114 protein-coding genes and 1 tRNA gene (2 of these 115 cut by a window edge) are annotated in these 112,949 nt (G+C 68.6%); 48 read left to right on the top strand and 67 right to left on the bottom strand.

Features of this window, described 5'->3' with window-relative positions:
- Positions 1–317, top strand: the 3' portion of a protein-coding gene (locus GLO27_RS02715) for a DUF2809 domain-containing protein (protein WP_167253460.1). The gene continues 136 nt to the left of window position 1, outside the view; only the last 317 of its 453 coding nucleotides appear in the window; its start codon lies off the left edge, out of view; the stop codon is at positions 315–317.
- Positions 318–325: 8 nt separating this feature from the next.
- On the opposite strand, the gene rplT is transcribed toward GLO27_RS02715, so the two are convergent.
- From rplT to infC, 3 genes are all read right to left on the bottom strand, one after another.
- Positions 326–712 (bottom strand): 50S ribosomal protein L20, encoded by a 387-nt coding sequence (gene rplT, locus GLO27_RS02710; protein ID WP_021199772.1) that lies wholly within the window; start codon positions 710–712, stop codon positions 326–328.
- Positions 713–746: 34 nt separating this feature from the next.
- Complete coding sequence (gene rpmI, locus GLO27_RS02705) at positions 747–941, bottom strand: 50S ribosomal protein L35 (RefSeq protein WP_017828564.1); 195 nt, start codon at positions 939–941, stop codon at positions 747–749.
- Between the two features lie 73 nt (positions 942–1,014).
- Positions 1,015–1,665: a translation initiation factor IF-3 gene (gene infC, locus GLO27_RS02700; protein WP_081859694.1), complete on the bottom strand. Its 651-nt coding sequence runs from the start codon at positions 1,663–1,665 to the stop codon at positions 1,015–1,017.
- Between the two features lie 231 nt (positions 1,666–1,896).
- Here infC and GLO27_RS02695 point away from each other — a divergent pair, with 231 nt between their 5' ends.
- Entirely contained in the window at positions 1,897–2,295 is a 399-nt protein-coding gene (locus GLO27_RS02695; RefSeq protein ID WP_167253458.1) for a DUF1844 domain-containing protein, read from the top strand.
- Positions 2,296–2,332: 37 nt separating this feature from the next.
- Here GLO27_RS02695 and GLO27_RS02690 read toward each other — a convergent pair whose 3' ends face one another.
- The 8 genes from GLO27_RS02690 to GLO27_RS02655 form a co-directional block, all read right to left on the bottom strand.
- A complete protein-coding gene (locus GLO27_RS02690; protein WP_167253456.1) occupies positions 2,333–3,106 on the bottom strand; it encodes an alpha/beta hydrolase in 774 nt (257 codons plus the stop codon).
- 244 nt (positions 3,107–3,350) lie between these two features.
- Complete coding sequence (locus GLO27_RS02685) at positions 3,351–3,764, bottom strand: hypothetical protein (protein ID WP_021199775.1); 414 nt, start codon at positions 3,762–3,764, stop codon at positions 3,351–3,353.
- A gap of 22 nt (positions 3,765–3,786) precedes the next feature.
- Positions 3,787–4,584 carry an SseB family protein gene (locus tag GLO27_RS02680; protein WP_167253454.1) on the bottom strand — a complete coding sequence of 266 codons (798 nt, stop codon included), beginning with the start codon at positions 4,582–4,584 and terminating at the stop codon, positions 3,787–3,789.
- Positions 4,568–5,314, bottom strand: a complete 747-nt coding sequence (priA, locus tag GLO27_RS02675; RefSeq protein WP_021199777.1) for a bifunctional 1-(5-phosphoribosyl)-5-((5-phosphoribosylamino)methylideneamino)imidazole-4-carboxamide isomerase/phosphoribosylanthranilate isomerase PriA — start codon at positions 5,312–5,314, stop codon at positions 4,568–4,570. The genes GLO27_RS02680 and priA overlap by 17 nt, the downstream gene beginning before the upstream one ends.
- Positions 5,315–5,417: 103 nt before the next feature.
- Positions 5,418–6,053, bottom strand: coding sequence for an imidazole glycerol phosphate synthase subunit HisH (gene hisH, locus GLO27_RS02670; RefSeq protein ID WP_029265654.1), 636 nt, complete (start codon positions 6,051–6,053; stop codon positions 5,418–5,420).
- Complete coding sequence (gene hisB / locus GLO27_RS02665) at positions 6,050–6,667, bottom strand: imidazoleglycerol-phosphate dehydratase HisB (RefSeq protein WP_021199779.1); 618 nt, start codon at positions 6,665–6,667, stop codon at positions 6,050–6,052. Before hisB ends, hisH begins: the two co-directional genes overlap by 4 nt.
- A complete protein-coding gene (locus tag GLO27_RS02660; protein WP_021199780.1) occupies positions 6,664–7,749 on the bottom strand; it encodes a histidinol-phosphate transaminase in 1,086 nt (361 codons plus the stop codon). Before GLO27_RS02660 ends, hisB begins: the two co-directional genes overlap by 4 nt.
- Before the next feature lie 72 nt (positions 7,750–7,821).
- Positions 7,822–8,190, bottom strand: coding sequence for a LysM peptidoglycan-binding domain-containing protein (locus GLO27_RS02655; protein ID WP_167253452.1), 369 nt, complete (start codon positions 8,188–8,190; stop codon positions 7,822–7,824).
- A gap of 289 nt (positions 8,191–8,479) precedes the next feature.
- On the opposite strand from GLO27_RS02655, the gene lexA reads away from it, so the two are divergent.
- Together lexA and GLO27_RS02645 are read left to right on the top strand one after the other, a co-directional pair.
- The gene (gene lexA / locus GLO27_RS02650; protein WP_021199782.1) at positions 8,480–9,166 is read left to right on the top strand and encodes a transcriptional repressor LexA; all 687 of its coding nucleotides are present in this window, start codon (positions 8,480–8,482) and stop codon (positions 9,164–9,166) included.
- A 93-nt stretch (positions 9,167–9,259) separates the two neighbouring features.
- Positions 9,260–11,128 carry a prolyl oligopeptidase family serine peptidase gene (locus GLO27_RS02645; protein WP_167253450.1) on the top strand — a complete coding sequence of 623 codons (1,869 nt, stop codon included), beginning with the start codon at positions 9,260–9,262 and terminating at the stop codon, positions 11,126–11,128.
- A gap of 56 nt (positions 11,129–11,184) precedes the next feature.
- Here GLO27_RS02645 and smpB read toward each other — a convergent pair whose 3' ends face one another.
- The 3 genes from smpB to ftsE all read right to left on the bottom strand — a co-directional run bounded on the left by smpB (position 11,185) and on the right by ftsE (position 13,769).
- Positions 11,185–11,661, bottom strand: coding sequence for an SsrA-binding protein SmpB (gene smpB, locus GLO27_RS02640; protein WP_021199784.1), 477 nt, complete (start codon positions 11,659–11,661; stop codon positions 11,185–11,187).
- Between the two features lie 63 nt (positions 11,662–11,724).
- Positions 11,725–12,639: a permease-like cell division protein FtsX gene (ftsX, locus tag GLO27_RS02635; protein ID WP_029260601.1), complete on the bottom strand. Its 915-nt coding sequence runs from the start codon at positions 12,637–12,639 to the stop codon at positions 11,725–11,727.
- On the bottom strand, positions 12,636–13,769 hold the full coding sequence (gene ftsE / locus GLO27_RS02630) for a cell division ATP-binding protein FtsE (protein ID WP_021199786.1): 1,134 nt from the start codon (positions 13,767–13,769) through the stop codon (positions 12,636–12,638). The genes ftsX and ftsE overlap by 4 nt, the downstream gene beginning before the upstream one ends.
- A 184-nt stretch (positions 13,770–13,953) precedes the next feature.
- On the opposite strand from ftsE, the gene GLO27_RS19690 reads away from it, so the two are divergent.
- The 3 genes from GLO27_RS19690 to GLO27_RS02615 all read left to right on the top strand — a co-directional run bounded on the left by GLO27_RS19690 (position 13,954) and on the right by GLO27_RS02615 (position 16,182).
- Complete coding sequence (locus tag GLO27_RS19690; RefSeq protein WP_243844700.1) at positions 13,954–14,199, top strand: DUF2510 domain-containing protein; 246 nt, start codon at positions 13,954–13,956, stop codon at positions 14,197–14,199.
- Positions 14,200–14,396: 197 nt separating this feature from the next.
- Positions 14,397–14,921, top strand: coding sequence for a hypothetical protein (locus GLO27_RS02620; protein WP_208323478.1), 525 nt, complete (start codon positions 14,397–14,399; stop codon positions 14,919–14,921).
- Positions 14,922–15,120: 199 nt separating this feature from the next.
- Entirely contained in the window at positions 15,121–16,182 is a 1,062-nt protein-coding gene (locus GLO27_RS02615) for a DUF2510 domain-containing protein (protein ID WP_167253448.1), read from the top strand.
- A gap of 54 nt (positions 16,183–16,236) precedes the next feature.
- On the opposite strand, the gene prfB is transcribed toward GLO27_RS02615, so the two are convergent.
- Entirely contained in the window at positions 16,237–17,346 is a 1,110-nt protein-coding gene (prfB, locus tag GLO27_RS02610) for a peptide chain release factor 2 (RefSeq protein WP_021199789.1), read from the bottom strand.
- Positions 17,347–17,467: 121 nt separating this feature from the next.
- Between prfB and GLO27_RS02605 the strand changes: the two genes are divergently transcribed.
- On the top strand, positions 17,468–18,727 hold the full coding sequence (locus GLO27_RS02605) for an MFS transporter (protein WP_167253506.1): 1,260 nt from the start codon (positions 17,468–17,470) through the stop codon (positions 18,725–18,727).
- Entirely contained in the window at positions 18,724–19,284 is a 561-nt protein-coding gene (locus GLO27_RS02600) for an NUDIX domain-containing protein (RefSeq protein ID WP_051671220.1), read from the top strand. Before GLO27_RS02605 ends, GLO27_RS02600 begins: the two co-directional genes overlap by 4 nt.
- A 78-nt stretch (positions 19,285–19,362) precedes the next feature.
- Here the strand turns inward: GLO27_RS02600 and GLO27_RS02595 are convergent, their stop codons facing one another.
- Genes GLO27_RS02595 through GLO27_RS02565 form a run of 7 tightly spaced genes read right to left on the bottom strand, consistent with a single transcriptional unit; the run spans position 19,363 to position 23,846 of the window.
- Positions 19,363–19,803 carry a pilus assembly protein TadG-related protein gene (locus GLO27_RS02595; RefSeq protein ID WP_046398939.1) on the bottom strand — a complete coding sequence of 147 codons (441 nt, stop codon included), beginning with the start codon at positions 19,801–19,803 and terminating at the stop codon, positions 19,363–19,365.
- Positions 19,800–20,255 carry a hypothetical protein gene (locus GLO27_RS02590; RefSeq protein WP_021199793.1) on the bottom strand — a complete coding sequence of 152 codons (456 nt, stop codon included), beginning with the start codon at positions 20,253–20,255 and terminating at the stop codon, positions 19,800–19,802. The genes GLO27_RS02595 and GLO27_RS02590 overlap by 4 nt, the downstream gene beginning before the upstream one ends.
- Positions 20,224–20,625: a TadE/TadG family type IV pilus assembly protein gene (locus GLO27_RS02585; protein ID WP_167253446.1), complete on the bottom strand. Its 402-nt coding sequence runs from the start codon at positions 20,623–20,625 to the stop codon at positions 20,224–20,226. The genes GLO27_RS02590 and GLO27_RS02585 overlap by 32 nt, the downstream gene beginning before the upstream one ends.
- A 1-nt stretch (position 20,626) precedes the next feature.
- Positions 20,627–20,839 carry a hypothetical protein gene (locus GLO27_RS02580; protein WP_136025199.1) on the bottom strand — a complete coding sequence of 71 codons (213 nt, stop codon included), beginning with the start codon at positions 20,837–20,839 and terminating at the stop codon, positions 20,627–20,629.
- 21 nt (positions 20,840–20,860) lie between these two features.
- On the bottom strand, positions 20,861–21,799 hold the full coding sequence (locus tag GLO27_RS02575) for a type II secretion system F family protein (RefSeq protein ID WP_167253444.1): 939 nt from the start codon (positions 21,797–21,799) through the stop codon (positions 20,861–20,863).
- Positions 21,796–22,653, bottom strand: a complete 858-nt coding sequence (locus GLO27_RS02570; RefSeq protein WP_021199665.1) for a type II secretion system F family protein — start codon at positions 22,651–22,653, stop codon at positions 21,796–21,798. Before GLO27_RS02570 ends, GLO27_RS02575 begins: the two co-directional genes overlap by 4 nt.
- Positions 22,650–23,846: an ATPase, T2SS/T4P/T4SS family gene (locus GLO27_RS02565; protein WP_347878384.1), complete on the bottom strand. Its 1,197-nt coding sequence runs from the start codon at positions 23,844–23,846 to the stop codon at positions 22,650–22,652. Before GLO27_RS02565 ends, GLO27_RS02570 begins: the two co-directional genes overlap by 4 nt.
- A 139-nt stretch (positions 23,847–23,985) precedes the next feature.
- Between GLO27_RS02565 and GLO27_RS02560 the strand changes: the two genes are divergently transcribed.
- Both GLO27_RS02560 and GLO27_RS02555 read left to right on the top strand, forming a co-directional pair.
- Positions 23,986–24,067 (top strand) — tRNA-Leu (locus tag GLO27_RS02560).
- 97 nt (positions 24,068–24,164) lie between these two features.
- Entirely contained in the window at positions 24,165–24,944 is a 780-nt protein-coding gene (locus GLO27_RS02555; RefSeq protein WP_021199667.1) for a VTT domain-containing protein, read from the top strand.
- A 36-nt stretch (positions 24,945–24,980) separates the two neighbouring features.
- Here the strand turns inward: GLO27_RS02555 and GLO27_RS02550 are convergent, their stop codons facing one another.
- Positions 24,981–25,790 carry a Ku protein gene (locus tag GLO27_RS02550; RefSeq protein ID WP_021199668.1) on the bottom strand — a complete coding sequence of 270 codons (810 nt, stop codon included), beginning with the start codon at positions 25,788–25,790 and terminating at the stop codon, positions 24,981–24,983.
- Between the two features lie 150 nt (positions 25,791–25,940).
- Here GLO27_RS02550 and ligD point away from each other — a divergent pair, with 150 nt between their 5' ends.
- Positions 25,941–27,902 (top strand): non-homologous end-joining DNA ligase, encoded by a 1,962-nt coding sequence (gene ligD / locus GLO27_RS02545; RefSeq protein WP_167253442.1) that lies wholly within the window; start codon positions 25,941–25,943, stop codon positions 27,900–27,902.
- 17 nt (positions 27,903–27,919) lie between these two features.
- Here the strand turns inward: ligD and GLO27_RS02540 are convergent, their stop codons facing one another.
- The 4 genes from GLO27_RS02540 to murI form a co-directional block, all read right to left on the bottom strand.
- Entirely contained in the window at positions 27,920–28,840 is a 921-nt protein-coding gene (locus GLO27_RS02540; RefSeq protein ID WP_029260589.1) for a cation diffusion facilitator family transporter, read from the bottom strand.
- A gap of 103 nt (positions 28,841–28,943) precedes the next feature.
- Entirely contained in the window at positions 28,944–29,543 is a 600-nt protein-coding gene (rdgB, locus tag GLO27_RS02535) for an RdgB/HAM1 family non-canonical purine NTP pyrophosphatase (protein WP_167253440.1), read from the bottom strand.
- A complete protein-coding gene (rph, locus tag GLO27_RS02530) occupies positions 29,540–30,277 on the bottom strand; it encodes a ribonuclease PH (protein ID WP_167253438.1) in 738 nt (245 codons plus the stop codon). Before rph ends, rdgB begins: the two co-directional genes overlap by 4 nt.
- A gap of 52 nt (positions 30,278–30,329) precedes the next feature.
- Positions 30,330–31,160 carry a glutamate racemase gene (gene murI / locus GLO27_RS02525; RefSeq protein WP_021199673.1) on the bottom strand — a complete coding sequence of 277 codons (831 nt, stop codon included), beginning with the start codon at positions 31,158–31,160 and terminating at the stop codon, positions 30,330–30,332.
- Between the two features lie 63 nt (positions 31,161–31,223).
- Between murI and GLO27_RS02520 the strand changes: the two genes are divergently transcribed.
- On the top strand, positions 31,224–32,549 hold the full coding sequence (locus GLO27_RS02520) for a nicotinate phosphoribosyltransferase (protein WP_167253436.1): 1,326 nt from the start codon (positions 31,224–31,226) through the stop codon (positions 32,547–32,549).
- Between the two features lie 2 nt (positions 32,550–32,551).
- Here GLO27_RS02520 and GLO27_RS02515 read toward each other — a convergent pair whose 3' ends face one another.
- From GLO27_RS02515 to GLO27_RS02505, 3 genes are read right to left on the bottom strand one after another with little or no spacing between them, the layout of a single operon-like run.
- Positions 32,552–32,818: a DUF3039 domain-containing protein gene (locus GLO27_RS02515; RefSeq protein WP_026049764.1), complete on the bottom strand. Its 267-nt coding sequence runs from the start codon at positions 32,816–32,818 to the stop codon at positions 32,552–32,554.
- A gap of 40 nt (positions 32,819–32,858) precedes the next feature.
- Entirely contained in the window at positions 32,859–34,424 is a 1,566-nt protein-coding gene (locus tag GLO27_RS02510; RefSeq protein WP_021199675.1) for a hypothetical protein, read from the bottom strand.
- The gene (locus GLO27_RS02505) at positions 34,400–35,344 is read right to left on the bottom strand and encodes an ABC transporter ATP-binding protein (protein WP_292775430.1); all 945 of its coding nucleotides are present in this window, start codon (positions 35,342–35,344) and stop codon (positions 34,400–34,402) included. The genes GLO27_RS02510 and GLO27_RS02505 overlap by 25 nt, the downstream gene beginning before the upstream one ends.
- 1,197 nt (positions 35,345–36,541) lie before the next feature.
- On the opposite strand from GLO27_RS02505, the gene GLO27_RS02495 reads away from it, so the two are divergent.
- The 4 genes from GLO27_RS02495 (at position 36,542) to GLO27_RS02480 (ending at position 40,165) form a co-directional block, all read left to right on the top strand.
- The gene (locus GLO27_RS02495; protein WP_017828502.1) at positions 36,542–37,234 is read left to right on the top strand and encodes an NTP transferase domain-containing protein; all 693 of its coding nucleotides are present in this window, start codon (positions 36,542–36,544) and stop codon (positions 37,232–37,234) included.
- A 79-nt stretch (positions 37,235–37,313) separates the two neighbouring features.
- Positions 37,314–38,252 carry a hypothetical protein gene (locus GLO27_RS02490; RefSeq protein WP_167253434.1) on the top strand — a complete coding sequence of 313 codons (939 nt, stop codon included), beginning with the start codon at positions 37,314–37,316 and terminating at the stop codon, positions 38,250–38,252.
- Between the two features lie 72 nt (positions 38,253–38,324).
- Entirely contained in the window at positions 38,325–39,923 is a 1,599-nt protein-coding gene (locus tag GLO27_RS02485) for an acyl-CoA carboxylase subunit beta (RefSeq protein ID WP_167253432.1), read from the top strand.
- Between the two features lie 47 nt (positions 39,924–39,970).
- Complete coding sequence (locus tag GLO27_RS02480; protein ID WP_036331215.1) at positions 39,971–40,165, top strand: acyl-CoA carboxylase subunit epsilon; 195 nt, start codon at positions 39,971–39,973, stop codon at positions 40,163–40,165.
- A gap of 341 nt (positions 40,166–40,506) precedes the next feature.
- Here GLO27_RS02480 and GLO27_RS02475 read toward each other — a convergent pair whose 3' ends face one another.
- The 5 genes from GLO27_RS02475 to GLO27_RS02455 form a co-directional block, all read right to left on the bottom strand.
- Positions 40,507–41,706: an ROK family transcriptional regulator gene (locus tag GLO27_RS02475; protein ID WP_021199681.1), complete on the bottom strand. Its 1,200-nt coding sequence runs from the start codon at positions 41,704–41,706 to the stop codon at positions 40,507–40,509.
- 353 nt (positions 41,707–42,059) lie between these two features.
- Positions 42,060–43,052 carry a hypothetical protein gene (locus GLO27_RS02470; RefSeq protein ID WP_231479847.1) on the bottom strand — a complete coding sequence of 331 codons (993 nt, stop codon included), beginning with the start codon at positions 43,050–43,052 and terminating at the stop codon, positions 42,060–42,062.
- Positions 43,049–44,284 carry an ATP-binding protein gene (locus tag GLO27_RS02465; protein WP_021199683.1) on the bottom strand — a complete coding sequence of 412 codons (1,236 nt, stop codon included), beginning with the start codon at positions 44,282–44,284 and terminating at the stop codon, positions 43,049–43,051. The genes GLO27_RS02470 and GLO27_RS02465 overlap by 4 nt, the downstream gene beginning before the upstream one ends.
- Positions 44,274–44,933, bottom strand: a complete 660-nt coding sequence (locus GLO27_RS02460) for a response regulator transcription factor (RefSeq protein WP_021199684.1) — start codon at positions 44,931–44,933, stop codon at positions 44,274–44,276. Before GLO27_RS02460 ends, GLO27_RS02465 begins: the two co-directional genes overlap by 11 nt.
- A gap of 41 nt (positions 44,934–44,974) precedes the next feature.
- The gene (locus GLO27_RS02455) at positions 44,975–46,219 is read right to left on the bottom strand and encodes a TRAM domain-containing protein (RefSeq protein WP_021199685.1); all 1,245 of its coding nucleotides are present in this window, start codon (positions 46,217–46,219) and stop codon (positions 44,975–44,977) included.
- A gap of 23 nt (positions 46,220–46,242) precedes the next feature.
- Between GLO27_RS02455 and GLO27_RS02450 the strand changes: the two genes are divergently transcribed.
- Together GLO27_RS02450 and GLO27_RS02445 are read left to right on the top strand one after the other, a co-directional pair.
- On the top strand, positions 46,243–46,881 hold the full coding sequence (locus tag GLO27_RS02450; RefSeq protein ID WP_167253430.1) for a Maf family nucleotide pyrophosphatase: 639 nt from the start codon (positions 46,243–46,245) through the stop codon (positions 46,879–46,881).
- 78 nt (positions 46,882–46,959) lie between these two features.
- Positions 46,960–48,726 (top strand): biotin carboxylase N-terminal domain-containing protein, encoded by a 1,767-nt coding sequence (locus tag GLO27_RS02445; RefSeq protein WP_021199687.1) that lies wholly within the window; start codon positions 46,960–46,962, stop codon positions 48,724–48,726.
- Between the two features lie 65 nt (positions 48,727–48,791).
- On the opposite strand, the gene GLO27_RS02440 is transcribed toward GLO27_RS02445, so the two are convergent.
- Entirely contained in the window at positions 48,792–50,240 is a 1,449-nt protein-coding gene (locus tag GLO27_RS02440; RefSeq protein WP_021199688.1) for an NAD(P)H-quinone dehydrogenase, read from the bottom strand.
- A 48-nt stretch (positions 50,241–50,288) separates the two neighbouring features.
- Between GLO27_RS02440 and GLO27_RS02435 the strand changes: the two genes are divergently transcribed.
- The 3 genes from GLO27_RS02435 to GLO27_RS02425 are packed head-to-tail and all read left to right on the top strand — an operon-like array spanning position 50,289 to position 53,055.
- Positions 50,289–51,122, top strand: a complete 834-nt coding sequence (locus GLO27_RS02435; protein WP_021199689.1) for a purine-nucleoside phosphorylase — start codon at positions 50,289–50,291, stop codon at positions 51,120–51,122.
- The gene (locus GLO27_RS02430) at positions 51,119–52,789 is read left to right on the top strand and encodes a phospho-sugar mutase (RefSeq protein WP_167253428.1); all 1,671 of its coding nucleotides are present in this window, start codon (positions 51,119–51,121) and stop codon (positions 52,787–52,789) included. The genes GLO27_RS02435 and GLO27_RS02430 overlap by 4 nt, the downstream gene beginning before the upstream one ends.
- Before the next feature lie 2 nt (positions 52,790–52,791).
- Entirely contained in the window at positions 52,792–53,055 is a 264-nt protein-coding gene (locus GLO27_RS02425; RefSeq protein WP_029260575.1) for an HPr family phosphocarrier protein, read from the top strand.
- Positions 53,056–53,066: 11 nt separating this feature from the next.
- Here the strand turns inward: GLO27_RS02425 and GLO27_RS02420 are convergent, their stop codons facing one another.
- Complete coding sequence (locus GLO27_RS02420) at positions 53,067–54,989, bottom strand: PRD domain-containing protein (protein ID WP_029260574.1); 1,923 nt, start codon at positions 54,987–54,989, stop codon at positions 53,067–53,069.
- Positions 54,990–55,155: 166 nt separating this feature from the next.
- On the opposite strand from GLO27_RS02420, the gene GLO27_RS02415 reads away from it, so the two are divergent.
- From GLO27_RS02415 to GLO27_RS02380, 8 genes are all read left to right on the top strand, one after another.
- The gene (locus tag GLO27_RS02415) at positions 55,156–55,473 is read left to right on the top strand and encodes a hypothetical protein (protein WP_031207284.1); all 318 of its coding nucleotides are present in this window, start codon (positions 55,156–55,158) and stop codon (positions 55,471–55,473) included.
- Positions 55,470–55,748, top strand: a complete 279-nt coding sequence (locus GLO27_RS02410) for an HPr family phosphocarrier protein (RefSeq protein ID WP_021199694.1) — start codon at positions 55,470–55,472, stop codon at positions 55,746–55,748. Before GLO27_RS02415 ends, GLO27_RS02410 begins: the two co-directional genes overlap by 4 nt.
- A complete protein-coding gene (ptsP, locus tag GLO27_RS02405) occupies positions 55,745–57,430 on the top strand; it encodes a phosphoenolpyruvate--protein phosphotransferase (RefSeq protein ID WP_167253426.1) in 1,686 nt (561 codons plus the stop codon). The genes GLO27_RS02410 and ptsP overlap by 4 nt, the downstream gene beginning before the upstream one ends.
- On the top strand, positions 57,427–59,061 hold the full coding sequence (locus tag GLO27_RS02400; RefSeq protein ID WP_029260571.1) for a PTS mannitol transporter subunit IICB: 1,635 nt from the start codon (positions 57,427–57,429) through the stop codon (positions 59,059–59,061). Before ptsP ends, GLO27_RS02400 begins: the two co-directional genes overlap by 4 nt.
- Positions 59,058–59,492 (top strand): PTS sugar transporter subunit IIA, encoded by a 435-nt coding sequence (locus GLO27_RS02395; RefSeq protein WP_167253424.1) that lies wholly within the window; start codon positions 59,058–59,060, stop codon positions 59,490–59,492. Before GLO27_RS02400 ends, GLO27_RS02395 begins: the two co-directional genes overlap by 4 nt.
- Positions 59,489–60,646, top strand: coding sequence for a mannitol-1-phosphate 5-dehydrogenase (locus GLO27_RS02390; RefSeq protein WP_167253422.1), 1,158 nt, complete (start codon positions 59,489–59,491; stop codon positions 60,644–60,646). The genes GLO27_RS02395 and GLO27_RS02390 overlap by 4 nt, the downstream gene beginning before the upstream one ends.
- Positions 60,647–60,745: 99 nt before the next feature.
- Positions 60,746–62,038 (top strand): NAD(P)-binding domain-containing protein, encoded by a 1,293-nt coding sequence (locus GLO27_RS02385; RefSeq protein ID WP_167253420.1) that lies wholly within the window; start codon positions 60,746–60,748, stop codon positions 62,036–62,038.
- Between the two features lie 50 nt (positions 62,039–62,088).
- Positions 62,089–62,832, top strand: a complete 744-nt coding sequence (locus GLO27_RS02380) for an alpha/beta hydrolase (protein WP_167253418.1) — start codon at positions 62,089–62,091, stop codon at positions 62,830–62,832.
- 3 nt (positions 62,833–62,835) lie between these two features.
- Here the strand turns inward: GLO27_RS02380 and GLO27_RS02375 are convergent, their stop codons facing one another.
- From GLO27_RS02375 to GLO27_RS02330, 10 genes are all read right to left on the bottom strand, one after another.
- Positions 62,836–63,729 carry a carbohydrate kinase family protein gene (locus GLO27_RS02375; RefSeq protein ID WP_167253416.1) on the bottom strand — a complete coding sequence of 298 codons (894 nt, stop codon included), beginning with the start codon at positions 63,727–63,729 and terminating at the stop codon, positions 62,836–62,838.
- A 37-nt stretch (positions 63,730–63,766) separates the two neighbouring features.
- Positions 63,767–64,876 (bottom strand): polysaccharide deacetylase family protein, encoded by a 1,110-nt coding sequence (locus GLO27_RS02370; RefSeq protein WP_167253414.1) that lies wholly within the window; start codon positions 64,874–64,876, stop codon positions 63,767–63,769.
- 2 nt (positions 64,877–64,878) lie between these two features.
- Complete coding sequence (locus GLO27_RS02365; RefSeq protein WP_021199703.1) at positions 64,879–65,994, bottom strand: adenosine deaminase; 1,116 nt, start codon at positions 65,992–65,994, stop codon at positions 64,879–64,881.
- Between the two features lie 50 nt (positions 65,995–66,044).
- Positions 66,045–67,358 (bottom strand): thymidine phosphorylase, encoded by a 1,314-nt coding sequence (locus GLO27_RS02360; RefSeq protein WP_021199704.1) that lies wholly within the window; start codon positions 67,356–67,358, stop codon positions 66,045–66,047.
- A complete protein-coding gene (locus GLO27_RS02355) occupies positions 67,355–67,753 on the bottom strand; it encodes a cytidine deaminase (RefSeq protein ID WP_017828470.1) in 399 nt (132 codons plus the stop codon). The genes GLO27_RS02360 and GLO27_RS02355 overlap by 4 nt, the downstream gene beginning before the upstream one ends.
- Before the next feature lie 26 nt (positions 67,754–67,779).
- Positions 67,780–69,066 (bottom strand): ABC transporter permease, encoded by a 1,287-nt coding sequence (locus GLO27_RS02350; RefSeq protein ID WP_021199705.1) that lies wholly within the window; start codon positions 69,064–69,066, stop codon positions 67,780–67,782.
- Positions 69,063–70,382 carry an ABC transporter permease gene (locus GLO27_RS02345; protein WP_029260564.1) on the bottom strand — a complete coding sequence of 440 codons (1,320 nt, stop codon included), beginning with the start codon at positions 70,380–70,382 and terminating at the stop codon, positions 69,063–69,065. Before GLO27_RS02345 ends, GLO27_RS02350 begins: the two co-directional genes overlap by 4 nt.
- The gene (locus GLO27_RS02340) at positions 70,379–71,893 is read right to left on the bottom strand and encodes an ABC transporter ATP-binding protein (protein ID WP_021199707.1); all 1,515 of its coding nucleotides are present in this window, start codon (positions 71,891–71,893) and stop codon (positions 70,379–70,381) included. Before GLO27_RS02340 ends, GLO27_RS02345 begins: the two co-directional genes overlap by 4 nt.
- A gap of 134 nt (positions 71,894–72,027) precedes the next feature.
- Entirely contained in the window at positions 72,028–73,149 is a 1,122-nt protein-coding gene (locus GLO27_RS02335; RefSeq protein ID WP_021199708.1) for a BMP family ABC transporter substrate-binding protein, read from the bottom strand.
- Between the two features lie 160 nt (positions 73,150–73,309).
- Complete coding sequence (locus GLO27_RS02330; protein ID WP_029265715.1) at positions 73,310–74,425, bottom strand: mannose-1-phosphate guanylyltransferase; 1,116 nt, start codon at positions 74,423–74,425, stop codon at positions 73,310–73,312.
- A 183-nt stretch (positions 74,426–74,608) separates the two neighbouring features.
- Between GLO27_RS02330 and sdhC the strand changes: the two genes are divergently transcribed.
- The 6 genes from sdhC (at position 74,609) to GLO27_RS02300 (ending at position 80,268) form a co-directional block, all read left to right on the top strand.
- Positions 74,609–75,043: a succinate dehydrogenase, cytochrome b556 subunit gene (gene sdhC, locus GLO27_RS02325; RefSeq protein WP_072591539.1), complete on the top strand. Its 435-nt coding sequence runs from the start codon at positions 74,609–74,611 to the stop codon at positions 75,041–75,043.
- Entirely contained in the window at positions 75,043–75,492 is a 450-nt protein-coding gene (locus GLO27_RS02320; RefSeq protein ID WP_167253412.1) for a succinate dehydrogenase hydrophobic membrane anchor subunit, read from the top strand. The genes sdhC and GLO27_RS02320 overlap by 1 nt, the downstream gene beginning before the upstream one ends.
- 17 nt (positions 75,493–75,509) lie before the next feature.
- Positions 75,510–77,336, top strand: coding sequence for a succinate dehydrogenase flavoprotein subunit (gene sdhA / locus GLO27_RS02315; protein ID WP_021199712.1), 1,827 nt, complete (start codon positions 75,510–75,512; stop codon positions 77,334–77,336).
- A 2-nt stretch (positions 77,337–77,338) separates the two neighbouring features.
- Positions 77,339–78,106, top strand: coding sequence for a succinate dehydrogenase iron-sulfur subunit (locus GLO27_RS02310; protein ID WP_021199713.1), 768 nt, complete (start codon positions 77,339–77,341; stop codon positions 78,104–78,106).
- Positions 78,107–78,212: 106 nt separating this feature from the next.
- On the top strand, positions 78,213–79,418 hold the full coding sequence (locus GLO27_RS02305) for a YihY/virulence factor BrkB family protein (RefSeq protein WP_021199714.1): 1,206 nt from the start codon (positions 78,213–78,215) through the stop codon (positions 79,416–79,418).
- Positions 79,419–79,428: 10 nt separating this feature from the next.
- Positions 79,429–80,268, top strand: coding sequence for an exodeoxyribonuclease III (locus GLO27_RS02300; protein WP_029265719.1), 840 nt, complete (start codon positions 79,429–79,431; stop codon positions 80,266–80,268).
- On the opposite strand, the gene GLO27_RS02295 is transcribed toward GLO27_RS02300, so the two are convergent.
- From GLO27_RS02295 to GLO27_RS02285, 3 genes are read right to left on the bottom strand one after another with little or no spacing between them, the layout of a single operon-like run.
- The gene (locus tag GLO27_RS02295) at positions 80,262–80,900 is read right to left on the bottom strand and encodes a DUF4166 domain-containing protein (protein WP_167253410.1); all 639 of its coding nucleotides are present in this window, start codon (positions 80,898–80,900) and stop codon (positions 80,262–80,264) included. The two genes, GLO27_RS02300 and GLO27_RS02295, sit on opposite strands and share 7 nt — an antisense overlap.
- The gene (locus GLO27_RS02290) at positions 80,897–81,580 is read right to left on the bottom strand and encodes a DUF4166 domain-containing protein (protein WP_021199717.1); all 684 of its coding nucleotides are present in this window, start codon (positions 81,578–81,580) and stop codon (positions 80,897–80,899) included. Before GLO27_RS02290 ends, GLO27_RS02295 begins: the two co-directional genes overlap by 4 nt.
- Complete coding sequence (locus tag GLO27_RS02285; RefSeq protein WP_021199718.1) at positions 81,577–82,218, bottom strand: hypothetical protein; 642 nt, start codon at positions 82,216–82,218, stop codon at positions 81,577–81,579. Before GLO27_RS02285 ends, GLO27_RS02290 begins: the two co-directional genes overlap by 4 nt.
- A 45-nt stretch (positions 82,219–82,263) precedes the next feature.
- Here GLO27_RS02285 and trpS point away from each other — a divergent pair, with 45 nt between their 5' ends.
- On the top strand, positions 82,264–83,268 hold the full coding sequence (gene trpS / locus GLO27_RS02280; protein WP_084487313.1) for a tryptophan--tRNA ligase: 1,005 nt from the start codon (positions 82,264–82,266) through the stop codon (positions 83,266–83,268).
- 21 nt (positions 83,269–83,289) lie between these two features.
- Entirely contained in the window at positions 83,290–83,973 is a 684-nt protein-coding gene (locus tag GLO27_RS19585; protein ID WP_208323476.1) for a hypothetical protein, read from the top strand.
- Positions 83,974–84,000: 27 nt separating this feature from the next.
- Here GLO27_RS19585 and pth read toward each other — a convergent pair whose 3' ends face one another.
- Both pth and GLO27_RS02265 read right to left on the bottom strand, forming a co-directional pair.
- Positions 84,001–84,582 carry an aminoacyl-tRNA hydrolase gene (gene pth, locus GLO27_RS02270; protein ID WP_021199721.1) on the bottom strand — a complete coding sequence of 194 codons (582 nt, stop codon included), beginning with the start codon at positions 84,580–84,582 and terminating at the stop codon, positions 84,001–84,003.
- Positions 84,583–84,680: 98 nt separating this feature from the next.
- A complete protein-coding gene (locus GLO27_RS02265) occupies positions 84,681–85,295 on the bottom strand; it encodes a 50S ribosomal protein L25/general stress protein Ctc (protein WP_021199722.1) in 615 nt (204 codons plus the stop codon).
- 223 nt (positions 85,296–85,518) lie between these two features.
- Between GLO27_RS02265 and GLO27_RS19985 the strand changes: the two genes are divergently transcribed.
- Positions 85,519–85,644, top strand: coding sequence for a hypothetical protein (locus GLO27_RS19985; RefSeq protein WP_017828452.1), 126 nt, complete (start codon positions 85,519–85,521; stop codon positions 85,642–85,644).
- Positions 85,645–85,688: 44 nt separating this feature from the next.
- On the opposite strand, the gene GLO27_RS02260 is transcribed toward GLO27_RS19985, so the two are convergent.
- The 7 genes from GLO27_RS02260 to GLO27_RS02230 form a co-directional block, all read right to left on the bottom strand.
- Positions 85,689–86,180 (bottom strand): gluconokinase, encoded by a 492-nt coding sequence (locus GLO27_RS02260; protein ID WP_021199723.1) that lies wholly within the window; start codon positions 86,178–86,180, stop codon positions 85,689–85,691.
- Positions 86,177–87,214: an alcohol dehydrogenase catalytic domain-containing protein gene (locus GLO27_RS02255; RefSeq protein WP_167253408.1), complete on the bottom strand. Its 1,038-nt coding sequence runs from the start codon at positions 87,212–87,214 to the stop codon at positions 86,177–86,179. Before GLO27_RS02255 ends, GLO27_RS02260 begins: the two co-directional genes overlap by 4 nt.
- Before the next feature lie 16 nt (positions 87,215–87,230).
- Positions 87,231–87,962, bottom strand: a complete 732-nt coding sequence (locus GLO27_RS02250; RefSeq protein ID WP_167253406.1) for a fumarylacetoacetate hydrolase family protein — start codon at positions 87,960–87,962, stop codon at positions 87,231–87,233.
- Complete coding sequence (locus GLO27_RS02245; RefSeq protein ID WP_167253404.1) at positions 87,962–88,747, bottom strand: SDR family oxidoreductase; 786 nt, start codon at positions 88,745–88,747, stop codon at positions 87,962–87,964. Before GLO27_RS02245 ends, GLO27_RS02250 begins: the two co-directional genes overlap by 1 nt.
- The gene (locus tag GLO27_RS02240; RefSeq protein ID WP_021199727.1) at positions 88,744–90,162 is read right to left on the bottom strand and encodes an MFS transporter; all 1,419 of its coding nucleotides are present in this window, start codon (positions 90,160–90,162) and stop codon (positions 88,744–88,746) included. Before GLO27_RS02240 ends, GLO27_RS02245 begins: the two co-directional genes overlap by 4 nt.
- Before the next feature lie 146 nt (positions 90,163–90,308).
- Positions 90,309–91,097, bottom strand: a complete 789-nt coding sequence (locus GLO27_RS02235; protein ID WP_029260548.1) for an IclR family transcriptional regulator — start codon at positions 91,095–91,097, stop codon at positions 90,309–90,311.
- Between the two features lie 54 nt (positions 91,098–91,151).
- A complete protein-coding gene (locus tag GLO27_RS02230; RefSeq protein WP_021199729.1) occupies positions 91,152–92,210 on the bottom strand; it encodes a D-2-hydroxyacid dehydrogenase in 1,059 nt (352 codons plus the stop codon).
- A 99-nt stretch (positions 92,211–92,309) separates the two neighbouring features.
- On the opposite strand from GLO27_RS02230, the gene GLO27_RS02225 reads away from it, so the two are divergent.
- Together GLO27_RS02225 and gndA are read left to right on the top strand one after the other, a co-directional pair.
- Positions 92,310–93,200 (top strand): NAD(P)-dependent oxidoreductase, encoded by an 891-nt coding sequence (locus tag GLO27_RS02225; protein WP_167253402.1) that lies wholly within the window; start codon positions 92,310–92,312, stop codon positions 93,198–93,200.
- Positions 93,201–93,256: 56 nt separating this feature from the next.
- Entirely contained in the window at positions 93,257–94,711 is a 1,455-nt protein-coding gene (gene gndA, locus GLO27_RS02220; RefSeq protein WP_029260545.1) for an NADP-dependent phosphogluconate dehydrogenase, read from the top strand.
- Between the two features lie 74 nt (positions 94,712–94,785).
- Here gndA and GLO27_RS02215 read toward each other — a convergent pair whose 3' ends face one another.
- From GLO27_RS02215 to GLO27_RS02200, 4 genes are all read right to left on the bottom strand, one after another.
- Positions 94,786–95,511, bottom strand: coding sequence for an ABC transporter ATP-binding protein (locus GLO27_RS02215; RefSeq protein WP_200861065.1), 726 nt, complete (start codon positions 95,509–95,511; stop codon positions 94,786–94,788).
- Between the two features lie 89 nt (positions 95,512–95,600).
- Complete coding sequence (locus GLO27_RS02210; RefSeq protein WP_167253400.1) at positions 95,601–97,076, bottom strand: ABC transporter permease; 1,476 nt, start codon at positions 97,074–97,076, stop codon at positions 95,601–95,603.
- 103 nt (positions 97,077–97,179) lie between these two features.
- Positions 97,180–97,824 carry a bifunctional 4-hydroxy-2-oxoglutarate aldolase/2-dehydro-3-deoxy-phosphogluconate aldolase gene (locus tag GLO27_RS02205; protein ID WP_235045225.1) on the bottom strand — a complete coding sequence of 215 codons (645 nt, stop codon included), beginning with the start codon at positions 97,822–97,824 and terminating at the stop codon, positions 97,180–97,182.
- Positions 97,821–98,738, bottom strand: a complete 918-nt coding sequence (locus tag GLO27_RS02200; RefSeq protein ID WP_167253396.1) for an SMP-30/gluconolactonase/LRE family protein — start codon at positions 98,736–98,738, stop codon at positions 97,821–97,823. The genes GLO27_RS02205 and GLO27_RS02200 overlap by 4 nt, the downstream gene beginning before the upstream one ends.
- Before the next feature lie 112 nt (positions 98,739–98,850).
- On the opposite strand from GLO27_RS02200, the gene GLO27_RS02195 reads away from it, so the two are divergent.
- Both GLO27_RS02195 and GLO27_RS02190 read left to right on the top strand, forming a co-directional pair.
- A complete protein-coding gene (locus tag GLO27_RS02195) occupies positions 98,851–99,768 on the top strand; it encodes a dihydrodipicolinate synthase family protein (protein ID WP_029260540.1) in 918 nt (305 codons plus the stop codon).
- Positions 99,765–100,484, top strand: a complete 720-nt coding sequence (locus GLO27_RS02190) for an SDR family oxidoreductase (RefSeq protein WP_021199737.1) — start codon at positions 99,765–99,767, stop codon at positions 100,482–100,484. The genes GLO27_RS02195 and GLO27_RS02190 overlap by 4 nt, the downstream gene beginning before the upstream one ends.
- A gap of 66 nt (positions 100,485–100,550) precedes the next feature.
- Here GLO27_RS02190 and GLO27_RS02185 read toward each other — a convergent pair whose 3' ends face one another.
- The 3 genes from GLO27_RS02185 to GLO27_RS02175 are packed head-to-tail and all read right to left on the bottom strand — an operon-like array spanning position 100,551 to position 103,709.
- Positions 100,551–101,864: an extracellular solute-binding protein gene (locus tag GLO27_RS02185; RefSeq protein ID WP_021199738.1), complete on the bottom strand. Its 1,314-nt coding sequence runs from the start codon at positions 101,862–101,864 to the stop codon at positions 100,551–100,553.
- A 49-nt stretch (positions 101,865–101,913) separates the two neighbouring features.
- On the bottom strand, positions 101,914–102,771 hold the full coding sequence (locus tag GLO27_RS02180; RefSeq protein WP_167253394.1) for a carbohydrate ABC transporter permease: 858 nt from the start codon (positions 102,769–102,771) through the stop codon (positions 101,914–101,916).
- Positions 102,771–103,709 carry a sugar ABC transporter permease gene (locus GLO27_RS02175; RefSeq protein ID WP_021199740.1) on the bottom strand — a complete coding sequence of 313 codons (939 nt, stop codon included), beginning with the start codon at positions 103,707–103,709 and terminating at the stop codon, positions 102,771–102,773. Before GLO27_RS02175 ends, GLO27_RS02180 begins: the two co-directional genes overlap by 1 nt.
- Before the next feature lie 227 nt (positions 103,710–103,936).
- Between GLO27_RS02175 and GLO27_RS02170 the strand changes: the two genes are divergently transcribed.
- Positions 103,937–104,740: an IclR family transcriptional regulator gene (locus GLO27_RS02170; RefSeq protein ID WP_021199741.1), complete on the top strand. Its 804-nt coding sequence runs from the start codon at positions 103,937–103,939 to the stop codon at positions 104,738–104,740.
- Between the two features lie 96 nt (positions 104,741–104,836).
- Positions 104,837–105,997, top strand: a complete 1,161-nt coding sequence (locus GLO27_RS02165) for a mandelate racemase/muconate lactonizing enzyme family protein (protein WP_021199742.1) — start codon at positions 104,837–104,839, stop codon at positions 105,995–105,997.
- Between the two features lie 71 nt (positions 105,998–106,068).
- Here the strand turns inward: GLO27_RS02165 and GLO27_RS02160 are convergent, their stop codons facing one another.
- The gene (locus GLO27_RS02160; RefSeq protein WP_167253390.1) at positions 106,069–110,079 is read right to left on the bottom strand and encodes a hypothetical protein; all 4,011 of its coding nucleotides are present in this window, start codon (positions 110,077–110,079) and stop codon (positions 106,069–106,071) included.
- A gap of 124 nt (positions 110,080–110,203) precedes the next feature.
- Between GLO27_RS02160 and GLO27_RS02155 the strand changes: the two genes are divergently transcribed.
- The 3 genes from GLO27_RS02155 to GLO27_RS02145 all read left to right on the top strand — a co-directional run.
- Positions 110,204–111,169 (top strand): acetylxylan esterase, encoded by a 966-nt coding sequence (locus GLO27_RS02155; RefSeq protein WP_021198766.1) that lies wholly within the window; start codon positions 110,204–110,206, stop codon positions 111,167–111,169.
- A gap of 90 nt (positions 111,170–111,259) precedes the next feature.
- Positions 111,260–111,988: a response regulator transcription factor gene (locus GLO27_RS02150; RefSeq protein ID WP_017828429.1), complete on the top strand. Its 729-nt coding sequence runs from the start codon at positions 111,260–111,262 to the stop codon at positions 111,986–111,988.
- Positions 111,989–112,014: 26 nt separating this feature from the next.
- On the top strand, positions 112,015–112,949 hold the 5' portion of the coding sequence (locus GLO27_RS02145; protein ID WP_021198767.1) for an ATP-binding protein. Its footprint extends 565 nt past the window's final position; only the first 935 of its 1,500 coding nucleotides appear in the window; its start codon is at positions 112,015–112,017; its stop codon lies beyond the right edge, outside the window.

Here is a 112,949-nt window from a genome sequence, read left to right as displayed (position 1 = left end):
TGTACGCCGTGCTCATCTACCTGCTCGTGGCCCTCGTCGCCCCGCGATGGCCTCGTCCCGCTGTGGCGTTCCTGTCCTTCGTGGTCTGCGCCGGCGTCGAGCTGCTCCAGCTCACCGGCCTTCCGCGCGAATGGGGAGCGATGTTCCCGCCGATCCGACTCGTCCTCGGCTCGGGCTTCGACCTGCGGGACCTCGCCGTGTACGCGATCGCGGTCGCCGCGACCTCCCTGATCGACATGGGAGTCACGCGCGTCGTGGGCCGCAGTGCATCCAGAAACGCCACAGGGCGCCCTCCCGAAGGAGAGCGCCCTGTGTGAAGAGGTGCTTACGCAGCCGACTTCGGTGCGTTGACGTCGGAGGGCAGAGCCTTCTTCGCCGTCTCGACCAGCGTCGTGAACGTCGCCGCGTCGTTGACCGCGAGGTCGGCGAGCATGCGACGGTCCACCGTGACACCGGCGATGCCGAGGCCCTGGATGAAGCGGTTGTAGGTCATGCCGTTCTGGCGAGCCGCAGCGTTGATGCGCTGGATCCACAGGCGACGGAAGTCACCCTTGCGCTTGCGACGGTCACGGTACGAGTAGACCAGCGAGTGGATGACCTGCTCTTTGGCCTTCCGGTACAGGCGCGAACGCTGTCCGCGGTAACCGGAGGCGCGCTCGAGGATGACCCGGCGCTTCTTGTGGGCGTTTACTGCCCGCTTGACTCTTGCCATTTTCCTGTGTTCCTATTCGTGCGTTCGGCGCGCGTCAGCGACCGAGAAGCTTCTTCGCGACCTTGGTGTCAGCCTTCGACAGCACCTGGTCCTGGTTCAGACGACGGGTGCGACGGCTCGACTTGTGCTCGAGGTTGTGGCGCATCCCGGCCTGCTGCTTCTTCAGCTTTCCGCTTCCGGTGATCTTGAAGCGCTTCTTAGCACCCGAGTGGGTCTTCTGCTTCGGCATCTTCTCTTCCTTCGTATGGCGCCTTCTCAGGCGACGGTGTCAACCCGCGGTGCGGGAGTTCTGGGGGCGGGAGTCACTCCGCCGGAGCCGCGGCCGGTGCGTCCGACTCGTTCTTCGCGTCGCGCGAAGCCTGCTTGTTCGCCGCGCGCTGCGCATCACGAACCGCATTCTGCTCCTGCTTGGCCTCGGACTTGCTCTTGAGCGGCGCCACGATCATGACCATGTTGCGACCGTCGATGGTCGGGTTCGACTCGACCGTGCCGAGCTCGGCCACGTCTTCGGCGAACTTGCGCAGCAGACGAACACCCTGCTCGGGACGCGACTGCTCACGACCACGGAAAAGGATCATGGCCTTGACCTTGTCGCCGGCCTTGAGGAACCCCTCGGCGCGCTTGAGCTTGGTCGTGTAGTCGTGGGCCTCGATCTTCAGACGGAAACGGACTTCCTTGAGGATCGTGTTCGCCTGGTTGCGGCGAGCTTCCTTTTCCTTCTGGGCGGCCTCGTACTTGAATTTGCCGTAGTCCATGATCTTGACGACGGGCGGCTTCGAGTTGGGGGCGACCTCGACGAGGTCGAGATCGGCTTCCTGCGCGAGGCGCAGCGCTGCCTCGATGCGGACGACGCCGATCTGCTCACCCGCGGGGCCGACGAGGCGGACCTCGGGGACGCGGATGCGCTCATTGGTACGGGGATCGCTGATGCGGAACTCCTTAGACGATGTGATTCGGCCACCGCGATGCTGTCTGCATCACGGGCGAAATCGGAATCGTCCCCGCCCACCGGCATTCAGACGCCGGCTCCGCACCCTGCCTGCCGGTTCCGTCTTGAGAACGGAGCCGGTGGAGTGCAAGACCCGGTAGCCTTGAACGGCAAGCGCGGGTGGGAAGTGAATCCTCTTTCGATCCGGAGCATGACGCTCCGGAGCCCGCCAAAGTCTAACAGAAAGCAAGGCGAAGTGACGAACCAGGCACCGGACGAGGCTGCACGCGAGCGCGAAGAGCGCTGGGCACGTCGGGAGGAGGCCGCATCGTCGGCCACACGAGACATCGCCGATGTACCCGCCGTCGAGGTGATCACCACCGCCGCCGTGCACCTCATGAGCGCGGCAGCCGTCAAGCTCGGGCTCGCCGACGATCCGGACGCCGCGGCGCAGATCGACCTCGACGAAGCGCGCAAGCTCATCAACGCCCTCGCCGGACTCATCACCGCCGGCGCTCCGGAGATCAGCGACATGCACGCGCGCTCCCTGCGCGACGGCCTTCGTTCACTGCAGCTCGCCTTCCGCGAGGCCTCCACGATCCCCGACCCGATCGGCAAGGGCCCGGGCGAGAAGTGGACCGGACCGGTCAACTAGCTTCGACGCAGGTGTGAGACCTGCGCAACCGACGGGCTCACGAAGCCGCGCATTCTCCGCCGCCGACAGAGCCGAGATGGCGGGCGAAGAAGCGCGCGGCATCCTCGCCGGCGAACTGCGGGACGCCCGTGTGGCCGCCCATGTTGGCGTAGAGCGTCTTCTCGGTCGATCCGAAGGCGTCGAACAGGTCGAGCGCCATCCGGCGGTCGTTGCCCTCGTCATCCCATTGCAGGAGGACATGCAGCGGGATCGTGACCCGACGCGCCTCCTCCATCGTCGTACGGGGCACATAGCTTCCGGCGAAGAGGCCTGCCGCGACGATGCGTGAGTCGATCGCGGCGAGACGTACTCCGATTGCGATCACCCCACCGGAGAATGCCGTCCGCTCGCCGATCTCGGGAAGGGCAAGAGCCTCGTCGAGCGTGGTCTGCCATTCCGGCACCGCCTGATCGACGAGAGGAAGTATCAGCCGGTCGATGACCTCCTCGCCCGGCTCTTCGCCGACAGAGATCGCACGAACGAGGTCGGCCCGCGCCGCCGCCGCGCCAGGCAGCGGCGTTCGGTCGCCCGCTCCGGGCGCCTCGATCGAGATCGCAGCGAAGCCTTGCGCCGCCGCGCTGCGCGCTCGCGCCGCCAGGCGGGAGTACATTCTTCGCATGCCGATTCCGCCGGGTTGGCCCATCAGGATGAGGGGAACCGGCGCGGAGGAGGAAGCGGCTGGCGGCGTCCACATGATGCCGGAGATGTCACCGATGGTGAATTCGCGCTCGGTGAGGCCGCCGTCGAGGTTCTGTTCAGAGGTGAAGTGCATGGTCATGCCTTTCGGGAGTGCTGCTGATATGCGGCGCTCCCGGACGACCTATCGCCCGACCGTGACTCCCCGGAGGAGCACCGACGTCACTTCGTTCACGGATACCACCTCCTCACTTCCTGCACGGATCTCCGACGCTATCAGCACCGGCAGCAGCGATCGGACCGCGCACCTCCCTGCGGAGACGCGTTCCCGTTCCCGCCCGCGGTCCGAAGTGGAGAGCGTCATCTCCGGCGATGAAGGATCAGGGCTCCAGGATCAGGGGGTCCGCGGTGGAGGGGCCGCCGCACGGGCCATCAGCGTGGGTCCAGGCGATCGGTTCCTCGGATTCGTGGATGACGGTGCCCTGCGCGTCGAACAGGCGGATGTCGACGTCCTCGGGTGTCGACATGTCGAACATGAGCCGCCAGGTCCCGTCGTCCTCACGGGACGCCGCGAACAGGTTGGTCGAGACGGTCTCGTCCTCCCCCGGCGCCGGTGAGCACTCCGCGTCCACGCAGAACTGGACGGCCGCTGTCTCCGGGAATACGCTCACGTCGACGACCACCCCGTTGACATAGCCGATCGCCGGGCACGCGGTGTAGCAACCCGTGATGCCGGTCGCGGCACCACCCAGGAGTGCGACCACGGCGAGGACTCGCATCAGACCTCGGGACATGCCCCGATCGTAGCGAACGCGATCAGACGCCGCGGCGGAGCTTCACGGTCAGCGAGTCGGCGAGCACAGCGATGCGATCATCGGACGCCCAGCGCTGAGCGAGACGCGAGAGCACGGCATCGAGCACCTCACGCTCCAGACCGTCGACGAGCTCGAGGACCACGATCAGCTCGGGGCCCCGGAGCCGCGCGTCGGGATCGCCCGCGGCCACCGCCACATCGATCACCGCCAGTTCGTGAGCCACGCTCTCCTGGAGAGCCGTGAACACTTCTGTCGACAGGAAGCTGGGCTCCCAGCGCTGCTCCTGAGCGATCGCCCAGACCGCGGGACGTCGGATCACGAACTCCGTCTCTGACGTCGGGTCGAGAACGATGAGATCGGTGTCCTCCGCCGACGCCGCCAACGCGGCTCGAACGGCCTCGACGGGGATCGGTCGCGCGGTCGGATCCCATGCCCGCATCGCCTGCACGGACGAGAAGACCGGCTGCACGCGCCGGCCGTCAGGCGCCGCGACCGTCACGATGGACAGTTCCTGCGTCTTGTCGACGGTGAGACCGCTCGGCGCCACACCCTCCTCACCCTTCTCAGCGATGAGGGGGATCAGCACACGCGCGGTACGGAAGGCGTCGACCACGTCGACCTGGCTGCCTTCACCCGCACGGAACCGCAGCAGCGCGGCCAGCAGGGCGGGATCGGCGGAACCGTCGTCCGACGCGTGCGGATTCGACTCGAAGCTGCGCCCCTCCCAGGGGACGCCCGCCGAATCGCCGTGGTTGTGCGATTCCGGCCCGCAGGCGTGCGCGTCAGTCTCCTGCGACATCCAGAGCCTCAGCCAGCGTGAACGCGCCGGCGTAGAGTGCCTTGCCGACGATCGCACCTTCGACGCCCAGCGGCACGAGCTCGCGGAGCGCGGCGATATCGTCGAGGCTCGAGATCCCGCCGGATGCGACGACCGGTTTCGGGGTACGTGAGGTGACCTCGCGGAGAAGTTCGATGTTGGGGCCGCGAAGAGTGCCGTCCTTCGTGACGTCGGTGACGACATAACGGCTGCAGCCGGCGTCCTCGAGGCGGTCGAGCACCTCCCAGAGGTCACCGCCCTCCTTGGTCCATCCGCGGGCGGCGAGCGTCGTCCCCCGCACGTCGAGGCCGACCGCGATCGCCTCGCCGTAACGGCCGATCACATCGGCCGCCCACTCCGGGTTCTCCAGCGCGGCCGTGCCCAGGTTGATCCGGGTGGCGCCGCTCTCCAGAGCCGCCTCCAACGTCGCATCGTCGCGGATGCCTCCGGAGAGCTCGATGCTCACACCCTTGAATTGCTTGATGACCTTGCGCAGGATCGGTGCGTTGCTGCCACGGCCGAATGCGGCGTCGAGGTCGACGAGGTGGATCCACTTCGCTCCCTGCGCCACCCACTCCCCTGCGGCATCCAACGGGTCGCCGTAGCTGGTCTCGGTTCCGGCCTCACCCTGGGTCAGACGGACGGCCTTGCCCCCGGCGACATCGACCGCGGGAAGGAGCGTGAGCGAGGGGGACTGCGCGAAGTCGTTCATGGGGTCCTTGTATCGGGAAGCTCTACGGCCCGGTGCGGGCACGAGAACCGAGGGTAGTCCGCCGGACGGCGGGGAACAAAACGGGTGACGCCTGCCGAAGACGTCAGAGGCTTCCGACCCAGTTGCGCAGCAGCTGGATGCCGGCTTCCCCGGACTTCTCCGGGTGGAACTGCGTCGCCGAGAGCGGCCCGTTCTCGACGGCGGCGAGGAACGGGTCGCCGTACCTCGTCCAGGTCAAAACGGGCTCGGGGAACGGCGGGATGACGTCGAGTTCCCAGGACTGCGCGGCGTAGGAGTGCACGAAGTAGAAGCGCTCCTGTTCGATGCCTCGGAAGAGCACGCTGTCGGCACCGGGCTCGACCGTGTTCCAGCCCATGTGCGGCAGCACCGGGGCATTGAGCTCGGTGACCGCGCCGGGCCACTCGCCGAGCCCTTCGGTGTCGTGCCCGCGCTCGACGCCGTGCTCGAAGAGGACCTGCATCCCGACGCAGATCCCGAGGACCGGACGGCCGCCGGCGAGACGGCGATCGATGATCTCGTCCCCTCCGTGGGCGCGCAGGGCATCGCGGACGGCCTGGAATGCACCGACACCGGGGACGACGAGTCCATCCGCCTCGAGAGCGGTGGCGCGGTCGCGCGTCAGCACGGCATCCGCGCCGGCGGCGACGAGCGCCTTCACCGCCGAGTGGACGTTGCCCGACTCGTAGTCGAACACCGCGACCCGGGGCGCTGCGCTCACAGCGCGCCCTTCGTGGACGGGATGCCGTCGACGAGCGGGTCCAGAGCCTTGGCCTCGCGGAATGCGCGAGCGAAAGCCTTGTACTCCGCCTCGGCGATGTGGTGCGGATCACGCCCGCCGAGCACACGCACGTGCACGGTCAGACCGGCATTGAAACTGATGGCCTCGAATGAGTGACGCACCAGCGAACCGGTGAAGTGCCCGCCGATGAGGTGGTGTTCGAAGCCTTCAGGCTCTCCCGTGTGCACGAGATACGGACGACCGGAGATGTCGACGACCGCCTGCGCCAGTGCCTCGTCGAGGGGAACGAGCGCGTCGCCGTAACGGGAGATCCCGGACTTGTCCCCGAGAGCTTCGAGAATGGCTTGGCCGAGCACGATCGAGACGTCTTCCACCGTGTGGTGCGCGTCGATGTGCGTGTCGCCGGAAGCCCGCACCGTGAGGTCGGTCAGCGAATGCTTCGCGAAGGCGGTGAGCATGTGGTCGAAGAACGGCACGGACGTGTCGATACGGCTCGCCCCGGTGCCGTCGAGGTTCAGCTCGAGCTCGACGGTGGACTCCGACGTGCTGCGCACACGGTTCGCGGTGCGCGGGGTCAGTGCGGGGGTGCTCATGAAGCCGATCCTATCGAGGCCAGCGCCTCGAGGAACGCGGTGGTCTCGGCCTCCGTGCCCGCGCTGACCCTGAGGTGTCCGGGGATGCCGACATCGCGCACGAGCACGCCGCGGTCGTACAGCTGCTGCCAGGTGGCCCGCGGGTCGGCGACGCCGCCGAACAGGACGAAGTTCGACCACGATTCGTGCGGCTGGTATCCGAGCGCTTCGAGGGTCGCCGTGATCCGATCGCGCTGCTCGACGATCTCCTCCACCATCGCGAGCATCACGTCGGCGTTGCGCAGGGCCGCTATCGCCGCCGCCTGGGTGAGAGCGCTCAGGTGATAGGGCAGACGCACCAGGCGCAACGCGTCGATGAAGGCGGGGTCGGCAGCGAGGTACCCGACCCGGGCCCCGGCGAAGGCGAAGGCCTTGCTCATGGTGCGCGAGACGGCGAGACGCGGGCGTCCGTCGAGCAGAGTCAGGGCGGAGATCGCATCGCGCGGCGCGAACTCCTGGTACGCCTCATCCACGATCACGATGCCACGGGCCGCGTCGTACACGGCTTCGATGACGTCCAGCCCGAGCGGCGTGCCGGTGGGGTTGTTGGGAGAACAGAGGATGACCACATCGGGATCGGCGGCCCGCACCTGCTCGGCAGCCTCGTCCGGGGTGATCGTGTAGTCGGGCTGACGCGTGCCGGCGATCCAGCGTGCTCCCGTCCCCTGGGCGATGAGCGGGTACATCGAATACGTCGGCGCGAAACCGAACGCCGTGCGCCCGGGACCTCCGAAAGCCTGGAGGATGTGCTGGAGAACCTCATTCGAGCCATTGCCGGCCCAGATCTGCTCCGGTGTGAGCCCATGCCCCAGGTACTCCGCGAACGACTCGCGGAGCGTCGTGAACTCCCGGTCCGGATAGCGGTTGACGTCGCGGATCGCGACGGCGATGTCGTCGAGGATGTCGCTCGCCACCGCGTCGGGAATCGGATGCGTGTTCTCGTTCACGTTGAGCGCGATCGGGAGCGGCGCTTGCGGAGCGCCGTATGGCGTCAATCCGCGAAGATCGTCACGTAGCGGGAGATCGTTGAGGGAGAGGGTCACCCTTCCCATGTTAAGCGGCGCCTTGCCTCGATGACGCAAAGTTGCTGCTGTGCTGCCGCCGCCGCCGCCGGATCAGTTCACGTACTGGGCCGGGATGGCGAGCGTCTGGCCGATCTGGAGTTCTCCACCGCGCAGCAGGTTCATCCGGCTGATCTCACCGATGACGTCGCGCGGGTCGGCACCGGGAGCGACGCTGGTGGCGATCGACCAGAGGGTATCTCCCGGCATGACGGTCACCGTCTCGACGCTGACGGCGGCCGAATCTGCTCCCGAAGCGATCGCGCTGCCACCGCTGAGCGCCGCGAAGGCGATACCGATCGCGAGCGGAACCGAGGCGAAGGCCAGCAGCACGGCGCGGCCACGCGTCGTCAGTCGGAGTCGCGTCGTGGGACGGGTCGACGCCGGAATGACTGCTGCGGTGCTGAAGCTGATGCTGCTCATGTGTTGCTCCTTAGCCTGTCCCGGAGCGGTGAGGCCGCCGGGGAAGTTGGCGTAGCGTTCGCATTCTCGTCTCGGTCGGGAGCCGTGAATGCGAAGCTACGTACCGAAGATATCTTCGAGTTCGAACATCTGTCAAGTATTCTTCGAAACCGAATCCGGAAATGAGCCGACACGCTCGAACAGATCTTCCAGATCGGCCCGTTTCTCGGATACGGTTTCGATAAGGACACCCCACCACGGGCCTCCGACATTCGAAGAGGGACGTCGGATCACGCACTGAAGGAGCACCATGAGCGAGAACTCTGCCCCCGAGTCGGAGGCACCGCGCACGCGCCGCCGGAAGAGCCTCAGCCCGAAGCAGATGGCGATCCTCGAGGTCATCCAGAACTCGATCGCGCACCACGGTTACCCGCCGAGCATGCGCGAGATCGGCGACGCCGTCGGTCTCAAGTCCCTCTCCAGCGTCACCCACCAGCTCGGGCAGTTGGAGCTCAGCGGCTATCTGCGTCGCGACCCCGGGAAGACCCGCGCCATGGAAGTGCTCATCGACCTGCCGGGGGCCAGCACCGAGAACCCCGCCGACGTGGCGACCCCGGTCGGCGATGCGGCACTCGTCCCCCTGGTCGGACGCATCGCCGCGGGTGTGCCGATCACCGCCGACCAGCAGGTCGAGGAGATCTTCCCGCTCCCCCGCCAACTGGTGGGCAAGGGCGACCTGTTCATGCTCAAGGTCTCCGGCGAGTCGATGATCGACGCCGCCATCTGCGACGGCGACTGGGTCGTCGTCCGTTCGCAGAACAGCGCCGAGAACGGCGAGATCGTCGCGGCGATGCTCGACGGCGAGGCCACCGTCAAGGTGCTGCGCCGTCGCGACGGCCACACGTGGCTGCTCCCGCGCAACTCGGCGTTCGAGCCCATCCTGGGCGATGAAGCCGTGATCCTCGGCAAGATCGTGGCGGTGCTCCGCGCGGTCTGAGACGAGAGCACGACGAAGGCCCTCCCGGTTCCCTGGAGGGCCTTCGTGTGCGCCCCGCGTGACGCTCGTGCCAGCGCCCCATAGGCTCGAAGCATGACGTCGTCCCCCTACGGTTCCTGGCCTTCGCCTTTCTCCGCGGCATCAGTCGCGGCGTCCTCTCCTCGCATCGACGGCGCCCGCTTCGTCGGCACGGAGATCTGGTGGGGTGAGTCGGTGCCGTCCGAGAAGGGACGGGTGACGGTACGGAGTTCCACGGGCGCCGAGGTCCTCCCCGCGCCCTGGAACGCCCGCTCCCGCGTGCACGAATACGGTGGTGGCGCCTGGACGGCGGACGATCGGGGGACGCTCTACTTCGTCGACGCCTCAGACCAGCGGGTGCGCCGCCTGACCCCCGACGGGGATCTCGTCACGCTCACCGCGGCCGGTCCCGCACACGGAGGTCTGCGCGTGCAGGACGGACGTCTGCTCGCCGTGCGCGAAGACCTCTCGACCACACCGCACCTCCGTGCGATCGTCGAGATCCCGCTCGACGGCTCCGCCGCAGAAGACGAGTCCGCAGTCAGCGTGATCGTGCAGGGCGAGGGGTTCTTCGCCCACCCCGCATTCTCCCCTGATGGGACCCGCGCCGCGTGGGTCGCCTGGGAACGGGGGAAGATGCCGTGGGAGAGCGCGCGCGTGCAGGTCGCCGAGGTCGACGGAGGCCTCCCGCGGACGATCCCCTCGCGAGCGGCGCTGCAGCCCGAGTGGCTCAGCGACACGGAACTGGTCTTCGCCGACATCGCCGATGACCGCTGGACACTCCACCGCATCGCCATCGACGGGGTGACGCCTTCCGGATCCCCGCGGCCGCTGGCCCCGTCCGATGCCGACACGGGCTACGGGCTCTGGGTGCTCAGCAACCGCTGGTATCAGCCGTTGGAGGACGGCCGCATCGTCGCCGTCCGCACGAACGGGCGCGACGACGTCGTCGTGATCGACACCGGAGGGGGCGAGAGCATCATCGAGTTCCCCGGCGACGGTCATGTGAGCGTCGATGCGGTCCACGGCACCCGGGTGCTGCTCTCCGGCAACGGTTCCCGGGTGGCGGCGGGGCTCTGGTGCGTCGATATCGAGTCGGGGGAGGTCGTCGCCGTGCGCGGCGGGGAGCCCGTCGATCCGCGCTGGATGCCGGCGTCGATGTCGATCGAGATCGACGGTCCGCACGGCGCCGTGCACGCATTCGCCTATCCGCCGGCGAACCCCGACGAGGAGGCCCCCGACGACGAGCTCCCGCCCTACGTCGTGCTGGTCCACGGCGGACCGACGGCGCATGTGACCGGGGCAGCCTCGGCAGCGATCGCCTTCTACACGAGCCGCGGGATCGGCGTGCTCGACGTGAACTACGGGGGCTCCACCGGCTATGGTCGTGCCTATCGCGAACGCTTGGACGGCCAGTGGGGTGTCGTCGACGTCGACGACGTGATCGCGGCGGCGCGGGGCCTGGCTGCCTCCGGGCTCGCCGACCCCGACCGCCTGGCCATCCGCGGCGGATCGGCAGGCGGCTGGACCGTGCTGTCGGCACTGGTGCGAGGCGGAGCCTTCGCCGCGGGGATCAGCCGCTACGGCGTCGCCGACCTGCGCATGCTGGCCGCGGAGACTCATGACTTCGAGGCATCGTACATCGACGGTCTGGTGGGCCCGCTGCCCGAGTACGAGCATCTGTACGTCGAGCGTTCACCGCTCACGCACACAGATCGCATCACTGTCCCCGTCCTGCTCCTGCAGGGCGGCGAGGACCGCGTCGTCCCTCCATCCCAGTCCGAGGCGATCCGCGATGCTCTGGCAGAGCGCGGCATCGAGCACGAGTACGTCCTCTATCCCACCGAGGGACATGGTTTCCGGAGCGCGGAGACCATCGTCGACTCCCTCGACCGCGAGCTGGCGTTCCTCGGCCGCGTCTTCGGCTTCCACCCGCGCCCGTGACGGGCTGTCGACTCGTCACGGCAGTGCCGTGAGGGTCGGGGCCTGAGAGCCCGGGGCTACTCTCCCACGCGATTGCGCAGACGCATGGCACGGTCGGCCTCACGGGTGTCCTGACGCTCGCGCAGGGTCTGCCGCTTGTCGTATTCGCGCTTGCCCTTCGCCAGGGCGATCTCGACCTTGGCACGACCGTCGGAGAAGTACAGCTTCAGCGGGATGAGGGTGTATCCCCCGGCCGAGACGGCGTGCGCGATCTTGGCGATCTCCTCGCGATGGAGGAGCAGCTTGCGGATGCGTTTGGCCGAGTGGTTCGTCCAGTGCCCCTGCGAGTACTCGGGGATGTGCACGGAATCGAGGAAGACCTCGTTCCCCTTCACGAACGCATAGCCGTCACTGAGGTTGGCGCGACCCTGACGCAGCGACTTGACCTCGGTGCCGGTGAGCACCATCCCCGCTTCGTACGACTTCTCGATCGTGTAGTCGTGACGTGCGCGACGATTGGTCGCGACGACCTTCTCTCCGCGTTCCCTGGGCATGATGCTCTCCTGTTGCCGTGATGAGCTCGATCGATCGTTCCGACCGAGCAGCCTTTCAGGCTATCAGGTACGCAGCCAGCGTCGGATCGCGAAGCCGGCGGAGAGCGCGGCGAGGATCACGCCGATCCCGATCAGCACAGGAACCACGAGAGCCGCGTCCTGCATCGTGACCCATGTGGTGATGAACGGCACCCTCCCCCGCAGGTAGCCGTTGACCCCGAAGTGCATACCGGCGACGACGGCGGCGCTGGCCAGAGCCGAGCCGAGGAAGGCGGCGAACACGCCCTCGAGGACGAACGGCGTCTGGATGAAGCGGTTCGAGGCTCCGACCAAGCGCATGATGCCGATCTCCTTGCGCCTCGCATACGCGGACAATCGGATGGTCGTGCCGATCAGTAGGGTCGCCGCGATGAGCATGAGCACGGCGATTCCCACCGCGATGTAGGTCGCGACCGTCAACGCGGAGAACAACGGCTCGAGATACTGCAGCTGGTCCTTGACCTGCTCGACCCCGGCCTGTCCGCTGAAGGCCTCGGCGAGCACCTGCGACTGACCAGGGTCCTTCATCGTGACGAAGAACACCTCGAACGCCTGGTCGGGCGAGAGCACGCTCGCCTGGTCCGCGCCGAGCTGGTCGACGAGCTTGGCGTACGTCTCTTCCTTCGTATCGAAGGTCATGGAGCTGATGAGCGGCTTGAGCGCGTCACCCTCGAGCTGAGCCCGGACGGAGGCGACCTGCTCCTCGCTCGCCGCGCCGTCGAGGCACGTCTCGGATTCCGAGACCGCCGAACACATGTACACCGCCACCTGGGCACGTTCGGCCCAGTACCCGCGCATGACCCCGATCTGCCCCTGCATGAGGATCGCGGCGCCCACGAACGTCAAGGAGACGAAGGTGACGAGCACGACGGAGATCACCATCGAGATGTTCCGCCGCAGGCCGCCCAGGGCTTCGGTCAGGATGAGTCCGATTCTCATGAGGTCGGGCCCACTTCCTCGTCGTCTTCATCGGAGAGTCCGAGGCGATCGGCGACGCCGAGCTCGGCGACGTCCACCGTCGGCAGAGCGATCGGATGGGTACGCGGCCGGATCACCGTCGGAGGTTCCACGACAGCACGAGGCTCCGCGACAGCAGGGGTCTCCGCGACAGCAGGAGGCTCCACGACTCCGGCCGCGGCGCCGGTCTCCGGGGAATGCACCGGCTCCGGAGGTTCGACCGTGCGCGGGGCCGGGGGAACCACGGTCTCTCCCTCGCGGTCGACGGAGGACGCGGCCGCCTTGCGCTGAGTGCTGAGCTCCTCGGCCAGCGCGGCACGCACCACCGAGAGATCGGCTGTCTGACGCTGCACCTCCTGGACCGCGGTGAGAGCAGCCGCCGCCGCCGCTCCGCGCACCTCCTCCGGGACGAGGCGCGGGATGTTGGAGGTGTCGCCGTATCCGCCGTGCACCTCGTCGCGCACCATCTCCCCGTCACGCAGCTCGATCACTCGGCGCTGCATCTGGTCGACGAATCCGGCTTCGTGCGTGGCCATCAACACAGTGGTGCCGCCGGCGTTGATGCGAGCGAGCAGCTGCATGATGTCGACCGACGTCGCGGGGTCGAGGTTTCCGGTCGGCTCGTCGGCGAGCAGAACCTGGGGACGGTTGACGAGGGCTCGCGCGATGGCGACCCGCTGCTGCTCTCCACCCGAGAGCTCGTGGGGCATCCGCTTCTGTTTGCCGTCGAGACCCACGAGGGCGAGAGCCTCCGGAACCGCCTGCTGGATGAAGCCGCGCGACGAACCGGTCACCTGAAGCGTGAACGCGACGTTCTGGTAGACCGTCTTCGAAGGCAGCAACCGGAAGTCCTGGAAGACCGACCCGATGTGGCGGCGGAAGTAAGGCACCTTCCGGTTCGCGAGCGCGCGCAGGTCTCTGCCGAGCACCGCGACCCGCCCCGACGTCGGGACGTCTTCGCGCAGAATAAGGCGCAGACAGGAGGACTTGCCGGAACCCGAGGCTCCGACGAGGAAGACGAACTCCCCGCGTTGCACCTCGAAGTCGACTCCGGAGAGGGCGGGCTTCGACGTCCCGCGGTAGCGTTTCGTGACGTTCTCGAACCGAATCATGGCGCTACGAGCCTACGTGCGGGCTGTCGCCTGGCCGCGAGCGACACCCCGCACGGCGCTTCCGCCCTCAGGGCCGGATGGGGAGAGCTCCCCATCCGCGACCCGGTGGCGCGTCGCCTCCCACTGCTATACATGAAGATGTCGGCTGCAGGAAGCAGCTGCCGAGTTCTTTCAAGGGGGAGCCATGACAACGCCCGCAGGATGGTACGACGACGGATCGGGTCGACAGCGCTGGTGGGACGGCCAGCAGTGGACCGAGCACTTCGCCCCGGAGGCCGCGGACGCCGCGGTCGATCCCGACGCGCACGCCGGGTCCTCGGAACAGGCCGGGTCCTCGGCATCGTCGATCGACGACACCGTGATCCGTGCGTCCGACGACACCGCGACCACACCCCGTCGCCGGACGCGACCGCACCGACGACTCCCCTGAGCGACGACCTCGGCGCCTACTCCGCACCAGCCGCTCCGGCCGCTCCAGCCGCCCCGGCGGAGGTTCCGACGCCGTCGGCCGACTTCTACCCCGGCACCGCACCGGCGTACTCCGGCAGCACGACGGGGTATCCGGCTGCAGCCCCGTACGGGCAGCCTGCCGTCGAGGAACCGAAGAAGCTCTCGATCCTCGGACTCGTGGGGCTCGGGCTCGGGGTGCTCGGCACCATCCTGGTCTTCATCCCGGTGATCGGATTCTTCGGCTTCATCCTGCTCGGCGCGGGATTCATCGTGTCGCTCATCTCGCTGTTCCTCAAGGGGAAGAAGTGGCCGGGCATCGCCGGACTCATCCTGGCGGTCGTCGGGACGATCATCGGCATCGTGATGTCGTTCGTCTACCTCTTCGCCTTCGCACAGGGAGTGAGCGAGGAGATCGACAAGCTGCCCACCTCTTCTCCGTCGATCGAGGCCACCGCGCCGAGCGATACCGACGGCTCCGAAGGAACGGATGTCGGAGTTCGTCCGACCGCTCCTGAGGTCGCGCAAGGTCTGACGGCCATTCTCTCCTCGTCGGGTGCAGAGGGGTACACCGAGGCTCAGATCACCTGCCTCGCCGACCTCTTCGTCGCCTCCGACCTCGACAATGCGACGCTGCGCACGATCGCCGACAGCGACGGCACCCTCACCGACACCGATGCGATCACCGGGTGCTTGGTGCCCTGACCCGTCCCCAATGGGCCAAGAAGGCCTCGGGAGCACCGTGCTCCCGAGGCCTTCTTCACGTGATCGTCTTCTCATTCGACACAGACCCCGCAGCGCCGCTACCGTCGTCACTGACGGCCCAGCCCCTGTGGAGAGGCCTGCGTGGCGAGAACGACCTCACCGCGCATCCGCCGACCGAGAAAGACGCACGGAACGCCTGATGACAACACCTGCCGGTTGGTACGACGACGGCTCCGGAAACCGACGGTGGTGGGACGGACTGCAGTGGACGGAGCACGTCGTCACCGGGCAACACGCACCCGCCACGGAGACGACCGCAGCCGAGACGACCGCAGCCGCGTCGACCCCCGCCGGGTCGACTCCGGAACCGGCCGCACCTGTCGTTCCCTCCGCCGACGCCGAGCAGGCGCCCTTCGTCCCGCCATACACGCTCGCCGGCCAGACGTTCTCTCCATCGGCTGCCGCAGCACCCCAGACCAGCACGACCTCCGCGCCCTATGGCGGGTATCCGGCGGCCACGTGGCCGGTGGCTCCTTCTCCGCAGCCTGCGGCCGGAGTGCCGGTGGTGGGCATCTTCGGCCTGGTCGCCGTCATCGTCGGCGTCGTCAGTGCCTGCATTCCCGCGATCGCGATCGCCGGATGGGCCCTTCTCGCGGTCGGGTTCGTGATGTCGCTCATCTCCCTGTTCCTCCGCGGAAGGAAGTGGCCGGGGATCACCGGTCTCGTCATCGCCGTGGTCGGTGCGATCCTCGCTGCCGCTGTGTCCTTCCTGGTGGCCGCGACGACCTCGTCGCCGGATACCGACGGCACGTCGTTCGGCACTCCCAGCGAACGGCCGACGGATGGCGGCACCGCCACCGAGAGCCAGGACCCCTCGTCGATCGAGGGTGCCGAGATGGTGCCCTTCGCCGACCTCGAAGTGGGCGACTGCCTGCCATTGGTCGAGTACGGCGAAGACGAATTGGTGTTCGAGCTGCCCGTGGTTCCCTGTGAGCAACCGCATACCGACGAGGTCTTCTTCATCTACGACGTCGAGGACGGCGAATTCCCCGGCGACGACGCGCTGAACGAAAGTGCGTGGAACGGCTGTTATGAGGCGTTCGAGGCGTATGTCGGCAGATCCTACGAGGCTTCCGAACTCGACTTCTACAACTACCAGCCGACGAAGGCGACCTGGATCCGGGAGAACGACCGCACCGTGCAGTGCATCCTCTTCAGCTACGAGGATGTGACCGGGACCCTCCGCGACTCCGGGCGCTGAACGCGCGCGCGCAGCAAGAAGGCCCCGGATCGCTCCGGGGCCTTCTTCGCGGACTCAGTCCTCGATCTTGCGCTTACGCCAACGGATGCCCGCGGAGATGAAGTCGTCGAGATCGCCGTCGAAGACGGCCGCGGGGTTGCCGGACTCCTGACCCGTGCGGAGGTCTTTCACCAGCTGCTGGCCGTAGAGGAAGTAGGAGCGCATCTGGTCGCCCCAGCTCGCGGTGATGTTGCCCGCGAGCTCCTTCTTCTTCGCCGCCTCCTGCTCCTTCTGCAGCAGCAGCAATCGGGTCTGCAGCACGCGCATGGCGGCGGCGCGGTTCTGGATCTGCGACTTCTCGTTCTGCATGGAGACGACGATGCCGGTCGGGAGGTGGGTGAGGCGCACGGCCGAGTCAGTCGTGTTGACCGACTGCCCACCGGGGCCGGAGGAGCGGAAGACGTCGACGCGGATATCGCTCTCCGGGATGTCGACCTCGGTGGCCTCCTCCATCAGCGGGATGACCTCGACGGCGGCGAACGACGTCTGGCGCTTGTCGGCCGAGCCGAACGGGCTGATGCGCGCGAGGCGATGCGTTCCGGCCTCGACCGAGATGGTGCCGAAGGCGTAGGGCGCGTCGATCTCGAAGGTCGCCGACTTGATGCCCGCGCCCTCTGCGTAGGACGTGTCCATGACCTTGACCGGGTACTTGTGCCGTTCCGCCCAGCGCAGGTACATGCGCATCAGCATCTCGGCGAAATCGGTGGCGTCGTCGCCGCCCGCGCCGGAGCGGATCGTGATGATCGCGGATCGCTCGTCGTATTCGCCGTCGAGCAGCGTCTGCACCTCGAGCTGGTTGATCAGTTCGGTGAGGGCGGCGAGTTCGGCACGGGCCTCCTGTGCGGAGTCCTCATCGCCCATCTCGTTCGCGAGCCCGACGAGCACCTCGAGGTCGTCGAGACGCTGAGCGATGCCGGTGATGCGGGCGAGCTCGGACTGACGGTGGCTGAGTGCGCTGGTCACCTTCTGCGCGTTCTCGGTGTCGTCCCAGAGGTCGGGGGCGCCGGCCTCCTCGCTGAGACGCGCGATGTCGTCGCGGAGACGGGAGACATCGACGACCTCGCTGATGTCGCCGAAGGTGTGCCTGAGCGCCTGGATTTCGGCGGAGAGATCTAGTTCGAGCATGACACCTCAGCCTAACGTGCCGCCTGCCCGCGCGGGGACCCCGTCGTCCGAGATCCCTGGTCGAGCGGAGTAGCGTGAAGCTGTGAGCAGTGCATCGACGGTCCTTCGGCAGTTCGGACCCATGGTGTACCTGCCGACGATCCTCTTCGCACTCGGCGAGGGAGCCGTGATCCCGCTGATCCCGGTGCTCGCCGCATCCATGGGCGCAGACGTGGCGTTCGCGGCACTCGTGGCCTCCGCGCTCGTCATCGGGCAGCTGTGCGGGAATCTCCCCGCCGGATGGGCAGTGGGCAAGATCGGCGAGAGATACACGATGGTGATCGCCGGCGTGATCGCGATCGTCGCCGGGATCGGGATGTTGTTCGCGCCGTCGCTGGGCGTGCTGGCGGCATCCGTGTTCCTCCTCGGGATCTGCGCGGCGGCCTTCGGTCTCGCCCGGCACGCCTTCATGACCACCCGGGTGCCGGTCGCCTTCCGCGCGCGCTCCCTCTCCCTTCTCGGCGGCAGCTTCCGCCTCGGTATCTTCATCGGACCGTTCGTGGCCGCAGGACTCCTGCAGCTGTTCGGGAGTGAGAGCGCGGCGATCTGGTTCTTCCTCGCCTGTCTCGTGGTCATGGTGGTGCTGGTGCTCTTCGGGCCCGACCCGGAGAAGATGATCCCTCCCGTTCCGGCGAGCGCCCACGAGCGCTATCTGGAAGACTCCGGCGAGGCGGTGAGCGGGTCGATCCCGACAGTCGAACGCCTGGGCATCTTCCAGACGATGTGGCGCCAGCGGGCGGTGCTCGGACGCCTCGGACTCGCCGCCGCGTCGCTCTCCGCCGTGCGCTCGGCTCGTCAGGTCGTGCTGCCGCTCTGGGGACTGTCGCTGGGATTGGACGCCTCGACCATCGCCCTCGTCGTCGGTGTCTCCGGGGCCATCGACTTCGCCCTGTTCTACGCGAGCGGGCAGGTGATGGATCGCTTCGGTCGACTGTGGGCGGCGATGCCCGCGATGGTGCTGATGGGAGCCGGCTTCCTCGCGCTGTCCTTCACGCATGACGTCGATGCGGCCGTGCTGTGGTTCGGCATGTTCGCCGCGGTCCTCGGTGTCGGCAACGGCCTGTCGAGCGGGATCCTGCTGACCCTGGGCGCCGACGTCGCGCCGAAGCGCGAACCCGCGGCCTTCCTCGGTTCCTGGCGCACGCTCACCGACGCGGGCGGGGCGATCGCTCCGCTACTGGTCTCGGCCATCACCGCTGTCGCCGCCCTGCCGTTCGCGGCGGCCGCGATGGGTGTGGTCGGTCTGGTCGGCGCCCTCGGCTTCCTGCGCTGGATCCCGCAGTTCGTCCCTCGCGAGCGACCGGAAGCCGACGACGACTCCTCCGAAGGAGAACAGGAATGATCTCGACTCTGGAAGCGGACGCCCACCGCCTCATCTCGGCCTTCGCTCCCCGATCGGAGCGCGACCGCGCCGCGCAGGCCGACTTCGCCTCGTTCTTCGGGGCCGACGGAGGCCCGGTGCATCGTGAGTCGGGCCCGGATCACCTCACCGCGTCATGTGTCGTATTCGATGTGTCGCTCGAGCACACGCTGCTCGTCTTCCATCGCAAGGGGCAGTTCTGGGTGCAGCCGGGAGGTCACGTCGAGGACGGAGACGATTCAGTCCTGAGCGGTGCATTGCGCGAACTGCGCGAGGAGACGGGTATCGCGGTGGACCCGGCGGCCGCACCTCTCGCCTACGATCTCGACCATCACGGACTTTCGTCCCGCTTCGGCTCCTGCGCCTCGCACCTCGACGTCGGGATCGCCGTGGTCGTCGACCGCGACGCTGCGCTCACGGTGAGCGAGGAATCGGAAGACCTGCGCTGGTGGCCGGTCGACGCGCTGCCGGCCGAGGTGCCGCCGCAGCTCGTTCCTCGACTCGACGGACTGCTCGCGCAGCTGCGCGCCCCACGCTGATCCCCAGGGTCCGGTCGCCGCAGGGGCCGGTCACCGCAGGGGCCGGTCACCGCAGGGGCCGGTCACCGCAGGGGCCGGTCACCGCAGGGCGGTGCGACTCGTGGCGGTCGACTCCAGCGGGACGCCGTCGGGCACGAACACGGACACCAAGGGCGGTCGCCACTCCGCCGTGACGGTGACTCGTGCGGTGACGCCGTCAGGCGTGCCTGCGGCGGTGATCGACGCCTCCCCCGGCAAGGCGGACACCATCGCCTCGGCTTGCTGCTCGACGCCGTCATCCGTGAGTTCGGCACGCACGCTGCCGTCGCGCACCGCCAGGGTGAAGCCGTCCGCTCCGGCGAGCGCGGCGGAATCGGCGAGCGCATCCAACCGCTTCTGGGCGATGTAGAGATCGGTCGCGCAGACGCACACGAAGATCACAGCCAGAGCCAGAAGCACGTAGCCGAGGGTGAGGAGCAGCACACTCCCCTCTTCGTGGTCGCCGACGGCGCCCGTCCCTGTCCGGGACAGGTCTCTCATTCTGCGCCCCACAGTCGCGACACCTTCTGCACCGCTTCGGCTTGCACGGGGACAGCGGTCGAGCGATCGAGTCCGAGCATCTCCGGCACCAATGGAAGCCGCACCGACGTCGTGACGGTGACGACGATGGTCGCCCCGGCTGACGGGCACTCGACCGCGCGTGGGGTGCAGGCGATCGTCAGATTCACCGCTTCCTCATCCAGACCGTACTCGTCCACGATCCCCGCCAGCACCGCATCGCTCCTCTCCGCCGCCGTCGTCGCATCGGGTGCGCGCGCGACGACACGGGCGACGTGCCGTGCTGCTGCCTCGGCTCCGAGCGTCTGTTCCTGGATCGCACCGAGCGCGATCACGAGATAGATGAGCGGCACGAGAAGGATCACCCCCACCGCGATGAACTCGAGCGCGGCCGATCCCTCGTCATTCTTCTCCGAAAGTCTCGGCAGGTGCACGAGCCTCCACCTCCATCGCGAGGGGGAGGCCGATCAGTCCGAGCAGCGGAAACGTCGTGCGGACCCGGACGTCGACCGTCTCGTACGGCGGGGCGCCGGAGAAGCCGATTCGGATGTCCTCGGCGTAGTCCGCCCCCACCGCTCGCGAGATCACGTCTCTGGTGCGTGCGATGCCCTCCTCCGGGGTCGTATCGGCGAGAGCCGCGTGGTAGGCGCCTTCGACGGCAGCGTCGTGCACCACGTTGCGCACGTACACCGCGAAGGCGAGCTGCAGCACAGCGAGTGTGAGGGCGGTGAGGAGCGTTCCGACCAGCACGAACTCCACCGGGCTGGAGCCGCGATCATCCGCGCAACCACTCCGGTCCCCCATGTCAGAGCCCCGAGACCCTCTGGATCGCCTGCTCGAACAGCGAGGTCAGAGCAGGACCGGCGACGGCCCAGATGAGCACCACCAATCCCGCGGTCATCAATGTAACGAGCACCCATCCGGGAACATCACCCGTTTCGTCGTCGATGAAGGCGCGGAACCGGGGTGCGGCGTCATGCCAGGGGCGTCGCCGCTGCTCCTGCGTTCGTGCGGTCATGGTGGTCCTTTCGTCGTGCGGTCAGCCGATGCCGAGCCGGAGGATGAACAGCCCTGGATACACGGCGAAGAGCACCGAGAGCGGAAGGATCAGGAAGACGAGCGGGAGAAGCATCAGGATCTCTTTGCGTCCCGCCTGCTCGATCAGCACACGTTTCGCGTCTTCGCGCGCATCACCCGCCTGAGCGTGCAGTACCGCGGCGAGGGGCGCACCATGCTCGAGCGCCGCGATCACCTGGTCGACGACGCGCGACAGTTCGGGAAGCTGGAGGCGTCGCGCCATCTCGTGCAGTGCGTCGGCCAGCGGCGAGCCCGTGCCGACCGCGAGCACCACCTGGCGCAGTTCAGCAGTGAGTTCGCCGGAGCCCACGTCGGCCACCCGACGCAGAGAATCGAGGAACCCCTCACCTGCGGAGAGGCACAGAGCCAGGAACTCGAGAGTCGTCGGGAGCTCGTCGGTGAGTCGCACCCGGCGAGCCTTGGCCCTCACAGAGAGCTGAAGGTCGTACGCAGCGGCGGCAGCCGCCCCGCAGAGCAGCGGCATCACACTCGTCGGCACCGTCAGCCGTCCGGCCAGCGCGAGCACGGTCAGCACGACTGCGCCCACGCCGATCCCGGCGAGGCCCCAGCCCAGTTGCCGACCACGGAACGATGCGGGGCTCGTGCGCACACCCGCCTGCGCGAGGCGCTGGCGGAGAGCCTCTCCCCCGCCGACCAGCCTCTCGAAAGCGCCCCGCGCACGCTCCCACAGCGTCCGCCCGCTCGTGGGAAGTGATCCCACCGCGGGGAGGACACCTCGGGGCAGGTAGTCGTCAGCGACGACATCGCGCACATACGGCCCGATCCGCACGACGAGAGATGCCGCTCTCCAGCGCGGAAGCACGGAGAGGATGCTCAGCACCCCCGCAGCGAAGCCGCACCCGATCAGAACCGCGATCGCGAGCGCCGAGACCCCGTTCACCCGAACCACCGCCGCGGCTCAGGAAGCCTGCCGATGCGGACCATGATGTGAAACGCGACCACCGACACCGCTGCTCCCAGGCAGATCACGAGCATCCCTTCGGGAGTGCCGTACGCTGCTGCTCCCTCAGGCCGGAGAACGAGCAGCCCCATGATCACCCAGGGGGCGATCGCGCCGAGGACGGCCGCGCCCCGGATCCATGACTGGCGAGCCTCGACTTCGCCCCGCAGGGCGGCATCCGCCCGCACCGAACTCGACAGCGCGCGCAGCACACTGATCAGTTCCGTGCCACCGACCTGACGCGCCATCCGCAATGTCTCGGCGATGCGATCGCCGATGGGGTCGGCCAGCGTGGATTTGAGTCGGTCGAGGCTGGTCTCGAATCTGCCGCTCGCACGCAGATCCCTCGCGAACACGACGAATGCCGGTCTCAGCGTCTTCGGCGCGGACTCCGCCAGGCTCGCCACTGCGTCGGGGAGCGACAGGCCCACGCGAATCGCCGCGATCAGGAGATCGCACACGTCCGGCCAGAGCTGTCGCCGCAACCGTCGCAACCGCGCTCGGCGCCCCCGCAACAACACGATGGGTGCGACGGCTCCCGCGACGCCCGCCAGCAGCGCGAGTACGGCGATCCCGGTCAGGAGCCAGGCGACCGATGCGGCTATCAGTCCGGCCGCGGTGACGATGACGAGGAGCGTGCGCCGGGAGAGCCGGTCGAAGCCGGCCTCCTCGATCAGGCGGACGAGTCGCCCTCGCCGGGTGGCCACCTCGGCCGCGTCTGATCGCGGCCACATCCAGGGCGACAGGCACAGAAGCACCCCGGCCGCGAGGAGGGCGCCGACGAAAACTGTCACGACACGATCCCGATCAGGCGTGGCTCGCTGCGGCCGGTGCCGATGCCGTCGCTCGTTGGCGCTCCTGCCCGGTAGACGTTCCTGGTCTGGAGCCGTCCTTCGGCGAGGTCGCCGGTCGGGGCGATGATCTCCTGCACGTGTCGCTGCCCCGCGCGGTCCCTGGCGCAGTGCACGACCAGGTCGACAGACGCGGCGAGTGCAGGGGCGATGAACTCGCGATCGATGTTCCGCCCGGCCAAGAGTGGAAGGATCGTGAGCTTCTCGATGGCCTCAGCCGCAGAATTCGCATGCACGGTGCATGCGCCCGGCACCCCGGTGTTGAGCGCGAGGACCAGATCGAGAGCTTCCGCGTCGCGGACCTCGCCGACCACGAGACGGTCCGGTCGCATCCTCAACGCCTCCTTCACCAGCCTGCGCAACGTGATCTCCCCGGTCCCCTCGAGGCTCGCCTGTCGCCCCTGCAACGCGACGAGATCGGGCCCCTCCACGGCCAGTTCGAATGTCTCCTCCACCGTGACGATGCGTTGAACGTCGGCGCACGAGGCCAGCAGCGCGCCGAGCATCGTGGTCTTCCCCGCGTGCGTGGCGCCGGAGACGATCACGCTCTTGCCGTCGTTCATCGCCGTCCGCAGCAGCTCGGCGACATCGGCGGGCATCATCCCCTGCGCGGCGAGCGCTCCGAGAGATCGGTACTTCGGCAGGAACTTGCGGATGTTGACCGCCCATGAGCCCCTCACCACATCAGCGATCGCCACATGCAGACGGGACCCGTCCGGCAGCGAAGCATCCACGAACGGCTGGCTGATGTCGACCCGCCGACCGGTCGACTGCAGCATGCGCTCGACGACGTCGCGCACGGTCCCTTCGTCGAGACGAAGGGTCGTCCGCTCGGCCGTTCCCTCTCGCGCGACGTGCACGTGTCCCGTTCCGTTGAGCCAGATCTCCTCGATCTCCGGATCGTCGAGCAGCGGTTGCAGCGCACCGAATCCGCTGAGCGACGCCATGACCTCTCTCACACACGCCGCTTCATCGTCGATCAGGGCCTCGCCGCGGGCGAGGGCGAGATCGTCGTGACGCCGGACCTCGGCGTGGGTGATCCGCCACGCCGCGTCCGGATCGACGGACGGATCGATGCCCTCTGCACGCAGACGCGACCGCACGCGCTCGGCGACAAGGGCGGACGGATGACTCACCCCGGCATCCTCGCAACAATCCGAGGCCTGCCTCGGAAGTTATCCACAGGCCTTCCCCGCGCCCGACCGTCGGCCGGCGCGGACTACGGGCTGATCCCCAGACACGCGGATTCGGTGATCAGTAGACTGATTCCACCGCGCGGGAGTGGTGGAATTGGCAGACACGCAGGATTTAGGTTCCTGTGCCCCAGGGCGTGTGGGTTCAAGTCCCACCTTCCGCACGAGAGACGACGACGACCTTTCTCCGGTCGTCACGACATCGCTCTGTTCTACCGCCGACCATTCACGACCGACGGGACTCCCCCAGTGCTCGAAACCATGCTGCACGCACCGACCGCTCTCATCCCCTGGCTCGATCCTGCGACGATCATCGGGACCGCCGGGCCGTGGGCACTGCTCGTGGTGTGCTTCATCATCTTCGCCGAGACCGGTCTGCTCGTCGGATTCCTACTTCCCGGTGACACCCTCCTGGTGATCGCCGGCCTCCTCTCGCACCCGATCGCGGGCTCCGAGCACGGCGTCTTCGGCATCAGCGTCTGGTGGGTCGCCCTCCTGATCGGCCTCGCGGCGTTCGTCGGCGGTGAAGTCGGATACGTCATCGGCCACAAGGGCGGACCGGCGGTCTTCGAGCGCAAGGAATCGGGCCTCTTCAGCAAGAAGAACGTCGAACGCACGAACGCGTTCTTCGAGCGCTTCGGCGGCATCACCGTGATCCTCGCGCGCTTCGTGCCGATCGTGCGGACCTTCGCCCCGGTCGCCGCCGGCGTCGGCCACATGCCGTGGCGCAAGTACACGCTCTACAACCTGATCGGTGCGGTCCTCTGGGGCTTCGGGCTCACGATGTTCGGCTACCTCATCGGGTTCATCCCGCCGGTCGCCGAGTTCGTGGAGAGCTACATCGACCTCATCCTGCTCGCGGCCGTCGGCGGCACCGCACTCGTCACGCTGTGGCACTACCTGTCCGAGCGCCACAAGGCGAAGAAGGCCGAGGCGGCCGGCGAAGACGTGGTCACCGATGCCGAGGAAGCGCAGGAACTCGTGCTCGACGCCGACGTGTTCGACCGCGCCCCTGACCTGGACGGCGACGGCAAGCACTGATCGATCATCGGGTGCCGGTTCCTCGGCACCCGATGATCACCCCGCGTTCTTCGCGCGCTCTTCCTTCGAGCGCGCCACGCTCGCGCGCAGCGCCTCCATGAGGTCGATGACCTCGCCGCCCTCGGCCGCTTTCTCTGCTTCCCCGAAGGTCTCGGCCACGTCGAACGTGTCGCCCGCCTCGATCTTCGCGTCGATGAGGGTACGGAGCTCCTTCTGGTACTCGTCGACGAATGCCTCGGGGTCGAAGTCCGCCGAGTAGCTGTCGACGAGCGAGGCCGAGAGCTCCAGCTCCTTCTTCGAGATCCGCACGTCCTCGTCCAGCGCAGGGAACGCGGCTTCGCGCACCTCATCGGCCCAGAGCAGGGTCTGCAGCACGAGGACCTTCCCCCGCACCCGGAGCGCGGCGAGCCGTGTCTTCTGCCGAAGTGTGAAGCGCACGATCGCCGTGCGGTCCGTCTGTTCGAGCGTCTTCCGCAGCAGCACATACGCCTTGGGCGACTTCGAATCGGGTTCGAGGTAGTACGGCTTGTCGAGGGTGAGCAGGTCGACCTGCTCGGAGGGCACGAACTCGACGACGTCGATCTCCCGGCTCTTCTCCGCGGGGAGGGCGGCGAGGTCGTCCTTCGTCAGCACGACGGTCTGGCCTTCGTCGACGTAGGCGCGGTCGATGTCGGCGTACGCCACGGTCTCTCCGCAGACTTCGCAGGTGCGCTGATAGCGGATGCGCCCGCCGTCCTTCTCGTGCACCTGATGCAGCGGCACGTCGTGGTCCTCGGTCGCGGAGTACACCTTGACCGGCACATTCACGAGCCCGAACGTCAGTGCGCCCTTCCAGATCGTCCTCATCACACCAGTAGACACCAGTCACAGCCGTCACGACCAGCCCCTTGACGGCGCCAGCCCCTGGCGGCGCTACCCCTGGCGACGCTACCCCTGGCGGCGCTACTCCTGGCGACGCTACCCCTGGCGATGCTGCGCCTTGACTACGCTGGCCCCATGGTCGCAGACGCGCAGATCGTGCAGGTCGACGGTCGTCGTCTGCGGGTGACGAACCTCGACAAAGTCGTCTACCCCTCCACCGGCACCACCAAGGGCGAGGTCATCGCCTACTACACGGCCATCGCTCCACTCCTGCTCCCCCTCCTCGCCGGGCGCCCCGTCACGCGCAAACGCTGGGTCGAGGGCGTCGGGACCGCGGATGCCCCGGCCGACGCCTTCTTCACGAAACAGCTCGAACCGGGCGCACCCTCGTGGATTCCTCGACAGGCGATCCAGCACTCGGACGGTCCGAAGGAATACCCCCTCGTCCAGGACATCCCGACTCTCGTGTGGCTTGCGCAGGTCGCCGCCATCGAGCTGCATGTGCCGCAGTGGCGCTTCTCCTCCGCGGGCCTTCCCGGCAACCCCGATCGACTCGTCCTCGATCTCGATCCCGGCCCCGGCGTGGGGCTGGCGCAGTGTGCCGAGGTCGCCCGCATCGCGCGCGTCCTCCTGTCCGGCATGGGGCTCGACCCTCTGCCGGTGACCAGCGGAAGCAAGGGCATCCACCTCTACGCGTCATTGCCCGGCGAGCAGACGAGCGACGAGGTCTCCGCCGTCGTCAAGGAGCTCGCACGGATGATCGAGAGCGATCACCCGGACCTCGCGACCAGCGTCATGGCGAAGGCGGTCCGAGGGGGAAAGGTGTTCCTCGACTGGAGCCAGAACAACGGCAAGAAGACCACCATCTCGCCCTACTCCCTCCGCGGACGTGCACAGCCCTGGGTGGCGGCCCCTCGCACGTGGGAGGAACTCGACGCCCCGGAACTCGCGCAGCTCGACCTCGACGAGGTGCTCGCGCGAGCCGCCGCGGGAATCGACCCGCTCGCGATGCTCCGCCCGCCGGCGACGACTCCGCTCCCGCAACCCGCGAAGACCCATCACTCCCATCGATATCCCCGAAGCTCTCCCGCCCCTGGCGCCGCTGTCGCCCCTCCGGCCACGGCGTCGATGGCGCCGATGCTCGCGGAGAACGGCACCCCCGGAGTGGCACGCGCACTGAGCGACCCCTCGTGGGTCGAGGTGAAGTGGGACGGCATCCGTGCGATGGGCACCTGGGCAGACGGGCGCATGCTGCTGCACGCGCGCCGCGGCACGGACATCACGGCCCGGTATCCCGAACTCACTGCTGACGGCGCGCCCTTCCTCCCCGTGGCGGACGCCGTCGTCGACGGCGAGATCGTCGCGTTCGACTCCCACGGCCGGCCGAGCTTCTCCCTCCTCCAGAACCGGATGCACCTCACCCGGCCACGGGAGATCGAACGCGAAGTGGTCCGCACCCCCGTCGTCTACATGCTGTTCGACCTGCTGCGTCTCGACGGACACGACCTCACCGGTATGACTCTGCGCGAACGCAGGACCCTGCTCGAGGAGCTGATCGACGATCTCGACGCCCCCGTGCAGATCCCTCCCGTGTTCGACGACGTGGACGCGGCACTCGCCGCGAGCAGGGAGTTCGGACTCGAGGGCGTCGTCATCAAGGATCCTCAGTCGCGATACCGGCCAGGGCAGCGCTCCCCCTCGTGGCTGAAACTGAAGCACACGCGGATGCAGGAGGCGGTGATCGTCGGTATCCGGCCAGGGAAGGGCGACAGGGAGAGCACGCTCGGATCTCTGCTGCTCGCCGTGCCCGATCCGGACCGAGGAACGGGCGGTCTCCGCTACGTCGGACGTGTGGGGACCGGATTCACCGACCGAATACTGCGCGACCTGCTCGCACGACTCGATCCGCTGCGCGTGGACGCTGCCCCACTCGACGGCGTCCCCGCGCCCGATGCCTCCGACGCCCTGTGGGTGCGTCCGGAAGTCGTGGGCGAGGTCGAGTTCGCGAACTGGACGCCCGACGGTGTGCTCCGCCATGCCCGTTGGCGGGGGCTCCGCCCGGACAAGAGCCCGCACGAGATCGCCGTCGAAAGCTGAGGTCAGGACCGGATCGCTCAGGCGTGTCGCGGTTCGCAGTCCGCCTGTTCCGCAGGCTCGATCTGGAAGGTCGAGTGCGCCACGTCGAAGTGGTCGGCGAGGCATGCCTGCATCTCGGTCAACAGCTGCGACGAGCGTCCGTCGGCGAACAGCTCCGGTTCGATGCTGACGTGGGCCGTGAACACCGGGGCCCCGCGGGTCAGCTGCCAGACATGGACGTCGTGCACCCCGACGACACCGTCGTACCCGAGCAGGTGGGTACGGATCTCGCTCACCGCCGTGCCCTTCGGCGCGGACTCGGCGAGAACCGAGAACACCTCCCGCAGCAGCGCGATGGCCCGGGGGATGATCATCGCCGCGATGAACAGCGAGGCGATGGCGTCGGCCGGCATCCATCCGGTGATGAGGATGACCGCGGCTGCCACGATGACCGCCACCGAACCGATCAGATCTCCCATCACCTCGAGGTACGCACCGCGCACGTTGATGCTGGTGCGCTGCGCACGACTCAACAGCCACATCGACACCGCGTTCGCGAGGAGCCCGACCACGGCGACGACCAGCATCAGCCCGCCGGCGACCTCGACCTCCCCCGGATTGATGAGTCGCCCGATCCCCTCGATCGCGACCCAGGTCGCGAGGGCGATCAGGATCACCGCGTTGATCAGCGCGCCGAACACCTCGGCGCGCTGGTACCCGAAAGTGCGCCGGTCGTCGGCCGGACGTGCGGCGACGGTGGCGGCGATGAGGGCGATCACGAGACCGGAGGCATCTGTGAACATATGCGCGGCATCGGCGAGCAGCGCCAGAGAGCCCGAGAGCAGTGCGCCGACGACCTGCACGAGCATCACCGTCGCAGTGAGGGACAGCGAGATCGCGAGCAGGCGTCTGCTGCTCGCGGAACGGATGCCACCGGGGGCGGGTGCGTGATCGTGCATGCCCCCAGGCTAGACCGGGATCGAGGGCCGGAAGGCGGGTTCCGGCTAGTCGGGAAGGGTAACGATTCTCAGCTTCAGCAGCAGTTTCTCGCGGCCGCCGCGCTCAGAGCGCGGCAAGCAGCGGAACCAGTTCCGCGAAGGCGCGCGCTCGGTGCGACTGCGCCTGCTTCTCATCGGAGGAGAACTCACCCACCGACCGCTCCTCCCCTGCCGGCTGGCCGTCAGGGATGAAGATCGGGTCGTACCCGAAGCCGCCGGCGCCCGACGCCGTATGCGCCAGGCGACCCGGCCAGCGTCCCTCCACGACCTGCTCCCGGCCGTCCGGCAGCACGAGGGCGATCGTCGAGGTGAAGTGCGCGGAGCGGTGGGGGTCGGCGATGTCGTGCAGCTGGTCGAGCAGCAGCTCGAGATTCGCCGTCGCGTCCTTCTTCTGCCCCGCCCAGTAGGCGGAGAACACCCCCGGTGACCCGCCGAGCACGTCGACGCAGATGCCGGAGTCGTCGGCGAGCGCAGCGAGTCCTGTGTGAGCGGCGGCCGCTCGCGCCTTGATGAGCGCATTCTCGGCGAACGTCACGCCGTCTTCCACCGGCTCCGGACCGTCGTAGCCGACGATCTCGAGGTCGGGGCGTGTCTGCTCCACGATCTGCTGGAACTCCGCGACCTTGTGCGGATTGTGCGTCGCGAGAACGACTCGCATCGTCATTCCCCCTTCAACGCGGCGATCTGCGTGCCCTTCAGATCGGCGCATCCGGCCAGACCGAGCTCGAGCAGCGCATCCAGTTCCCGCTTGTCGAACGGTGCGCCCTCGGCTGTTCCCTGCACCTCGACGAAGAGCCCGCGGCCGGTGACCACGACATTCATGTCGGTCTCGGCGCGCACGTCCTCGACATATGCCAGGTCGAGCATGGGCTCGCCGTCGATGATCCCGACCGACACCGCGGCGACCGAGTCGAGCAGCGGCGTGGAGTTCTTGCCGATGAACTTCTTCTCCCGGCCCCATTCGATCGCGTCGGCGAGCGCCACGTACGCGCCGGTGATGGCCGCCGTGCGCGTGCCGCCATCGGCCTGCAGCACGTCGCAGTCGATGACGATCGTGTTCTCGCCGAGCGCCTTCGTGTCGACGACGGCCCGCAGCGCGCGCCCGATCAGTCGCGAGATCTCGTGGGTGCGACCGCCGATGCGGCCCTTGACGCTCTCTCGGTCGTTCCGGCTGTTCGTGGCGCGCGGGAGCATGGAGTACTCGGCCGTGACCCAGCCCTTGCCCTTGCCGGTCAGCCAGCGCGGGACGCCGTTGGTGAAGGAGGCGGTGCACAGCACCTTGGTGCCGCCGAAGCTGATCAATGCCGATCCCTCGGCGTGCGCGCTCCAACCGCGCTCGATCGTGATCTCACGAAGCTGATCGGTGGAGCGGCCGTCGACGCGGACGATTTCAGACATGTGCTTCTTTCAGGTCGGGATGGCGGAGCGAATCGGAGCGACTCGATCCGGGTTACTCGAAAGCGATCTCGGGGAGGGTGATCACGCCGGTCTGGACCAGTTGCACGTCCCGGACCTCGCGGCCCATCAGGCGGTTGGCCAGCGCGGTGAAGTCATCGGTCGAGGCGCCGGTGGCCTCGTACACGTAGCTGGCGGTGGCATCCGGCGACGCGAGCAGATCACCCCGGACGAGCTGGCGGTAGACGTCGCCTGCCGTCTCATCGTCGCTGGAGACGAGGGTGACGCCCTCTCCCATGACGTAGCTGATCGCGCCCCGAAGGAACGGATAGTGCGTGCAGCCGAGCACGAGTGTGTCGACCTCGGCGTCTCGAAGGGGCGCGAGATACTCCTCGGCGACCGCGAGCACCTCCGGGGTACCCGTGATCCCGGCCTCGACGAATTCGACGAAGCGCGGGCAGGCGGCGGTGAACACCTGCAGCCTCTCGTTGACCTCGAGCATGTCCTGGTAGGCGCGCGAGCCGATGGTGCCGACAGTGCCGATCACACCGACTCGTCCGTTGCGCGTGGTGGAGACCGCGCGGCGCACCGCGGGGCCGATCACCTCGACCACCGGAACGTCGTAGCGCTCGCGAGCGTCGCGGAGCATGGCGGCGGAAGCGGTGTTGCACGCGATCACCAGCATCTTGACGCCCTGCTCGACCAAGGTGTCGAGCACTTCGAGGGAGTAGCGGCGCACGTCCGCGATGGGCTTCGGACCATACGGCGAGTGCGCGGTGTCGCCGATGTAGACGAACGACTCCCGGGGCAGCTGGGCGCGGATGGCTCGCGCCACCGTGAGCCCGCCGACACCGGAGTCGAAGATCCCGATCGGCGCGTCGTTCATGACTCCCCAGCCTACCCGCGCGGAACCCGCCGCGCGCATCGGTGCTCTCACTAAACTGAGCGCATGACCACGTCGACGGCGCTGCTCACCGACCGCTATGAGCTGACGATGCTCGCCGCTTCCCTGCGTGATGGGACGGCGTTCCGCCCCAGCGTCTTCGAGTTGTTCTCCCGACGGTTGTCCGGCGGCCGCCGTTTCGGTGTCGTCGCGGGCACCGGCCGCCTCTTGGGCCTCTTGCGCGACTTCCGCTTCGGCGACGACGAACTGCGGTTCCTCAGAGACGAGAACGTCGTGGATGCCGCGTCCATCGCTCACCTCGAGAACTATCGGTTCACCGGATCCATCCGCGGCTACCGCGAAGGCGAGCTGTACTTCCCGGGCTCTCCGATCCTCACGGTCGAGGGCACGTTCGCCGATGCCGTGGTGCTCGAGACTCTCGCGCTGAGCGTGCTCAACCACGACTCCGCCGTCGCCACCGCCGCATCGCGCATGAGCATCGCCGCCGGCGAACGTCCGCTGGCCGAGATGGGCTCCCGCCGAGCCGCCGAGCGCTCGGCCGTCGCCGCAGCCCGGGCCGCATACATCGCCGGTTTCGGGGCGACGAGCAATCTCGAGGCCGGACGACGCTGGGGCATCCCCACGATGGGCACCGCCGCGCACTCCTGGACGCTCCTGCACGACACGGAGGAGGAAGCCTTCCGCTCCCAGGTCGCGAGCATGGGCACCGGAACGACGCTGCTCGTCGACACGTACGACATCCGCACGGGTGTCGAGACGGCGATCCGCGTCGCCGGCACGGAGCTCGGCGGCGTCCGGATCGATTCCGGTGACCTCCCGATCGTCGCGGGCGATGTCCGCGCGCAGCTCGACGAACTCGGTGCGACGTCGACACGCATCACCGTGACCAGCGACCTCGACGAGTATGCGATCGCCGCCCTCGCCGCCTCGCCCGTCGACGCCTACGGGGTCGGAACGTCAGTCGTCACCGGGTCCGGGTATCCGACCGCCAGCATGGTCTACAAGCTGGTGGCGCGCCAAAATGCCGAGGGGTCCTGGATCGGCGTCGCGAAGGCGTCCGCCGACAAGGCATCGCATGGCGGACGCAAAGCGGCGTTCCGCACACTGGTCGACGGCGTCGCCACCGCAGAGACGATCGTCGTGTCGGACGGCTTCGAAGATCTCGACACTGCGGCCGAGCACCCCGAGGGCCGCCCGCTGCAGGTGACGTTCGTCGAGGCAGGCGAGATCGACTCCTCGTACGAGGGAGTCGACGGCACGGCAGCGGCACGCGCTCATCATCTGCGTGTTCGCGAAGAGCTCCCGGTACGTGCGCTCGCGCTCAGCAAGTCCGACCCGGCGATTCCCACCGTGTATCTCGAAGCCGACTGAGGTCAGCCGATCATCGACTCGTAGATCTCCTTGCATGTGGGGCAGATCGGGAACTTCTCCGGGTCACGGCCCGGGGTCCACTTCTTGCCGCACAGCGCGCGCACCGGCTTGCCGGTGATCGCGGACTCGAGGATCTTGTCCTTCTTCACGTAATGCGAGAAGCGCTCATGGTCACCCGGTTCGAGATTCTCCTCGCGGAGGAGCTCTTCCAGTTCGCGATCAAGCGTTGCCACGCCGCCCTGATCGGGGCTGTCCAGCGGAGTACTCATCCCGTGAGTCTAGCGGCGTCGAACGCCCAGCGGGCGGTCCTCACGCGGTCTCGACGAACTCCATCAGGCGCTCTCCACTGCGCTCGAAGATGCGACCGCCGACGACGGCTCCGGCTGCCGCGGTCACGAGACCGACGAGAAGCCCGACCCAGAAGGTCGCCGGAGCGTACGCCGAACCGTCGAGAATCGTCGCTGCGAACAACCAGATGGTCGGCACGCTCAGCACGATGGCGCCGAGCAACGCCGCTGCAGGACCGTACGCCCCGCGAGAGGTCGGTCGCTGCGGCTGCTGGAACGGACTGTCACCAGGCCGCGAGACCGCATACGGAGCCACGACCGAGACGATGCTCGAGACGCCGAGCGCGCAGAACAGCAGACTGGCCGCCAAGCCGCCCAACGGCAGCAGCAGACTCCAGTCCCCGATCAGCGCGAGTGAGAGCGGAACCGCGATGGCGAGAACGGGGATGGCGACGAGCAGCACAGGAACGAGACGCCCGAGACGATCAGGAAGCCCCCGGACGCCACTCGCGACGTGGGTCCACAATGCCGTCGAGTCGTAGGCGACGTCGTTGTGCGGCAGCCACCCGAAGAACAGCGCCATCACCGGCACGGGCACGAGCGCGGCGATCTCCAACGGGACTCCGGCCACGACGAGCGGGAGCATCGAGAGCACGCCGGCCACGGGGACGACGATGATGTTCATGATGTAGCGACGGTCACGAAGCCAGTACACGAGGCTTCGCGCCGCGATCGCACCGAAGGCGTTCGACGGCAGCAGCCCGAACCACCCGAGTCCGGTGCGCTCGCGCAAGGCGACCGGACGCTCGGTCGTGGTCAGCAGACGCCGGACGAGCCACGTCCACACCATCCAGAGGAGAGCGACGGTGAGCACCACGATGACACCGCTGATCCACGCGGAAGCGGTCGCACCGGCCGCGGAATCGAAGAGGAAGGCGGGGGCAGCAGCGAACGGGCTGTAGCCGAACACGCTCGACAGGGTCGCCAGAGACGGGGGCACGAGACCGTCCCAACGAAGCGATCCGAAGAAGACCGCGACAGGGAAGGCGACCACGATCAGCGCGAGTGCGAACAGCGCCGTGAGCTCGCGGGAGCGGCGCTCGGGAAGGAGCAGTGCATTGAGGGCCATACCGATCCGCGAGACCAGCATCGTTGTCAGGACACCGGCGATCGTCACCAGCACAGCCAGAGGCCAGGGCGTGCCTGCTCCGATCGCGACGATGCAGACACTGATGTAGACGGCGAGAAGTGCCATGCTCGGCACGCTGACGAAGGCGGCCAGTGCGAGCACCCAGGGCATCTGGCGATCATCGACGCCGAAGACCGCGAAGCGTCTCGGGTCGAGCTGATCGACGGCCCCGACGAGGATCGGGCCGACGAGGAATCCGATGAGAAGGGCCGCGCCACCGAGCACCGTGACCGCGCGGGCCACCGGTACAGAGGCTGCGGCAAGGCTGAACACGGCGACGCACACCGCGGCGGTGACCGCGACCACCGCGACGAACGAGACGATCGATCGAACCCGACGGTCGCCGCGCAGGGAACCGAGAAGAAGCGCGAGTCTCAGTCGGAGAACGTGTGCAGCCACTCGAGCCCCTCCACCTCTCCGCTGGTGCCGGCGAGTTCCACGAAGCGCGCTTCGAGCGTCTGACCCGCGCGCACCTCGTCGATCGTCCCCTCGGCGAGCACTTCTCCGCCGACGATGATCGCGACGCGCGAACACACGCGTTCGACGAGATCCATGCCGTGGCTGGAGAGGATCACCGTGCCGCCGTGCGACACATAGGCGCGGAGGATGTCCAGGATGACCGCCGACGAGACGGGGTCCACCGACTCGAACGGCTCATCGAGGACCAGCACGCGCGGCGAATGGATCATGGCCCCTGCGAGCATGATCTTCTTCGTCATGCCGGCCGAGTAGTCCGAGACCACGCGGCCGAGGGCATCGCCCAGATCGAAGGCACGAGCGAGGTCGGCCGCGCGCTTCTCGATCACATCCGCGGCGAGGCCGCGCAGCAACCCGTAGTAGTAGAGCAGTTGCCGACCGGTGAGGCGGTCGAACGTGCGCAACCGATCGGGGAGCACACCCATCAGCCTCTTCGCCGCGAGCGGCTTCTTGGCCTGGTCGACACCGCAGATGACGACGCTGCCCGCGTCGGCGCGGAGAAGCCCGGCGACGATCGAGAGCGTCGTGGTCTTGCCGGCACCGTTGGGCCCGACGATTCCGTAGAACGACCCCGCGGGCACGGTCAGGTCGATGCCGTCGACTGCACGGTTGTCGCCGAACTGCTTCACGAGCCCGCGGATGCTGATCGCCTCGCCGGCGGAGAAGACCTCATCGGGCTTCACGGCGTCGGAAGCTGCGTCGTCGGAGTCCCCGATCGCCTGGATGACCTCGATCGACTCCGCCTCGGACGGATCGCCGGCGGCCGTTTCGGTCTCGAGAAGTTCCGCACTGACAGATTCCTCGACAGGCTCCGCGGCGAGAGGCGACTCCGAGGCGGGCACGGGCGCAGGCTCGGCGGCGGGCGCAGGCTCCGCGACAGACCCGGTCGGCGCCGCAGCGGATGCGGCCGGAGGAACGGTCTCGACGACCGGTTCGGTCTCGAGCACGGGAGAGGCCGCAAGAGGAGCGGCCGCGACGGACGGAGCTTCGGGTGCGGTCACCGCCGTCTCCGTGGCCGCCTTCGCCTCCTCTGCGGCCTTCTTCGCCGCCGCCTTCTTCGCGGCCGCCATCTTGGCGGCCGTGGCCTTCGCGGCCGTGGTCTTCGCGGCAGCCGAGCGCACCGTGGTCTTCGCCGCGGCCGCTTTGGATGCAGCGGCCTTCGCCGCCGTCGTCTTGGCTGCCGTCGTCTTCGCAGCCGTCGTCTTGGCAGCCGCTGTCTTCGCAGCCGTCGTCTTCGCAGCCGCTGTCTTCGCCGCCGTCGTCTTCGCAGCCGTCGTCTTCGCCGCCGTCGTCCTCGCCGCCGTCGTCCTCGCAGCCGTCGTCTTGGCCGCGGTGGTCTTCGCAGCCGTGGCCTTCGCGTCGGCATTGCGCGCCGCGGCGGTGCTCCGGGCGGAGCTCGCGGTCGACGAGAGGTTCGCCGTCGAGCCGTTGACGGCCTTGACGAGCGGCTCGACCACGACATCCGCACTGGGAGCCGCTTTCTCGGCAGCAGCCTGCGTCCCGGACGTCGCTGCCGACGACTTCCCAGCCGACGACTTCGACACCGCGGCACTGCCGGCCTTCGAACCCGCGGAGGTGCTCGCGCTCGCAGGCGTCTTCACCGCGGGTTTCTTCGCGGCGGGCGTCTTCGCGGCGGGCTTCTTCACCGCGGGCGGTCGCGCCGACTTCTCGGCGGCGGATGCCGCGTCCGGACTCTGCTTCTTCGCCGGCGCGCGCTTCGCCGACGTCTTCTCTTGCGCGGTCTCGGTTTGGTCCACCTGGGCGGTGCGGTCGTCAGGGGAGGCAGTCACCGTCCTACGGTATCAACGGGTGCCTGTACGCCAAGGCCGCCGCGCAATAAACTGCCCTCGGATCGCGCATTTCCGCCGCGATCGCACGGGAGACGGAACCCTGTGCATCCGGTGTGTAGTCGGTCACGAAATGACAACAGGGGCCTCCCGGCCCTGAGCTTCCCAGGCGGAATCGATACCATGAACGCGGCACGACGAAGTGTCTGGTCGGTTAATCGACCGTGAACACAACTTCCTTTAGGAGCACTCGTGACTCTTCAGACCGTCATCCTCGCCGCCGGAATGGGCTCGCGCCTCGGCCGCGCGCTGCCGAAGCCGCTCACCGAACTGAGCGACGGCCGCACGATCATGGGCCAGCAGCACGACAACATCCGCGCCGCATTCGGTTCGGACGCCCGCATCACCACCGTCGTCGGCTACCGCGCCGAGACCATCATCGACGCGTTCCCGCAGGTCAACTACGTCCACAACGAGCGTTATGACGAGACCAACACCTCGAAGAGCCTCCTGCGCGCCCTGGGCGCGACCGGTCGCGGCGGAGTTCTCTGGATGAACGGCGATGTCGTCTTCGACCCGATGATCCTCGGCCGCGCACTCGAGTACATCGAGCGCGACCAGTCGTTCGTCACGGTGAACACCTCCAAGGTCAGCGACGAAGAGGTGAAGTACACGGTCACGGCCGAGGGCTTCATCAATGAGCTGTCCAAGACCGTCAAGGGCGGACTCGGCGAGGCCGTGGGAATCAACTACATCTCCTCCGCGCACAAGAAGGCGTTCATGCGTCAGCTGCAGCGCGTCGAGGACCAGGACTACTTCGAGCGCGGCCTCGAGCTCGCGATCGCCGAGGACGGCCTGCTGCTCGAGCCGATGGACGTGTCCGACCTGTACGCGGTCGAGGTCGATTTCGCGGAAGACCTGGAGCGTGCGAACCTCTTCGTCTGATCGCTCGACTCGAAAGCCCGGCCTCTCGGAGGGGCCGGGCTTTCGGCGTTTTCGCGGGCGGGCTCCATAGGATCGCACCATGGCTCCCAAGGTGCACAAGATCCATTCGCTCCCGGACGACGCTCCGTGGGACAAGGGCGTGCCCCCTGCCGGATCGGCGGAGCACCCGATGATGGTGCGCGGCCTCGACCGGGTGCTGTCGATCCAGCGCCCGCTCGTCCTGGCGCACATCCGGAGCATCCGCCTGCGCAATCCGCAGGCATCGCCTGCGGAGATCATCCGCATCCTGGAGCGTCGATACCTCGCAGCCGTGACGACGGGCGGAGCGGCGGTCGGCGCGACGGCGGTCGTCCCCGGGATCGGCACTGGCATCACGCTCGCGCTCTCCGGCGTGGAAACGGTCGGCTTCGTGGAGTCCACCGCTCTGTTCGCGCAGTCGGTCGCCGAGGTGCACGGGATCGCGGTCGCGAACCCGGATCGCGCCAGAGCGCTGGTGATGACGCTGATGCTCGGCAAAGAGGGCGTCGACCTCGTCGGACAGCTCGCCGGTCAGGTGGCCGGGCGCGGAGGAAGCAGATCGTCGTACTGGGGCGAGCTCGTCGCGAAGTCGCTCCCCCGCGCCGCGGTCGGCCCCCTCGTCGATCAGCTCAAGAGCATGTTCGTGAAGCAGTTCGCGGCGAAGGGCGGCGCTTCAGTCATCGGCAAGGCACTCCCGTTCGGCATCGGCGCTGCGATCGGAGGCGCGGGGAACAACATCCTCGGCCGTCGCGTGCTGACGACGTCCCACAAGGCCTTCGGTGCCGCCCCGATGGACCTTCCCCTCGAGTTGGAACCCGTGCCCGGCGCCGAGAAGCTGGAGCTGCGGATGCTGCGAGGTGCCCGCTACGCGGGCAACGCGGTCGCGGGAGCGGCCGGCACGACCGTGCGCGGGGTGGAGTGGGCGGGACGCAAGGCCCGCTCGATCGGCCGCCGCCCCAAGACCGACCCGGAGCTCGAGTCCGGTGAACCCGAGCGCTGAGCGCACTTCGCCAAAGGATCGGGCGACCCGTTGTGGCGAGCATCCAACAGCCGGAGGCGAGCCGACGATAAGGTGGAATCCGTGACGGACAAGCCCGACCTCTTTACCACCGCCGGCAAGATCGCGGATCTGCGCGCTCGCTATACAGAAGCCGTCGTCGACGCAGAAGCGAAGGCGAAGGAGAAGCAGCACGCGAAGGGCAAGATGACCGCCCGCGAGCGCATCGAGCTGCTCGTCGACCCCGGGAGCTTCGTCGAGTTCGACGAGTATGTGCGCCACCGCACCACGGCCTTCGGCATGGATCGTTCGCGACCGTACGGCGACTCGGTCGTCACCGGCGTCGGCACGATCAACGGCCGCACGGTCGCGGTGTACTCGCAGGACTTCTCCACCTTCGGCGGCTCGCTCGGCGAAGTCGCCGGCGAGAAGATCATCAAGATCATGGAGTTCGCCCTCGCCGGCGGGATGCCCTGCATCGGGATCCTCGACTCGGGGGGCGCACGCATCCAGGAAGGCGTCGTCGCCCTCGGCAAGTACGGCGAGATCTTCCGCCTGAACACCCGCGCGTCCGGAGTGATCCCGCAGATCTCCATCATCATGGGGCCGGCTGCGGGCGGCGCGGTGTACTCCCCCGCCCTCACCGACTTCGTGATCATGGTCGACAAGACCAGCCAGATGTTCGTGACCGGCCCCGACGTGATCAAGACGGTCACCGGCGAGGACGTCGGAATGGAAGAGCTCGGCGGCGCCTACACGCACAACACCCGATCGGGCGTCGCGCACTATCTCGCCGAAGACGAGGACGACGCGATCGACTACGCCCGCACGCTCCTCAGCTTCCTGCCGGACAACAACATGGCGGAGCTTCCCACATACGAGAGCAACTTCGAGTTCGAGACGACCGACGCCGACCGCGCGCTGAACACGCTCGTCCCCGACTCGACCAACCAGCCGTACGACATCCACACCGTCATCGAGCACGTGGTCGACGAAGGCGACTTCCTCGAGGTCCAGCCGCTCTTCGCGCCCAACATCGTGATCGGCTTCGGACGCATCGAGGGCCGGTCGGTCGGCATCATCGCCAACCAGCCTTCGCAGATGGCCGGCACGCTAAACATCGAAGCCGGCGAGAAGGCGAGCCGCTTCGTACGCTTCTGCGATGCCTTCTCGATCTCGATCGTCACGCTCGTCGATGTCCCCGGCTACCTCCCCGGCACCGATCAGGAGTGGACCGGCGTCATCCGCCGCGGTGCGAAACTGCTCTATGCATACGCCGAGGCGACCGTGCCGCTGGTCACCGTCATCCTGCGCAAGGCCTACGGCGGTGCCTACATCGTGATGGGCTCGAAGCAGCTCGGCGCCGACGTGAACCTCGCATGGCCGACGGCCGAGATCGCGGTGATGGGCGGCCAGGGCGCGGTCAACATCCTGTATCGGGGCGAGATCAAGAAGGCGGAGGAGGCCGGCGAGGACGTCGCGGCCGTCCGCACCCGACTCGCGAACGAGTACACCTACAACGTGGCCTCCCCGTTCCTCGCGGCAGAGCGCGGCGAGCTCGACGGGATCATCGAGCCGGCCAACACCCGCGTCTCGATTGCGAAGGCGCTGCGCGCGCTGCGTGGCAAGCGTGCCGAGCTGCCCCCGAAGAAGCACGGGAACATCCCGCTGTGACCGGGCATGACACGCAGGACCACGGTGCTTCGAGTTCGGAGGCGCCGATGCTCGACATCATGCGCGGGACGGCTACGGAAGAAGAACTCGCCGCCCTCATCGCCGTGATCAGCGAGGCCTACGCGACCGAGGCGGCGGATGCCGTCGCCGAGGAGCCGTCTGTATCGGCGTGGACGCGGACACAGCGTCCGCTCCGCCGTCCGCTGCGGCGCGACATCCCGTGGGGACGTTTCGCGGGCTGACAGCTGCGGAGCATCATGCGTCGCCTCCGGTGACGTAAGAGTGCGTCTGCGTGATCCGAGAACCCTCCGCTTCACGAATCACGCAGACGATCGTCGCAGGACCCCCAGAGCCCCGCTCGGCGACGTTCCCCGCTGCCGCCTCACCCTTCCCGTGAAGGGTCGGGCGTCCACCCCGGCTCAGACCGGAATCGCTTTCTCGACGTGCGACGGTGCCGAGCGCACGGGGAGACGGTGGATTCCCCTGGTCTGATCGTTGGGGGAACGCCAAATACTACATCGAATAGACTTATAGTCGCAAACCCGCGACCTCGACCGCTGCCGGACGGCGTAGGGTCCGGAGATCAGCTCTCGAGCAACAGGTCGGAGGCGCGAGGGCTGAGAACGGAATCGAGCACGACGCACGCGGCCCCCACGGCACCGACGTCGTCCCCGACGACGGTGCCATCGACGGGGAGAGTGCGCACCGCGCGGGTCGCACTCGCGTGATCGAGCCTGCCGGGAACCTCTCGGAGGTACACATCGGCGAGCCGTGACCAGAAAGGGCCTCCGAACACGACCCGATCCACATCGAGCATGTTCGTCAGAGCCGCCGTCAGCACCGCGATGTGTGCCGCTGCCTGTCGCAGAACCTCGACCGCCGCGGCATTCCCGTCCGCTGCGTACTCGCACAGTCGGCTGAATCTCGCATCGACTGCCGCAGCATCGGACGCCTGGTGGGCGTCGTCGAACACTCCCGCGCGCTCAGCCCGTTCGACGATCGCCTGCGGGGTGCAGACGACCTCCACGCACCCTCGGGACCCGCACCAGCATGAGGGCCCGTCGGGGTCGACGATGATGTGCCCGACCTCGCCGATGTTGCGTGTGCTCCCGCGGACCGCCTCGCCGTCTCTCGCCAGGGCGGCGCCGATGCCGATCCCCAGGTAGACGAACACGAAGGAGTCGTCGGCCGACTCGCGTCGTGTCCACAGCTCTCCGACCGCGGCCGACGTCGTGTCCTTCTCGAGCACCACCGGCATCGCCGTCATCTCCGCCAGCACCGCGCGCAGCGGCACACGATGCCACCCGGCGAGCTTCGGCGGGTCGATGACCGTGCCCTTCTCGGCGTCGAGCGGACCGGGAGCCGCGACTCCCACCCCTGCGATCCGCGAACGATCCACACCGGACTCCGCGATCAGGGCATCGATCGTCTCCGCCATGGCCTCCACGATCCGGAGCGGATCATCGGCCGGCGTGCGCACACTCCGGCGTCTGACGATGGCGCCGGACAGGTCGAGCAGCACGAACGTCATCAGGGCGGGATCGAGGTGCACGCCGACCGCGAAGCGGCTGTCGGCGACGAGCCGCAGGGTCACGCGCGGCTTGCCCGGTCCATTGATCGTGCGGCCGGCCTCTCGGATGAAGCCGTCATCGAGCAGTCGCCGAGTGATGTTGGTGACGGTCTGCGCCGACAGCCGGGTCGCGGTCGACAGCTCGATCCTGCTCAACCCCTCGCCTGATTGGCGGATCGCCTCCAGGATCACGGACTGGTTGAAGTCGCCCATACGCGGAAGATTGGTGCCACGACGCGTTCCCATCGTCCAATGATCCCCCATCGACGGGAAAATCGTGTCCCCCGAAATGCCGAATCTTGTCCCCCAAAATACCTACAGACAATGTTTGCGGAACCCCTCAGACTGAAGAGGACGCTTCGCGTTCGGCTGGTCTCTCTGTCCCAGGGTAGACAGACGCTGATCGGCCACCAGCGGATGGTTTTCGGGTAACTGTCCGCACGGAGAGGGGCAGGCGGATTCGCCGCCCCTCTCCCACTCTCACATCCTCGACTCCGGTCACCTCCCCAGGCCGGGGCCGAGGACGGAGCCGAGGTCGCTCACCGGTCCTGCCGAAAGTTCTTCCGTCAGCGCGGAATCTCGTGCCAGAGGTCGACCGCGTCGTCATCACCCGAGGAGCGGGTGCCCGCGCGGCCCACCACCGTCACGGCGACACGCGGGTCCCGCCCCGAGCGGATGATGAGCCGAGATGTCTGTGCATGACTCAGCACGACCGCCAGTTCGTCCCTGATCGCCTTGCGACGGGACTCGTCTATGCCGTCGAACCCGCCCTCATCGAAGACGGTCACGACCACTCCACGCCGTCGGGCAGCTTCGATCGCGTTGCGTACCGCGTCGTTGAGGAGGTCGGCGCCGCGCAGTTCGTCGCGCAGCCTGCCCTCGGCGAGCCGCGCGTCCAGACGTTCCTGATCGTTCAACACGCCTCGCGCCGCGACCACTCTGCTGAGCACCGGACCGGCGACAGCCAGAGCGAACTGCGTGCGCAGACGCCTCTCGCGCTGACGCACCCGCTGCGTGGCATGCCACGCGGACACCGCCTGCTGGATCTCGGCGAGGCGCTCGGTGTCGCGCACCGCACGATCCCAGAACATCACGAGGAGTCGAGCGACGGCCACCCACATGATCGAGCCGACCAGCCCCAGGTTGAGGGCCACGACGAACCCCAGAGCCACCGACGCGGCCAGGACGAGCACCGCCAACACGAGCCAGCCGATCAGAGACCGCCGACGCACCACACACACGACCGCGAGCAGTCCGAGCGCCCCGATGTACCAGGTCGCGAACGGGGCGGTACGATCCGCCGGCTCGAGCGAGAAGGTCACGAGCACGGGAATCGCCATGCTCGCGAGCAGCGCGAGGACCGCCGACCACGTCGGCATCCGCACCGAGGAGCCGTCGCCGAGGATGGCGATGTTCACGACCACGAGATACAGGCCGATGGCGAGGACCATGAGCAGCGGAGCGGTTGGCTGCTCGATCCACCAGATCCCCCGTGCGACGAAGTACAGGGCGAAGCCGACGGCGAGAGAGGTGGCGACGCTGCGCACGGTGCGGTTCACGCGCGCTCCCATCCCAGCGTCACGGTCGTGCCGTGCGCGTCGGAGACGATGTCGGCCGTGCCGGCGACGCCCGCCATACGTGCGAAGATCGACGCCCGGATCCCGAGACGGTCGGCACCGATCGACGCCACGTCGAAGCCGCCGCCGGTGTCCGAAACCGTCACGCCGATCCCCTCGTCGCCGTGCCCCTCGACGATGATGTGGAGTCCACGACCGTTGGCGTGGGACACGGCGTTGCCGATCGCCTGCCGCGCGGCGAGCACGAGTGCGCGAGCGGCCCGCCCGGGTATGAGGCCGATGCCGCCGCGCTCCTCGACGATCGCATCAGCGCCGAGCTCGGACAGGGCTCTGCGCAGCTCCACGACGATCTGCGCCGTGCCCACCGGCTCGTCACTGCCCTCCTGCGCGACGGCCGCTTCGGTATTGGCGAGGCGAGTGAGCGCCTCCCGGGCCATGGCGACGGCGAGCTCTTCGGCACGCTCCCCCTCAGCCCGCTCCGCGGCGATCAGCGCGGCGAGGACGCTGTCATGCATCAGTGCCGACATCGTCGCCCGCTCCTCCTCCGCGGCGGCCGCCGCAGCCGCTGTCGAGTACGACGCCACCGCCTGTCCCCTGGCCTCGTCCACACCGGCGGCGACGGAACGGAACATCCAGCCCAGGGAGATGATGACGACCCCGAGGATGAGGGTGAACGACACGTCGAACGCGGTCGTCACCCAGAACTCGCGCGAGAACTCCCCCTGGACGAGCCGCACGTAGCCGTAGACGAACGGCATCCCCGCCGCCCAGGCGAACTGGAGCGGCAACGGGAACGCGAGCATCGCCGCGACCACGCCGACATTGACCAGGAAGAAGATCCAGGGCTGCTCGCCGGCGCCCTTGTCCGACGGGTCGACGATCGTCGGCCAGGCGGCGAGCGCGAGGACGTAGACCACGGCGAAGATACCGGAGAAGGTGCGCACCCCCCGGCCCACCAGACAAGCGACCAGCATCGCAGCCAACGGCACGAACACCACGATCAGGGTGACGACGTGCGCAGGATCCGCGTGCGAGAGCGACGCCATCGCAGAGATCAGCGCCTGCGCGCCGAGAACCGCCGAGCCGATCGCGACGACGATCGCGAGGATCCGCTCCATGCGTGTGCCGGTGAAGCGCTCGTACGCCGTCTCCGTGCTCCCCGGAGAGGGGATCTTGCTCCACGCGTCGCGGATGCTGAGCGGCTCAGCGGCCACCGGGTGCCTCGTCAGCCGTGACGATCCCGTCTTCCATCGCCCGGCGCAGCAGATCGACCTTCGTCGGCGCCGGACGCCCGACCTCGACGTACTTCACGCGGATGCGGGTGATGTTCTCCTTGGCCGTGGAGTAGGCGACACCCAGCTTCTCGGCGACGGCCTTCAACGGCAGCCCCGTCGCATACAGACGGAGCACCTCGCGTTCGCGCGTGGCGAGCTGCGCATCGGCGAACGCCCGGTCTCCCTCGACCGCGCTCGCCCATTCGACGTTGTTGAGAGCCTCGCCTTGCGCCACCGTGCGGATCGCGTCGAGCACGTCGTCGAGGGCGGAGGACTTGCTCACCACGCCGGCGGCCCCGGCGGCGAGCGCCTCGCGCACGGCTGCCGGCCGATCGGCGACGCTGTGGATCACGACGCTCGCGCCGTCGTTGACCAGCGAGGTCACGTTCTCGGTCACGGTCGTGCCGTCGCCGAGGGTGAGGTCGAGGACGACCACCTCGGCAGGTGCGGCCGCGGTGGCTTTGCGCCATTCGAGGTAGGAGACCACCGTGCTCCCGGAGAAGACCACGGTCTGCGAATCACGCGCGCACGCGGCCTCGAGGCCGAGGCGAACGGACTCGTGATCGTCGATGAGTGCGACCGTGCTCATCCCCTCAGCCTACTGAGTCCCCCCGAGAAGCCGCGGATCGCTCATCGTGTGAGCAGCGCGACGACTTCGAAGTGGTGCGAGTGCGGGAACAGATCGAAGCCCCGAAGTCGGTCGACGTTCCAACCGAGGGTGCGGAAGGTGCCGAGATCCCGGGCGAGTGCCACGGGGTCGCACGCGACGTACGCGATGGCCTCCGGCGCGAGTGCGTGCACCGCTTCGACGACCTGCCGACCGGCACCGGCGCGGGGCGGGTCGAGCACGACGGCGCCCGTGCGCCCGCTCTTCTGCGTCGCCAGGAAGCGATCGACGCGCGCCGTCACGGCGTTCACTTCGAGCGGCGCGAGATTCGCGGCGGCGTGCGCAGTGGCGCGTGCACTGGACTCGACCGTCACGATGTCGGTCCCGCCGAGATCGGCGAGCGTCGCGGCGAACAGTCCGACCCCTCCATACAGGTCGTAGTGCGTCTTCTGGTCGTCGACATGTCCGTCGAGGATTCCGTAGACCGCGGCGTCGAGCACGGAGGCCGCACGCGGGTGCACCTGCCAGAAGCCCGTGGCGTCGACCTCGAATCGACGGTCGTTGACCATCTCGTGGATCACCTCGGGAGTGGGACGCTTGCGGAACCCACGCTGCACGCGGGGGGCGCGCTCGGTCTCCTCACGTCGGATGACGCGCACCGTGCCGTCGGCGGGCTCGACGAGTTCGATGCGGCCGGGGGCCTCGCCCTGCAGCGCGAGCGCCGCTTCGGCGATCGCGGGCCTGGCCAGCGGATGCGAGGTCACGGGGACGACGCGGTGGCTGCGTGCGGCGAACGGACCGGCGACTCCCGTGTCGTCGACATGCAGGGTGACGCGTGTGCGCCATCCGAGACCGTCGCCCGATTCCACCGACTCGATCTCGGGGGCGACCAGACCGCTGCCTGCGAAACGCTCCAGCGCCTCGGTCAGCACGCGCTGCTTGAGCTCACGCTGGTGGTCGATGTCGATATGGCCGAGGTCGGCGCCACCGGGGCGGTCGGCCGGGTCCCGCGACACGTCGGCTTCCGCCCACACGTGCGGGCGACGGTGCTCCGACGCCTCCAGCACCTCGATGGTCTCGGCCCGCCAGAAGCTGCGGGTCGAGGCGTCCGCCCCCTCCTGCGGGGCGATCACCCGGGCCCGGACCCGCTCTCCGGGGATCGCGTCGGAGACGAAGACCACGCGTCCCTCGTGGCGGGCGATGAACGTGCCCCCGTGCGCGATGCCGGTGATGTCGAGTTCGAGCACGTCGGCTGGGGAGGAAGTCATTCTTCGAGGATACGGTGGTGGACATGCGCGTCTGCCTCGCCTCCACCTCGCCCGCCCGCCTCATGCTGCTCCGGCAGGCGGGAATCGAACCGCTCACGGTGTCGCCCGACGTCGATGAGGATGCGGTCGCTGCCGCCGAGGAGGAGAAGAGGGGCGCCCCCCTCGCGCCCGAGGAACTGGTGCTTCTGCTCGCCCGCGCGAAGGCGGCCGCCGTCGCACGGAGCCTCGCTGCGGACGGGACCTTCGACGGCCTGGTGATCGGCGGGGATTCGATGTTCGCGCTCGGCGGGCGGGTCTACGGCAAGCCGTACACCGCCGAGGAGGCGACCAGGCGCTGGCAGGAGATGCGCGGCGAGACCGGCATCCTGCATTCCGGGCACTCGGTGTTCCGGGTCTCCCCCGACGCCGAACCCAAAGAGGCCACCGCGGTCGCCGCGGCCGCCGTGACGTTCGCCGACGACGTGAGCGACGCCGAGATCGCCGCGTACGTCGCCTCCGGAGAGCCGCTCCTCGTGGCGGGAGCCTTCACCGTCGACAGCCTGGGCGGGGCGTTCATCACCCGTGTGGACGGCGATCCTTCGACGGTCGTCGGCATGTCCCTGTCGACCGTCCGCCGTCTCGCCACCGAGCTCGGTGTCCGTTGGATCGACCTCTGGTCGTAGACTCCCCTCCACGTTTTCCCGACTTTCTTGTGGGGAGTCGTCAAAGGGATCGGGGTCGTTCTCGCTAGGCTGGCAAGCATGCCTGCTATCGCCAAGGTGCTCATCGCCAACCGCGGCGAGATCGCCGTCCGCATCATCCGCGCCGCCCGCGACTCCGGGATCGCCTCGGTCGCCGTCTACGCCGACCAGGACCGGGATGCCCTGCACACCCGCCTCGCCGACGAGGCCTACGCTCTCGGCGGCTCGACCAGCGCGGAGACCTACCTCCAGATCGAGAAGATCCTCTCCATCGCCCGCCGCGCCGGTGCCGACGCCGTGCACCCCGGCTACGGGTTCCTCGCCGAGAACGCCGAGTTCGCACGCGCCATCATCGAGGCGGGGATGACCTGGATCGGCCCGTCTCCGGAGGCCATCGAGGCTCTCGGCGACAAGGTGACCGCGCGTCACGTCGCTGAGAAGGTCGGCGCGCCTCTCGCTCCCGGCACCCCCGGCCCCGTCGAAGGCGCCGATGAGGTCATCGCCTTCGCGAAGGAGTTCGGCCTCCCGATCGCCATCAAGGCCGCGTACGGCGGCGGCGGACGCGGCCTCAAGGTCGCCCGCGAGCTCGACGAGGTCGCCGAGCTCTTCGAATCCGCCACCCGCGAGGCCGTCGCCGCCTTCGGACGCGGCGAGTGCTTCGTCGAGAAGTACCTCGACAAGCCGCGTCACGTCGAGACCCAGTGTCTGGCCGATGCCGCAGGAAACGTCGTCGTCATCTCGACGCGCGACTGCTCGCTGCAGCGCCGCCACCAGAAGCTCGTCGAAGAGGCACCGGCCCCGTTCCTCACGGAGGAGCAGAACGAGCTGCTCTACTCGGCATCGAAGGCCATCCTGAAGGAGGTCGGATACGTCGGTGCCGGCACCTGCGAGTTCCTCATCGGCGCCGACGGCACGGTCTCATTCCTCGAGGTGAACACGCGCCTGCAGGTCGAGCACCCCGTCTCCGAAGAGGTCACCGGTATCGATCTGGTGCGCGAGCAGTTCCGCATCGCGGCCGGCGGCACCATCGACTACGACGACCCGAAGCCCCAGGGGCACTCGATCGAGTTCCGCATCAACGGCGAGGACCCCGGTCGCGGATTCCTGCCCCAGCCCGGCCCGATCCACGTCTTCAAGACCTTCGGAGGCCCCGGCATCCGTCTCGACTCCGGCGTCACCGCCGGCGACTCGGTGTCCGGCGCCTTCGACTCCCTGCTCGCGAAGATCATCGTGACGGGCAAGGACAGGGCGGAAGCGCTGGAGCGCTCGCGCCGCGCACTCGATGAGTTCGAGGTCGCCGGTCTCCCCACCGTCATCCCGTTCCACCGCAAGGTCGTGCGCGACCCCGCGTTCACGGCGGAGGACGGCGAGTTCGGGATCTTCACCCGCTGGATCGAGACCGAGTTCGTCAACGACATCCCCGCGTGGGACGGGGAGCTCGAAGCACCGACCTCCGCCGAAGCACGTCACACCGTGGTCGTCGAGGTCTCCGGCAAGCGCCTCGAGGTGAGCCTCCCCGACCGCGTCGCCGTCGCCGCCGGCACCGCCGGACGCCCGGCAGCGGTTCCGCCGTCGCGCCGCAGCCACGCCACCACCGCCAACGCCGGGGCCTCCGGCGACGCGGTGAAGTCGCCCATGCAGGCGACCGTCGTCAAGATCGCCGTCGCCGACGGACAGCAGGTCGTCAAGGGCGACCTGGTGGTCGTGCTCGAAGCCATGAAGATGGAGCAGCCGCTGCAGGCGCACAAGGACGGCGTGGTCGGCAACATCAACGCGGATGCCGGCGCCACGGTCTCCGCAGGACACCAGCTGCTCACGATCAGCTGACACCCGGCATCAGCGGAAAGGGCGCCCCACCGAGGTGGGGCGCCCTTTCCGCATCTCTCCCGGGATCAGGAGATGTTCACGAGATGCATCGCCCTGCTCGCATCGGTGATGCTGCTGGAGAGCGAGGGGTATGCCGCGAAGACCCGCGAGACCTGGTCGACCGTGAGACGGCGTTCGACCGCGACCGCGATCGGGTAGATCAGCTCCGATGCCTTCGGCGCCACGATCACGCCGCCGATCACGGTACCCGATCCCTTGCGCGCGATGAGCTTGACGAAGCCATCCTTGATGCCCATCATCTTCGCGCGCGGGTTCGCCGCGAGCGGGAGCTTGTAGACCAGGCCGTCGGCCACACCGTCCTCGACATCCTTCTCGCCGTAGCCGACCGTGGCGATCTCGGGCGCGGTGAAGATGTTCGAGGTGATCTTGATCTGTTCGAGCGGGATGACGATGTCGCCGAGGGCGTGGAAGACGGCCGTGCGCCCCTGCATCGAGGCCACTGAGGCCAGCGGGAAGAAGTTCGTGCAGTCGCCGACCGCGTACACGTTGGGGACCGAGGTGCGCGCGACCCGGTTCACCCGCACGTGTCCCGACTCGTCGAGCTCGACACCCGCCTCCTCTAGACCGATGCCTGCGGTGTTCGGGATGGAACCGACCGCCATCAGGCAGTGGCTGCCATCGACCGTGCGCCCGTCCGACAGGGTGACCGTGACCCCGTCATCCGTGACCTCGACGCGGTCGGCACGGGACTTGGAGAGCACCTGCATGCCCCCGCGCTTGAAGACCTTCTCCAGAACGCTCGCCGCATCCTTGTCCTCGCCCGGGAGCACCTGCTCGCGGCTGGAGATCAAGGTCACCTTGGCACCGAGGTTCATGTAGGCGGAGGCGAACTCCGCACCGGTGACACCGGAACCGACCACGATGAGGTGCTCGGGGAGCGCCTTCATGTCGTACAGCTGCGTCCACGTCAGGATGCGCTTGCCGTCGGGCTTGGCCGAGTCCAGCTCGCGCGGAGAGGCACCGACCGCCACGATGATCGTGTCGGCCTCGACCCGATCGAAGTCGGTCCCGCCCTGGCCCGTCGACACGATGATCGCGGTGGGTCCCTCGAGGCGACCGTGACCGGAGAGGATGCGTACGCCGGCTTCGAGGAGCGTCGCACGCATGTCCTCGGACTGCTGACCCGCCAGCGCGAGGAGCCGCTTGTTCACGGCGGCGAGGTTGATCGCGATCTCGGGCTTGAGGGGTCGCGAGTGGTCACCCTTGGCGTAGAAGTTGACCCCAAGGTCGCTCGCCTCGGAGATGGCGACGGCCGCATCGGCGGTGGCGATCAGGCTCTTCGAGGGCACGACGTCGGTGAGGACGGCGGATCCGCCGACTCCCACGCGCTCGACCAGGGTGACCTCGGCCCCCAACTGGGCTGCCGCGAGGGCCGCCTCGTAGCCGCCGGGACCGCCGCCGAGGACGGCGACGCGCTGAGTGCGCTCGAAAGTGGTGGAAGACATGGAATCCATTCTCGCGCAATCCTGGCACCCGAGCCTGCACCTTCCTAGAGTGGATCCATGCCCGAAACGCACAGCAACCCCCTCGACGACCCGACCGCGAACCCGTTCGAGGTCGCCGCACAGGCCGCCGCCGACATCGCCCGTCTGACCGGCGTCGAGAAGCACGACATCGCCCTCACCCTCGGCAGCGGCTGGGGCAAGGCCGCGGACATCATCGGCGAGACCGTGGCGACGATCCCCGCGACCGAGGTCACCGGCTTCTCCAAGCCCGCGCTCGAAGGACACGTCGGTACGCTGCGCAGCATCCGCACCCCCGACGGCAAGAACGTCCTCGTCATCGGTGCGCGCACCCACTACTACGAAGCCCACGGTGTGCGCCGTGTCGTGCACAGCGTGCGCACCGCCGCCGCGACGGGCGCCAAGATCATGGTGCTCACGAACGGCGCCGGCGGCATCCGCGAGACGTGGACGCCCGGTCAGCCCGTGCTCATCAGCGACCACATCAACCTCACCGCCGACTCTCCGCTCGAAGGCGCCACGTTCGTCGACCTCACCGACCTCTACTCGAAGCGTCTGCGCGAGATCGCCCGGACGATCGACCCGATGCTCGACGAGGGCGTCTACACGCAGTTCCGCGGCCCCCACTACGAGACGCCGGCGGAGGTGCAGATGGCGAAGCACATCGGTGGCCACATCGTGGGCATGTCGACCGCGCTCGAGGCGATCGCCGCCCGCGAGGCCGGCATGGAGATCCTCGGGTTCTCGCTCATCACCAACCTCGCCGCCGGTATCCAGCAGACACCGCTCAGCCATGCCGAGGTGATCGAGGCCGGGCGCGAGGCCGAACCGGTGATCTCCGCGCTTCTGGCCAGGGTGGTCGAGGCCCTGTGAGCGACGAGCGGCTCGCCCAGGCCCGCGCCTGGTTGCGACAGGACCCCGATCCGCAGACGCGCGACGAGCTGGCCGGCGTGATCACACGTGCCGCCGCCGGCGACCGAGAGGCCGTCGCCGACCTCGACGACCGCTTCCGCACTCGCCTCGCCTTCGGAACCGCGGGTCTCCGCGGCGAACTCGGCGCCGGCAGCAACCGGATGAACCGGGTTCTCGTCGGCCAGGCCGCAGCCGGCTTCGCCGCCTACCTGCGCGAGAAGTCGCACGGCGCGACCCCGACGGTCGTGATCGGCTACGACGGGCGCCGGAACTCCCGCGTGTTCGCGACGGACTCCGCCGAGCTGTTCGCCGGAGCCGGTCTGCGGGCGATCCTGCTTCCCCGCCTGCTCCCGACGCCCGTCCTCGCCTTCGCCGTGCGCCACTTCGGCGCCGATGCCGGCGTGATGGTGACGGCGAGCCACAACCCGCCGAACGACAACGGTTACAAGGTGTACCTCGGTGGCGCCGACCAGGGATCCCAGATCGTCGCCCCGGCGGACGCCGAGATCGCCGCGCACATCCAGCGCATCGCCGACGCGGGCTCCATCACCGCGTTGCCGCGCTCCACCGAGTATGAGACGGCCGGCGAAGAGGTCGTCGAAGCCTACATCGCGGCAACCGTGGCCGTGGCGCCAGCACCCGCCGGGACGACCGGGATGCGGTGGGTGTACACCGCGATGCACGGGGTCGGCTGGGAGACGCTGTCCCGCATCGTCAAGGAAGCGGGATACCCGCAGCCGTTCGTCGTCGACGAGCAGCTCACCCCCGACGCCACGTTCCGCACCGTGTCGTTCCCGAATCCGGAAGAACCGGGGGCGATGGATCTCGCGTTCGCGCGCGCCCGACGAGTGAAGGCCGACTTCATCCTGGCGAACGACCCCGATGCGGATCGACTGGCCGTCGCGGTCCCCGACGACTCCACCCCCGACGGCTGGCGTCGTCTCACCGGCAACGAGGTCGGTCTCCTGCTCGGCGCGAGAGCCGCACGCGCGGCGGCCGGCACACCGGGCGCCTCGCTCGCGTGCTCTCTCGTCTCCTCCCCCGGCCTCGGCGCCGTCGCCGCGCATCACGGGTTGGACTTCCACGAGACCCTCACCGGCTTCAAATGGATCTCCCGGGCACCGGGTATCGTCTTCGGCTTCGAAGAGGCTCTCGGCTACCTCGTGAATCCGGAGACCGTGCGCGACAAGGACGGGGTGTCGGCGGCCGTCGCCATCCTCGGCCTCGCCGCCGAGGCCCGCGATCGCGGAGCCACGCTCGTCGATCTGCTCGACGAGCTGGGTGAGACGTACGGGCATTTCGCGAGCGGTCAGGTGTCGGTGCGGGTCGAGGACCTCGCCGTCATCGGCTCCGTGATGCTCGCGCTGCGCACACTCCCGCCGACGCACATCGGCGGCCGATCGATCGCCTCGGCCGAGGACCTGCTGCAGGCCGCACCGGGTCAGCCCTCCGGAGACGTGCTGCGGTACCGTCTCGGCGACGGCTCCCGTGTGATCGTGCGCCCCAGCGGGACCGAGCCCAAGCTGAAGGTCTACATCGATGCGAGGGCGGAGTCGGCCGAGAGCGCACGTGACGCCGTCGCGGAGCTCGAAGCGGGCGTCCGCGCCCTCCTCGACGAACGCTCCTGAGCATGCCGGTCCGACGCCTCATCGTCAGCGCGCACAACGGGGTTCACGCGCGTCCGGTGGCCGAGCTCGTGCGACTCGCGCAGTCGCACGAGGCTCCGGTCACCCTGCGCACGGCCGACGGCACGACCGTCGATCTGACGAGCGTGCTGGCGGTCATGGACCTGGGGATCGCCTCCGGGGACTCCGTGGTGATCGAGACGGCGCCCTCCGCGACGGCGGAGGCCGTTCTCGACCAGCTCGCGGAGGTACTCGCTCCCCGCGGGTGACCGCTGCGCCGTCAGCCGTCGATCACAGCGACGAGCTCATCGAGGAACGCCTCGAACGTCGTTCCCTTCCGGACGATCCGCTGCACGCTCTCGCGTTCGCTGAACACTTCGACGAGCTGTTCGAACACGGTCTGGAACGCCGCACGATCGCTCTCGCTGAACGCGGCGAGCGCGACGACCTGCACGCGTCCGCCGCCCCAGGCCGCTGAGCCGTCCGCGACGCCGATGGCGATCGCGGTGCGGGTGGCGGTCATCTGGAGTGCGTGGGGGACGGCGAGTGCATCGGTGAACGCCGTCGACGACATCCGCTCCCGCACGATGGTGTTCTCGACGTAGTCCTCGCCGATCAGGCCGGCCTGCACCAGGAGACCGCCGAGACGACGGATGATCGTCTCCTCCCCCTCATCGGGAAGCGGGAACACGTACGCGTCGGCGAGGAAGTAGCGGGCGAGTTCGCCACGGAGCCGCGTGAGACGTCGCCCCCGGCGCACCCGGGCGGCCGCCTGCTGGATCCGGTCGACGTCGGCGTCGGTCAGGAACGGCTGGATGCGCACGAATCGGTCGCCGGACGACCCCGGTTCGATCGTGCTGAGCACGAGGTCGGTGTCGAAGGACGCCCAGTCGGGATCGACATTGGTCACGACGGTCGTGACCTCGATCGCCGACCCCAGGGAGCGGTCGACGCTGGAGCGGAGCAGCTCATGCAACTCGTGATAGCCCGGGCAGACGATGGTGGCGGTGAGGATCGACTCGGCCTTGCGGCTGCGTTCGAGACGCCCACCCACGTGCATGGCGATGTAGGCGATCTCGTCGTCGTGGATGGGTGTGCCGACCCGGTCGTGCAGGCCGCTGGCGATCGAGACGGCCACCTCGAAGATCATCGGGTACGTCGTCTTCAGCGACCGGGTGAGCGGATTGCGGGTGAGGGCGCTCTCTTCGGCGCGGCGCAGCAGATTCTGCACGTGCAGGGCGAGACGCAGCACGAAGGTCTCGTCGACGAGGTCGACCTGGAAGTCCTCCGCCGCTCGGGCGATCTCCGCGCGTACCGCGGCCTCGACTTTCGGATCCACGCCGCTGCGTGCGACCTCACGCGTCGCGTCCTCGCCCGGCGCGACGATGCGGGTGAGCACGAGGGATGCGAGATGACCGCTGTCCCCCTCGCCGAGGACCACGGAGAAATGCTCGAAGGCGAGGCGGGCGATGACGGTCCCGACGCGCGGGATCTCCTCGCGGGTGCCGGCCGGGGTCGATTCGAGGGTGTGTCCAGCGGCGACCCGCTCGGCGGCGATCGCGATGTGCAGCAGCACATCGGAGATCGCGAGTTCGTTCACGTAGTAGCCGAGCTCACCGAGTTCGCGCACGAGCGCGGACTTGAACGGCCCGACCGCGCTGGCGGCCACCGCCGATCCGGAGAGCGCCCGACGGAATGTCTCCGGATGGAACGAGGCGTCGTCCATCTCGTCGTGGGCGAGCCTGCTGAGCAGGCGGCGCTGCGCCGTCTCGTTGCCGCGCAGTCGCACGGTCTCGCGCTCGCGCTCGAGCACGAGGTCCGTGCCGTCGAGCAGACCCCGCACGCGCACCAGGTCCGCTTCGAGCGTCGCCTCGCTGACGTGCAGATCCTCGGCGGTGTCGAACACGTCGATGCCTCCGTGCTCGTCGAGCAGGAGCCGCACAAGCGTGTGCAGACGGTCGCGGGGGGCGGAATCCCCCGTCTGGCGCATCCGCAGCGCGCCACGGGCGCCGGATCCGGCGCGGTAGCCCGCAGGACCCGACTCGATCACCGCGGCCCCGGGCGTGCGGGCGTTCAGCGCCGCGACATAGGAGCGGATGCTGCGCGGGGTGACGCCCATCAGGTCGGCGAGGCTCGCCGCCGTCGCCCACCCCTCCTGGCGCAGCAACGCCGCGAGGAGCTGGTCCTGGCGCTGGCGCGACATGATCCTCCCCTTCCGCGTGCTGACCGCACTGTCTCGACGTGTTCTCCATGATGTCAGGTGCCCGGCGCCCTCGGGCGGAAGGGCCTGTTCCGCAGGGGCGGAAAGGAACGTGTTGGCGCGCACCCCTCCACCGTTCCCAGACTGTTCTCAGGAAGGGTGGGCATCGATGAGGATTCTCGTGGTGTGCGGTGCGGGAGCATCGAGCACGTTCGTCGCGCAGCGGCTCCGCCGTGCGGCAGCCGCGGCCGGTCTCGATTGGGACGCGGCGGCCGGCATGGAGAGCTCCGTCGCCGGATCCGACCATGACCTCGTCCTCGTCGGCCCTCATCTGAGCGACCGCCTCGACGCCATCCGCGAAGGTGCGCGCGCGCCCGTCGCGGTGCTTCCGGACGACGTCTTCGCCGATCTCGACGGCTCGCGCACGCTCGACCTCGCCCTATCGATCCTCGCCGCCGCCGGCGAAACCCCGAAAGGAACATCATGACCGCCACCCGCACCGTTCGGATCGGCTCCTCGCACGGATTGCACGCCCGCCCCGCGAAGCTCTTCGCGCAGGCCGCGAAGGATTCCGGCATCGCCGTGACGATCGCCAAGGACTCGGGCAAGCCGGTCAACGCGGCGAGCATCCTCGGGGTCATCGCCCTGGCCGTCGAGCACGGCGACTACGTGACGCTCACGGCCGACGGCGAGGGCGCCGAGAACGTACTCGACACGCTCACCGAACTCCTCACCACCGACCACGATCAGGACTCCGCATGAGCGAGCTCCGGGGAGTGGGGATCGGTCTCGGGGTCGCCCAGGGGCCGATCGTCCGCATGGCCGAGGCGATGCCCGCTCCGGAGAACACACCCAGCACCGCGGGTGCTGATGCGGAACGCGCCCGAGTCCGCGACGCCGTCTCCACCGTTGCGAACGAGCTGAACGAACGGGGCGAGGCCGCCGGCGGATCCGCGCAGGAGGTGCTCGAGGCCCAGGCCATGATCGCCGAGGACCCGACCCTCCAGGACGAGGTCGACAGCCGGATCGACGCGGGCGCGACGGCCGAATGGGCTGTGCACGATGCATTCGCCGGATTCCGCGCCACGCTCGAAGCCGTCGGCGGCTACCTCGGCGAGCGCGCAGCCGACCTCGACGACATCGCGCAGCGCGTGCTCGCACGCCTCCGCGGCGTCGACGCCCCCGGCGTTCCGAACCCGGGACACCCGTTCGTCCTGGTCGCACGCGACCTCGCCCCCGCCGACACGGCGCTCCTCGATCTGGAGCAGGTGCTCGCGCTGATCACCACCGATGGCGGCCCGACCTCCCACACCGCGATCCTCGCTCGGGAGAAGGGCATCGTCGCGATCGTCGGAGTCGCCGACGGCGAGATGCTCACCACCGGCGAGACCGTGATCGTCGACGCGGCCAGCGGCGTCGTCACACGCGAACCGACGGATGACGAGAAGGCCCGAGCCACGGAGCGCGCAGCCGCTCGCCAGTCGGCCGACGCGGCCCCACCCACTCCCGGCGCTCTCGCCGACGGCACGCCTGTCGCGCTGCTCGCGAATCTGGGGAAGCCTGCAGACCCGGCCGATGCGGTCGTTCGGGGGGCCGAGGGCGTCGGGCTGTTCCGCACCGAGTTCCTGTTCCTGTCCTCGGCGCAGGCACCCACCATCGCGCAGCAGCGCGAGTCGTATCGCGAACTGCTGGCGGCGTTCCCCGGCAAGAAGGTCGTGGTCCGGATGCTGGATGCGGGCGCCGACAAGCCGCTGGCGTTCCTCAACGACGCGCATGAGGAGAACCCGGCTCTCGGTCTTCGGGGCCTGCGAGCGCTGCGCGCGAGCGAGGACATCCTGCGCGAGCAGCTCACCGCGCTTGCGGAAGCCGATGCCCAGACGGAGGCGGACCTCTGGGTGATGGCCCCCATGGTGGCGACGGTCGAGGAGACGATCTACTTCACCGGCCTCGCTCGGGAATACGGGCTGAAGACCGCCGGCGTCATGGTCGAGATCCCGGCGAGCGCCCTGCTCGCCGACCGCGTTCTCGCCCATGCGGACTTCGCGTCGATCGGTACCAACGACCTCACGCAGTACACGATGGCTGCCGACCGCATGCTCGGCTCGGTCGCCGGCTTCCAGGACCCCTGGCACCCCGCCGTCCTGCGCCTGGTGCGCGAGGTCGGCGATGCGGGCGCACGTCTCGGCAAGCCCGTCGGGATCTGCGGCGAGGCCGCGGCCGACCCTCTCCTCGCCGTGGTGCTGGTCGGGCTCGGCGCGACCAGCCTCTCGATGGCACCGTCGGCCCTCGCCGACGTACGACACGCGCTGTCCGAGCGCACCCCGTCCGAGGCGCGGAGCCTCGCCCAGGCCGCCCTGGCTGCCGACGACGCCTCCTCCGCCCGAACCGCCGTGGCGACGCTCGCCGCGGAACTCCCCCTCCACAAGAAAGAGACGACATCATGACGACGACGTCACCTGCCGCCACGAAACCCGGCGGCCTCCGCGTAGGAGTGCAACGCTTCGGCACATTCCTCTCGGGCATGATCATGCCCAACATCGCGGCCTTCATCGCCTGGGGCTTCATCACGATGCTCTTCATCCCGGCCGGGTTCTTCGGCGCGGACAGCCCGTTCGGCTGGCACTGGGTCGGCGTGTCCGAGATCATCGGCGGGGGCGGCGACTCCGCCATCATCGGGTGGCAGGGTGCCATGACCGCGGTCGCCGAGGGTGACAACGGGAACATCCTCGCCTACGTCGGCCTCGTCGGACCGATGGTCACGTACCTGCTTCCACTGCTCATCGCGAACACGGCCGGCCGCATGGTCTACGGCGAGCGCGGCGGCGTGGTGGCCACCATCGCCACCGTCGGCGTGATCGTCGGCACCAACATCCCGATGTTCCTGGGCGCCATGATCATGGGCCCGGTCGCCGCGTGGATCACCAAGCAGATGGACCGGCTGTGGGAGGGCAAGATCCGTCCCGGTTTCGAGATGCTGGTGAACAACTTCTCCGCCGGCATCCTCGGCATGCTCCTCGCGATCGTCGGCTTCTTCGCGTTCGGTCCCGTCATGCTCGGCATCAGCACCGTCCTCGGCGGCGCTGTCGACTGGCTCGTCTCGCTGAACCTGCTGCCGCTGGTGTCGATCATCGTCGAGCCGGCGAAGGTGCTGTTCCTGAACAACGCCATCAACCACGGCGTCTTCACCCCGCTCGGGATCGAGCAGGCGGCGGAGACCGGCAAGTCGATCCTCTTCCTCATCGAGGCCAACCCTGGCCCCGGCCTCGGCCTGCTGCTCGCCTTCACGTTCTTCGGCGTCGGCGCGGCGAAGGCCTCCGCACCGGGTGCGGCGATCATCCAGTTCTTCGGCGGCATCCACGAGATCTACTTCCCGTACGCGCTGAGCAAGCCGACCACGATCCTGGCCCTCATCGCGGGTGGCGCGGCCGGCGTCACCACGAACATGGTCCTCGGCGGCGGCCTGGCATTCCCGGCCGCACCGGGAAGCATCATCGCCGTGACCGCGGCTGCCATCGGACCGGGCGTCGGCAACCTGCTGGTCGTGTACCTGTCGGTGATCATCGCCGCCACCGTCACCTTCCTCATCACCGGCGTGATCCTGCGGGCCTCCCGCAAGCGCGATCTGGAGGCCGAGGGGGACGCCTTCGGTGACGCGATCGCCCAGACCGAGGCGAACAAGGGCAAGTCGTCGGCCGCGATGGACGCGCTGCGCACGTCGACCGCGACCTCGTCCCCCGAGGCGGCTGCCGCCGCGAGCACGACAGTGATCGCCGCCGCGCCGATCGAGCGCATCGTGTTCGCCTGCGACGCCGGCATGGGCTCGTCCGCCATGGGCGCCAGCGTGCTGCGCAACAAGCTCAAAAAGGCCGGCATCGAGGACATCACGGTCACCAACCAGGCGATCGCGAACCTCGACGGAACAGCCGACGTGGTGATCACGCAGCAGCAGCTCACCGAGCGCGCAGAGGCGAAGTCGCCGAACTCGGTCCATGTGTCGGTCGACAACTTCATGAACTCGCCCAAGTACGAAGAGGTCGTCGAGATGGTGCGTGAACAGCGAAAGGAAAACGAATGAGTGTTCTCAGCCCCGAACAGGTCCGCGTCCACCCCGGAGGGGCGTCGCGCGACGAGGCCCTCCAGGAGGCGACCGACATCCTGGTCGCGGCCGGAGCCGTCACCCCGGCCTACGTCGACGCGATGCGGCAGCGCGAGGAGACCGTCTCGACCTTCATGGGGAACGGGCTGGCGATTCCGCATGGCACCAACGACGCGAAGGACACGATCCTCGCATCGGCCCTGTCGGTGGTCCGCTACGACGGCGGTGTCGACTGGTCCGGTGACCCGGCCACGTTCGTGATCGGCATCGCCGGCGTGGGTGACGAGCATCTGGAGATCCTCTCCCGGATCGCGATCCTGTTCTCCGAGGAGGACGACGTGGCCCGGCTCTCCGCTGCGCAGACCCCGGAGGAGCTCTACGCCCTCCTCTCGGAGGTGAACGAGGGATGAAGGCGGTCCACTTCGGGGCGGGCAACATCGGGCGCGGATTCGTCGGTCTGCTGCTGCGCGAGGGCGGGTACGAGGTCGTCTTCTCGGACGTCGCCGACGCGCTGGTCGACGCGATCAACGCGGTCGACTCGTACACCGTGCACGAGGCCGGCCCCGGAGGGACCGATCACGTCGTCACCGGATTCCGTGCCGTGAACAGCCGGACGGACCCCGCCGCAGTGGCGGAAGAGGTCGCGTCGGCCGACGTCGTCACCACCGCCGTCGGACCGACGGTGCTGCGGTTCGTGGCCCCGTCGATCGTCGCGGGACTGGCCCTGCGCTCCCCCGCCGCCGCACCGCTGCAGGTGATGGCATGCGAGAACGCGATCGGCGCCACCGACCTGCTGCGCCGCGAGATCGTCGCCGCAGCAGGAGCCGATGCCGAGACGCTGCTGACCAGAGCGGTCTTCGCGAACACCGCCGTGGATCGCATCGTGCCGGCGCAGCCGGAGGGATCGGGCGTCGACGTGACGGTCGAGCCCTACTTCGAATGGGCGATCGAGTCGGGACCGTTCGGCGGAGAGCTGCCGAGAATCCCCGGCGCGCACTTCGTCGACGACCTGGCGCCGTACATCGAGCGCAAGCTGTTCACCGTGAACACGGGGCATGCGGCAACGGCATACTTCGGGGCCCGTGCGGGCATCGAGCGCATCTCGGATGCCCTGGCCGATCCGACGATCGCCGCGAGCGTCTCGGCTGCCCTCGAAGAGACGTCGGCCGTGCTGGTCGCCGAGCACGGCTTGGACCCGGAGGATCTCGCCGCCTATCGCGCGAAGATCCTCGACCGGTTCCGCAACCCCGCACTCGTCGACACCGTGCAGCGGGTCGGACGTCAGCCGCTGCGCAAGATCTCGCGTCACGAGCGCTTCGTGGGCCCCGCAGCCATGGCCGCGGAGCGCGGACTGTCCACCGAGGCCCTGGTCGCCGCCGTCTCGGCAGCGCTCGAGTTCGACGACCCGGCCGACGAGCAGTCGGTCGAGCTGCAGCAGATGCTGCGCGCGGAGGACGCCGCAGGGTTCACCACGCGGACGACGGGCCTCGACCCCGAGCATCCGCTGTTCCCGCTGATCCGGGATGCCGTCACCGCCCACCAGCAGCACATCGAGAGGGCCTGAGCCGCGACCCGTCGACGCCCCCGCCTGCCGATACGATCGGTGGGCGGGGGCGTTTCGCGCACGACGACGTGCGAGAACACACAGGTATCCGGGAGCCACATGAACAGATATGCCGTGATCGGCGCTGGTCCGTCCGGCCTCGCCGCAGCGCGCGCCCTGCAGAAGCGCGGGATCTCCGTGGACGGATACGAGGCCTCGCACGGCGTCGGCGGGCTGTGGGACATCAGCAATCCCCGCAGCACGATGTACGAGTCCGCGCATCTCATCTCCTCCCGCACGACGACCGAGTTCACCGAGTTCCCCATGCGGTCCCGGGTCGACTACCCCGGACACCGGGCACTCAAGGACTACTTCGACGACTATGCCCGGCACTTCGGGCTCACCGACCTCTTCCTCTTCGACACGCGGGTCGCGCGTCTCGAGCCGCGCGACGGCGGCTGGGATCTGACCAGTTCCGGCCCCAGGGGAGACGAGACGCACTGGTACGCGGGCGTCGTTCTCGCGAACGGGACGCTCGCCGAGCCGAACATCCCGGCATTCCCTGGTGAGTTCACCGGCGAACTGCTGCATACGCACGCGTACAAGTCGCCCGAGCAGCTCAAGGACCGGCGCGTGCTGCTGATCGGCGCGGGCAACTCCGGCTGCGATATCGCGGTCGACGCCGTGCATCATGCGGTATCCGTCGACATGAGCGTCCGCCGCGGGTACTACTTCGTTCCGCGGTATCTGTTCGGCAGGCCGAGCGACACTCTCAACCAGGGGCGACCGCTCCCCGCGCGCATCAAGCAGGCCATCGACAGTCGTGTGCTGCGGGCCTTCACCGGCGACCCCGTGCGGTTCGGGTTCCCGAAGCCCGACTACCGCATCTACGAGTCGCACCCGATCGTGAACACCATGGTCCTGAACCACCTCGGGCAGGGCGATCTGCGCATCCGTCCCGACGTCTCGCGCTTCGACGGCGCGAGCGTGCACTTCCGTGACGGCAGCGCCGACGACTACGACCTCGTGCTGCTCGCCACCGGCTACACCCTCGACTATCCGTTCGTCGACCGCGAGCACCTGCACTGGCGCGGTGCCGCGCCGCGGCTGTTCCTGAACGTCTTCCCCGCCTCGTTCAACGGCCTCTACGTGATGGGCATGATCGAGGCCTCGGGCATCGGCTGGCAGGGCCGCTACGAGCAGGCGGAGCTGCTCGCGGCCTACCTGAACGCGGTCGAGCAGGATCCGGCGCGCGCGTCGCGGTTCCGCGACCGTGTGACCGGAAGCCCCTGGCCCGATGTGACCGGCGGCTATCGCTACCTGGGGCTGGACCGGATGGCCTACTACGTCAACAAGGACGCCTACCGCGGTGCCGTCCGGAACGAGAAGCGCATTCTGGAGTCACGGGCGTAGCGCCCTCTCGGTGACGAGCGACCGTCGACCGGGCGGAGTAGCGTTGTCTCGTGCAGAAGAAGCCCCGACGGATCCTGAAGCGCGTGCTGTGGAGCGTCGCGATCGTGCTGGTCGTCGCCGTCGGCGGGGTGCTCGCCTGGACCCAGATCGGCGTCATGGCGGCGGAGCCGGAGCCGCTCGCCTCCGTGCGGGAGAACCCGGCCATCACCGTGACCGATGCCGACCAGGGCATCGTGCTCGCCCCCGCCGACGGGAGATCGGACCTCGGCCTCGTCTTCATCCCCGGGGCCAAGGTGGATCCGTGGGCGTATGCCGCGATCCTGCAGGGGCTGGCCGAAGAGGGCGTCACGGTCGTGATCACACGCCCGTGGCTGAACCTGGCGTTCTTCGACCCGCGCGGACTCGACGCCTTCACCTCGGCGGCCCCCGACGTCGATGTCTGGGGCGTCGGCGGACACTCCCTGGGCGGCGTGCGTGCGTGCCAGCTCGCGGACGACGCCGATGCGCTCGTCCTGTTCGCCTCCTACTGCGCGAACGATCTCTCCGGCAGCGGGATTCCCGTCCTCAGCCTGTCCGGCAGCGAAGACGGGTTGTCCACCCCCGAGAAGATCGCCGATGCGCGCGATCAGCTGCCCGCCGATGCCGACATGGTCGAGATCGAGGGGGCGTCGCACGCGTCCTTCGGCGACTACGGACCGCAGGACGGCGACGGCACTCCGACGATCTCCCGCGACGAGATGCACGCGGAGGTCACGCGTCTGACCGACGAGTTCCTCGCACCGCTCTCGCCCTGAGCGTCACCTCCCCACGGCCCCGAGGACCGGGTCGAGCAGCGGATGGAGGTGCCGGGTGCGCAGGACCGCCGCCGCCGAACGCGCCCCCGCCTCGAGCGCAGTGGTGACGCCCGCCCCGTCGAGCCGCGCGTCGAGCACGCCCGCGAGGAACGCATCACCCGCGCCGTTCGTGTCGACGACCTCGACGGGCACCGCAGGAACCCGATGCACCACGCCGTGCTCGTCGACCGCCACGGCCCCCTCCGCTCCCAGGGTACACACGGCCAGGCGCGCTCCCGCCGCGATGCGGGACTGCAGGAACACGACCGGGTCGTCCAGCCGGTCGGCGTTGCAGAACACCGCATCAGCGGCGTCGAGGAACGGCCGGTGGTAGTGCGCCCTGCCGTCGTAGTCGTGCACATCCACCCAGATCGGTGTGCCGGTCGATCGGGCGAGAGGCAGCAGGCGCAGGGGCTCCGCGGCGAGGTCGAGCACGACCGCATCGGCAGCGACCATCCGGTCGCGCATCCGGTCGTCGCGCGTGCCCTCGGCCGTGCTCGGGGTCGACAGGTACAGCGAGACGCGACCGCCGTCACGCGTCATCAGGTTCAGATGTCGTTCGGTGACCCCGTCGTCCCAGGAGGTCTGCACGCCGGCGGCGCGCAATGCGTCGCGCACGCGCCCGCCCTCCATATCCGTCCCGGAGATGGCATGCAGCCGTGTGGTCCGGCCCAGCGCGGTCAGGCTGAGCGCCTTGCCCGCGCTGGTCCCTCCGACCGTCTCCCAGGTGTCCTCGGCGAACTGCATGTGCGGCACCGGCTCGGGAAGCCGATCCAGCACGATGATCGTGTTCCACGATGCCGGCCCGACGATGACGACGGAGGCGGATTCCGCTGCGGACTCTGAGGAGGAGGGCATGGGACCATCCTGTCGTGCCTCGTCTCCGCCGTCTCGTTCAGCCGATGCGCGAGACCAGCGCGTCCAGCCCCATGCCGTAGTCGATGCGCACGACGGGAAGGGCGAGCTTGTCGGTGCCGATCTTCACATATCCGGGCTCGATGGTACGTCCCATCTCGTAGCCGGCCTGGGCGACGCCCTGCTTGGTGGTGTCGTTGTAGTGCCCGTACGGATACGCCACGACCTGACCCACGCCGAGGATCTGAGCCGACGTCGTCAGGTCTGCCGCGATCTGATCGGCCGTCCAGTTGACCATCCGGCCCTTGCCGTTGTCGCCTGCCTGGTGCATGTCATGCGTGTGCGAGCGGCGCTGCACATAGACGGACGGCGCCGGATCCTGCCGATAGGCCGTGATCATGAATGACGTGCTGAGCAGCTTGTACTTGTCGACGACCGGCACCGCGAGATCGAACCACGACTGGTCGGCATCGTCATCGGTGATGATCACGCTCTTCGCAGGAAGCGAGAGGCGCCCGTCGATGAAGGCGCTGAGCTCGTCCCAGGTGGGCAGGTAGAAGCCCGTCGTCGCGATGTGGTTCATCTGCGCATCGAAGTCGCCGATGTAGGCGTAGTTGCCGCGCAGCCAGCCCTTCTCCCCCTCGGGGTTCGCCGTGAACTGGTGATACATGAGGATGGGCACTCGCACGTTCTCCGCGGCGTTCTCCTCCGGCGTCTTCCAGGCGGCGAAGAGCTCGACCTGCTGGTCCGTGCACACCACGGGATCGGCGCCGTTCACGCGGGCCGCGACCGTCAACGCTCCGGCGTCCGCTGCCGTCGCGTACCAGCCGGCGAACACCCGACCCTCCAGCTGCGGGATCGGAAGGCCCTGGTACAGGGCGTCCTGGAACTGCAGCATCGGGTCGGCAGGAGCCCCGTCGCCCGAGAAGGTCACCGCACAGGCGCGCGGATCGTTCGCATCCGCCACGATCTGCTCCGCCGGCGTCAGCGGATGCTCGATCGTGGCGGACTGCGCCTTCGGAATCGTGTTCTCCTGCGCACGGTTCAGCCAGACGAAGGCGGCAGCGCCACCTCCGACGACGACGGCGGCCACGACGGCGGTGACGATGATCGCGGCGCGCGTGCGGCGCTTCTTCCCCCCGGAAGCCATGGTCAGGCGTCGAAGCCTTCGGCGATCATCTCCACGAGCTCCTCGCGCTCCTCGACGGGGAGGAACGCCGCGGCGGCGGCGTTGAACTGGAAGGTCTCGAGGTCGTCGAGATCGTACTCGAACGCCTCGACGAGCAGGGCGAGCTCACGCGTGAGAGACGTGGCGCTCATGGTGCGGTTGTCGACGTTCACGGTCACCGCGAACCCGAGCTGGTAGAGCAGGTCGAAGGGGTGGTCCACCATGGTGTTGCCCCACGCGGCGATGGCCCCGGTCTGCAGGTTCGACGAAGGCGAGAGCTCGAGCGGGATCTCGCGGTCGCGGACCCAGCGCGCGAGGTCGCCGAACTGCACCTGCACCTCGTCGCCCTCCTGGGTGATGACCTCGAGGTCTTCGGCGATGCGCACACCGTGGCCGAGCCGCAGCGCGCGTCCGTCCAGCAGAGCCGAGCGGATGGAGGCGGGACCCGCCGCCTCTCCCGCGTGCACGGTGACGGGGAAGAAGTTCTCGGCGAGGTAGTCGAACGCCTTGCGGTGGTTCGACGGCGGGAAGCCATCCTCAGGACCGGCGATGTCGAAGCCCACGGCACCGCGTCCGCGGAAGTCGACCGCGAGTTCGGCGATCTCGAGAGCGCGATCGGTGTGCCGCATCGCCGTGATCAGCTGCCCGACGCGGATGCTGCGTCCCGAGCGGTCCGCGGCGTCCTCACCCTCTTCGATGCCCTGCTGCACCGCCTCCACCGTCTGTTCGAGCGTGAGGCCGCGAGCCAGGTGCTGCTCGGGCGCCCAGCGCACCTCGCCGTAGATCACGCCGTCGGCGGCGAGGTCCTGGACGAACTCCCGTGCGACACGGGTGAGGCCCTCCTGCGTCTGCATCACGGCGGTCGTGAGGTCGAACGTCTTGAGGTACTCGACCAGCGAACCGGAATCGCTCTGCTTCGCGAACCACGACCCCAGCGCCTTCGGGTCGGACTCCGGAATCTCCAGGCCGATCGCGTCCGCGAGCTCGATGATCGTGGCGGGCCGCAGCGCGCCGTCGAGGTGGTCGTGCAGCGACACCTTGGGAAGGCTCCGCAGGGAGACCCCCTGAAGTGTGACGTCGCCGTTCGCATCGATCGACATGGTGATCCTCTCGGTCGCGGATGTGCTCAGTTCAGGCTAGCGGTCCGCCGTCACGCCGTGATGCGCTCACGGACGATGGGGCCGGTCACCGGCGCCTCATCCCCGATCTCCCACGAACCATCGAGGGCGTCGAGAGCCCTGCCGAACCGGGCATCATCGGCGGCTGAGAGGGTGAAGAGCGGCTGGCCGGCGACGACGCGATCGCCCGGCTTCGCATGCAGATCGATGCCCGCCTCGAAGACCACCGGGTCCTGCGCCCTGGCGCGCCCCGCGCCGAGACGCCAGGCAGCGACCCCGAACGGAAGGGCATCCATGCGCGTGATGATTCCGTCGGTGGGGGCGAGCACCTGGTGGGTCTCGCGCGCCGTCGGGAGCGCGGCATCCGGATCTCCGTCCTGCGCGCGGATCATCGCCTTCCAGGTGTCCATGGCGCGGCCGTCGTCGAGAGCGGCCTCCACGTCGGCGTCCGGCTGTCCTGCGAGGGCGAGCATCTCGCGTGCCAGGGCGATCGTGAGCTCGCGCACATCGGAGGGTCCGCCACCGGCGAGGATCTCGACGGATTCACGGACCTCGTTCGCGTTGCCGATCGCAAGGCCGAGCGGGACGTTCATGTCGGTCAGCAGGGCGGTCGTCGCGACCCCGGAGTCGGTGCCGAGGGCGACCATGGTGCGGGCGAGCTCGCGGGCGCGATCGATGTCCTGCATGAACGCACCGGAGCCGAACTTCACATCGAGCACGAGAGCGTCCGTGCCCTCGGCGATCTTCTTCGACATGATGCTCGACGCGATCAGCGGGATCGCCTCGACGGTGCCGGTGACGTCGCGGAGCGCATACAGCTTCTTGTCCGCGGGTGCGAGGCCGGAGCCGGCGGCGCAGATGACCGCACCCACGTCTCCCTGCATCTGCGCGAACATCTCCTCGTTGCTCAGAGCAGCGCGCCATCCGGGGATCGACTCGAGCTTGTCGAGCGTGCCGCCCGTGTGACCGAGCCCGCGACCGCTCAGCTGCGGCACGGCCACGCCGAACGAGGCGACCAGCGGGGCGAGCGGCAGCGTGATCTTGTCGCCGACGCCACCGGTGGAGTGCTTGTCGACCGTGCGCTTGCCGAGGGAGGCGAAGCTCATCCGCTCCCCCGACGCGATCATCGCGTCGGTCAGCACGCGGATCTCGTCGCGCTCCATGCCGCGCTGGAAGATCGCCATCGCGAACGACGCCATCTGCGCGTCCGAGACATAGCCGCGGGTGTAGGCATCGACCATCCACCGCAGCTCCGCCTCGGGCACGGCACCCCCGTCGCGCTTGGCGCGGATCACATCGATCGCGTCGAACGGTTCGATGGCTCCCTGAGCCTGTCCAGCGGTCATCGTGCTTCCTCCAGGTCGCGCGGCCCGAACGCATCGGGCAGCACCTCGTCGATCGTGCGGATGCCGGAGACGGTCTCCAGGAGCATCCCGGGCATCGCATGCTCGAACAGCAGCTGGCGACAGCGTCCGCACGGCATGATCGTCTGCCCCTCGTTGTTGACGCACACGAACGCGACGAGCTGGCCGCCGCCGGACATGTGCAGGTCACCGACCAGGGCGCACTCCGCGCACAGCGTCACACCGTACGACGCGTTCTCCACGTTGCAGCCGGCCACGATGCGGCCGTCGCCGACGAGGGCGGCCGCACCCACGCGGTAGCGCGAGTACGGCGCGTACGCCTTCGTCATGGCATCCGTGGCGACCTGGCGCAGTTCATCCCAGTCGATGTCGGTCATTGCGATGTTTCTCTCTTCCGGCAGGGCTACGACTTGATGTAGGGTTTGCCGTCTGCGGCAGGGGCCTTGATCTGCCCGGCGAATCCGGCGACCGCGAGCAGCGTCACGACATACGGCAGCATCAGCATGAACTCGCCCGGGATGGGCGTCTTCAGGATCGACAGCAGGTTCTGCAGGTTGGTCGCGAAACCGAACAGCAGCGCCGCGAGGGTCGCACGGATGGGATCCCATCGGCCGAAGATCACAGCGGCGAGGGCGATGAAGCCGAGCCCGGCCGTCATGTCCTTGCCGAACTGCGGCACCGAGACGAGGGTGAAGTACGCACCTCCCATGCCGGCGATCGCGCCGGCGAGCAGCACGTTCCAGAACCGGGTCGGGTTCACCTTGATGCCCACGGTGTCGGCCGCCTGGGGGTGCTCGCCGACGGCGCGCAGCCGCAGACCCCACCGGGTGCGGTAGAGGCCCCAGGCCACGACGGCGACCGTGATGAACATCAGGTACCCGATGAAGGTCTGGTTGAACAGCACCGGCCCGATGATCGGGATGTCGCTGAGCACCGGGATCTCGACGCGCGGGAATCGCACGGGTGTGTTCAGGGTCGCCTCGTTCGGAGCGAGGAGTGCGCCGTAGAGGAAGCCGGTGAGACCGGTGACGAGCACGTTGAGGACGACACCGACGATGACCTGCTCGACCAGATACTTGATCGCGAACGCGGCGAGGACGCTCGCCACCAGGACGCCGCCGATCATCGCGCCGACCAGGCCGACGAACGGGTTTCCGGTGATGCTCGACAGGAGCGCTGCCGAGAAGGCGCCGAGAAGCAGCTGCCCCTCGATCGCGACGTTCACGACGCCGGCACGCTCGCCGATGACACCGCCCAGGGCACCGAACACCAGGGGCACCGAGAGCGAGACCGCGCCGAACAGCAGGCTCGTGACCGGCACGAGTCCGCCGGCGGAGGCCCAGACGAGGAACGCGAAGACGGCCAGCACGCTGAAGGCGATCACGAGCCACAGGGACGGCGGACGGTAGGTCCATGCCCGCAGGAACGCCCCCACCGTGAGCACCACGAGGATGCCGAACACGACCCAGAAGGTCGAGGCCGTCGGCAGCGCCACATCCGGCAGCGCGAGCGCCGAGGACTGGTCGGAAAGGCGGAACGTGCTGATGCCGTCGCGCGGCACGAGCAGGAACAGCAGGGCTAGGAGCACGGTCGCTCCGGCCAGCACGATCGGCGCCTTGAGGTGCCGCTCCTTCACGGTCGCGAGCTGCACCGTGCCGTCGGCGGCCTGGGTCTGCACGAGGGACATCATGCCGCCACCGCCTTCTTCGCGGCCTTGGCTCTGAGCCGTGCCGCCTTCTCGATATCGGTCTTGGGGAGGAAGAACACCGTGCGCAGCAGCGGCGGCGCGGCGATGAACAGCACGACGAGCGACTGCACGACGAGCACGATGTCGACCGGGATGTCCTGCGCCTGCATCGAGAACGACCCCGCCTTGAGCGCGCCGAACAGGATGCCGGCGGCGAACGTGCCCCAGGCACGACTGCGCCCGAGGAGAGCGACGGTGATGGCGTCGAAGCCGATGCCGGCGTCGATCGTCTCGGTGACACCCGTGGTCACCGCTCCCTGGATCTGATTCATGCCCGCGAGGCCCGCGAGGCCGCCCGCGAAGAGCATGGCGTACACGTAGATGCGCTGCACGCTGATGCCCGCGGCCCGCGCGGCGTGCGGGTTCTCGCCCACGGCGCGCATCCGCATGCCGAGCGACGAGCGCTCGATGAGCCACCAGACGAACAGGGTCGCCACGATCACGATCACGAAGCCGAGGTCGAGAAGGGGGAACTGCGGTCCGAGCAGCGTCGGGAACTGCGCGCTCTCCGGCGTCGCCGATCCGAGGGCCTGGTTGGTGCCCGGCTTCTGCAGCAGACCCGGGGTGCGGATCATCCAGAGCAGCAGGTAGTACGCGATGTAGTTGAGCATGATCGTGAGGATCACCTCATGCGCACCGGTGCGCGCCTTGATGAGTCCCGCGATCGCACCCCAGAGCGCACCGCCCGCGATACCGGCGATGAGCGTGACCGGGATGTGCAGCCAGATCGGGAGGTCGAGCGAGAACGTCAGCAGCGCGGCGACGGCGACGCCGATCAGCATCTGACCGCGAGCACCGATGTTGAACAGCCCGACGCGGAACGCCAGCGCGACGCCGAGGCCGGCCGCGATGAGCGGTGCCGCGAAGCCGAGCGTGTTGGTGAGGGGTCGGATCTGCGCCGCGAAGTCCGCGCCACGGGCGTTGAAGATCGCCCCGCGGAACAGCGCCTCGTATCCGTTGTAGACGGCGTTCCAGGCGGCGACGAACGTGTCACCGGGCTGCGCGAAGAAGTAGACGGATGCCGCCTGGACGTCTTCGTTCGTCAGCGCGATGAGGATGCCGCCGACGATGAGCGCCAGCACGATCGCGAGGATCGTGGTCACGGCACTGCCGCGGAGGATCTCCTTGAGGATGACGTTGCCGCGCGGGGGCGGCGGCACGTCGGAAGGGTCGCGCGGGACCGTGCCGGTGCTCGTTGCGAGCTCCTGCGGCGGGATCCCCTTGGTCACATCTCCTGCGCCGGGCGTCGCTCCGCTCACGCGGCCACCTCCCCTTCGGCCGCTCCGGCCATCATGAGTCCGAGCGTCTCCCGAGGCGTGTCGCCGGGGACGATGCCGACGATCGTGCCGCGGTACATGACCGCGATCCGATCGGCGAGAGCTGCGACCTCGTCGAGCTCCGTGGAGACCACGATCACGGGCACACCCGCGTCACGCGTCTCGATGATCCGCTTGTGGATGAACTCGATCGAGCCGACGTCCACGCCGCGGGTGGGCTGCGCCGCGACGAGAAGGCGCAGATCGCGGCTCATCTCCCTGGCGATGACGACCTTCTGCTGGTTTCCGCCGGACAGCGTGCCGGCGGGGGTCTCGGGACCCTGCGTGCGGATGTCGTACTCCTTGATGCGCGCACGGGCGAACTCGTCGAGCGCTCCACGCCGCAGCGTGCCGGCGCGGCTGAACGCCGGGTCGTCCGAACGGTCGAGGATCAGGTTCTCCGCGACGGAGAACCCGGCCACCAGGCCGTCTTCCGTCCGGTCTTCCGGCACGAAGCCGACGCCGGCGTCGAGGATCGCCCGCACGCTCTTGCCTACGAGTTCGTTGCCGTCGAGTCGGATGCTGCCTTCGACACGGGCGGCGAGACCGACGATGGCCTCCACCAGCTCGGTCTGACCGTTGCCCTGGACGCCCGCGATCGCGAGCACCTCCCCCGGCCGGACGGCGAAATCGACCCCGTCGACGACGATGGCGCCGGTGGGCGTCAGAACGCGCAGACCCGTGACCTCGAAGCCGCCTTCACCCAGGCGCGGCGGCTCCTTGTGCACGGTGAGTTCGACCGCGCGGCCGACCATGAGCGATGCCAGCTCGGAGTTCGTCGCAGTGGGCGAAGCCTCACCCACGACCTTGCCGAGGCGCACGATCGTGATCTTGTCCGCGACCTCGCGGACCTCACGGAGCTTGTGCGTGATGAACACGATCGCCGTGCCCTCGTCACGCAGTTGACGCATGATGCCCATCAGCTCATCCGTCTCCTGCGGAGTGAGCACCGCGGTGGGCTCGTCGAACACGAGCACCTTCGCGTCACGCGACAGCGCCTTGATGATCTCGACGCGCTGCTGCACGCCGACGGGAAGATCTCCGACCAGCGCGTCGGGGTCGATGTCGAAGCCGAAGCGGGCCGCGACCGATCGCACGTGCTCTCGCGCCTTCGCGATGTCGAGCGTGCCGAGGGCCTTGGTCTGCTCATGTCCGAGCATGACGTTCTCGGCCACGGTGAACACCGGGACGAGCATGAAGTGCTGGTGGACCATGCCGATCCCCGCAGCCATCGCGTCACCGGGACCGCGGAAGCGCTGCACCTCGTCGTCGAGGAGGATCTCGCCCTCGTCGGCCTGATACAGGCCGTAGAGGACATTCATGAGGGTGGACTTGCCTGCGCCGTTCTCACCGAGCAGCGCGTGGATCTCACCCGGTTCGACCACCAGATCGATGTGGTCGTTGGCAACGAGGGTGCCGAATCGCTTGGTGATGCCGCGAAGTTCGAGCTTCATATCTGCACCTTATCCAGAAGAGTCATCCAGAAGAGCCATCCAGACGAGTCTTCCAGGGGGATCATCGTGCGTCCACGACACGGGGCGAGTGGCATCCTGCTCACCACTCGCCCCGTGCGGGAACTGCGACGGATTTACTTGGAGGTCGGGGAGTTCGGGGACTCCACCTTGATGTCGCCCGAGATGATCTGCTCCTGCAGAGTCTTGAGCTCGTCGGTCAGACCTTCCGGGAGCTTCGACTCGAAGTCACCGAAGCCGGAGAGCTTGACGCCCTCGTTCTCGAGCGTGCCCACGTACGGGGCCGGGTCGAACTCGCCCTGGGCCGCGGCCATGGTCGCGTCCTTCACGGCGACGTCGATCGCCTTCATGATCGAGACGAGCGTGATGCCGGCGACACTCGGGTCGGCGACGGCGAGGTCGCTGTCGACACCGAGCATCAGGGTGTCCTTGCCGCTGTCGGCGATCGCCGCAGCCGCGCTCTGGTAGACGGGGCCGCCGACCGGGAGGATGACGTCGACGCCCTGGTCGAGCACACCCTGAGCGGTCTGCTTGGCGGTGTCGTTCGCGTCGAAGCCGCCCGTGAACGAGCCCTTCTGCGTGGCCTCGTCCCAGCCGAAGACCTCGACCGCAGCGGACTTGTCCTCGTTGTACTTCTCGACACCGAGCTGGTAGCCGTCCATGAACACGGCGACCGACGGAATCTGCATTCCACCGAAGGTGCCGACCTTGTTCACGCCGCTCTGCGCGGACCAGGACGCGGCGGCGTAACCACCGAGGTATGCGGCCTGAGCCGTGTCGAAGACCAGGGGCTTGATGTTGGGAGCATCGACGTTGCCGTCGAAGTCGTTGTCGGCCCAGTCGTCGATGATCGCGTAGTCGATGTCGGGGTTCGCGAGAGCCGACTCGACCGTGGCGGCGGACAGCTTGAAGCCGACCGAGACGATGAGCGAGCAGCCCTCCGAGACCGCGGTCTCGAGGTTCGGCGCGTAGTCGTTGTCATTGGCCGACTCGAACTCGAGCGGCTTGATGTCCAGCTCCTTGGCGGCGCTGTCCATGCCCTCCTTGGCGGACTGGTTGAACGACTTGTCGTTCCATCCGCCGGCGTCGGAGACGAGGCAGGGAAGGAAGTCGGAGGCAACCGGCTCGCCGGAGCCGGCGGGCTTGTCTGTCGGAGCCTGGCCGCAACCGGCGAGTGCGAAGACGACGCCAGCGGCGACGGTGACGCCGAGCAGCTTCTTGGTGGTGGAGATGGTCAACTGATGCCTCCCTCAACGAAACCGCGGCCATCGCGGATCGATCAAAGTTACCTACTGTTTCGGCTTTTGTGCACGCCCGTGCCGCACGTGCTGGCCAATGGTTACCAAGCTGAAATCAAGACAGCCGATGAGCGTCTCCGCCTGCTCATCGGAGCAGACGTCAGAGCACGTCCCCGCGACCGGTGAGCTTGAGCGACTCGACGACGCTCTTCACCCGCTGCGCATTCTGCACCGTCGTGACCAGCAGCGCGTCGGGGGTGTCGACCACGACGATGTCCTGCACCCCCACCAGGCTGATGACGCGGGACGTCTGGCTGACGAGGATCCCACTCGCACCATCCGTGAGCACCCGCGCGTTCGGGCCGAGCACGGCGAGGTCGTTCTTGCGACCGTTGGTGATGAGCTTCGTCAGCGACGCGAAGTCCCCCACGTCGTCCCAGTCGAAGTGACCGGGGACCACGGCGAGGCGTCCCCGTCGGGCGGCGGGCTCGGCGACGGCGTAGTCGATGGCGATCTTCTTCAGTCGCGGCCAGATCCGATCGACCGCGGGGCCACGACGGTCGCGATCGTCCCAGGCCTCGGCGAGTTCGAGCAGTCCCGCGTGCAGCTCAGGCTCGTTCACGGCCAGCTCTTCCAGCAGCACACCGGCCTTGGCGATGAACATGCCCGCGTTCCAGAGGTAGCCGCGGTCGGCGATGTACGCCTTGGCGGTCTCGAGGTCGGGCTTCTCCACGAAGCTCGCCACCAGCGCGGCCTCACGCGCACCGTCGACGACGAGCTCGGGTCCCATCTTGATGTAGCCGAAGCCGATCGCCGGCTCGGTCGGCGTGATGCCGATCGTGCAGATGTAGCCCTCACGCGCCACCTCGACCGCATCGCGCACGGCGAACTCGAACACCCGGGTGCCGCGGATCACGTGGTCCGCGCTGAAGGAGCCGATGATCACGTCGGGATTGCGACGGTGCAGGATGGCCGCGGCGAGCCCGATCGCGGCTGCCGACTCGCGCGGCTCCGACTCCAGGAACACGTTCAGGTCGGGGATCCCCGGCAACTCCGCCTCGACGGCCGCCCGGTGAGCCCGGCCGGTGACCACGGCGATCCGATCCGCGCCGGCGAGCGGCACGAGCCGATCCCAGGTGTCGCGCAGCAAGGAGTGTCCGGATCCCGTCAGGTCATGCAGGAACTTCGGTGCATCCGCGCGAGAGAGCGGCCACAGCCTGCTGCCGATGCCGCCGGCGGGGATCACTGCGTAAAAGTCCTCGATGGGTGTGCTCACCCTGCCCAGGGTAGCCGCAGCGATCATCTCGACATCGAGACACTTAGGCTCCCCTTCGTCGCTCCCAGTGATCTGACAGGAATAGGATGGACAGCGATCGGGCGTGCCTGACACTTCGACAGGCTCACACTTGGACAAGCGCAGCGCACGCGACCGAGTCACATCGATCCAGGGAGGACGACCGTGTCCACAAGCGCCCGCTTGACACCGTCGATTTCGGAAACCACGTCCAAGACCCCCCGCGGCACCCTCTACCGGGGTCGCGAAGGCATGTGGTCGTGGGTGCTTCACCGCATCACCGGAGTCGCCATCTTCTTCTTCCTGTTGGTGCACGTGCTCGACACGGCGCTGATCAGGGTGTCACCGGAGGCGTACAACGCCGTCATCGGGACATACAAGAACCCGATCATGGCCCTCGGTGAGGTCGTGCTCGTCGCCGGCATCGTGTTCCACGCGATGAACGGCCTGCGCATCATCGCCGTCGACTTCTGGTCGAAGGGCGCCAAGTACCAGCGCCAGCTGTTCTGGGGCGTCCTGCTGGTGTGGGGCATCATCATGGCCGGCTTCGTGCCCCGCCACCTGATGCTCGCGTTCGCCGGATTCGGAGGGGGACACTGATGTCTGCACAGACCATCACCGCCGCCCCGACTCGTCGCCGCCGCGGCGTCAACCTCGAGAAGTGGGGCTGGATCTTCATGCGCGTCTCGGGCGTCGTGCTCGTCGTGCTGATCTTCGGTCACCTGTTCGTCAACCTCATGGTCGGCGAAGGCATCCACGCCCTCGACTTCGCGTTCATCGCGGGCAAGTTCGCCACGCCGTTCTGGCAGTGGTGGGATGTGCTGATGCTGTGGCTCGCACTCATCCACGGCGCCAACGGCATGCGCACCATCGTGAACGACTACGTGACGAACAGCACGGCGCGCAAGGCGCTGGTCTGGGCGCTCGGGCTGGCCGCCGGCCTGCTCATCATCCTCGGCACACTCGTGGTCTTCACGTTCGACCCGTGCCTGGGTGTGACCGAGGACAGCGTCCTCTGGTCCGAATGCGCCGCGATCGTCGGGAACTAGAAGAAGGCATACGAGAAGTGACTACCGAGACGCAGGATTCCGTCGTCCGTGACGGCGTGCACTACCACCAGTTCGACATCGTGATCGTGGGAGCCGGTGGAGCGGGCATGCGTGCCGCCATCGAAGCGGGCCCTGGCGCGAAGACCGCGGTGATCTCCAAGCTGTACCCCACGCGCTCGCACACCGGTGCGGCGCAGGGCGGCATGGCGGCAGCCCTCGCGAACGTCGAAGAGGACTCCTGGGAGTGGCACACCTTCGACACCGTGAAGGGCGGCGACTACCTCGTCGACCAGGACGCTGCCGAGATCCTCGCGAAGGAGGCCATCGACGCGGTCATCGACCTCGAGAACATGGGCCTCCCGTTCAACCGCACGCCCGAGGGAAAGATCGACCAGCGTCGCTTCGGCGGTCACACGGCCGAGCACGGCAAGACCCCGGTCCGCCGGGCCTGCTACGCCGCCGACCGCACCGGCCACATGATCCTGCAGACGCTGTTCCAGAACTGCGTCAAGCTCGGCATCAACTTCTTCAACGAGTTCTACGTGCTCGACCTGCTCACGGTGAAGGACGCCGACGGCAAGACCCAGGTCTCCGGCGTCGTCGCATATGACCTGGCCACCGGCGAGCTGCACGTCTTCCAGGCCAAGGCCGTGATCTTCGCGACCGGCGGTTTCGGCAAGATCTTCAAGACCACCTCGAACGCGCACACCCTCACGGGTGACGGCGTCGGCATCGTGTGGCGCAAGGGACTCCCCCTCGAGGACCTGGAGTTCTTCCAGTTCCACCCGACCGGGCTCGCCGGTCTCGGCATCCTCCTCACCGAGGGCGCACGAGGCGAAGGCGCGATCCTGCGCAACGCCTCCGGTGAGCGCTTCATGGAGCGCTACGCCCCCACCATCAAGGACCTCGCCCCGCGTGACATCGTCGCGCGCTGCATGGTGCAGGAGGTCCTGGACGGGCGCGGCGCCGGCCCCCACAAGGACTACGTGCTGCTCGACTGCACGCACCTGGGCGCCGAGGTGCTCGAGACCAAGCTCCCCGACATCACCGAGTTCGCCCGCACGTACCTCGGTGTCGACCCGGTCGTCGAGCCCGTGCCCGTGATGCCCACCGCGCACTACGCGATGGGCGGCATCCCGACCAACAACGACGGCGAGGTCCTCGCGGACAACACCACCGTCGTCCCCGGCCTCTACGCCGCGGGCGAGTGCGCATGCGTCTCGGTGCACGGCGCCAACCGCCTCGGCACCAACTCGCTGCTCGACATCAACGTCTTCGGCAAGCGCGCCGGCCGCAACGCCGTCGAGTACGTCAAGACCGCCGAGTTCGTCCCCCTCCCCGAGAACCCCGCCGGCTTCGTGTCGGGCATGCTCGAGGACCTGCGCAACAACCAGGGCACCGAGCGCATCGCCGTCCTGCGCAAGACGCTGCAGGACGAGATGGACAAGGGCGCGCAGGTGTTCCGCACGCACGACTCCCTCCAGCACGTGCTCGGCGTCATCGCCGAGCTGCGTGAGCGCTACAAGAACGTGCACGTCGACGACAAGGGTCAGCGGTTCAACACCGACCTGCTCGAAGCCGTCGAGCTGGGCTTCCTCCTCGACATCGCCGAGGTCGTCGTCTACGCCGCGCAGAACCGCGAGGAGAGCCGCGGCGGCCACATGCGCGACGACTTCCCGAAGCGCAACGACGAGAAGTACATGAAGCACACCATGGCTTACCTGACCGGTGATCCGCACTCCTCCACGCCGAGCGACCACATCAAGCTCGACTGGAAACCGGTCGTCTTCACGAAGAACGATCAGGGCGAGTTCAACTACCCGCCGATGGAGAGGAAGTACTGAGCATGTCGACCGCCATCGCAGAGGCACCTGCCGATACGACCGAAGAGACCGGCATCCAGTCCTTCATCGTCACGTTCAACATCCGCCGGTTCAACCCGGAGGTCGACTCCGAGCCGCACTGGGTCGACTACGACGTGGAGCTCTACTCCACCGACCGCGTGCTCGACGCCCTGCACAAGATCAAGTGGGAGGTCGACGGCTCGCTCACCTTCCGGCGCTCGTGCGCCCACGGCATCTGCGGCTCCGACGCCATGCGCATCAACGGCCGCAACCGCCTGGCCTGCAAGACGCTGATCAAGGACCTCGACATCTCGAAGCCGATCTACGTCGAGGCGATCAAGGGTCTGCCGCTCGAGAAGGACCTCGTCGTCGACATGGAGCCGTTCTTCGCGTCGTACCGCGAGGTGCAGCCGTTCCTCGTCGCCAGCTCCGTTCCGGAGAAGGGCAAGGAGCGCGTCCAGTCCATCGCCGACCGCGAGATCTTCGACGACACCACCAAGTGCATCCTGTGCGCCGCGTGCACCTCGTCGTGCCCCGTGTTCTGGACCGACGGCCAGTATTTCGGGCCGGCGGCGATCGTCAACGCGCACCGCTTCATCTTCGACTCCCGTGACGACAACGCGGCTGTCCGCCTCGACATCCTCAACGACAAGGAAGGCGTGTGGCGCTGCCGCACCACCTTCAACTGCTCCGAGGCCTGCCCCCGTGGCATCGAGGTGACCAAGGCGATCGCCGAGGTCAAGCAGGCCGTGCTCCGCGGTCGTCCCTGACGCCGCGACAGGCAACAACGCGAGAACAGGCGGTCCCCTTCCGGGGCCGCCTGTTCTGCGTTCCTGCCCTGCTCACGCCCGTTCCGCTCTTGGATAGGGTGGGGAGGTGTCCGAACCCGATGGCTCTGCGACCGACCCCGGTCGCCTCGATGCGGCCGTCGAGCGCGCGACCGCGCTGACGCAGCGCACCCTCGGACTGTTCCCCGTGCGCGTCTGGCGCCACTTCCTGCAGCACAACGGATTCCTCCTCGCCGCGGGCGTGAGCTACCAGGCCCTCTTCGCGATCTTCGCCGCGATCTACCTGGCCTTCGCGATCGCCGGACTCTGGCTCGGAGGCAGCGATGAAGCCGTCGACGCCCTCATCGCGATGATCAACAGCTACATCCCCAATCTGATCCTTCCCGAGGGCGGTGTGGTCACGCCCGATCAGGTGAAGGACATCGCGGCGAGCACCACCGGAGTGCTGAGCGTCACCGGTCTGATCGCGCTCGGCACCGTGATCTGGACCGCGATCGGCTGGGTCACGTTCTCTCGTCGTGCGACCAGAGACATCTTCGGTCTGCCGCCCGATCGTCGCAGCTACGTGATCCTGAAGGCGCGCGACCTGCTCGCGGCGGTGATCTTCGGAGCTTCCCTGGTGGCTGGTTCGGTCCTCAGCTCGGCGAGCGCCGCGATCCTGAGCTGGCTCCTCGGTCTGCTCGGCTGGGACTCCAGCTCGAACGGGGTGATCCTCATCCGCATCGGTGCCGTCATCGTCTCCTTCGCGCTGATGTCGGGCGCCCTGGCGGCTATGGTCCGATTCCTCACCGGGACCTCCCTGCACTGGCAGACGATCTGGCCCGGCGCTCTCCTGGGCGGCGGCGCGATGACGATCCTGCAGTTCGGTGCGGGGTTCCTCCTCAGCTACACCCCGTCCAACCCGCTGCTCGCCACGTTCGCGATCTTCATCGGTCTGCTGCTCTGGTTCCGCATCAACGGCGTGGTGATGCTGGTGGCCTCCTCCTGGATCGCGGTCGCTGCGCAGGACCGCGACCTGCCCCTCCTCACGCTGACCGAGGCCGAGCGCCGCATGGCGGAGTATCAGGCCCTGCTGACGGCTGCGCGCATCCGCGTGCGCGAAGCCCATGCCGCACGTGAAGCCGCGCCCTGGTACCGCGCGTGGAGCGCGGCGAAGGCCGTGCGCGACGCGGAGCAGGAGCTCGCCGACCTCGAGGCCTCTCCTCCCCCGCCGCCCGATCCGAGCACGCCGCTCGCCCAGCGTCTGCTCTCCGAACTGCACCGACCGGGACGGGATGTCGGCAGCGCTCGTTAGGCTTGTGACCATGCCTCATCTGCGTATCGCCACGGTCAATGTCAACGGAATCCGAGCGGCGGCTCGCAACGGGATGAGCTCCTGGCTCGACGACGCCGGAGTCGACATCCTCACGCTGCAAGAGGTGCGCGGGCAGGACGAGCATCTCGAGGCCGCGCTCCCTGGCTGGTCGCTCGTCCATGACGAGGCCACCGCGAAGGGACGTGCCGGCGTCGCCATCGCCAGCCGCACGCCTGCGCTGGCCTCGCGCACCGCCTTCGGACCCGACGACTTCGACTCCAAGGGGCGATGGATCGAGGCCGACTACCTGATCGGCGACCGTCCGCTGACCGTGGTGAGCGCCTACGTGCACTCCGGCGAGGCCGACACCCCGAAGCAGGATGAGAAGTGGAAGTTCCTCGACGCGTTCGGCACGCGGCTCGCTGAACTCGGCGCCGACGGCGCCCTCGCCCTCGTGACCGGCGACCTGAACGTCGGACACCGCGAGCTCGACATCAAGAACTGGCGAGGCAACCGCAAGAAGGCCGGTTTCCTTCCCCGCGAGCGCGCGTACTTCGATCGGTTCCTCGGCGAGGCCGGCGCGGAGGTCTCCGGTGTCGACGGCACCGTGGGCACCGGCCTCGGCTGGATCGACGTGGGGCGGAAGTTCCACGGCGAGGTCGACGGACCCTACACCTGGTGGTCGATGCGCGGGCAGGCGTTCGACAACGACTCCGGGTGGCGCATCGACTACCACCTGGCGACGCCTGCACTCGCCGAGCGTGTGGAGACCTACCACGTCGCGCGCGCTGCGGCCTATGACCAGCGCTGGAGCGACCACGCGCCCGTCGTCGTCGACTACCGCTATTGAGCGGCGCCGGGGGTGGCATCCGCGTAGCGGTACCATCCCCGGTACTCCAGGACGGTCCCGAGCACGGGACTCGTCGCGCGCATCTCGATGGTGCGTCGGTCGTGAGTGTCGTCCCAGCCGTCCACGAGATCGACGTCGATGCGGAGAATCCCGCGTAGCGCGATCCGGCATCGGCCGAGACGCAGCGCGACGGCCCGAGTGCGCATACGCAGCGCACCGTCGTCGGTCACCGAGCACTCCTCGAGCATCTCGACCCGGCCCCTCGACCCCAGCGCATTCTGGACGAGGCCGGGATGTCCCGTGGCGAAGAGCCGGTCGACGACGTGCTGTGTCGTGTCGGCGAAACGGAACTCCCGGACCGTGTCGAGCGTCGGCCGCCCCGAGGGCGATCGACCGGACACGGTATCGATCCGGAAGGGCACGTCGCGGCCGAACCGCGTGACGAGCAGCCGCTGCCCGACGAGGGGCGACGCGAGGGCGGCGAGGCGCCCGAACCGGCTGCCGGCGACCGCGAAGACCCCCTCGGCTCCGTCGTTCCTCGCCTCGACGCGCATCTGCGCCAGGATCTCGGGATGAAGCCTCTCCGCCTCCTCCCCCAGCGCTTCGAGAAAGGCGGCTCCGCGCGCGGTCACTCGCGGATCTCCTCGCGGTACGGCTTGACGGTCTCCGGAGCCGGTCCGCCGACGAACTCGCAGGTGAAGGCACCGCGGTAGCCGAACAGGAACCCGAAGACATCGTTGTGGATCTCGAGGTCGATCAGATACCGCTCCTGCTCGTCGTCGTAGCGCTCGATGAGCCGAGCACGCCCGCTGAAGAGCATCGGGAAGCGGAAAGCAATGGGCCCCTCGTAGAAGCGCTGTGCGCCCGAGGTGAGCAGGAGCCCGCCGTCGTCGGTGACGGCCAGATCGAGGTCGACGGCCAGGTGCTGGTGCGTACCCAGATAGTCGACCACCCGTCGACGTGCGTCGCTGTAGATCATGGTCGCGTCGAATCGGCGGCGGCGGCCGGGGCGCACGTCCATCGTCCGCACGAAGGTCACGGTCTCGCGACCGAAGTCGTCGACGTAGGCCAGGTTGTCGATCCGGAACGGCACATCCCGCCCCCGCTCGGGGAACAGGATGTTGCGGAACGTGCCGATGAGCAGGAAAGGCAGGGTCCACCACGGGCCTCGCCGGACCTCGGACATCACCCCGCGTCCGATGCAGCCGTATCCGGCGTCCACGCCGACCCCGAAGCGGCGCTGCAGCTGCGGATGGAGGCGCGCGAAGTCGGCTCCCAGTGCGCGCTCGAAGATCCCGGTCCCGGTCGTCATGCGATCTCCTCGAGGGATACCGGTGCGTCCTCCATGATGGTCCGCCCGGTGCGCCGGGGGCGCGAGAGGCAGTTGCGTGCGCGTGGTCGGTACCCGCGCCGGAGCGACCGCCAGCCGCTGGTCTCCTCCGGAGGTATGCCCAGCTCGGCCCACAACCGGAGACGATCGAAGCTGCGGGCGGTGAGCCACCAGACGAACCGTCGGGTCACCAGCGGATCGAGAACGCGTCCCAGCCATCCCCATCCCGGTGCGTAGTCGTAGCCGGTGAGGAATCGCACGCCCTTCTCCGTCGGCACGTAGCGCCAGTAGCCGCGCCCGGTTCCGAGCGGCGAGAGCGCATCGTCGGTGTCGAAGAGCAGCGCGGAGGTGCGCTCTCCCGAGGGGCTCTCCTTCGTGGCGTACGATACGCCGGTCCCGCGGATCGTGTGCACCACGAGATCGAGCTCGTAGCGGAAGTCCTGCGCACCGTCTGCTCGGGTGCGCTGCGGCACGATGTCGCTGAAACGCGCATCCCAGCGCACGTGCGAGGCCGGATCCTGCGTCAGCCGCCACACCTCGTCCAGGGGCGCGACGATGAGGATCTCGACATAGAGGGCCCGATCCCCTCGCGACCGTGAACGCGGGGATACGGAGGCCATGCGCCCATCGTAGGGGCACGGCGTGCACCCCATAGGATTGACTCCGTGACGAAACCTCGCCTTTACTCCGGAATGCAGCCCTCCGCCGACTCCCTCCAGATCGGCAACTACATCGGCGCGCTGCTCCAGTGGCGGGACCTGCAGAGCTCCTACGACGCGTTCTTCTCCGTCGTCGACCTGCACGCGATCACGGTCGCCCAGGATCCGGCCGAGCTCCGCGAGAAGACGCGTCGCACGGCCGCCCAGTACATCGCGGCCGGCATCGAGCCGTCGCTGTCGACGCTGTACGTGCAGTCGCATGTGCGAGCACACGCCGAGCTCGCGTGGATCCTCAGCACCATCACGGGCTTCGGCGAGGCCGGCCGGATGACCCAGTTCAAGGACAAGTCCTCGCGGTACGGCGCGGACTCGACCAGCGTCGGACTGTTCACCTACCCGGTGCTGATGGCCGCCGACATTCTGCTGTACCAGACCGACGTGGTGCCGGTGGGTGACGACCAGAAGCAGCACGTCGAGCTCACGCGCGACCTCGCCGAGCGCTTCAACTCGCGCTTCGGCGAGACCTTCACCGTGCCGATGCCGGTCATCCAGAAGGAGACCGCGCGCATCTACGACCTGCAGAACCCGACGTCGAAGATGTCGAAGTCGGCCGAAAGCGATGCCGGCGTGCTGTGGATGCTCGACGACCCGGCGAAGTCGGCGAAGAAGATCATGCGTGCGGTGACCGACAACGAGGGATCGGTGCGGTTCGACCGCGAGAACAAGCCCGGCGTCTCGAACCTGCTCACGATCTACGCGGCCCTCACCGGGCGCCAGGTCGCCGCGATCGAGGACGAATACGCGGGTCGCGGTTACGGCGATTTCAAGAAGGGTCTTGCCGAGGTCATCGTGAACGAGTTCGAGCCGGTGCGTGCCAGGGCCCTCGAGCTGCTCGACGATCCTGCCGAGCTCGATCGCATCCTGGCGGAGAACGCCGCGCGCGCTGACGCCGTCGCCGACGCGACCCTCTCCGACGTGTACGACCGGGTGGGTCTGCTCCGGCGCGTCTGAGCCTCGCCTTAGGATGGGGGCGTGACTGATCCGCAGCTGCCTCCCCCGCCCGGTGCCGTGCCCTCCGACCCGTCTGCGTCGCCCGCGACCGGCGCGTTCCCGCCGCCGACCGCCCCCGGGTACCCTCCGGCAGCTCCCGCGTATCCCCCTGCAGCTCCCGCGTATCCCCCGGCGGGTGCCCCGTATCCTCCGGCAACGCCCTCCGGCTACCCGGCAGCGCCCGCGCCCGGGTATCCGGCAGCCCCTCCCGGGGCCTACCAGGTGCCTGTCGGCGGCTACGCCACCCCGGCCGGCGCCTATCAGGTGCCCGACGCCGCGACACCGTCCACCTCCGGACTCTTCGGAACACTTGCGCTGGTTCTCGCGCTCGTCGCGGCCGTGGTGCCGGCGATCGTCGTGGGCATCAGCGCGTTCGAGATCGGTCGGTTCCTCCCGAACGGCGCATCGGTCACCGCCGACGACCTCCGCGTGCTCACCCCGGTGCGGGATCAGGTGCTCTGGGCGGAGCTCTCCTTCTGGATCGGGACCGTCGTCGGCATCGCAGCGATCGTGCTCGGTATCGTCGCGATCGCCAAGAAGCGTGGCCGCGGCGCGGGAATCGCCGCTGTCGTGGTCGCCGTCCTGGCGTCGGTGATCTTCTTCATCGCCCTGGTCGTCGCGCTGACCGCGGGCGCTGCGACGGGCCTGTCGACCTATACGGCCTGACCGCGCCACGACCCCGCAGCGGCCGTCTCAGCGCGGCGCGTGGTGCTTCTGCTGTGCCGCGAGAAGGCCTTCGTCGACCAGCAGCTCGACCGCGTCGGCGGCGTCCGCGATGAGGATCGGCAGGTTCGGCCGCTCTTCCTTGCCGAACGGGGCGAGCACCCAGTCCGCGGGATCCTGACGCCCGACCGGACGGCCGATGCCCACCCGCACACGCGGAAAGTCGGCAGTGCTCAGCGCCCGTGCGACATCACGGACACCGTTGTGTCCGCCGTGTCCTCCCCCGGTCTTGAGCTTGACCGTGTCGAACGGGATGTCGAGTTCATCGTGTACCACGATCACCTGCTCTGGCGGCACCGAGTAGAACCGGGCCAGCGCCGCCACCGGGGTCCCCGAGACGTTCATGAAGGTGTTCGGCTTGGCCAGCACGAGCTTGTCCGCGCCGGGGCGCACCCACGTCTCGACGACGCGGGCTCCGCCCTTGTGCTCACGGAAGGCTTCGCCGCGCCGCGATGCCAGCTCATCGACCACCATCTGCCCGATGTTGTGTCGCGTGGCCTCGTATCGCGGGCCGGGGTTGCCGAGCCCCACCACGAGCCAGGTCGATGCCATGTCGTCGTCCTCTCCCCGCCGGGTGCGCAGCCCCGGTCAGGATACGACAGAGGGGACGCGATCGGATCGCGTCCCCTCTGTGATGAATCAGTCGGAGGTCACTCCGCGGCGGCCTCTTCGGCAGCCTCGGTGGCCTCGCCGGCCTCGGCGGCCTCTTCGTCATCCTCGGTGGGTGCAGCCGGGACCGAGATCGCCACGACGAGGACCTCGGGGTCGGAGAGCAGCGTGGAGCCCTTGGGGAGCTTCACGTCGGCGCCGGTGATGTGCGCGCCCTCTTCCAGGCCCTCGACGGAGACCTCGATGTTCTGCGGGATGTGCGTGGCCTCGGCCTCGATCGACAGCGTGGTCGCGTCGAGGTTGACGATGGTGCCGGCAGCGGACTCGCCCGTGACGACGATCGGGACGTCGATGGCGACCTTCTCGCCCTTCTTCACGACGAGCAGGTCGATGTGCTCGATGATCTGGTGCACCGGGTCGCGCTGGACGTCCTTGACGAGGGCGAGCTGGCCCTTGCCCTCGATGTCGAGCTCGAGAAGCGCGTTGGCGCGACGGATGATGAGCGAGACCTGGTGGCCCGGCAGCGCGACGTGCACCGGCTCGGTGCCGTGGCCGTAGATGACGGCGGGGATCTTGCCGGCGGCGCGGAGGCGGCGGGCGAAGCCCTTGCCGAAGCTCTCGCGGAGCTCGGCCTGGACCTTGGTGTCTTCAGACATGGGTTCTCCTTCGGGACACGCAGCGAAGGCGCCGCGCGGTGGTCTTGGAATTTTCGAACTCGCTGACGCAGGAGGAAAGCCACCGGGCTTGCTTCGCCGCGTCGATAACGGATGTTCGCGCACGCGCAGAAGCATCCCTCGCCGAGGTACAGCCTCAATGGTACCGGATGACCCGATAGGCTGAGGACACCGGTCCTTTTTCTGCAGAACACGGAGAACCCCCATGCTCGACGGCGCCTTCCTCTCGCACGCACTCCTCTGGCTGATCGGCGCCATGACCGTGTGCGCAGCCGTCACCTCGTTCATCGCGCTGTTCGCGATGGGACGCTCGGGATACCGCAAGGACTGACCGCCGGTCGCAGAGCCGTTTCCGCACGCTCTGCCCCCGAACTCTCAGCGCCGCTGTGCCGCTTCGGCGATGACGGCGGCCGCGGTCCGGACGTCCGCCGACTCGTCCACCCGGATTCCAGCCTCATCGGCCTCGAGCGATTCGAGCGTCTGGAGCTGCGAGTCCAGGAGCGCCGCCGGCATGAAGTGATCGGCCCGCAGCCGCATCCGCTCCTCGAGCACCGCGCGACCGATAGCGAGTTCGGCGAAGAACGTCTCGGGCGCTCCGGTCCGGATGACGTCGCGATAGACGCGCTTGAGCGCCGAGCACGCCACGACGACGCGGTCCTCACTCTGCAGCGTCTCGCCGACCAGACGGAGCCAGGGCAGCCGATCCGTGTCGTCCAGAGGCACCCCGGCCGCCATCTTGCGGACGTTCGCGGCCGGATGCAGATCATCGCCGTCGATGAAGCGCGCACCGAGGCTCTCGGCAAGGAACGCACCCACGGTCGACTTGCCCGAACCGCTCGGGCCCATCACGACGACGCGCACACTCATGCCTCCCGGCCGAAGTCGACGAGCACCTTGCAGGAACTCGCGGGGTCGGCGGCCAGTGCGAACGCGTCGAGCGCGTCGTCCACAGGCACCACCTGGCTGATAATACCGCGCACGTCGAGGCTGCCATCGGCGAGGGCGGCGATGACCTCGCCGAACTCCGCGCCGAAGCGGAAGGACCCCCGCAGCGTGAGCTCGCGAGTGATCGCCGTGGCCATCGGCGCGGGAACCGCGCCCCCGCGCTGGAGCCCCAGCATCACCACCGTGCCCCCGCGGACAGCAGCGGAGACGGCGGCGTCGAGCCCCGGAACCGTTCCGCTCGACTCGATCACGACATCGGCATACAGCTCGGAGATCTCGGTCTCAGCCCGCGCATCGATCGCTCGGATCCCGCGCGCCTCGGCGATCTTCCTCGGCCGCTGCTGCAGGTCGGTGACGGTCACGGAGGACGCGCCGGCACGCTGGGCGACGGCGGCGACGAGCTGACCGATGGGTCCGGCGCCGATCACGACCACTCGCCGGTCCCGCACACCCCCCGCCCTCTGCACCCCGTGCCAGGCGACGGCCGCGGGCTCTGCCAGCGCCGCCGTCTGCAGGTCGAGGCCGGAAGGAAGCGGATACAGCATGCGCGCAGGGAGCGCCACGCGCCGCGCGAAGGCTCCCTGCGTGTGCGGCAGGTGCATCGCCGACCCGAGATACGTCGAGGCCGGTGCGAGATTCGGATGCTCGGGGGGCCAGGGCGTGCGACCGTCGCCGTGCGCGGTGAGCGGATGGACGGCCACGGGGGTGCCGACAGCCGGTCCCGTGCCGTCGGCCGCAGCGACGGCCACGACCCCGGACACCTCGTGCCCGAGGATCATCGGCTCGCGCAGCACCGATGCACCGGCCGCGCCGTGCTGCCAGTAGTGGAGGTCGGATCCGCAGATGCCGCCGTAGGCGATGCCCACGACGGCCTCGTCCGATCGGGGCGCCGGGGCTCCGATGTCTTCGATCCGCAGGTCTTCGGCGGCGTGCGCCACCACGGCGAGGTTGTTCACCGCGCTCCTTCCTCGGTCACACGAAAGCCGTGACCAACTCGATCCCCGCCACTCTGACGGTCACGATCTGCCCCGGCCCCACGGGCGCCTGCGAGTGCGGAGCACCCGTCATGACGACATCGCCCGGGCCGAGCGGCGACCACGCAGCCACGTAGGCGAGGCAGTCGCGGATCGACATCGGCAACTCCCGGCTTCCGGTCTCGGCGACCGGGCGTCCGTCGACCTCCACCTGGAGGCGCACATCGTCGATCCCGGCTGCGGTGTCGATCCAGGGGCCGAGCGGCGTGTACCCCTCCCCCGACTTCGATTCGAAATTTCGCGGATCGAACGCCGCGCGCTCCGGACTCGAGAGGTCGTTCACCGCGGTGACCCCGAGCACGTACTCGTGCGCGGTCTGCGCGGTCAGCCCCCGGGTCGGGCGGCCGATCACGACCGCGATCTCCCCCTCGGCGACCTGGCCGCCCGCATCGCGGCGCAGGACGACGTCGACGCCGCCGGCGGTCACCGTCCGCGGGCTCTTGAGCCACGCCTGCACGGGAGAGACGTGGGCGGGTCCGTTCTGGGCTATGCCGACGATCACCAGCGGATCCACCGGCGCGATGACCGTGCCTTCGATGCGCGGCCCGGCATCCTCCGGCTCCTGCCCCTCGGCGAAGGCGACGAACGGATCCGTCACCGGGATCAAGCCGTCGGCCGCCTGCCGTACCCACCGGGGGCCTCGCGTGGTGGCGATTCGTCCGAGACGCATCAGACGACCGCCGTCATGCCGCCGTCGACGAACAGCGTCTGTCCATTGACGAAGTCGCTCGCGCCGCTGGCGAGGAACAGCAGGGCCCCGACGAGGTCCGCGGTGTCACCCCAGCGCCCGGCGGGTGTGCGCGCGCGGACCCACTCGGAGAACTGCTCGTCTGCGACGAGAGCCTTCGTGAGCTCGGTGGCGAAGTATCCGGGCGCGATCGCATTGGCCTGGATACCGTGCGGGGCGAGATCGGCGCACAGCCCCTTCGTGAACATCACGATCGCGCCCTTGGTCGCCGCATACGCCGCGATCGACGGGCGGGCGAGCTGCGACTGCACGCTGCCGATCTGGATGATCTTGCCCGAGCCGCGCGCGATCATCCCGGCGGAGACCCGTCGCGACAGGTGGAAGACGCTGGAGAGGTTGGTCTGCACGAGGGCATCCCAATCCTCGTCGGCGAACTCGGCGATCGGCGCACGGCGCTGGACACCGGCGTTGTTCACGAGGATGTCGGGAGTGCCGACCAGATGCTCCACCTCGCCCATGCCGGCATCCACCGCCGCCGCCTCGGTCACGTCGAAGACGACGCTGTGCACGACGGCTCCCGTGCCCTGCGCGATCTCTCCCGCCGCCGCCTGCGCCTTCGCGGCATCCCGCCCGTGCACGACGACGGTCGCGCCCGCGCCTGCGAGCCCCTCGGCCAGAGTCCTGCCGATCCCCTGGCTCGACCCGGTGACGAGCGCCGTGCGCCCGGTCAGATCGAAAGCGGCGAGTCCCGCCGGCAGCGCCGTCATCGTCCGACGGCCTTGATCGACACCGTGGTGGCGAACACGTCGTCGCCGCCCTCCCCGCGCGAGACCTTGATCGCGTCGTCGACACGGGTGAGGTCACGGCGGAGCGTCTCGGGAGCGAGGAATGTCGACGCGGTGGTGATGAGGGCCAGCACAGCCATGTAGATGGCGAGGAGCACCCAGTTGCCGTCGCTCACCGCGATCAGGTAGGCACCGAGGACACCGGCGAGGCCACCGGCGAGCACGGCCGAGATCTCGCGGGCCATCGCCACGCCCAGGTAGCGGTGACGGTTTCCGAAGAGCTCGGGAAGCATGGCGCACTGCGGTCCGAGCATGCTGTTCACGGCGACGCCGATGCCGATCGCGATCACACCGATGGCCACGGCGTAGTTTCCGAGCGACAGCAGCCACCACGCGGGGAACGTGTAGATCAGCATGAAGACCGCTCCGAAGCGGTAGACGGTACGGCGCCCGAAGCGGTCGGAGAGGTGGCCGGTGAACGGCACGGAGAAGACGCCGATCAGCGAGCCGAGGGTGACGCCCCAGGTGAGCAGACTCTTGTCGGCGTTGTCGCCGACGACCGTGACGAAGAAGGCGAGACCGAGCGTCTGGAACATGTACGAGCCGCCGTTCTCGGCCATCCGCAGCCCCACGCCGACGATCACGCCGGGCAGGCCGTGGGTGAAGATCTCCTTGATGGGGCGGTCGGCGATCTGCTCGTGCTTCTCGAGCTCGATGAACGTCGGCGTCTCGCGCAGCCGCATCCGGATGAACAGCGCGAGCAGGATCAGCGCGAAGGAGGCGAGGAAGGGCACGCGCCATCCCCAGCTCAGCAGCTGGTCCTCGGGGAGCAGCGTGATCAGGCCGAACACCACCGCGGCGAGCAGTGTGCCCGCCTGGATGCCGACGAACGGGAGTGCCGAGAAGAAGCCCCGGCGCTTCACCGGCGCGTACTCGGCCATCAGCACCGTCGCCCCCGCCTGCTCGGCACCCGCTCCGAAACCCTGCAGCAGCCGCATCAGCACCAGCAGGATCGGTGCCCACACGCCGATCGCCGCGTAGGTGGGCAGCAGTCCGATCGCGGTGGAGGCGCCGCCCATCAGCACGATGGTCGCGACCAGGACCCACTTGCGCCCGAGCTTGTCACCCAGGACGCCGAAGAACAGGCCGCCGAACGGACGCGCGAGGAATCCGACGCCGAAGGTCGCGAACGCGGCGACCGTCGCCATCGCCGGGTCATCCTGCGGGAAGAACAGCACATTGAAGATCAGCGCCGTGGAGAGGCCGTAGAGCGCGAAATCGAAGTACTCCAGCGCGCTGCCGATGCTCGACGCGAGGGTCGCGCGGCGCAGGTTCGCCGCGTATTCCGGGTCATCGGACGCTGCTCGGGGTGAGGTGCGGGGGTCTGTCACGGCCATCTCCTTCGATCGGCTTCGCCTGCGGCGTTCCCCGACTGTACCAGCCCGTTGGATTGTGTTCAACCCTTTGGACCGACTTCGCGTTCCGCTGCAGGCACGCAAAAGGACCACCGCGCCCTGCGGGCGCGATGGGGCGCAGGAGGGCGTCAGTGCCGAACGGCTGAGCTGAAGGGGTTCGTCAGCGCGGCGGCGGCGTCCCGCAGCGCCTCACCCACCCGCTCGATGCGCTCGTAGTCGGCCTCGGCGGCACGGATCGCAACACCGAGCGCGAGCGGCGGGTCCGTCGGCGCCCAGCCTTCCAGGGGCACCGCGACGCCGACGATGCCGCGGAAGGACTCCTCGGCATCGAGCGCCCAGCCCCGTCGACGGGCGGTCGCCAGCACCTCCAGCAGCCCCGGCATGGTCGTCGCGCTCCGCTCGGTGAGCTGCGGGAAGACGGCATCCTCACCGAGGAGCTCGACTACTTCCGCGTCACTCATCGCCGCCAGGAGCGCGCGCCCCGTGGCCGACAGCGGCGCCGGAAGCCGCGAGCCGAGCGGGGTGCCCAGCCGGAGCGAGCGCGACCCCTCATGTCGCGCGAGATACAGCGCATCGGTGCCATCGAGCATCGCGACCTGGACCAGCTCGGAGGCGAGCTGCGGCGAGGCCTCGCACACGCTGTAGAACTCCCGCACCTGGTTGAACTGGGCAGCGAACGCACCACCGAGCTCGGCCGTGCGCACCCCGAGACGATAGCCCTGCGGGGTGCGATCGATCATGCCCCCGGCCTCGAGCGCCAGGCAGAGGTTCGCCGTCGACGACTTCGCCAGCCCGAGTTCCCCCGCGAGCTCGGTGAGCGTTCGTGGACCCCCGGACTCGGCGAGGATGCCGAGCAGGCGGATGCTGCGGGTCACGGCAGGTGCGGGGTCGCGCCCTTCGCGGGTGTCATCATCCATGGCCGCACCTTCCGACAGCGGGGAGCCACAGGCGCTCGATCACCTGTGGGCCGATCAGTAGAACTCGACCGTATCGACCACGGCGGTCAGCGGCTCGCCATCGAGCAGGCGCGCCGCGTTCTCCGCGAAGCGACGGGCGATCCGCTCCTCCTCCTTGGAGCTGAGGGCGGCGGTGTGCGGGCTCACGAGCACGTTCGGATGCGACCACAGCGGCGACGCACCGTCGAGGGGCTCCTGCTCGAAGACGTCGAGCGCGGCGAAGGCCACGCGGCCGTCGTCGAGCGCACCGAGCAGAGCGCTCTCGTCGATCACGGTGCCGCGGCCGACGTTGGTGATGATCGCACCGGGTTTGACCGCATCGAACACGTCGGCGCCGATCAGATGGTGCGTCTGCGCCGTGCCCGGAAGGGTGACGACGATCGCGTCGACGTGGGCCACCGCGTCGGTCAGCTCGTCCAGCGGCACCAGGCGATCCACTCCCGCCACCGGCTGCCCGGAGCGCGTCGTCCCCCACACCCGTGCGCCGAGCGCATGGAAGCGTCGCGCGCACTCCGTGCCGATGCCGCCCAGACCGACGACCAGCACCGTCATCTCGTCGAGCTGACGCATCTCCCAGCGGTCCGGCCAGGTACGCGTCCCCTGATCGGCGAGCAGGCGCGGGAGGTTCTTCGCGCCCGCCATCACACCGAACACCGCGAACTCCGCGAGCGGGCCCCCGTGCACACCGGCACTGGTGGTGAACACGACGCGGTCGAGCTGCGCCCGTTCGAGACCCGCGGCCTTGACCGAGGCCCCGCCACCGGCGGCAGTCGTCATGACCCAGCGCAGACGCGGGTTCGCGGCCACGGTGCGGGCCAGCGCCGCCGCGTCCACGTCGGGGATCCCGAACAGCACGTCGGCGGAGTCGATCATTTCATCGAACGCCTGCTGCGCGCTCGGCGTGCGTACGTACTCCGGGTCGCCGGACCAGTCGGCCGGTCCGCGCATAGGCGGCACGAGCGTGTGATCGCGGACCACCTCGAGGCGAGGCTCGAGTTCCTCGATCAGTCGACACAGGCGTTCCGGCAGCGGCACCGCCACGACGGCGCGCAGTTTCTTCTCGGTCCCCGTCATACTGGTCCCCTCCCTCGGGAAGTCTGGATCCCTCACCTTAGCCCAGTTCCATCCTGTTGGACACTGTTCTATCTGTTGGATTGTTGCTACCGTGTGCGCATGAGCATCTCATCCGTCACCGTCGGCGTCGTGGGCCTCGGCGCCATGGGCCGCCCCATGGCCGACCGCCTGCTCGCCGCCCGCGGGGGGCTCGTCATCCATGCGCGCCGCCCGCAGCCGGAACTGCTGGCCGCCGGCGCCTCGTGGGCGCCGACACCACGCGAGCTCGCCTCCAGAGTAGACGTCCTGCTCATGATGCTGCCCGACCTCCCCCCGTTCGAAGCCATGCTCGACGGTCCCGACGGGCTGCTCGCCGACGCCGGAGACCTGCTCATCCTCATCGGGTCCACCTCGTCTGCTCCCGCCGTCCGTGCGCTCGCGGACCGCGTCGGAGCGCAGACGGGCAGCAGGGTCAGGATCGTGGACTGCCCGGTCTCGGGTGGGGAAGACGGAGCGGTCGCCGGGACCCTCTCGATCATGCTCGGCGGCGACCCGGACGATGCCGCCGTCGCCGCCGAGGTGCTCGCGCCCTGCGGAACCCCTGTGCTGCTCGGACCACTCGGGGCCGGCGAGGTCGCCAAGGCCTGCAACCAGCTCGTGGTGTCGGCGACGATCATGGCGCTCGGCGAGGCCACCGTGCTCGCCGAGCGCTCCGGACTCGACCTCGATGCGCTCTGGTCGCTGCTCTCGGGCGGCTACGCCGGCTCGCGCCTGCTCGACAGTCGTCGCGAGAAGCTCGTCACCGGCGACGACTCCCCCAGCGGCATCGCGCAGTACATGGTGAAGGACCTCGGCTTCGCGGCCGACATCGCCGAAGCCACCGGCACCTCGCCCGTCCTGCTGCCCACCCTGCGTGCGGCCTTCGACGAACTGGTCGCCGCCGGGCTCGGAGACCGCGACATCGCGGTGTCACGACGCTTCATCGCCTCTCGTGACACAGGTGGCCACTGACCTCCCGTACAGCGATACGCTGAAACCACCCCTTCTTCACGATCGAGGAGCCTTCTGTGCCCGAAGCATCAGCGAACATCGGAGTCGTCGGACTCGCCGTCATGGGATCGAACCTCGCCCGCAACCTCGCCAGCCGCGAGGGAAACACGGTGGCGATCTTCAACCGCAGCTACGAGAAGACCCAGACGCTCCTCGACGAGCACCCCGAGGCCGGATTCGTCCCGGCCCACACCTACCAGGAGTTCGCCGACTCGCTCCAGAAGCCGCGCACCGCGATCATCATGGTCAAGGCCGGCGGCCCGACCGATGCCGTGATCGACGCGCTGGTCGAGGTGTTCGAGCCGGGCGACATCATCGTCGACGGCGGCAACGCGTACTTCCCCGACACCATCCGTCGCGAGAAGGCGGTCCGCGAGACCGGCATCAACTTCGTCGGCGCCGGCATCTCCGGCGGCGAGGAGGGTGCCCTCACCGGCCCCTCCATCATGCCCGGCGGCTCTGACGAGTCGTGGGTCACGCTCGGACCGATCCTGAAGTCGATCGCCGCGATCGCCGAGGGCGAGCCGTGCGTCACGCACGTCGGCCACGACGGCGCCGGGCACTTCGTCAAGATGGTGCACAACGGCATCGAGTACGCCGACATGCAGCTCATCGCCGAGGCCTACGACCTCATCCGCCGTGGCACGGGCAAGTCGCCGGCCGAGATCGCCGAGATCTTCGCCGAGTGGAACAAGGGCGAGCTCGAGTCGTACCTGATCGAGATCACCGCAGAGGTGCTCCGCCAGATCGACGCCGAGACCGGCAAGCCGCTCGTCGACGTGATCCTCGACCAGGCCGGCGCCAAGGGCACCGGAGCCTGGACCGTGCAGACCGCGCTCTCACTCGGTGTCCCCGTCTCCGGCATCGCCGAGGCGACCTTCGCCCGCTCGCTCTCGTCGCACCCCGAGCAGCGCGCCGTCGCCGGCGGCCTCCCCGGCCCCGACGAGGAGTTCACGGTCTCGACCGAGGACACCGAGCAGTTCATCGAGGATGTGCGCCTGGCGCTCTACGCCTCCAAGATCGTGGCCTACTCGCAGGGCTTCGACGAGATCCGGGCGGGGGCGGCCGAGTACGGCTGGAACATCGACCTCGGCGCGATCTCGAAGATCTGGCGCGGCGGTTGCATCATCCGCGCCCAGTTCCTCAACCGGATCGCCGACGCCTACGCGGCGACCCCCGACCTGCCCGTGCTGATGACCGCACCGTACTTCGCCGAGGCGCTCACGCGTGGCCAGGCATCGTGGCGTCGCGTCGTCGTGACCGCGGCCCAGGCGGGCATCCCGGCTCCGGCGTTCTCGTCGTCGCTGTCGTACTACGACGGCATCCGCGCCGACCGCCTCCCCGCCGCGCTCGTGCAGGGACAGCGCGACTTCTTCGGTGCGCACACCTACAAGCGCATCGACAAGCCGGGCACGTTCCACACGCTGTGGTCGGGCGACCGCACCGAGATCGAGGCGGAAGACACGCACTGACGTCCCGTCGTCGAAGGGCCGGATACCGCGAGGTACCCGGCCCTTCGTGCACCATGGTGGTGCCATCCCACCGCCTACCTCGTGATGTCCTGGACGACACCCTTCGTGAGGCGCAGACGCCGTGTCGCGCGTCGCGCCACCGCCGAGTCGTGCGTCACCACGATGATCGTGATCCCCTCGGCGCACAGCGATTCGAGAAGCGTCAGGATCTCGTCGCGCATGCTCTCATCGAGGTTGCCCGTCGGCTCGTCGGCCAGGAGCACCCGCGGCCTCTTGACGAGGGCGCGCGCGATCGCGACGCGTTGCTGCTGACCCCCGGAGAGCTCAGCGGGCCGATGGTCGCCTCTGTCGTCGAGACCGACGTGGGCGAGAGCCTCAGCGACCCTCATGCGCCGCTCTCCCTTGTCGAGATCGAGGGGCTCGAGCGCCATGTCGACGTTCTCCGTGGCCGTGAGCGTGGGGATCAGGTTGAACCCCTGGAACACGAATCCGAGCTCCTCCGCCCTGAGGCGTCCGAGTTCCTTCGCCGAGGCCGACGCGAGTTCGCGGCCGTCGAGCAGGAGGGAACCCGTCGTCGGCGTGTCGAGCGCACCGAGCAGTTGCAGGAGCGTGGACTTGCCGCCGCCGGTGGGGCCCTGGATCGTGACGAACTCGCCGGGCATGATGTCGAGGTCCACACCAGTCAGCGCTTTCACGATGCGCCCCTTCTGCGTGTACGTCCGGGTCACGCCCGTGACGCGGTAGATCGGCTGCTCGTGCCCGCCTCGGGGCGCCGTCTGATCGAGGTCTGCGATGGTCATGTGCGTCTCCTGCTCGTGGGTCGTCGGCTTCCGGGTTGTTCGGATCGGGGGTGGCGGGTCGTGCCGGACGTCGCCCGCGCGTGCGGTGATCATGCGACCGACCGCAGGGCTTCCGCCGGGCTGAGACGCGCGGCGCGCCAGCCGCCGAACGCTCCGGCGACGAGTCCGCCGAGCACCGCGAGACCGACGGCGGCGACCAGCACCCCGGGGGTGAACGGCGCCTGGAGCACGACATCCGCCGCGGCGGTCTGGAGCATCCCTCCACCTCCGGTCGGTCCCCCGCCCATGCCCCCGCCGATGGCACCGGGACCCGCGCCCTGGCTCGCACCGCTCGCAGCGACCGTGGGCCTCAGGACGTTGATCAGCACGATGCCGGCGATACCCAGGACGAGGCCGACCGCTCCCCCGATCAGCCCCTGCACCATGGACTCTCCGGCGACCTGACGGACGACCCTGCCGTTCGACCAGCCGATCGCCTTGAGCGTTCCGAACTCCCTGGTGCGACGCCCGACGCCCGACAGGGTGAGCAGCACCGAGAGCAGCACGGCGACGGCGAGCACGATGATCGAGAGCCAGGTGCCGAGGTTCGTGATCAGTGCGGTCGCGCTGGAGAGCGAACCGGAGACGGTCGCGGCGAGCTCGGACTGCGAGGTGACGGTCGCATCGGGGAGCGCGTCGGCCAACGCGGACTGCACGGCCTCGATCGAATCGGCCGAATCCGCCTGCACGTAGACGGTGGAGATGACGTCGTCCACTCCGGCGAGCGTCTGCGCGGTGCGCAGCGGCAGATAGACGTTCGCGGCGGTATCCGCGCTGTCCGAGGTCGAACCGAGGATGCCGACGACCTCCACATCGGAGCCGGCGACATCGATCGTGTCTCCCACCGCGATCTCGTCGGTACCCGCGTAGGTGCTGTCGACGAGGGCGACGAGCGCCTCGGCATCATCGGCGTCGAACCCGCGTCCGTCCGTCACCTCGGCCGACGCGAGCGGACCGACCGAGGTCGCTGCGGGGTCGATGCCGAGCACGGAGAAGGAGTCGACTCCGAAGGATCCTCCTCCTCCTCCGCCCTGTCCGGCGTCCGGTGCGGTCTGCCCCTCCTCGGGCGCGGCCGGCTGCTCGCCGTCCTGCGGAGCGAATCCACCGCTGGGCACCTCACCGGAGAAGGTGGCGTTCGTGAGGCTGAGCGCCCCGGATGCCGCGGCGACCCCGTCCGTGGCGGTGACGGTGTCGAGCACCGATGAGTCGAGCGTGCCGCGCAGGAAATCGGTCCGCAGTGTGGACTGCGCGAGCGTGGTGGTCTCGCCGTCGCTCTGACCTGCATCCGCGTCGAAGTCGAAGCGCGGCCCTTCGCCTTGGCCGGGTTCGGCGGGCTCGCCCGTCACGGTGAGATCGGTGCCGACGCCGTAGACGGAGGCGAGGGCCTGCGCCTGCGCGTCCCGCACTCCCGCCGTGAGGGCGTTGACGACGATCACGAGGGCGATCGCGATCGCCAGCCCGATCGCGACGATCATCGTCTGCTTCTTGCGGCCGGCGAGTTCGCGCCGCAGATACGTTCCGTACATCTCTCTCCTTCCGCCGCGGCCATCGCGGGGCGAGATCGACGTTAGGAATCGCGCATATGCGAGATCGAGGGGCCGATGATGAGGAACCTATGGAGTGCGCCGGTCACCCCGCGCGCACGGCCTGCATGAATGCCCCGGCGCGGACGGCGAGCGCGTCGAGATCGCCGCCGGGACTCGCCGCATCGCCGACGAGAGGCCCGCCCACCCCGATGCCGAACGCCCCGGCGGCGAGGTACTCGGCGACAGTGTCGACGCGCACCCCTCCCACGGGGATGATCCGCGCCTGCGGGAAAGGATCGCGGACGGCGCGGATGAAACTGGACCCGAGCGCCGATGCGGGGAACAGCTTCACCGCTGCGCTGCCGAGGTCGTGGCCGCGCTGGATCTCGGTGGGCGTGTAGACGCCCGGGAGCACGCCGATGCCCAGGCTGACCGCATGGGCGACAGAAGCGCTGAGCGTGGGCGTCACCATGAACTGCGCGCCGGCGGCGAGGGCCCTCTCCACGTCGGCCTCGTCGAGGACGGTACCGGCGCCGATCAGAGCCTCGGCCGGGGCATCATGCACGACCTGGGCGATCGCCTCCTCCGCGTCAGGCAGGGTGAGTGCGATCTCGAGGGTGAGCACGCCCGCCGCGAGCAGCGTCCGCGCCGCGCCGACCGTGGCGTCGACATCCGTCCCCCGCAGGATCGCGACGAGTCGGGTGCGGCGCAGGCGTTCCTGCAGCTGCGCGTTGTCCACGGTGCTCACGATGCCCCCTCCTCGATCGAACCGGCCGCCGTCGTCGCCGGCACCGCGCCTCGCCATGGGAACGCGGGTGCGCCGCCGACCTCCACCTCCACGCCGAGCAGTGCCCCGTCGGCGTCGGCGGGATCGGTCAGTCCGATGCTCGCGGTGGTGATCACCAGCAGCCGGTCGACCAGAGCCACGGCTGTCGGCCGCTTCGCCGGAAGGACGATCGTCTCCAGGATCTCCCCGGCCGGCGAGTAGCGGCGCACCTCGGACGCATCCCAGACCGCGACCCAGAGCATGCCGTCGAGGTCGATCGTCATGCCGTCGGGGTTGCCTCCTTCGACCCGGCACACCGTGCGGCGGTTCGAGAGCTCTCCGTCCGGCGCCACATCGAACGCCTCGATGCGGCGATGCGGGAGCGTGTCGATGTAGTAGAGCGTGGCACCGGTGCGGTCGAAGGCGAGGCCGTTCGACACGGTGATGCCGCCGAGGCGCGCGACGGGCTCCCCGTCGGGACCGAGGCTCCACAGTGTGCAGTGCGGGTCGCGGGGCATGGCCTGGCTCCCCACCCAGAAGCGCCCGGACGGATCGCCCCCGCCATCGTTCATGTAGTCGCCGGGTCCCGCGATGTCGTCGGTGATCGGCGAGACGACGCCATCGTCGCTCACGTGGACGACGCGGCGGTCGACGCCGACCAGCCACCCCGTGCCCGGCTGCGCGAGCGGGATCGGGGCACCGATCTGCGCGCCGACGACGACCGCGGCCTCGGGAACGACCGTGATGCCCTCGATGCGTCCGCGGTGCAGCGAACCCGTCGCCATGTCGATCCAGAGGAGGCTGCCGTCACGGGCATCCCAGCGTGGAGATTCGGCCTGGACGTAGCGGGCGTCGGAGAGGATCTCGACGGTGCGGGCGGCCTGAGGGTGCGACATCCGGGTCATCCTTCTCTGGTAGGTCATAACCGTTATGTGGCAGACTATCTCACAATATGCATAACACTTGCGAGAAATGTGGATACACGATGATGAAGCGGGGAAACAGCTGATGGCTCCGACACTCCACGGCTTGATGCCCATCCTGGCGACGCCTTTCGACGAGTCGGGTGCCCTCGACCGCGAGAGCCTGCGCCGACTGGTCGAGTTCCAGCTCGCGTCCGGAGTCGACGGCGTCGCCGTCTTCGGAATGGCGAGCGAGGGCTTCGCGCTCACCACCGAGGAGCGCCGCACGATCCTGGACGATGTCGTCCGTGTGGTCGAGGGCCGGGTGCCCGTGATCGCCGGCGTCAACGGCACGTCCACGGCGACCTCGATCGAGCAGGCCCTCCTCGCGGAGGAAGGGGGCGCTGATGCCCTCATGGTGCTTCCTCCGTTCATGGTGAAGCCGCCCGCCGGGACGCTCGTCGACTTCTACGGAGATGTCGCCGACGCCACCTCGCTCTCGGTCATGGTGCAGGATGCCCCCGGCGTCACCGGCGTCGTGATGGCCCCTGCGCTGATCGCCGAGATCGCCCGCCTCGAGGGCGTCGACTCCGTCAAGGTCGAAGCCCCGCCGACCGCGCCCAAGGTGGGCGCGGTCGTCTCGGCGATCGACGATCCGAACTTCGCGGTGCTCGGTGGACAGAATGCGCAATTCTGCCTGGAGGAGTATGCCAGGGGCGCCGTCGGCACGATGCCGGCCTGCGAGTTCCCCGACCTCCTCGGTCCGGTGCTCGCGCAGTTCACGGAGGGGCGCGTCGACGAAGCCCGTGCCGAGTTCCGTCGTATGCTCCCTCTCGTGCTGATCGGTCTGCAGGGCGGCATCGCGTGGGCGGTGCACAAGGAGGTCCTCGTCGCGCGCGGCGTGATCGACCACGCGACGGTGCGCTATCCGGCTTCGCGCCTGGATGCCGGCAGCCGTGCATCGGTCAAGCTGGTCATCGACGAGCTCGCCCTTCCGCCCATCCCCACCACGGTGCGCGTGTGACCCGCCGCGGCGTGCTGCTGATCGGCGGCAGTTCCGACATCGGTCTCGCGATCGCCCGCGCCTTCGTCGACGGTGGAGACGCCGTCGTCGGGGTGGGGCTCGAAGACTCCGACGATCCCGTCTTCGAGCGGTACCTCGTCGCGGACTGCAGCCGACCGGAGGCCGCCGACCGCGCCGTCGCGGACGCGGAGCAGGCGCTCGGCCGACTCGACGTCGTCGTGCTCGCGGCCGGCCGCATGCCGATCGCCCGCGCGGAGGCGACGAGCGACGAAGACTGGCGCGGCGCGCTCGGCGCCACGCTCGACTCGGCGTTCTTCGTGGCACGAGCCGCTCTCCCCCGCCTCGCATCGGGGTCGTCGGTCGTCGCGGTGACCTCGGTCAACTCGTCCCTCGCCGCTCCTGCCCTCCCGGCCTACGCGGCCGCGAAGGCCGGTGTGGACGGCCTCATCCGCCAGCTCGCTCTCGACTACGGCCCCCGCGGCATCCGCGTCAACGCCGTGCAGCCTGGCAGCATCTCGGCCGTCGACACCGGAGAGAGCGAGGGCTACCCGCTCGGGCGCATCGGGCGCCCGGAGGAGGTGGCTTCGGTCGTGGCGTTCCTCGCCTCCGACGCCGCATCCTTCGTCACCGGCACCTCGATCGCCGTCGACGGCGGTCTGTCGATCTCCTCGCCCGCCGCCTGGCTGAAGCCGGTGCTGCGGGAACGCTGGCTCTGAGCCGCTCGTTCCCACGAAGAAGGCCGCGTCCCCATCGGGACGCGGCCTTCTGACTCTGCGATCCGCTCAGGCGTTCGCGTCGAGCAGACCCTGCACTTCCTTCTTCAGCGCGTTGAGGCCGGCCTGCACCTCGACCTGACCGGCGAGGATCGTCGCGACCCCCGCTCCGATGGCCGCATCGATCTGCGCGGTGACCGCGACGCGGTCCCAGGCGGCGCCACGGGCGTGCTCGGAGACCTCGGTGCGGAACGCGCCCTGGAACTTGTCTGCCGCGAGGGCCGGGATCTTGTCGGCGACGCTCTTGGCGGCAGGTGCCACCGCGGAGTTCTCATACAGCGCGGTCGCCGCTTCGACATTGGTCGCGGCGTAGAGGATGAAGTCACGGCTCGTGAGCTCTCCCTCGCCCGCCGTCGCGAAGACACCGCTGCCCCAGGCCCGGTTGAACGAATCCTTGCCCCCGGCGGTCGGACGCGAGATCGCGCCGATGTTGTCGATGATGTTCTGGGCGGCACCGTTCGTCTTGACGAAGGTCGATGCGAGCGGGGCGTCGTCGTACAGGGCCGCCCGTCCGCTCGCGAACAGGATGCGGGCATCGCTGCGCGCCACGTTCGTCTGCGTCAGCCCTGCGTCCTGCAGGGACTTGTACCAGGTGACGGCCTTGACGCTCTCGGCGTCGCCCAGGGTGCACTTCAGATCGTCGGTGACGACGTCGCTGCCGAAGCCCCACATCCACGGGACGGCGTCCTTGAGGTCGGGGTTCTTGGTGACGGCGGCGTACGGGATCAGCGAGGAGTCCTGCTTCTTGATCTTCTCGAGCGCCGTGGCGAACTGCTCCACGGTCATGCCCGACTTGATGCCGACGCTCTTCGCGATCTCTCCGTTGGTGATGATGCCGATGCCGGCGGCCGTCAGGGGCAGCACGAGCAGCTTGCCGTCCATCGTGTACGAGTCGAGCACACCCTGCGGGATGCCGAGCCCCTTCGCGAGGTCGGAGAGGTCGGCGAGCACGTTCATGGGGGTGAGCACCTGCCACCCGCCCGACTGTCCGACGCCCATGAGGTTGCCGGAGCGTCCGGTCAGCGCCAGCTGGGTGGCCGCCTGATCGTACGGGTAGATCACGGGGGCGACCTTGACGCCCTCCTGCTTCGAGAATCCGTCGAGGATGCCCTGCCATGCCGACTTCAGGGCCTCCTCGCCGAGCGAGTTGCCGTAGAAGTTGATGGTCTTGGCCTTCGTGGCCCCGGCGGCCGTGGCTCCGGCACCGGTGCCGGGGGCGGCGGGAGTGGCACAGCCGGCGAGCGCGAGAGCGCCGAACGCGGCGAGGACCGTGCCGCCTCCGAGGAAGGCTCGGCGGCTCAGCTGCGAGTTCGAGATGTTCATGAGACTGCTCCTTCGGGATGAGGGGGACGAGCTGTTCTGCGGTGCATCGCTAGCCCTTGACCGCTCCGGCGGCGAGGCCGGAGACGAAGTAGCGCTGCAGGAGGATGAAGATGATGACGAGCGGGAGGGAGGTGATGAGGGACGCCGCCATGAGTGCCGGCCAGTCGGCCGTGCCCTCGCGGATGAACGCCTGGGTGAGTCCGGCGGGCAGAGTCTGCTTGTCGGGGCCGGCGAGCGTGAGGGCGAAGAGCAGATCGCTCCAGCCGCGCATGAACGCGAACATGCCCGCGGTGATGAGACCGGGGACCACGAGCGGGAACACGATGCGGAACATCGTGCCCGTGCGCGACAGGCCATCGACCTTCGCCGCCTCGATGATGTCGTCGGGGAGGGCGTCGATGATGCCCTTCAACAGGAACACCGCGAGCGGCAGTGTGAACGTCGTGAACGAGATGATCAGCGCAGTGTAGGTGTACAGCAGCCCGGCCGAGCTCAGCATCAGGTACAGCGAGATGAGCAGCAGGGCGCCGGGGATCAGCTGGCCGATGAGGAACATGAACATGACGGCGTTCCGGCCGCGGTAGCGGAACTTCGACAGCGAGTACGCCATCAGCCCGCCGACCAGGACCGCGAGCAGGGCGGTTCCGGTGGAGACGATGATGCTGTTCATGAGGTTCTTCAGCAGCAGGTCGTTCTGGAAGAAGCCGATGAAGTTCTCGAAAGTCGGGTCGACAGGGAAGAACGGACGGTCCAGGGAGAAGACGTCCTCCTTCTTCGTGAACGCGGTCGCCGTGAGCCAGTACACCGGCAGCAGGCCGAACAGAGCGAGGAGCAGGAGCAGCACGCGCCCCGGGATGGACAGGTGGGGGCGGATGATCGACTCCCCCACATCGCGACTACGGCGCATCACTTCTCCAGCCGTCGGTTGAGGAACAGGTATCCGGTCGTGATGATCGCGAGCAGGACGAGCCAGAGCGTGCCCATGGCCGAGGCCTTGCCGAGCTCGTAGCTGCCGAAGGCCAGGTCGTAGAGGCTGACCGCGAGCGTCGTGGTCGAATTGCCGGGCCCGCCGCCGGTCATGACGAAGATCGTGTCGAAGTTGCCGAAGTTGTAGATGAACTCGAGCACCGCGACGAGGGTGACCGGGCCGGCGATGTGCGGCAGCGAGATGTGGCGGAACCGCTGCGCACGCGTCGCACCGTCGATCGTGGCCGCCTCGATCTGCTCGCTCGGGAGGGTCTGGAGCACCGCGAGGGCGACGACCATGATCCACGGGAACGAGTGCCAGGTCTTGGCGATGACCACGGCGGCCATCGCGCCGGTCGGGGTGCCGAGCATGCTGACCTCCGGCAGGCCGAAGACCGAGAGCACGTGGTTGACGACGCCGTAGCTGTCGTTGAAGATCCACGCCCAGAGGAAGGAGACGACCACGCCGGGGAGCAGCCAGGGCAGCATGAGAGCGCCGCGCAAGATGTTGCGTCCGCGCATGCGGGCGTTCAGCAGCAGGGCGAGAGCCACACCGAGCACGAGGGGGAAGACCGTGGAGAGCGACGCGAACACGAGGGTCGTGCCGAGCCGGGCGAAGAACTCCTCCCACACGGCCGCATAGTTGTCCAGACCCACGAAGGTGCGCTCGGGACGCAGGAGCGATTGATCGAACAGGCTCGTGAAGATGCTCGACACGAGGGGGAAGATCGCGATCACGAGGAACAGAAGGACCGCAGGAAGTGCGATCATGAAACCGAAGGTGCGATCCTTCGCGCCCAGCGTGGAGCGTCGCCCGGAGCGTGGCTCGACGGCCTTCTGCTCGCTCTCCGCGGGCCGCTCGAGTATGGCTTGTTGCATTGCAGTCACTTTCCAGTAGAGACGACCCCCGGGGGCCCTGCGCGTCGTCGTCACAGTCGTCAACGTCGACGTGCGGCCAGTTAACCACAATGCGGATGCGAAATCCACAAAATGCATAAGACACCCACATTTGTGTTGCTCGAAGCCATTTCACTGCATAAGATGACTGGCAGCGGCGACCAGCCGCAGCGTCGCATCCGCGGCGGCAGTACTGAGGAGGAGTGACCATGGCATCGGAATCGGTGGGCGGCACCCAGACCGTCGAACGGGCGATGTCGTTGCTCGCATGCTTCACCGAGGAGTCCGGCGAGCTGAGGGTCTCCGAGCTCTGCACGCTCACCGGGCTCGGCCAGTCCACCGTCTCGCGCATGATGTCGGCACTCGACCGCATGAAGTTCGTGGTGCAGGACGCCCGCACCGGCCTCTACCGCCTGGGACCGGCAGCCGTGGCGCTCGGCACGATCGCCCTCAACGGCTCCCCCATCTTCCGCGCGTCGCGGCAGATCGCCCAGAACCTCGCCCGCAAGATCGAGATCGGCGTGAACGTCGCCGAGCTCAGCGGCTTCACCTTCACCTACCTCTGCAACTTCGAAGGCGCGCTCGCGCCCAAGTCCTTCGCGATGGCCGGACGCACCGGCCCTCTGCACGCCACCGGCCTCGGCAAGGCCCTGCTCTCCGGCATGACCGATGAGCAGGTGGACGAGTACTTCGCCCAGACGCCTCAGCGCTTCACCCCTCATACGATCGTCGACCGTGCAGCCATGCAGCTCGCCCTCGACGAGACCCGCAGCCGGGGCTATGCGACCGAGATCGAGGAGCTCGCCTTCGGACGCGCGTGCATCGCCGCCCCCATCCGCAACCGCGCGGGTGAGATCGTCGCCGGGCTCTCCGCGAGCGGTCCCCTCTCGGTGCTCGATCTGCACGCCCCGCACCAGGAACTCGCGCTGCAGCTGATCGAAGCCGCCGACGAGATCTCCGTGGCTCTCGGCTACAGCCCGTCCCGCACCGCGTCGGCCTTCGCCGCGCTCTGACTCCTCCGCCGCGACGCGGCCCTCTGATCCGATCCTGATCCCTGACCGCGGCACCAGCCGCCGGCCGCTCGCCCCTCGATGTCTTTGGAGACCCCTGTGAGAATCACGCGCGTCCAGACCTTCCCCCTCTACCTGTCGAAGGAGGAGGCGAACAACTCCTACGCCGGCGACACCGCAGTCGACCACCGCGGCTACGTGATCCGCCCGCCCTGGCGGAGCCTCTACTCCCCCGGCTACGAGACCCTGCTGGTGAAGATCGAGACCGACGAGGGTCTCGTGGGCTGGGGCGAGGCGCTGGCGCCGGTCGCCCCCGTCGTCGCCGCGGCGATCGTCGACAACCTGCTCACCCCCCTCATCCTCGGTGAGGACCCACGCTCGGTGCGCACGCTCTGGCACCGCATGACAGAGTCGATGCGCGAGCGCGGGCACCTCACCGGCCACCAGGCCGACGCCATGGCAGCCGTCGACATCGCCCTGTGGGATCTCTGGGGCCATGCGACCGGCCTCTCGGTCTCCGAGCTCGCCGGGGGACGCTTCCACGAAGTGCTGCCGACCTATGTCTCCGGGATCCGCGGTGTCGACGACGTCGAGCGGGCGGAGAAGGCGGCCGAGCTCGTCGAGGGCGGCGTGCGCCGCATCAAGCTGCACCTCGGCGTCGACATCCGCACCGACCTCGCCACCTACGACGCGGTCCGGGGTGTGCACCCCGACCTCGACGTCGCGCTCGACGCGCACTGGACCTACCGGCTCGGCGAGGCGCGGGCCCTCGGTCGGGAGCTCGACGACCGGAGGGCATGGTTCTTCGAGGCGCCGCTGGCTCCCGAAGACGTCGAGGGACACCGCGACCTCGCGACCGCGCTCGCCACCCCCATCGCGGTGGGCGAGGCGATGCGCAGCCGCTTCGAGTTCACCGACTGGCTCACCCGCCGCGCGGTCGGCCTCACGCAGCCCGACATCGGCCGCACCGGCATCACCGAGGGGCTCGCGATCGCGGCAGTCGCCGACGCGTTCCACGTGCAGGTCGCCCCGCACCACTCGGCCGCCTTCGGCATCGCGATGGCTGCCGGCGTGCACGTCGCGGCGAGCGCCGCCTCGCTCCTCGCGTTCGAGTACCAGCCGTTCACGCTCCCGGTCGCCAACCGCCTGCTCACGACACCGCTCGAGGTGCGTGCCGACGGCGGGTTCCTGGTCCCGACCGGTCCCGGCCTCGGCGTGACCGTCGACGAGGACGCGATCAAGGAGTACGTGCGGCACTGACGCCCCTCCGCACCCACCACGAAGGGGTGGGCCGGCCGGATCTCTCCGACCGGCCCACCCCTTTCGTCATGTCAGTCCCCGATGCGCACGAATTGCGCCGCGCTGACGCGGTGGATGCTGGTGTTGCGGACCTCGAGCCGCACTGTTCCGGTCGCACCGGCCGCGTAGCGGAACGAACCCAGCGATCGCCACGCTGCCGCGCCCTGGGTCTGATCCACGATCACCTCGGAGCTGCCGTTCTGATGCTCGACGACGTAGGCGGCCGCGGTCGTGGTCGTGGGGTTCGTCGGGTACCAGACCGAGACGCGGTAGAGCCCCGCCTGCGGAAGGTCGACGTTCCACGTTACGGTGCTGCCCACGGAGTCGGAGTCGCTGTAGCGCGTGCGCGTGCCGTTCCAGCCGGAGAGTCCACTGGGGTACCAGTTGCCCGATTCCAGGTAGCCCGGCCACGGCGACTGCGTGTGTGCGATCACGCCCTCATCGGCGACGCGCACGAGCACTCCGCGTCGCAGAGTCTGGTCCAGGCGCGCCTCGAATCGGGTCGACGATCCCGGCGCGACGCCGGCCCCTGCCGTCACCGTCCAGGTGTGGGTCAGATCCGACCTCGGCGGCACCGTGATCGTCGCACTCTGCTGCCCGACGCTCCACCCGGTGAGGCCGTAGAGCGCGAGCGTGCCCTGCAGCGGGGTGACCCCGGTGTTGATGACGAGTGCCGTCAGCTTCGCGACCGCGCCGGGACCGCTGACGATCTCGACGTCCGAGGTGAGCGACACCAGGCGGCGACGGTCGATCACCTCGATCGCGGCGGGGCGCAGCGTCACGGGGTCCTCGCCGGCGACCGACAGCTTCGCCTTCACCTCGACCTCGCCGAGCGCCGCTGCGGTCGCGATGACGGCCGCGGACTCGACCCGCGCGGAGCCCTGCGCGGGAACGGAGATCGCCGGGACGGCACCGTCGAGGCTCCAGCCAGACGGCAGGGTCACAGCCACGGTGCCGGTGACGGGGTCGTCCGTCGCATTGCGCACTTCGATGATCAAGGGAACCCGGTCTCCCGCGGTTCCGGTCGCCTGCGCGATCACATCGCCCGCCAGCCCGGGGTTGGCCCCGCTGATCCGCGACGGCAGCTGGAGGGTGACCTCGGGCGTGGTCGTGCCCCCGGAGGTGATCGTGTACCGGAACGTCTTGGTGAGGTCGTCGACGGGGATCGTCCACTCGAACGGGTACGCCTTCTGCGGAGCCTGCTGCACCGCCTGCGCACCGATGCGGTACGACAGCGTGGCCTGCTGCTCGGTGTCGATCTGCACGTAGGCGTCGTACCCCTGCCCGTCGGGACGCACCAGAAGCATCCCGCGCGCGACCCCGTACTCGGTGGCGGGATCGGAGTCGAGCTCGTGGAAGCTGTCGCGCCCGTGATCGACGACGTCATCGAACGGCAGCCCCGGCCGCTGCACCGTGACGTTCCGCACCACCAGGGCCAGCAGTCCGCGTGCGGGCACCGTGACGGTGATGCGACCGTTCTGGGCCGCCGAGGTCGAGCGGGCGCCGTTCGCGGCGACCACCTCGACCGCGGTCGACGAGCTGCGGGGCAGGCCGGTGAGATCAGTGGAGAGGTCGACGACCACCTGCTGCGCGGTGCCCGCGGAGTTGGTGAGGCTCACGTACAGGGCACCGTTGCCGACGCCGCCGATCCAGTTGACCAGAGGGTTGTCGACCCCGATGAGCCCCTCGGGGAAGTACGGCCACACGCCGTCCTCGCCGAAGAACGTTCCCGGCGCATGACCGTAGGCGAAGAACTTGAAGTAGGCGAAGTCGGCCTCGAACACGTGCGGGAACTCGATAGCGCCGGCGCTGCGGTAGAAGCTCTCGCTGATCAGGTAGTCCATCGCGAGTCCGAGCTGGGCGGGCGCGTGGTGGAAGTAGTACCCCGTGATCCCCACCGGACCGCTCGTCGCGAAGTCGGGCTTCATGTGCGCGACCTGGAACTGCCGCCCGTAGTAGCCGGGATACGTGGTGAACCGTCCGATCACCATGTTATGCGCGATGTCGGCGAGCAGCTCGTCTCCGGTGTGATGCGCCAGCCGCAGCAGAGCTCCGGCCCAGCACGGGTTGAACACGTAGCCGCCGCCCGGGTTGGTCAGGGTGCTGACGCCGAGCTTGAACGACGACAGCGCCTCGAACGTCAGGCCGGAGGGCGAGACGTACCAGGCCGGCACCGTCTCCGTCGGAACGTTCGTCGTCGGGTAGGACGGGAGCGACGAACGCGACTCCCAGTCGTACTGCTGCTTGATGACGGCTCCGACCGGGACCGTGACGTTCGTGTCGGGAACCGGGCGCACCGCCGTCTGCGTGATGAACCGTTGCACCTCGCGATATGCCCCGTCGAGGAACTCGGTCTCGCCCGTCGCCTCGAACATCTCCAGAAGGTCGACCCAGTACTTCGAGAAGCTGTAGGCGAAGCCTCCCGGCGGTTGGCCGTTGCTGCGATACGGCGTGAGGATCTGCTCCTGCGCATACCTCCGGGCGATCAGCGTCGCCTCCGCCAGATAGGCGGGATCCCCCGTGACGCGGTAGGTCGCCAGCGCGTTCGAGAACGGCGCCCTGCTCTGCCCGACCACGCCCGCCTTGGTCGCCTGCACCGCAAGCCGCTGGATGCCGGCGTTGCGGCCGTGCGTGAGCTGGTAGAGCGACGCGAGGTTCACGGCATCGGTGGGGATCTTCCCGATCCGGTACTGCGTCTTGTCGTTGTACACCGGGCTGCCGATCATCGGCGTGTGCCCGATGCCCTTGCGGGAGAGCTGGTACTCCACGAGCGGACGCGCACGACGGTCGTAGAGCGTGCTGTCGGCGGTCCCGGTCAGGTAGTGCGCGGCGAGCACGACTCCGCTGGCCGCCGTGCGGACCGCATCCTCGTTCTCGACGTCGACGAATCCCTTGGCGCGGTTCCACCAGCCCGAGTACGAAGGCACGTAGTCGACGGAATCGTCGCCGCTCGGCTCGACCGCGATCAGGGCGGTCATCGCGTGCACCGCGTCGGTCAGCGAACGGTCGTACACATTGCGCCGATACGCGGTGAGGCCGTACTCGTTCCGACACAGTTGCGTGTACGTGCCGTACACGGTGTCGGCTCGAGCGGCGATGCCGAAGGCGAAGCCGCGCTGCTGTCCGACCGTCATGGCCGTGCGCAGCCCGGGCTGCGGCGAGTACATGGACGGCACGATGTCAAGGCTGTCGTTGCGCAGGCTCATGCCGTACGGCTGCCGATCCGACATGAGCTGCCGTTCGTGCACGAACTCGGCCACCTCCGACGGCAGGTACACTCCCGAGGTGACGGCGACGTCGCCCACGGAATACTGCGTCAGCGCCATCGGGGCGAAGAGCTCCCACGCTCCCAGGGGCGCGGAACCGTCGAGCACCGAGAGAGCGTGCTGGTACGAACCGCACAGCACCTCGTCGAGGTCGTCGAGCGACTTCGTGTCCTGGCTCTGATAGCCGACGATGTAGTCCCCCGCAGTCTTGGCCGTCACCACATAGTGCGCTTCAGGATGGCTGCCCTCCAGACGCCACCGCACGACCAGGTCGACGTCGTCGGTGCTCGTGGTCAGCTCGATCGCCTGCGGCCCGAGCACCTGGAACGAGGTGAATCCGAGCCAGCTGGGCGTGAGCGGCCCGTACAGCTCCGGCGCGCTCCCCGACGGCAGCGTCCCCTCCAGCACCAGCCACTGCTCGTCGAACCGGTGGGCGGGATCGGTGATCGCCAGCCAGCCGCCGTTGCGCTTGACCTCGAGATCGCGCACGATGGTCGCCCCGCCGTCCCAGGTGGCCTGGAAGAACGTCATGCGGTGGTCGTCCCCGACCAATTGCGCGACCTGCGTGAACGCCAGGTTCGGTTTGTCCAGGCGGCGGAGGGCATCGGCGTAGACCCCGCCCGACGTCGTGAGTTCTGTCGCTGCGGCGGGGGCCGAGCCGTAGGGCGAGCCCAGCACCGGAGGAAGCACACCGGCGATCACGAGCATGCGCAGCACGGAGCGGCGGCTCCACAGCAGGGGATTGTCTTCGGCTCCGTTGCCAGCTATTGAATCCATGATGCACATACTGCAATTCATATGCGATCATGTCAATGGATCCGCCTCGCCGATCACGCGCGCTCCTCCCCCTGTCGGCGCCGGTAGCGTCATCGAGGCAGACCATCCGGAAAGGACGCCCGCGGTGACCCACAACCCTCCCGAGGAGATGACCGAGTACTCGCTGGGCGCCCTGCTCACACCGCTCGCATCGCCGGACGAGCCCGACGACTTCGACGACTTCTGGCAGGCGACGTTCCAGGAGTTCGGCGTCGGACCGGTGGCGTGGGAGGTCGCACTGGAGCACCCCGCGACCGCGACGCATGGTGTGACGGAGATCCGCTTCCGCTCCTCGGCCGGGGAAGACGCCACCGCCTTCGTGATGCTGCCGCACGCCACCACCGACGTCCACAGCAGCCTCGTCGTCGGACATGGATACGGCGGTCGGACCGGACCGGACATCGAACGGGTGCCCGCCGGCACCGCGGCGATCTTCCCCGTCGCCCCCGGGACGCACGTCGGCACCGCCAGCCGCTTCCCCGCCTCGCCCGACGAACACGTGCTGGCCGGAATCGCACACCGCGACACGTACTCGCATCGGTTCAGCGCAGCCGACATCTGGCGGGCAGCGACGGTCCTCCTCGAGATGGCGCCGTCGGCGGCGACAGCTCTCGACTTCAGCGGCGGCAGCTTCGGCGGCGGCATCGGAGCCCTGGCGCTCCCCTGGGATACCCGGTTCCGCCGTGCAGCTCTCGACGTGCCGAGCTTCGGGAACCACGACGTGCGCCTCTCGCGGCACTGCACCGGGAGCGGAGAGGCCGTTCGCCAGCACCTCCGTCACCACCCGGAGGTGCGGCCGGTGCTCGACTACTTCGATGCGGCGACCGCCGCACGGCGCCTGCGCATACCCGTGCACGTCAGCGCGGCGGTGCTCGACCCCGCAGTGGACCCGCGCGGGCAGTTCGCGGTCTATCACGCGCTGTCGGGCCCGAAGAGGCTCGGGGTGCGCGCAGGCGGTCACCTCGACGGACCGGTCGGCGTCCTGTCCGACCGACTCGCCCTGCAGGACGGCATGGATTTCCTCGCGCTTCCCGACGAGCGCATCGCGTGAGTATGTCATCTCCTCGCCGACGCGGCATCTCTCAGAGAACACATAGCATTCTCCATAGAAATCGCATAGGAGATTCCGCAGAATAGGGACATGACCAGCGACCTGCCCGAACTGCGCCGCCCCGACGGCTCCCCCCTGCGCATCCTCGCCGTCGACGACGAGCAGATGCTCACCGATCTCCTCGCCATGGCCCTGCGCATGGAGGGTTGGGAGGTGCGCACGGCCTCGTCCGGGATGGAAGCCCTCCAGGTGGCGCGCGAGTTCGAGCCCGACGCACTGGTGCTCGACATCATGATGCCCGATCTCGACGGGATGTCCGTGCTCAAGCGGCTCCGCGAGTCCGGCAACCTCGTCCCGGTGCTCTTCCTCACCGCGAAGGACGCCGTGGGCGATCGCGTCGCCGGGCTCACCGCGGGCGGCGACGACTACGTCACGAAGCCGTTCAGCCTGGAAGAGGTGATCGCCCGTCTGCGCGCGATCATCCGGCGCACCGGTCACGCCACGGCCGACGACGGGCAGTCGATCCTGCGCGTCGCCGACCTCACCCTGAACGAGGACAGCCACGAGGTCGTGCGCGACGGCACCGAGATCGAGCTCACCGCGACCGAGTTCGAGTTGCTGCGTTATCTGATGCGGAACGAACGCCGTGTGCTCTCGAAGGCGCAGATCCTCGACCGGGTGTGGAGCTACGACTTCGGCGGCAAGTCGTCGGTCGTCGAGCTGTACATCTCCTACCTGCGCAAGAAGATCGATGCCGGCCGCACACCGCTGCTGCACACCGTCCGGGGCGTCGGTTACATGATCAAGGCTCCGCAGTGAGCTCAGCGACGGTGATGAGACGGCCGATGAGCCTGCAGACACGGCTGATGACCGCCGTGATCGGATTCGTCTCGCTGATCCTCATCATCGTCGCCGTCATCACCAGCGCGACGCTGGGCAGCACGTTGGAGCGGCAGCTCGACGAGAAGGTCGAGAGCTATGCCGCGGGCATCACGAAGCAGCTCGTCCAACAGGTCCCGGCTGAACGAGCCACGGTCGACAACATCCTCAAGGGCGGCAACCCGCAGATTCCCGGCCTGCTGTTCGCCGTCGCGAGTCCTGTCACCGGGGCAACCGGAATCGCCTTCGACAACTCGAACGGCGACCTCGGCGGAACATCCCAGGCTCTCACAGCGGATCAACTGCACGAACTCATCAGCGCTCTGGGCAGCGGCACGCCGGCGACCGTCTCGCTCGCGGGGCTCGGTTCCTACCGGGTCGTCGCAAACCCTGCGAGCACGGGCGTCGTGGTTGTCACCGGACTCCCCCGTGACGAGATCCAGAACCAGCTCACGCAACTGCTCACCGTCATCGCCCTCGCGACCATCGGCGGGCTCATCCTGCTGGCGCTGACCACTGCGATCACGATCAGAGTGAGTCTGCGACCACTGCGTGCTGTCGCGATGACCGCGACCAGGGTCGCCAACCAGCAGCTCGATCGCGGCGAGGTGACGATCACCGAGCGCGTACCGGCGTCCGAGGCGGATCCGCGCACCGAGACCGGGATCGTCGGCGCCTCCCTGAACAAGCTGCTCGATCATGTGAACACGTCGCTCGCCTCCCGCCAGAAGAACGAGGAGCGGATGCGGCGCTTCGTCGCCGACGCCAGCCACGAGCTGCGCACCCCGCTCGCCTCCATCCGTGGATACTCGGAATTGTCGCTGCGCGCGCTGCGTCAGTCGAACGCGCAGGCGGAGCGTCCCGAGGTCATCGAGGGTACGACCTCGTCGTTGGAGCGCAT

Source organism: Microbacterium sp. Be9, assembly GCF_011754135.1.
GTDB lineage: Bacteria > Actinomycetota > Actinomycetes > Actinomycetales > Microbacteriaceae > Microbacterium > Microbacterium maritypicum_A.
Note: the sequence above shows the minus strand (reverse complement) of the source record. Positions and strands in the feature narration are given on the sequence as shown.

Coding starts and splice junctions, on each gene's coding strand:
- rplT (WP_021199772.1), bottom strand. CDS start 712: ATGGCAAGAGTCAAGCGGGCAGTAAACGCCCACAAGAAGCGCCGGGTC.
- rpmI (WP_017828564.1), bottom strand. CDS start 941: ATGCCGAAGCAGAAGACCCACTCGGGTGCTAAGAAGCGCTTCAAGATC.
- GLO27_RS02690 (WP_167253456.1), bottom strand. CDS start 3,106: ATGCACTTCACCTCTGAACAGAACCTCGACGGCGGCCTCACCGAGCGC.
- GLO27_RS02685 (WP_021199775.1), bottom strand. CDS start 3,764: ATGTCCCGAGGTCTGATGCGAGTCCTCGCCGTGGTCGCACTCCTGGGT.
- GLO27_RS02680 (WP_167253454.1), bottom strand. CDS start 4,584: ATGTCGCAGGAGACTGACGCGCACGCCTGCGGGCCGGAATCGCACAAC.
- priA (WP_021199777.1), bottom strand. CDS start 5,314: ATGAACGACTTCGCGCAGTCCCCCTCGCTCACGCTCCTTCCCGCGGTC.
- hisB (WP_021199779.1), bottom strand. CDS start 6,667: ATGAGCACCCCCGCACTGACCCCGCGCACCGCGAACCGTGTGCGCAGC.
- GLO27_RS02655 (WP_167253452.1), bottom strand. CDS start 8,190: ATGAGCAGCATCAGCTTCAGCACCGCAGCAGTCATTCCGGCGTCGACC.
- lexA (WP_021199782.1), top strand. CDS start 8,480: ATGAGCGAGAACTCTGCCCCCGAGTCGGAGGCACCGCGCACGCGCCGC.
- GLO27_RS02645 (WP_167253450.1), top strand. CDS start 9,260: ATGACGTCGTCCCCCTACGGTTCCTGGCCTTCGCCTTTCTCCGCGGCA.
- smpB (WP_021199784.1), bottom strand. CDS start 11,661: ATGCCCAGGGAACGCGGAGAGAAGGTCGTCGCGACCAATCGTCGCGCA.
- ftsX (WP_029260601.1), bottom strand. CDS start 12,639: ATGAGAATCGGACTCATCCTGACCGAAGCCCTGGGCGGCCTGCGGCGG.
- ftsE (WP_021199786.1), bottom strand. CDS start 13,769: ATGATTCGGTTCGAGAACGTCACGAAACGCTACCGCGGGACGTCGAAG.
- GLO27_RS19690 (WP_243844700.1), top strand. CDS start 13,954: ATGACAACGCCCGCAGGATGGTACGACGACGGATCGGGTCGACAGCGC.
- GLO27_RS02615 (WP_167253448.1), top strand. CDS start 15,121: ATGACAACACCTGCCGGTTGGTACGACGACGGCTCCGGAAACCGACGG.
- prfB (WP_021199789.1), bottom strand. CDS start 17,346: ATGCTCGAACTAGATCTCTCCGCCGAAATCCAGGCGCTCAGGCACACC.
- GLO27_RS02605 (WP_167253506.1), top strand. CDS start 17,468: ATGGTGTACCTGCCGACGATCCTCTTCGCACTCGGCGAGGGAGCCGTG.
- GLO27_RS02600 (WP_051671220.1), top strand. CDS start 18,724: ATGATCTCGACTCTGGAAGCGGACGCCCACCGCCTCATCTCGGCCTTC.
- GLO27_RS02595 (WP_046398939.1), bottom strand. CDS start 19,803: ATGAGAGACCTGTCCCGGACAGGGACGGGCGCCGTCGGCGACCACGAA.
- GLO27_RS02585 (WP_167253446.1), bottom strand. CDS start 20,625: ATGGGGGACCGGAGTGGTTGCGCGGATGATCGCGGCTCCAGCCCGGTG.
- GLO27_RS02580 (WP_136025199.1), bottom strand. CDS start 20,839: ATGACCGCACGAACGCAGGAGCAGCGGCGACGCCCCTGGCATGACGCC.
- GLO27_RS02555 (WP_021199667.1), top strand. CDS start 24,165: ATGCTGCACGCACCGACCGCTCTCATCCCCTGGCTCGATCCTGCGACG.
- GLO27_RS02550 (WP_021199668.1), bottom strand. CDS start 25,790: ATGAGGACGATCTGGAAGGGCGCACTGACGTTCGGGCTCGTGAATGTG.
- ligD (WP_167253442.1), top strand. CDS start 25,941: ATGGTCGCAGACGCGCAGATCGTGCAGGTCGACGGTCGTCGTCTGCGG.
- GLO27_RS02540 (WP_029260589.1), bottom strand. CDS start 28,840: ATGCACGATCACGCACCCGCCCCCGGTGGCATCCGTTCCGCGAGCAGC.
- rdgB (WP_167253440.1), bottom strand. CDS start 29,543: ATGACGATGCGAGTCGTTCTCGCGACGCACAATCCGCACAAGGTCGCG.
- rph (WP_167253438.1), bottom strand. CDS start 30,277: ATGTCTGAAATCGTCCGCGTCGACGGCCGCTCCACCGATCAGCTTCGT.
- murI (WP_021199673.1), bottom strand. CDS start 31,160: ATGAACGACGCGCCGATCGGGATCTTCGACTCCGGTGTCGGCGGGCTC.
- GLO27_RS02520 (WP_167253436.1), top strand. CDS start 31,224: ATGACCACGTCGACGGCGCTGCTCACCGACCGCTATGAGCTGACGATG.
- GLO27_RS02515 (WP_026049764.1), bottom strand. CDS start 32,818: ATGAGTACTCCGCTGGACAGCCCCGATCAGGGCGGCGTGGCAACGCTT.
- GLO27_RS02490 (WP_167253434.1), top strand. CDS start 37,314: ATGGCTCCCAAGGTGCACAAGATCCATTCGCTCCCGGACGACGCTCCG.
- GLO27_RS02480 (WP_036331215.1), top strand. CDS start 39,971: ATGCTCGACATCATGCGCGGGACGGCTACGGAAGAAGAACTCGCCGCC.
- GLO27_RS02475 (WP_021199681.1), bottom strand. CDS start 41,706: ATGGGCGACTTCAACCAGTCCGTGATCCTGGAGGCGATCCGCCAATCA.
- GLO27_RS02460 (WP_021199684.1), bottom strand. CDS start 44,933: ATGAGCACGGTCGCACTCATCGACGATCACGAGTCCGTTCGCCTCGGC.
- GLO27_RS02455 (WP_021199685.1), bottom strand. CDS start 46,219: ATGACTTCCTCCCCAGCCGACGTGCTCGAACTCGACATCACCGGCATC.
- GLO27_RS02450 (WP_167253430.1), top strand. CDS start 46,243: ATGCGCGTCTGCCTCGCCTCCACCTCGCCCGCCCGCCTCATGCTGCTC.
- GLO27_RS02445 (WP_021199687.1), top strand. CDS start 46,960: ATGCCTGCTATCGCCAAGGTGCTCATCGCCAACCGCGGCGAGATCGCC.
- GLO27_RS02440 (WP_021199688.1), bottom strand. CDS start 50,240: ATGGATTCCATGTCTTCCACCACTTTCGAGCGCACTCAGCGCGTCGCC.
- GLO27_RS02435 (WP_021199689.1), top strand. CDS start 50,289: ATGCCCGAAACGCACAGCAACCCCCTCGACGACCCGACCGCGAACCCG.
- GLO27_RS02425 (WP_029260575.1), top strand. CDS start 52,792: ATGCCGGTCCGACGCCTCATCGTCAGCGCGCACAACGGGGTTCACGCG.
- GLO27_RS02420 (WP_029260574.1), bottom strand. CDS start 54,989: ATGTCGCGCCAGCGCCAGGACCAGCTCCTCGCGGCGTTGCTGCGCCAG.
- GLO27_RS02415 (WP_031207284.1), top strand. CDS start 55,156: ATGAGGATTCTCGTGGTGTGCGGTGCGGGAGCATCGAGCACGTTCGTC.
- GLO27_RS02410 (WP_021199694.1), top strand. CDS start 55,470: ATGACCGCCACCCGCACCGTTCGGATCGGCTCCTCGCACGGATTGCAC.
- ptsP (WP_167253426.1), top strand. CDS start 55,745: ATGAGCGAGCTCCGGGGAGTGGGGATCGGTCTCGGGGTCGCCCAGGGG.
- GLO27_RS02400 (WP_029260571.1), top strand. CDS start 57,427: ATGACGACGACGTCACCTGCCGCCACGAAACCCGGCGGCCTCCGCGTA.
- GLO27_RS02395 (WP_167253424.1), top strand. CDS start 59,058: ATGAGTGTTCTCAGCCCCGAACAGGTCCGCGTCCACCCCGGAGGGGCG.
- GLO27_RS02390 (WP_167253422.1), top strand. CDS start 59,489: ATGAAGGCGGTCCACTTCGGGGCGGGCAACATCGGGCGCGGATTCGTC.
- GLO27_RS02385 (WP_167253420.1), top strand. CDS start 60,746: ATGAACAGATATGCCGTGATCGGCGCTGGTCCGTCCGGCCTCGCCGCA.
- GLO27_RS02375 (WP_167253416.1), bottom strand. CDS start 63,729: ATGCCCTCCTCCTCAGAGTCCGCAGCGGAATCCGCCTCCGTCGTCATC.
- GLO27_RS02370 (WP_167253414.1), bottom strand. CDS start 64,876: ATGGCTTCCGGGGGGAAGAAGCGCCGCACGCGCGCCGCGATCATCGTC.
- GLO27_RS02365 (WP_021199703.1), bottom strand. CDS start 65,994: ATGTCGATCGATGCGAACGGCGACGTCACACTTCAGGGGGTCTCCCTG.
- GLO27_RS02360 (WP_021199704.1), bottom strand. CDS start 67,358: ATGACCGCTGGACAGGCTCAGGGAGCCATCGAACCGTTCGACGCGATC.
- GLO27_RS02355 (WP_017828470.1), bottom strand. CDS start 67,753: ATGACCGACATCGACTGGGATGAACTGCGCCAGGTCGCCACGGATGCC.
- GLO27_RS02350 (WP_021199705.1), bottom strand. CDS start 69,066: ATGATGTCCCTCGTGCAGACCCAGGCCGCCGACGGCACGGTGCAGCTC.
- GLO27_RS02340 (WP_021199707.1), bottom strand. CDS start 71,893: ATGAAGCTCGAACTTCGCGGCATCACCAAGCGATTCGGCACCCTCGTT.
- GLO27_RS02320 (WP_167253412.1), top strand. CDS start 75,043: ATGTCTGCACAGACCATCACCGCCGCCCCGACTCGTCGCCGCCGCGGC.
- GLO27_RS02310 (WP_021199713.1), top strand. CDS start 77,339: ATGTCGACCGCCATCGCAGAGGCACCTGCCGATACGACCGAAGAGACC.
- GLO27_RS02300 (WP_029265719.1), top strand. CDS start 79,429: ATGCCTCATCTGCGTATCGCCACGGTCAATGTCAACGGAATCCGAGCG.
- GLO27_RS02290 (WP_021199717.1), bottom strand. CDS start 81,580: ATGACGACCGGGACCGGGATCTTCGAGCGCGCACTGGGAGCCGACTTC.
- GLO27_RS02285 (WP_021199718.1), bottom strand. CDS start 82,218: ATGGCCTCCGTATCCCCGCGTTCACGGTCGCGAGGGGATCGGGCCCTC.
- pth (WP_021199721.1), bottom strand. CDS start 84,582: ATGGCATCGACCTGGCTCGTGGTGGGGCTCGGCAACCCCGGCCCGCGA.
- GLO27_RS02265 (WP_021199722.1), bottom strand. CDS start 85,295: ATGTCTGAAGACACCAAGGTCCAGGCCGAGCTCCGCGAGAGCTTCGGC.
- GLO27_RS19985 (WP_017828452.1), top strand. CDS start 85,519: ATGCTCGACGGCGCCTTCCTCTCGCACGCACTCCTCTGGCTGATCGGC.
- GLO27_RS02260 (WP_021199723.1), bottom strand. CDS start 86,180: ATGAGTGTGCGCGTCGTCGTGATGGGCCCGAGCGGTTCGGGCAAGTCG.
- GLO27_RS02250 (WP_167253406.1), bottom strand. CDS start 87,962: ATGCGTCTCGGACGAATCGCCACCACGCGAGGCCCCCGGTGGGTACGG.
- GLO27_RS02245 (WP_167253404.1), bottom strand. CDS start 88,747: ATGACGGCGCTGCCGGCGGGACTCGCCGCTTTCGATCTGACCGGGCGC.
- GLO27_RS02240 (WP_021199727.1), bottom strand. CDS start 90,162: ATGGCCGTGACAGACCCCCGCACCTCACCCCGAGCAGCGTCCGATGAC.
- GLO27_RS02235 (WP_029260548.1), bottom strand. CDS start 91,097: ATGGATGATGACACCCGCGAAGGGCGCGACCCCGCACCTGCCGTGACC.
- GLO27_RS02230 (WP_021199729.1), bottom strand. CDS start 92,210: ATGACGGGGACCGAGAAGAAACTGCGCGCCGTCGTGGCGGTGCCGCTG.
- GLO27_RS02225 (WP_167253402.1), top strand. CDS start 92,310: ATGAGCATCTCATCCGTCACCGTCGGCGTCGTGGGCCTCGGCGCCATG.
- GLO27_RS02215 (WP_200861065.1), bottom strand. CDS start 95,511: ATGACCATCGCAGACCTCGATCAGACGGCGCCCCGAGGCGGGCACGAG.
- GLO27_RS02210 (WP_167253400.1), bottom strand. CDS start 97,076: ATGTACGGAACGTATCTGCGGCGCGAACTCGCCGGCCGCAAGAAGCAG.
- GLO27_RS02200 (WP_167253396.1), bottom strand. CDS start 98,738: ATGTCGCACCCTCAGGCCGCCCGCACCGTCGAGATCCTCTCCGACGCC.
- GLO27_RS02195 (WP_029260540.1), top strand. CDS start 98,851: ATGGCTCCGACACTCCACGGCTTGATGCCCATCCTGGCGACGCCTTTC.
- GLO27_RS02185 (WP_021199738.1), bottom strand. CDS start 101,864: ATGAACATCTCGAACTCGCAGCTGAGCCGCCGAGCCTTCCTCGGAGGC.
- GLO27_RS02180 (WP_167253394.1), bottom strand. CDS start 102,771: ATGCGCCGTAGTCGCGATGTGGGGGAGTCGATCATCCGCCCCCACCTG.
- GLO27_RS02175 (WP_021199740.1), bottom strand. CDS start 103,709: ATGCAACAAGCCATACTCGAGCGGCCCGCGGAGAGCGAGCAGAAGGCC.
- GLO27_RS02170 (WP_021199741.1), top strand. CDS start 103,937: ATGGCATCGGAATCGGTGGGCGGCACCCAGACCGTCGAACGGGCGATG.
- GLO27_RS02160 (WP_167253390.1), bottom strand. CDS start 110,079: ATGGATTCAATAGCTGGCAACGGAGCCGAAGACAATCCCCTGCTGTGG.
- GLO27_RS02150 (WP_017828429.1), top strand. CDS start 111,260: ATGACCAGCGACCTGCCCGAACTGCGCCGCCCCGACGGCTCCCCCCTG.